The organism is Bacillus massiliigorillae (genome assembly GCF_000380245.2).
Classification (GTDB): Bacteria; Bacillota; Bacilli; order Bacillales; family DSM-1321; genus Bacillus_AD; species Bacillus_AD massiliigorillae.
This window is the reverse complement of record NZ_HG428742.1, coordinates 1-115,343: the sequence shown is the minus strand read 5'-3', so window position 1 is coordinate 115,343 and position 115,343 is coordinate 1. Positions and strand designations below refer to the sequence as shown.

Sequence of the window (115,343 nt, the reverse complement as noted above, 5' to 3'; positions counted from 1 at the left end):
ATTGTTACAAAAGCCCCGCCGTGGCTGGTTTGTTGCGCCAGGTGGTAAAATGGAACCAGGGGAATCTGTTAAGGATGCCTGTGTTCGTGAATTTAGAGAAGAATCAGGGATTTATATTAAGAATCCTAAAATAAAAGGTATCTTTACATTTATTATGAAAGAAGGCGATCAAGTTCAGTCAGAATGGATGATGTTTACGTTTGTGGCTGATGAATTTGATGGTCAACTGATTGAAAATAGTGAAGAAGGCAAGCTGTCTTGGCAAAATACAGCTGATTTAAAAGATTTACCGATGGCTGAAGGTGACTATCATATATTAGATTATATGATACACGGTAGCGGTCTAATTTATGGTACTTTTACGTATACACCAGATTTTGAATTATTATCTTACCGCCTAGATCCAAATTAATCGGTAATAATCAAAAAAAACGTCCTTAAATAGAGTATTTAGTATGAAAGGACTGGGGGGAACAGTATGAGTAACGAGCATAACAAAGACACTGAATTAGTAATAATTACTGGAATGTCAGGGGCTGGTAAAACAGTTGCTGTACAAAGCTTCGAAGATTTAGGCTATTTTTGTGTAGATAATCTACCCCCAACTTTACTTCCAAAGTTTTTAGAACTAATGAAAGAATCAGGAAGTAAGATGAATAAGGTAGCCCTTGTAATGGATTTACGAGGTAGGGAGTTTTTTGACTCTTTATTTAAAGCGTTGGACGAGATGTCAGAAACATCTTGGATGACTGCTCAAATATTATTTTTAGATGCTGATAATGCGGCTCTTGTACGTCGATATAAAGAAACAAGAAGAACGCATCCGTTAGCTCCTGCAGGCTTACCTTTAGATGGTATTCTTCTAGAGCGTAAGCTGTTAGAAGAATTAAAAGGTCGAGCTCAGATAATTTACAATACATCTGAATTAAAGCCGAGAGAACTTCGTGAAAAAATTTTAAAGCAGTTTGCTTCTAATAATCGTCCAGAATTTACTGTAAATGTGATGTCTTTTGGATTCAAGCACGGAATTCCAATTGACGCAGATACTGTTTTTGACGTTCGTTTCTTACCAAATCCTTACTATGTAGAACATATGAGACCGAAAACAGGATTAGATGAAGACGTTTATAGCTATGTAATGAAGTGGACTGAAACACAGAAATTTATTGAGAAGGTTACGGATTTATTAAGCTTTATGTTGCCTCAATACAAACGAGAAGGAAAAGCACAGTTAGTTATCGCTATTGGCTGTACAGGTGGACAGCATCGATCTGTCGCTCTCACGGAGTATTTAGGAAACTACTTTAAATCAGAATATCATACTACTGTTTCTCATCGGGACATTAAGCATAGAAAGGAAAAGAGTAATGACTAGTAACTCGCAGCAGCCAAAAATAGTCATTATTGGTGGAGGTACTGGTTTATCCGTTTTATTGCGCGGGCTAAAACAATATCCTGTAGACATTACTGCAATTGTAACAGTTGCAGATGATGGAGGGAGTTCTGGAAGACTTCGTGATGATTTAGATATTCCACCGCCTGGTGACGTACGAAATGTATTAGCGGCCCTTTCTGATGTTGAGCCATTAGTTGAACAAATGTTTCAACATCGTTTCGGACAATCAAATGAGCTATCTGGACATTCACTAGGAAATTTAATATTAGCAGCGATGACATCGATAACAGGGGATTTTGTTCATGCGATTCGTGAAATGAGTAAGGTTCTTAATGTAAGAGGGAAAGTACTACCTGCTGCTAATCAAAGTGTTGTTCTACATGCAGAAATGGAAGATGGCACTATCATTTCTGGAGAATCAAAAATTCCGTATTCAGGTAAGAAAATTAAAAGAGTATTTTTATCTCCTAATAATATTAAACCTTTATCGGAAACTATTGGAGCTATTAGACAAGCCGATTTGATTGTCCTAGGGCCAGGAAGTCTTTATACTAGTATTTTACCAAACCTTTTAGTTCCAAATTTGGGTAAAGAGGTTTGTGCAGCGAAAGCGAAGAAAGTGTATGTCTGTAATCTAATGACCCAAGCAGGTGAAACGCTAAATTACTCAGCGAGTGATCATGTAAAGGCCATTTATGAACATTTAGGTTGTGCGTTTTTAGATACAATTCTTGTTAATGCAGAAGAGGTGCCACCACAAATGAAGCTACGCTATAAAGAAGAATTCGCTCAGCCTGTTCATTTTGATGTGGCTAAGCTTTTAGAGTTAGGCTTAGATGTATTACAAGAACATATTATGACGTTTGAAGATGAGTATATTCGCCACGATACAAAAAAAGTTGCGAATTTATTATATAAAATGCTTCAGGATGAAACCAAAGCTATGTTTGGTTCGTAAATAACAGCAGAAGCTTATTAATGCTGTATCATTTCCTAATAGAGAGTAAATGAATGAAAGAAGTCAGGAGGTGAGAGTGTGTCATTTGCTTCTGAAACAAAGAAAGAACTAACGACTCTAGAGCTTAAGGATTGTTGCTCGAAAGCAGAACTATCCGCATTAATAAGAATGAATGGATCGCTCTCATTTTCTAATCGTCATTTAGTGATTGATATTCAAACAGAGAATGCGGCTATTGCAAGAAGAATTTATACACTGCTGAAGAAGAACTATGATGTAAGTGTAGAGCTATTAGTTCGAAAGAAAATGAAGTTAAAGAAGAATAATATTTATATTGTGCGCTTCTCTGAACGTGCGCAAGAAGTATTAATGGACTTAAAGATTTTGGGTGATGGTTTTACAATAATCCATAATATTTCAGAGCAATTAGTTGCTAAGAAATGTTGTAAGCGTTCATATTTAAGAGGGGCATTTCTAGCGGGTGGATCGGTTAATAATCCTGAAACATCCTCTTATCATCTTGAAATTTATTCATTATATAAAGAGCACAATGATGCACTTTGTGAATTGATGAACGGCTTTGATTTAAAAAGTAAAACTCTCGAAAGAAAAAAGGGCTATATTACGTATTTAAAGGAAGCCGAAAAGATATCAGAGTTTTTACGAATTGTAGGGGCTAATCTAGCCATTTTACGATTTGAGGATGTTCGAATTGTTCGTGACATGAGAAACTCAGTTAATAGGCTTGTAAACTGTGAGACAGCCAATTTGAACAAGACGATAGGTGCTTCTCTACGTCAAGTAGAGAACATTCAATATATCGAAGAAACGGTAGGCCTAAGCATGTTGCCTGACAAGTTACGTGAAATAGCGGAACTGCGCGTGGCCTATCAAGATGTAACATTGAAAGAGTTAGGTGAAATGGTTTCAGGCGGAAAAGTCAGTAAATCAGGGATAAATCATCGTTTGAGAAAAATAGATGATATTGCCAATAAGCTAAGAGCAGGAGAAACAGTTTACTGACACAAGAATTAAGGGGGAGAAGAGATGATTGAGAAACAGGTCGAGGTTCGTTTGAAAACAGGATTGCAAGCAAGACCTGCTGCAATATTTGTGCAGGAAGCAAGTCAATTTTCATGTGATGTGTTTTTAGAAAAAGACGGTAAAAAGGTAAATGCAAAAAGTATTATGGGGCTTATGAGTCTTGCGATTGGTTCAGGAACAGTTATTACATTATGTGCTGATGGTAAAGATGAAGAAAAAGCTGTCGAATTTTTGGAAGCGTTTGTAGATAAAGAAGTACTATAATTAAGAAAAACCCCGATTAGCTATTTTGCTAATCGGGGTTTTTTACAGTGTCCCCTTTTGGATTAGAAGTAAACATAAGAAGCAAATTCTAAATCCAAAAGGACCGGTGACGGTTTTTCTTATTATTTGTCTTTTTTATCTAATTCATTGCGAGTAAGAATTTTGTCGATTAGACCATATTCTAATGCTTGATGAGCTTCCATGAAGTTATCACGTTCTGTATCTCTTTGAATAACTTCAAGAGGTTGACCAGTACGATCAGATAAGATTTGGTTTAGCTTATCACGCAAGTGTAGAATACGACGAGCTGCAATTTCGATTTCAGTAGCTTGACCTTGAGCTCCACCTAGTGGTTGGTGAATCATCACTTCACTATTTGGAAGAGCGAAACGTTTGCCTTTCTCACCTGCTGCAAGAAGGAACGCTCCCATTGAAGCTGCCATACCGATACAAACGGTAGATACTTTTGGCTTGATGTATTGCATTGTATCATAGATTGCCATACCAGCAGTAATGCTACCACCCGGGCTGTTTATGTAGATTGTGATGTCTTTCTCTGGGTTTTCAGCTTCTAAGAATAGTAGCTGAGCTACAATTGAGTTGGCAACATTATCATCGATTTGGCTACCAAGCATAATGATACGGTCTTTTAGAAGACGAGAGTAAATATCATATGCACGCTCTCCACGACTCGTTTGTTCAATAACTGTAGGAATTAAATTCATCGTTTGTTCCTCCTCAAATAGAGAATGTTTAAATACATTTCTCAACGTAATCGTTGTAACAATATGATACACTTTTTGGTCAATTTAGGTCAAACAAAAGAATTGATGTGTAGTCATATTTTATTCGACAACATATGTGTATGTACGTAAGTTCTTTACCATGATACCCAAAGTACGGTGTTTTAAACGTGTTAGCTATTGATATACGTAGGTTTATTTAGAAAATATACATGTAAACTTATCATGTTCGGAGTTAATTTTTAATAAAATTAACAGGATTTTCCTTAGCGCGTATTGAACATGTTAAGTATGGATGTAATGAGATATGCTTTGGGAATGTATATATCAGGGAGGAACGGCAATGGATATGAATGATGTGCAAAAACAAAGCTTTACTCTAAATCGTTATACGTTAGAAAATGGACATTCTATTTCAGTGACATTAGGTTATGAGACATATGGTGAGCTGAATGAAGAGAAATCAAATGTCATCTTAATTGCTCATTTTTTTAGCGCCTCTAGCCATGCTGCTGGAAAGTATGGACCCGAAGATACGATTCCTGGTTATTGGGATGATTTAATTGGTCCAGGCAAAGCCATTGATACGAATAAATATTTTGTTATTAGTACAGATAATCTTGCTAATGTTCAGTGGAAGAATCCTACTGTCATCACAACTGGCCCTCGTTCTATTAATCCTGAGACAGGGAAGAGATGGGGGATGAGTTTTCCAGCGTTTACATTTAGAGACATGGCTGGTATTCAGCATACGTTCCTAACAGAACAATTAGGTATTCATAAGCTTCATGCAGTAATGGGGGCTTCTGCCGGAGGGTTTATTTCGTTACATTGGGCTGTTCAATATCCTGAAATGGTGGAGCGAGTTATAGGAGTTATTACAAATCCACAAAATCCAACTATTACATCATTCAATGTTTTGCAACATGCCATGCGTACGATTGCGCTTGATCCAAACTGGAAGGATGGAAATTACGAAGAAGACCGAGAACCAACGGAAGGTTTATATTTAGCTATCCAAATGATGAATGTAGGAGCGTTTTCCCCAGAATTTTATGAGGAAATGTATAAGCGAGATAGTAGTGAGCAAGAGCCATATAATCATCTACATGTGAAAACGGCTTATGAAGAGCGATTATATAATACTATTAAAGCTACATCTTCTTTCATTGATGCTAGCCATTGGTACTATACTTGTCGAGCAACGATGATGCATGATATAGCGCACAACGAAGGTTCGTTAGAGGCTGCATTACATAAGATTCAGGCAAAGGTATTGATGATATCTTGTACTAGTGATTTGCTTCAACCTACTGTGTTTAATCGTCAAATGATTCAAACGATGAAGAAGTGTGGGAAAGAAGCTGAATTATTTGAATTTGATAGTTTGAAAGGGCATATGGGAGGCGTACTAGATACGCATTTATTTAAGAATCAAGTTACAACATTTTTAGATAGATAAAACCGTTTACCTTAATAGTTATGATTTTGTGTGGCGCTTCGTGTCTTTTCTTTATTGCAATGTTTCTATAACTGAAATATAATTAACAGCAGGTCATAAAATTTGTCCCTGTGGTGTAATGGATAGCACGTAAGATTCCGGTTCTTGAAATGGGGGTTCGATTCCCTCCAGGGGCGTACTAACAATGAGAGAGAAACCTTCTTTATCCTTTTTCGGAGGAAGAAGGTTTTTTTATAAGATGAAATTAGTACTAAGTTTTAGTACCAGATATAAGTATGGATGTAAACTATTTTCTGAAAATAGTCAATCCTTTTATTGATAATTTTACATCTGATTATTGTTTATTTTTCGACAAAATTCATATAAAATAATAGAAAATGAATATTCATAGTGCATTATCCTACATTTGCGGCATATGAATAATTGTAGGAAAGCGGTTTCAAATTATACTTTTGTCACTTTGTTTCTCAGAATTTGTAAAATTGAGAAGAGGAGGTACAGCCATGAACTTAAAAGCAGGTTTATACCAACAGCAAACATTAAAGCTCGCCATGACACAGGAATTAAGTCAAGCGATTGCCCTTTTACAATACTCTACGCAAGAATTAGCTTCATATTTAGAGAATAAAGCTACTGAAAACCCTCTTATTTCTCTAGAGAGTCGTGATACAACTGTCGATTATAGAAAGAAAAGCTCCAAGAAACAGAAACAGGAATCAGATCCTAAATACTGGATTGAACAAATTGGAGAAGTAAAGATTTGTTTAGAAGATCATTTAATGTCACAGGTGCATCCTAAATTACTAACAAACGATGAGAGGAAAATATTAAAGCATCTGATACGTAATTTAGATGAAAATGGATATTTTCGAGTAGAATTACATGATATCGCTTTAGAGGTAAATGAATCGGTAGACCATGTCGAACAAATCTTGTTTGTGCTCCAAGGGTTAGAACCAGCTGGAGTTGGAGCAAGAAGCCTACAAGAATGTCTCCTATTACAAATCCAAAGGCAAAATAGCCATCCCCTCGCTTACGATGTGATTAATAATTTTTTCATTCCCTTTGCAGAAAAGAAATGGAAACTAATATCGAAGGATTTAAAAATCTCACTAACGGAACTTCAAGAAGTATTTGATTTTGTACAAACTTTACAACCTAGACCTTGTGCGAGATTTTCAAACGAAAAACCATCCTATATTGTTCCGGATGTAGTCGTAGAATCAATCGAAAATACGTTACATGTTCGACTTGCAGATGATCTCATATCAAAAGTGAAACTAAATGAAGGCTATTATAAAGATATGAACAATGTAGGAGATAAACAGGTTAATCGTTTCTTACAAGATAAATTTCAAGAATATCAATGGATTATGAAAAGCATTCAACAACGGAGAGAAACTATTTTGCGAGTTATGACTGCTATTACAGAAAGACAACCAGACTGCTTAACAAAAGGTTTTGCATACTTAAAGCCAATGACAATGAAAGAGATTGCGGATGAGTTGAATATACATGAGTCTACTGTTAGTAGAACAGTAAAAGACAAATATGTGCAAGCTCCATTTGGCACTGTTGAGATGCGCGAGTTTTTCTCTTCTAGTCTTCAATCATTAAGCAGTGAGGATGTTTCAGCTAAAGAAGCTAAAAATGCTATTCAAACGCTTATAGCTAACGAAGATAAGAAAAAACCATTATCTGATCAAGATATTTCAGAGGTGTTAAAACAAGAGAAAAGCATTATTCTTTCCAGACGTACGGTTGCTAAATATCGTGATCAGCTAAATATCCCTTCTTCTTCTAAAAGAAAAAGATTTTAAATATGAAAAGGTGAATACTGTGTCTGTTGAGTTACAGTTATATTCTAAGAAAAATTGTCATTTATGTGATATAGCGAAGAAAGAACTTGAATTACTAAAACAACGTGTCGGTATCACTTATCAAGAAATCGATATTTATAATGATGACCAGTTACTTGAGAAGTATGGTTTAATGATTCCTGTGGTAGAATATAAAGGAGAAATTATCCAATATGGCCGTGTGGATTGTGAAGAAATACAGAAATTTTTGAAAAATAGAAATTAAGTAAAATAGGCATTTGGTAGTTGAAAAAACAAGTTCCCCTTGTTAGAATGTAAGCAAGACAAGGGTGAATTTTTTTTGGATGCGGTGGGACAAAAAACGTCTAACGTGGACAAAAGTCGTCCATAAATTATTTTAAGGAGAATAACTCCATGCAGACATTAATAAATATCCAAAAAAGATTATTGCCAGACTTGTTGGAAGTTATGCAAAAAAGATATGGCATCCTACATTACATACGATTTATGCAACCGGTAGGAAGACGTAGTTTGGCGCATAGTTTAAATCTAACTGAGCGCGTAGTACGTAGCGAAGTAGAATATTTAAAACAGCAGAATTTAATTGAAATCCATAGTAGTGGAATGTCATTATCTGCTGACGGCTTAGAGCTTTTAGAAAAGCTTGATGGTGTAATGAGAGAGATTTCAGGTATTGACCAGATTGAGAAGGAATTACAACAAAAGCTTGGAGTAGAAGTAGTACTTGTAGCTGGAAATAGCGATGTGTCACCGTGGGTGAAAAGTGAACTTGGAAAAGCAGGAGCTTTGCGAATGAAAAAGTCACTTTCGGGGGAAAATATCATAGCTGTTACTGGTGGTACAACAATGGCTACTGTTGCAGATATGCTCAAGCCAATTCCAGAGAGCAACAATATTTTATTTGTACCTGCTCGAGGCGGGCTAGGTGAAGAAATGAAAGACCAAGCCAATACGATTGTATCTAAGATGGCGGAAAAAATGAACGCTTCTTATAGAGTGTTATATGTACCAGACCAAATTAGTGATGAATCGTACGCCACAATTATGAAAGAACCTTCTATTAAAGAAGTTACTTCATTAATAAAAGATGCTGATATCATAATTCACGGTATCGGAGAGGCTTCCGTGATGGCAAAAAGAAGAAATACAACAGAAGTTGTCATGAAAAAAATCAAAGATGGGGAAGCTGTTGGAGAAGCATTTGGTTATTACTTTAATGAACATGGTCAAATAGTTCACAAAGTACAAACTGTAGGCATTCAGCTTGAAGACTTAGATCACGCCAAAGAAGTAATCGCCGTTGCAGGTGGAACTTCAAAAGCGAAAGCAATTGGAGCTTACATGCAAAGTGCCTCACGCAACACTATTCTTATCACGGATGAAGCAGCAGCAATAGAGTTATTAAAGGGTTAATCCCTTTTATATAAAAAATAAAAACTTATGCAGTTCCTAATTAAAAGGAGGAAACTACAAATGGCAGTAAAAGTAGGTATTAATGGATTTGGTCGTATCGGACGTATGGTTTTCCGTGCGGCATTAAAAAACCCAAACGTTGAGGTTGTTGCAATCAATGACTTAACAGATGCAAACATGCTTGCGCATCTTTTACAATACGATTCAGTTCACGGAATCTTAGAAGAAAAAGTAACTGTTGATGGCGATTCAATCGTTGTAAATGGTCACAAAATCAAAATCATCGCTGAGCGCGATCCAGCTCAAATCGGTTGGGGAGATCTTGGTGTAGAAGTAGTAGTTGAATCTACTGGTCGTTTCACTAAGCGTGCAGACGCTGCTAAACACATCGAAGCAGGCGCTAAAAAAGTTATCATCTCTGCTCCAGCTAATGGCGAAGATATCACAATCGTTATGGGTGTTAACAATGAGCAATACGATGCATCTAAACACGATGTAATCTCTAATGCTTCTTGTACTACTAACTGTTTAGCTCCTTTTGCTAAAGTTCTTAACGATAAATTCGGTATCGTTCGTGGTATGATGACTACTGTTCACTCATACACAAATGACCAACAAATTCTTGACTTACCACACAGCGACTACCGTCGTGCTCGTGCGGCTGCTGAAAGCATCATCCCTACAACTACTGGTGCTGCAAAAGCTGTTGCTCTAGTATTACCTGAATTAAAAGGTAAATTAAATGGTATGGCTATGCGTGTTCCAACTCCAAACGTGTCTGTTGTAGACTTAGTTGTTGAGTTAGAGAAAAACGTAACAGCTGAAGAAGTAAACGCTGAGCTTAAAGCTGCTGCTGAAGGTGACTTAAAAGGTATCTTAGAATACAGCGAACTTCCATTAGTTTCTCGTGACTACAACGGAAACACTCACTCTTCTTCTGTAGATGGTTTATCTACAATGGTAATGGAAGGAAACATGGTTAAAGTTCTTTCTTGGTACGATAACGAAACTGGTTACTCTAACCGTGTTGTAGACTTAATCGACTACATCGCTTCTAAAGGTCTTTAATTTAACCTAAACGTTTCAAAAACATTATGAACCAATATAAGAACATATTGGATAAAATGTGCTGTTGAGACTATAATATAAAGAGAAAAAGGGGAGAGGGGAAAATGCCCCTTTCCCTTTTTCTTATTCTAATGAAATCTTTCAATAAATATAGAAAGTAATCGGTGCCTTTGCCAATAGCCGAGAACTTCTAATTTAGATGAAAATGACTAGTTTTTGAAACAATGGGAACCGTAAATACATACGTAAAACTTTTCCTATCTGTTATCATTTCTTATAATGCAAAAGGAGGATCTTTTTAGCATGAATAAAATGAGTATTAAAGATATTGATGTAAAAGGTAAACGCGTATTTTGTCGAGTGGACTTTAACGTGCCAATGCAAAATGGTGTAATCACTGATGACACGCGTGTTCGTGCTGCACTACCAACTATCCAGTATTTAATGGAGCAAGGTGCAAAAGTTATTTTAGCAAGTCACATGGGTCGTCCAAAAGGACAAGTAAACGAAGATATGCGTTTAACTCCTGTTGCGAAAAAGCTTAGCGAACTTCTTGGTAAAGAAGTAGCAAAAGCTGATGAAGCATATGGTGAAGCTGTAGAAGCTCAAATCGCACAAATGAACGAAGGCGATGTATTATTGCTTGAAAACGTTCGTTTCTACCCTGGTGAAGAGAAGAATGATCCAGAATTAGCAAAAGCATTTGCTAACTTAGCTGACATCTTCGTAAACGATGCATTCGGTGCTGCTCACCGTGCGCATGCTTCAACTGAAGGTATTGCGAAATTCATCCCAGCAGTATCTGGTTTCTTAATGCAAAAAGAACTTGATGTTTTAGGAAAAGCTATGTCTAATCCAGAACGTCCTTTCACTGCTATTATCGGTGGAGCAAAAGTTAAAGACAAAATCGGTGTAATTGAAAACCTACTTGATAAAGTAGATAACTTAATCATCGGTGGTGGTTTAGCTTATACGTTCATTAAAGCTCAAGGTCACGAAATTGGAACATCTCTATTAGAAGAAGACAAAATCGAACTAGCTAAATCTTTCATGGAACAAGCGAAAGAAAAAGGCGTTAAATTCTACATGCCAATCGATGCAGTAATCGCACCTGAATTTGGCGAAAATGTAGAGGCTAAAAATGTTGATATCGATGCAATTCCAGCTGACTGGATGTCACTTGATATCGGACCAAAAACAGCAGCTCTATATGCAGATGTAATCAAAAACTCTAAATTAGTAATCTGGAATGGACCTATGGGAGTATTTGAATTTGATAAGTTTGCTAACGGAACTAAAGCTGTTGCTGAAGCATTAGCAACTTCTGATGCTTACAGTGTTGTTGGTGGAGGAGATTCTGCAGCAGCTGCTGAGAAATTCAACCTTGCTGACAAAATGTCTCACATTTCTACTGGTGGTGGCGCTTCACTTGAGTTTATCGAAGGTAAAGAGCTTCCAGGTGTAGTAGCATTAAACGACAAATAATTAAAATAACAAACAAAAATGCTTAAGTTATGATTATTCTTTTATATAATGAAAGAAGTGTACAAAATATACTTCGACTTTGCCCGTAGGAAGTATCATTTTGTGAAGCTTTTACCATTCATATGAAGCATATTGTAATTTTGGCAGAATGTTTATTTAACATAGCTGTACGAATAATCATTACATACTTGTTAAGGGCCCTAACTTGTTATGGTATGAATCGAGCAGTTTGTTTCACTATGGAAAGGAAGGTACACAAATGCGTAAACCAATTATCGCTGGTAACTGGAAAATGAACAAAACACTTTCTGAAGCAATGAGCTTTGTGGAAGAAGTGAAAAATGTAGTTCCTTCAAACGATGCAGTAGAATCAGTAATCTGTTCTCCAGCATTATTCTTAGGACAACTTGTTGAAGCAACAAAAGGTACTAACGTTAGTATCGGTGCACAAAACATGCACTTTGCTGAAAATGGTGCTTTCACTGGTGAAGTAAGCCCTGTTGCACTTGCTGATCTTGGCGTTAAATACGTTATTCTTGGACACTCTGAGCGTAGAGAAATGTTCGCAGAAACAGACGAAACAGTTAACAAAAAGACTCTTGCTGCATTCAAACATGGTTTAACTCCAATCGTTTGCTGTGGTGAAACATTAGAAGAGCGCGAAAGTGGAAAAACAAACGAACTTGTAGGAGCTCAAATCGAAAAAGCTCTTGCTGGTTTAACAGAAGAACAAGCTAAAGCTACAGTTATTGCTTATGAGCCAATCTGGGCAATCGGTACTGGTAAATCTTCAACAGCAGCTGATGCTAACGAAGTATGTGCTCATATCCGTTCTGTAGTAGCTTCTCAATTCTCTACTGATGTAGCAGAAGCAATCCGTATCCAATACGGCGGAAGCGTTAAGCCTGAAAACATCAAAGAATACATGGCAGAAGCAGACATCGACGGCGCATTAGTTGGTGGAGCAGCTTTAGAACCTCAATCTTTCCTTCAATTATTGGAGGCAGGTAAATAATGAGTAAGGCTCCTGTTGCTTTAATTATTCTTGACGGTTTTGGTCTTCGTGATGTTACCGAAGGAAATGCGGTAGCGCAAGCTAAAAAGCCTAATTATGATCGTTACTGGAACAACTTCCCGCATGCTACTTTACGTGCAGATGGTGAATTCGTTGGTCTTCCAGAAGGTCAAATGGGTAACTCTGAAGTTGGTCACTTAAATATCGGTGCAGGCCGAGTAGTGTACCAAAGTTTAACTCGTGTGAATGTTGCTATTCGTGAAGGCGAGTTCGAAAAGAACGAAACTTTCGTTGATGCAATGGATCACGTGAAAAAAAATGGTACAAATCTTCATATATTTGGTTTATTATCAGATGGTGGAGTACATAGCCATATTGATCATATGTTTGCTCTTCTTCGCTTAGCAGCTGAAGAAGGTGTGAAAAATGTATATGTTCATGGTTTCTTAGATGGACGTGATGTTGGTCCACAAACTGCTAAAAAATACATCGAAGAAACTGAAGAAAAAATGAAAGAATATGGTGTAGGGAAATTCGCAACGATTTCCGGTCGCTATTATAGCATGGACCGCGATAAGCGTTGGGAGCGTGTGGAGAAGTCTTACCGTAGCATGGTTTACGGTGAAGGTCCTGCTTACACGTCTGCAATGGATTGCGTAGATGATAACTACAAAAACGAAATCTATGACGAGTTCGTACTGCCATCTGTTATTACTAACGAAGATGGATCACCAGTTGCAACAATTCAAGATAACGATGCAGTTATTTTCTATAACTTCCGTCCTGACCGTGCAATTCAAATTTCTAATACGTTCACTAATGAAGATTTCCGTTCATTCGATCGTGGACCTAAAGCACCGAAGAACTTACACTTCGTATGCTTCACTCATTTCTCTGAAACAGTTAAAGGTTATGTAGCTTTCAAACCTACAAACCTGGATAACACATTAGGAGAAGTACTATCTCAGAATAATCTAAAACAGCTTCGTATTGCTGAAACAGAGAAATACCCTCACGTAACATTCTTCATGAGTGGTGGTCGTGAAGCGGAATTCCCTGGTGAAGAGCGCATCTTAATCGCTTCTCCTAAGGTTGCAACGTACGACCTTAAGCCAGAAATGAGCGCTTACGAAGTAACGGATGCACTGCTTGCAGAAATCGCAGCAGATAAATTCGATGCAATTATTCTAAACTTTGCTAACCCTGATATGGTTGGACATTCAGGAATGCTTGAGCCAACTATTAAAGCGGTTGAGACAGTAGATGAGTGCTTAGGTAAAATTGTTGATGCCATCCTTGCAAAAGGTGGACAAGCAATCATTACTGCTGACCATGGTAACTCTGATGAAGTAGTTACTCTTGAAGGCAATCCAATGACTGCTCATACAACAAATCCGGTTCCTGTAATTGTTACGAAAGAAAACGTGACACTTCGTGAAGATGGAAAATTAGCTGATTTAGCACCAACAATGCTTGATTTATTAAAAGTAGAAAAGCCTGTTGAAATGACAGGGTCTACATTAGTAAACAAATAATAATAACTTACATTTAAAGGAGATTTTTTAATATGCCATACATTCAATTCGTATACGGTCGTGAAGTACTTGATTCTCGTGGAAACCCAACTGTAGAAGTAGAAGTAATGACTGAGTCAGGTTACTTCGGACGCGCTTTAGTACCTTCAGGTGCATCTACTGGTGAATATGAAGCAGTAGAATTACGTGACGGAGACAAGTCTCGTTACCTTGGAAAAGGTGTTCTTAAAGCAGTAGAAAACGTAAATGAAATCATCGCTAAAGCTGTAATCGGCATGGACGTAACTGACCAAGCTGGTATCGATAAAGTTATGATCGAATTAGACGGAACTGAAAACAAAGGTAAACTAGGTGCTAACGCAATCCTTGGTGTATCTATGGCTGTTGCACACGCTGCTGCAGATTCAGTAGGTCTTCCATTATACCGTTACCTTGGTGGATTCAACGCTAAGCAACTTCCAACTCCAATGATGAACATCATCAATGGTGGATCTCACGCTGACAACAACGTTGACTTCCAAGAGTTCATGATCTTACCAGTTGGTGCTCCAACTTTCAAAGAAGCAATCCGTATGGGTGCTGAAGTATTCCACGCTCTTAAATCAGTTCTTTCAGCTAAAGGTCTTAACACAGCTGTAGGTGATGAAGGTGGATTCGCTCCAAACCTTGGTTCAAATCGTGAAGCTTTACAAGTAATTATCGAAGCAATCACTAAAGCTGGCTACGAAGCTGGAAAAGATATCTTCTTAGGTATGGATGTTGCTTCTTCTGAGTTCTACAACAAAGAGGCTGGCACTTACGATCTAGTTGGAGAAGGCCGCACTGGTTTATCTTCTGAAGATATGGTTAACTTCTATGAAGAGCTTTGCAACGAATTCCCAATCATCTCAATCGAAGATGGTTTAGATGAAAACGACTGGAATGGTCACAAATTATTAACTGAGCGTATCGGTGAAAAAGTACAATTAGTAGGTGACGATTTATTCGTTACAAACACTAAGAAGTTAGCTGAAGGTATTGAAAAAGGAATCTCTAACTCAATCCTAATTAAAGTTAACCAAATCGGTACTTTAACTGAAACTTTCGAGGCAATCGAAATGGCTAAACGTGCTGGTTACACTGCAGTTGTTTCTCACCGTTCTGGTGAAACAGAAGATGCTACAATCGCTGACATCGCTGTTGCAACTAACGCAGGTCAAATCAAAACTGGTTCTATGTCTCGTACAGACAGAATCGCTAAATACAACCAATTATTACGTATCGAAGACGAGCTTGGCGAAACAGCTATCTACGATGGCGTTAAATCTTTCTACAACATCAAGCGATAATTGTAGGATTTCATAAACAAAAGCTCTCATCTGTGATAATGCCTTTGCCAATTCGTTGTCATGGATGAGTTGCTTAAATAAAAAAACAGCCTATATTTCAGTAGTGACTCATTGTTGAACCTACTGAATATAGGCTGTTTTTTTATCATGAAGTTTATTGGTTCGAAATACCCGTTAATTGTTGGTCTATATAAGACAAAAGTTTGGAGATTATTAGTCTGTTCATGTCACGAATGTTACAATCGACACTAAAACGGTATAGAAATGTAATAAAAATAACATGTTGAAACATGTAGAAATATGTTAAAGTTTGATTGGCGGGAGGTGGTCCTAGAAAATTAATTTTTGTAATCTTTTCAACTCTATATAAAGAGTTCTTGAAAAGGTATTTATTTTCTAGAAAGCGAGAACTAATGTGAGTAAAAATATAAATGAGACTAAAAAAGGTACACCTAAAAAGAAAATATTGAAATGGGTATTAATTTGTTTAATGATAGTAGTTTTAGCTGTAGCGTGTTATGGAGCTTATGTTTTTGTAAAAGTAAAAGGAGCCCTTGATAATTCAACAACTGATATAGGAAGAAAGGGAGATAAGTCAGAACTGAGAGAGCAAGCTGTTACTTTCGGAAAAGACCCCATTTCCATCTTATTATTAGGTATAGAAGATTATACTAGTGATAACAAAAATGGACGAGCAGATACGCAAATTGTTATGACGTTAGATCCTGAATCTAATGAAATTAATATGATTACAGTTCCAAGAGATACAAGGGTCGATATAGAGAATGCAGGCAAATATTCTGGAATCCATAAGATTAATGCTGCATATAGTTATGGGTCAATTACAGATTATGGAGCAGTTAAATTACAAATGGAAACCGTTGAAAAACTTTTAGACGTTCCAATTGATTATTATATGACGGTCAATTTTGACGGGTTTCGTGACATAGTAGATGCTCTTGGTGGAGTAACAATTGATGTTAAAAAAGAATTTTGGGAAAAGAACTTTTATACAAATAAAAAAATTGAGTTTAAGCAAGGAGAACAACATTTATCTGGGGAAGAGGCTCTTGCGTTTGTACGGATGAGAAAAAGAGCTGTGGATGCTTCGTATTCAAGAGATGAAAGACAAAGACAATTCTTAGAAGCAACGGTTGACCAAGTTATTTCTGCTGGAACAATCTTTAAAGTAGGGAAAATAACAGATATACTCGGTAAAAATGTAAAAACAGATTTAACGGCAAGTGAAATCTATGATTTACAAAGACGATATTTAACATCAGATAATTTATCTGTTAAATCTATTGAAATCAAAGGTGAGGATCAAACGATAGATGAAGCTTCATATTTTATAGCTGATGAGGAAAGTTTACAAGAAGTTAGTCAAAAGATAAGAAGTGTGCTGAAACTAGAACCTAGCACTGATTTCACTACTAATGCAGATTTTGTCCAATAATATTAATATATAGCATAAACACCCTATGATAAGCAGAATCCCTAGGAGGAACTGCTTGTAGAGGGTGTTTTTGTGTTTAAACATTTTAGCATTTTGTTCGAAGTGTAAAATTATTTCTAATATATTGTGAATAATAGATATATTTCGTTTTTCCTCGATATGAAGTAGTAAAATAGGTTTATAAAGTGTTTGAAGGAAGTTACTAGTAAATGAAGAGGGAGCGATAGAAATGAATAATGAATCATCTTGTACAAATAATAAATTAGGCGTTGTTCTCATAGTTATTGGTGTAATAACCATCATCCCTGTCGTTGTTGCTATTATAATGAAAAATAAAAAATCATCATAAAGAGAAGATGGCTGATGCAGTCTCTTCTTTATAAATAAGTTATTCAAAACAGCTTATATTCTGTAGTGATTCTTCATCGAACCTACGGAGTATAAGCTGTTTTTGTTGTGAAGTTTAGTATGTTTTTACGGTTTAGATGATAGAAAAGTTAACTAGTTTAAAGTCAAATGATAACCTAAACAATTAGTAAAAAGTTGATGCTATTATCTAAATTTTTTCACAAAAACGACACCAGGAAACTATAGTAAGTTTTTTAGTTTCGTGATATTATTTGATTGTAGAAAAAAACAAACAAACTTTTAACGGTACCTGCTAAAAGGAAAGTTTAGATTATACAGTATTCATATCATTTCATAGGGGGAATTTATTATGACTAGCTGGGTAGAACAGATCCCAACTGAAAAGATAATTGAATGGAGAAGACATTTACATCAAAATCCTGAATTATCCTATAAAGAATTTGAAACATCTCAATTCATTTACGATACATTATCAACGTTTCCTAATTTAGAAATTATTCGTCCTACAGAGACAAGTGTTGTAGCGATATTGGAGGGTGGAGCTGGAGAAGGTAAAACTATTGCACTACGTGGAGATATGGATGCACTACCAATTATGGAGGAAGCGGATGTCGAGTTTAAATCTACAAAAGATGGAATCATGCATGCATGTGGTCATGATACACACGTTGCAATGCTACTAGGAGCTGCAAAAGTCCTTTCAAAAATGAAGGATGAAATAAAAGGTAAAGTGAAATTTATTTTCCAACATGCTGAGGAGATGGTACCTGGTGGAGCTCAAGAAATCGTTGATGCAGGTGTTCTAAAAGATGTAGATGAAATATACGGAATTCATATTTTTCCAACAATGAAAGCAGGCTCACTTGGAGTGGTAACAACTGGGTATGCAACAACAGCTGCAGATGGATTTTTCTTAAAAATTCAAGGTAAAGGGTCTCATGCTTCAACACCTGAATTATCAATCGATCCAGTTGTAGTTGGTAGTCAGCTAGTATTAGCATTACAAACAATTGTTTCTCGAAACGTGAAACCAAGTGAAATGGTCGCCTTAAGTATTGGAGAATTCCATAGTGGACAAGCAGCTAATATTATTGCCGATACAGCTAGATTAAGTTGCTCTATTCGAACTATTTCAGAAGAAGCACGTGATCTTGTAGAGAAAAGAGTTAAAGAAATTATTGAAAATGTAACAGCTGCATACGGAGCTACATATGAATTAGATTATGTACGTGGTTATTCAGCGCTTTATAATACACCAGAGTTAGCACAAAAAGCGGTAGCTTCTGCGACAAAAGTATTAGGCGAAGAATTAGTATATGAATCACCAATGTTGATGGGTAGTGAAGATTTCTCAGCTTATACGAAAGTAGGACCTGGTTGCTTCATGTTCCTTGGAGGCGGTACTGATGAAGACGGATGTGGTTACTTCAATCATCATCCTAAATTTAAAATAGTGGAAGAATCCATGTTTAATGGAACGAAAGTTGAAGTTCAGGTAATTCTCGATCTATTAGGGAAATAATAAACTTAATATTCATATTATTATGAATTATAGTTGTTGTCGATTGTGAAGTTTATAACATGTGTGTATTAATGTCTATTTAGTTGAAAGGAGATTATGCTTTATGGATTGGTTCGAACAAATTCCAACAGAAAAAATTGTTGAATGGAGAAGACATCTACATCGTAATCCAGAATTGTCCTTTAAAGAATTTGAAACATCTCAATACATTTATGATACGTTATTAACATTTCCAAATTTAGAATTGGCAAGACCTACTGCGACAAGTGTTGTAGCTACATTGGTTGGAGGAGCTGGAGAAGGTAAAACAATTGCTCTTCGCGCGGATATGGATGCCTTACCAATTCAAGAAGAATCAGATGTCGAGTTTAAGTCAACGAAAGATAATGTTATGCACGCTTGTGGTCATGATACCCATGTTGCGATGTTGCTTGGAGCAGCAAAGGTTCTCTCTGAAATGAAAGATAAGCTCGCTGGAACAGTGAAATTTATTTTTCAACATGCTGAGGAACAAGTACCAGGTGGAGCTCAAGAGCTTGTTGATGCAGGCGTTTTAAAAGATGTCGATCAAATCTACGGCATTCATATTTTACCTAAATTAGTTGCAGGTTCACTTGGTGTTGTAACGACTGGTTATGCGACAACAGCAGCCGATGGCTTCTTCTTGAAAATTCAAGGTAAAGGCTCACATGCTTCAACACCAGAGCTGTCAATTGATCCAATTGTTGTTGGTAGTCAAATGGTCATGGCATTACAAACAATTGTATCGCGAAATGTAAAGCCAAGTGAAATGGCAGCGTTAAGTATCGGGGAGTTTCATAGTGGACAAGCAGCAAATATTATTGCAGATACAGCTAGTCTAAGCTGTTCAATTCGAACAACATCTGAAGAAGTGCGTGATTTAATGGAAGAACGAGTGAAAAAAATTATTGATCAAGTTGCTTCAACTTACGGTGCAACATATGAACTTGATTATATTCGTGGTTATTCAGCTTTATATAATACACCTGAACTTGCTCAACTTGCTAAAGCATCAGCAATTAAAGCACTTGGTGAAGAGTTAGTATATGATTCACCAATGTTGATGGCAAGTGAAGATTTCTCAGCTTATACAAAAGTCATTCCAGGTTGCTATATGTTTCTAGGTGGCGGACTAGATGAAGAAGGTTGTGGTTTCATGAACCATCATCCAAAATTTAAAATTTTAGAAGAATCTATGGTGAATGGAACGAAAGTTGAAGTCCAGCTAATTCTTGATTTGTTAGGTAAACAATAAACTTACCAAATTGCGAATATTCATAATTATTAATGTTCCTCCCTTTGCTTTTTATATAAATCTCTCTCTTGTTTTGATTAATAAAACAAGAGAGAACGTAAAAAAAGAGTTTTACTAGATTTTAAAGTTTATAGATGAATGAAATTATACATGTTTTCTAAAAGATAAGGATGGTGTTTAAAATGGCTAAAGATAGAAAGATATTTTATGGATGGTGGATTGTATTAACGGCCTTTATGTCTATGACTTTTCTATTTACACCAATTGTTAACTTAATCTCTTTCTTTACTGATCCAGTTTCACAAGAACTCGGAGTTAGTAGATCGCAATTTACATTGTATTTTACAATTGTAACTTTGGTCGGTATGGTAGCAGGTCCATTTGGTGGCAAAATGCTGAAAAAAATTGATGTAAGGGTTCATATGACTGTATGTACAATTCTTGGTGCATTATCATTTATCGGTTTTTCATTCGCTACAAATATCTATGTCTTTTATGCATTAGCAATAATTCAAGGTATTGCACTTGTAGCAGGATCTGTTGTTCCTTCCTCCGTTTTGATTACTAACTGGTTTAATGAGAAACGTGGATTAGCTTTAGGTATTGCTTTATCTGGTAGTGGATTTGGTGGTATTATCCTAAGTCCAGTAATCAATTCTGTGTTAAGTGCATTTGGTTGGAGAACAACGTATTTAATTATTGGGATTGTGATTATCGTTACAATTGTTCCACTTACTGCATTTGTTATTCGATTCCATCCATCTGATAAAGGTTTAACACCACTTGGAGACGCACCTGTTGTAAATGCTAAGAAACCGGTTTTAGCAGGGATGAATCAAAAGGATGTTTTAAAAACACCATCATTCTGGGTTCTATGCTTAGCAATCGTTGTAACTGGTATTGTTGTAAATACAATGATTATTAACTTAGCTCCGTTTTTAACAGATATCGGTGCTACTACTCAAAGAGCGGCGTTTCTATTGTCTCTAGGTTCAGCTATGGTTATTATTGGTAAACTCCTAGTTGGTAGAATGTTTGATAAATTAGGCGTTAGTATTATGATACTTATTCTTGGTGTAGGGAATATCTTAAGCTTTATATTCCTAAAAAATGCTGATGCTGCAATTCCTGGTTTTCTTTATGCAACCTTCACAGGTTTAGGAGCAACAGCACTTACAATCGCTCCATCTTACCTTACAGCTTATTTATTTGGTGAAAAAGACTTTAGCTCTATCTTTGGTACAGTTTCTCTATTCTCTTCTGGCGGAACAGCATTAGCACCAATCTTTGGAGGAGTGGTTTATGGTATTAATCACTCATATGGATTAGTTCTAAATGTGTTAGTTGTACTTTCTGTTGTAAGCTTTAGCTTATATTTACTAGCTGTTAAGATGAAACCAAAACAAGCTATGAAAGCAGTTCCGGCTGCTACTCAAAATAGTCATTAATTGAAGGGGACATTAGGAGATAACATAAACTTTTAGGATCATTTTGTTAAGGAATATAATCAACAAGAGCATCATCATGGATTTACAAATGATCTTATACAAGTAAAGCTAACTGCGATTAATCAATGATTAGTTGTAGTTAGCTTTTTTTATGAATAGGGAAAAGAATTGTATATTGAATAGAAGTTTCAATATAAAGAGGTGTGTATGATGAAACTCACGAAAGAACAATGGAAAATCGTGGCCACGGTATTTTTAATGGGAACAGTCGTATGTATGGATAAAAACATGATTTCTATGACAGCGTTAGTGCTAGGGGAGCAGTTTAATTGGCTACCTAATCAAACTGGAATTATTTTTAGTATATATTATGTAGGGTTTACGTTGATTACTCTTCCGGGAGGTTGGCTTGTAGATCGATTCGGTTATCGGAAATTTGTGCTTATATCGCTTTTAGTCGTTACCTTATTTACCTTATTCTTTAGCTTTTCTAGTTCACTTGTTTTGTTAGCACTAATGAGAATGGGAGTTGGTGTGGGACATGCAAGTTACACAAGTGGTACACCAAAAATTATTAGTAATAACTTCGTAGGGGGGCAATGTGCATCTATACAATCAAAGGTGCTTGCTACAACTGGAATTGGTGGCGTTCTAGCGTATACAATTGGAATTCAATTAATAAATATTAATTGGCGAGCAGCTTATTGGCTGATAGCAATTTTATACATCATAGTAATACTTATGATGTTTCTGTTTGTGAAAGAAAAGAAAGAAGTACATCATACAGAACAAAAAGTAGAGAAGATTTCACTATTGGATGCTTGGAAAGATAAAAATGTTCTTCTAATAGCAATTGGTATGTTGTTTACCAACTTAGTTGCTGCTGGGATTTTATCTTGGTTACCCTCTGTATTAAAGGCAAATTTTCATATGACTAATAATACACATATTGGTTATATATTAACGATTAATGCGGTTGTTATGGCTTTTGCAACGATGGGAGCGGGGATATTGATTGTTAAATTGTTCAAGAATAAGGAAAAGTTGTTTATTTCACTTTCTTGTGTAATAGCTGCTACTAGCTTAATTTTATTCATCTATTCTACGAATTTAATTATTACAATTGCATTGTTATATTTCATAACAATTTTACTCATGTTTGCTTTTACAGCCTATATGATTCTACCTTACAAATTAGTTTCAAAAAAAATCATAGGATCCTCGTTCTCAGTTATTAATATTGGAGCATTTATTGGTGGAATTATTGCACCAATACTAATTGGTAATTTAGTAACGGCATCTGGAGGCTTTTTTACTACAGGATATATAGCCATGAGCATTTGCTTATTAGTCGCTAGTTTCATGCCGATTTTTATAAAAAATAAACATATTGCGGATACATGAATGTATCCTTATAATCTAAAAACTGTCTCTATTATTGTTTGAAAAGAGTCAGTTTTTTTTTATAAGGTTATATCTTATTAAAAAAATAGAGTTTGTAAAGTTTGCTAAAGTAGACAAGGATACTTCTATATTTGAAAAGAACGATATAATAAAATATAAGTACAAGAACATTTAGATAGCTTATTAATCCAAAATATATGTAATAGCTTGTTATAGAGAAGGCAAAAATGTATATTACCATTTTAACGGAGGACTTATTATGAGTACTGAACAGCGTATTATTGAAGAAGGAAAAAAACTCATCGAAGTTTATGGCTTTCGTAAATTTAAGATGGATGAATTAGCACAAAATTTACGAATAAGTAAAAAAACAATCTATCTTCATTTTAAAAATAAAGATGAATTAATTAGTTCTATTTGTGACTCAATCATTGCTGCAGATTTAGAAGAAATGAAAACAATTATTGATCAAAAAGAAGATTATGTTGAGAAGCTACGTGCCGTTTTCTTTCTATATAATATAAGGATGCTCCGAAAAAAATATTTGAATGAATTGAAGAGATTTTTTCCTGAAGATTGGGAGAAGTTCAGAGCATTTAGTGAGAATAGAAGAGATTATGTAAGGCAAATTTATCGTGAAGGTGTAGAAAAGGGTGTGTTTATCGCAAAATGTCCAACGATGCCTAGTACGCCTTCACCTATTGATGAAAAACAAACTGTAGAGTTATTAATTTTTATTTTAACGTCTGTTATTAACCAAGCTTTTGAAACAGAGATGACAGATTATGAATTTGATGTAAATACAATGCTAATCTATTCTTTTGAGATGTTGATTAAGATGTTTATTGTGGAATAAAAATTCGTTTGAAAAAACCAGTATCTTGAAAAAGATACTGGTTTATTTCTATGCATGTCTTCCTCACTCACAAACCCAAGAAAGCCCCACAGTACTAACCCCTGTATGCACACCAGCTACAGATATAAGCATGAGCGTGACTGTTTCCATTTCTGGTAGTTCATCTTTAACTAATTGTTCTAGCTCGATAGCTTTCTCGAAATCATTTGCATGAAGGATAGCAACTGTATGGATGCTATGATTCTTCAAGTCTTCCTTTAATTGATTAATGACCCATGTATGAGCCTTTTTATGGCTTCTTACTTTATCTTTAATAGTTGCTTTACCATCTTCAATAGCTAAAATCGGTTTGATGTTAAATAGACATGCGAGTAATTTTTGGCTTCCTGATACTCGGCCACTTTTATGAAGCTGCTCTAGATTAGCAGGGATTAAGAATATGCGTGTATTCTTTTTTAGCTTGTTTAATTGCAATACAATTTCTTCTGCAAGAAATCCTTGCTCATGTAGTTTGATACCTTTTTGGATGAGTTGTCCAAGACCGAATGAGCCTGTTTCTGAATCAATACCGTAAAGCGGGAAGCCGGCCATTTCTGCTGCCATCAATGATGTATTATATGTGCCTGATAGTTTACTAGAAGCATGAATAGCAATACCATAATCGTAGTCTTCTTTTAGCTTTTCATACAAGTTTACGAATTCACCAACTGATGGTTGGGACGTTTGAAAGGAACCTTCTTCAGTTTTCATGCGAATATAAAGCTCTTCTTCTGTCATATCGACTGTTTCCTTGAATGAAACTCCATTAATCACAACGTTTAATGGGACAACATGTATATTGTATTTCTCAATTAATTCCTTATTTAATGAGCTTGTACTATCCGTAATCCAAGCTACTTTCGGTTTATTCATTTCCAGTTCCTCCAGTAAATCATTGATGTGAAGATTGTATTATTTTCGTTTATAGGACGTATAGATACACACATAAAAAGTGAGCTAAGCTTCCTAGCATAATGAAAATATGAAAAATTTCATGAAAGCCCATATATTTAAATGTTAACCATTTAGGTTTAACAGCGTAGATGATTCCACCAATTGTATATAATAATCCACCTAAGATTAGTAGATATAAACCATTCATACTTAGCACGTTTGAAAGAGGAGAAGCGGCAAAGATAATAATCCAGCCCATACCTATATAAAGTGCAGTAGATAACCATCTTGGACAAGTAAACCAAACTAACTTAAAGACAATCCCTAATACAGCAATTGAACTAACAATGGTGAACAATGTCCATCCTGTCATATCATTTAAACTAATTAGGCAGAAGGGTGTGTATGATCCAGCAATTAATACAAAAATCATAGAATGATCGATTCTTCTCAAGAAAGCGATGACCTTTTCTTTCGCAATGACCATATGGTATGTAGCTGAAGCTGAATAAAGAAGAATCATGCTAATACCAAAGATGATAACTGCAGTAATTTGGATGGTTGATGACTGAGAGCTAGATACTTTCATAATCATCGCTATTAATCCAATAAAAGAAAGCAAAGCACCTGCTAAATGTGTTAGTCCATTGATGGGTTCTCTAATATAAGTATTCATAATTTATCTCCTTACGTTTCGGTATGTAGTTATTGTAACTACATATAATGATATACGTGTATCGTTATGTAGTCAACATTTACTTTTAAAAGTGTTCAAGATAATATAGATAGTAATTAATAGTGAAAATGAGGTTTGAATTGTGGAGAAATTACATTCTTTTCTTGAAAAGCTAGAACGTGAAAAAAATATAACGCTAGAAGATATTCCAGGTATTGATTTATATATGGATCAAGTTATTCAAATGTTTGAGAACAAATATAGTGAAGCAAAAAGAAATGATGATGAAAAAGTTTTAACGAAAACGATGATTAATAATTACGCAAAAGGAAAACTATTCTTTCCAATTAAGAATAAGAAATATTCGAAGGAACACCTTATATTAATTAGTCTTATTTATCAGCTAAAAGGAGCTTTAACGATTAAAGATATTAAAGAAACACTTGAAGGCATAAATAAGAAAGTTACAGAAGAGAATTTTAGTATGAATGATTTCTATAAGAGCTATTTGCATTTAAGTGAAGAGAATATGGAAAAGTTTACAGTAGATATTGAAGAGCGAATGAATGATGTGAAAGAAGAAGTAATGCATGTTGATGATGATAGTAAGGAATATTTAGAGAAAGTTTTACTTATATCGTCGCTTGTGAATATAAGTAATTTATATAGGAGAACTGCGGAAAAACTAGTTGATGAAATAGTAGAAGGAAGAGAATAACAAAAGAGAACTTAAAAAGGAAGGCAAGTCGTCTAAACTACTTGCCTTCCTTTTTATATTTTTTTCTTTTTTAGAATATCGTATATGGGTTTGGTTAGAAAACCACCAATATGTTGTTTAGGTTCATATGAGATGATGAAAGCTGAGGGTTCAAATCGTTTAATTGTTTCAATTAATTCTTTTTCACGATTTCTTGATGTTAATATTTCGAGTTGATATCTTATACTATCTTTTCCTTCTCCAACAAATACTGTTACACCAAATCCAGCGTTTCTTAGTTCACTAATAAGTTTTTCATTATTATGGATTAAATTAATGGCTAGTTTTGTATATCCTATTGCTAGCTTTTCTTCGATATATCCACCCATTGCAATACCAATTGCAAATCCTAAGGCGTATACAATCATTGCGATAACGCTTTGATCCCCTGAAAAGATTAATGATAATCCAAATACATATATTAATGCTTCTAAAAAACCTAAGATGGATGCAGTGAATTTCATCTGTTTTACTAAGAAGATAATTCGTAAGGTGTATATAGGTACATAGATTAATTGTAGAATTAGAATTAATAAGATATTCATCATTTCTTATTTACCAACAATCTGTTTATTTGATGGTAATTCTATTTCATCTGTTTCTTTTGTATCCTCTACCATATAAGAGTTAATCAAGTGCTCATCTTCTTTTAACCATTTCATGAATGAGAAAATCATTAAAATCATGATGAAAACGAGCGGTAATGCTGTAATGATTGTAAGTGTTTGTAAGGCATCTAATGCTTTACCGTACATTAACACAATCGCAATACTTGTTAATAAAATAGCCCAGAAAAGTCGATACCAACGTACAGGCTCTTCACCATCTCTCAGATTTTTTGATGCAACGTCTGCAAGAGTGAATGCTCCGGAGTTAACAGTCGTAACAAGAAATATGATAGCTACTGCGATGTATAGGAAGGCTACAATACTTCCAAACGGCAAAGCTTCTAAAATAGCAATTGATGCTGCGGGTGCTCCTTGAGAATTAAGAATATCAAGAACTGGTACGATATTATTTAGTTGCATGAACATCCCAGTGTTACCGAAAATCGCAAATGCTGCCCAACATCCTAAAGTTCCACCTATCAATTGACCAAATATAAGCCCACGAATCGTTCGTCCTTTTGATATACGTGCGGCAAACATTCCTGTAAATGGTGCATAGGAGAACCACCAGCCCCAATAGAAAATCGTCCACTTTTCACTAAATCCTGACCCTCCAACTGAATCTGTATATAAGCTCATTCGTAGGAAGTTTTGGAAAAGAAGCCCTACACTTTCTGTTGTTCTTGAAAGGATGAATACTGTTGGTCCAGCAATGAATATAAAGATGGCAATTCCGAAATATAGATATAAGTTCCAATCACTTAAAAACTTCATACCTTTACTCAGTCCGAAATATAAACAAATACAAACGAAAACGGTTAAGCCGATTACAATGGCAATATTCAGTCCCATTGTTTTTTCAATACCGAACCAGTGGCTTAATCCTTCCGCCATAAGTGGTGAACCTAAAGCTAAAGATGTTCCAATTCCACCAATTAATCCAAACATAAAGCAAACATCAATAATTTTACCGATTATACCATCGGCTTTATCACCGAGAATTCCTCGACAAGCTGTGCTTAATCGAACTGAATTATATTTTTTAATATAGAGGGCATACGCAATTGGAATAGAAGGAACACAATAAATAGCCCAAGCAGAAAAGCCCCAATGGAACATTCCATAAGTTGCAGCGAAGTCTGCTGCTTCTAAACTTTTAGGCGTTAAGCCAAACGGAGGACTATCATAATAAAAAGCCCATTCAATAATACCCCAATACATAATACCTGAACCAATACCTGCCGTGAAAATAAGAGCTAACCAACTGAAGGTTGAAAATTCTGGTTTTTCTTTACCGAATCTTATCTTTCCGTATTTACTAAAAGCTAACCAGAATAAGAAACCAAAAATTCCAATACAAGCCCAAAGGTAAAAGGAGCCTAAATCTTTTGTGATAAAGCTTAAAATGGCTGATAAAATAGCCGTTCCCTTTTCGGGATTAACCAATATTGGAAGCGTTATCAGCAGAACGAGAACGACAGCTATACTTAATATTTGTACGTCTATTTTTGATTCTTTTCTCATGCAATTCGCCTCCTAGTTGACATTAATGAGGAAAGTGAAATTTGAGGTAGAGAATATTATTAGGAAATAATATTCTCTACCGCATTAAAAGTATTTAATTCTGAATATTTACTCTATTTTGTGTAGTAATATGCTTGATTACTTCATCACCAACTTGGCTACAAGTAGCAGTACCATCCATATCTGGTGTGAGAGATTTCTTTTCAATAAGTAGTTGCTCGATAGATTGTAGGATGATTTTTCCGTAATTTTCATAGCCAAGGTGGTCAAGTAGTTGACTAGCAGACCAAATGGCTGCTAGTGGATTTGCTAATCCTTTACCAGCTATATCGGGTGCAGAGCCATGAATAGGTTCAAACATGGAAGGGAAGTCTCTTTCTGGATTTATATTGGCTCCAGCAGCTAACCCAATTCCACCCGCAAGGGCAGCTCCTAAATCTGTTAATATATCACCAAATAGATTAGAAGTAACAACTACTTCAAAGCGTTTTGGATCTGTAATCATTAACATTGCCGCAGCATCTACTAAGTATGAAGACGTTTGCACATCTGGATACTCTTGTTTCATTTCATCAAAGATTTGATCCCAGAAAACCATTGAATAGTTTAAAGCATTTGCTTTACTTATACTAGTTAGTGATTTACCTTCTTTTCTCGCTACTTCAAAAGCAAAGCGAATAACTCTCTCTGTTCCTTTGCGAGAGAAAACACTATTTTGTAAGACAACTTCGTTCGCTTGTCCTTTAAATAACCAGTCTCCAGCTCCGGCGTATTCACCTTCACTATTTTCACGAATAAACAGCATATCTACTTCTGATTGTTTAACCCCTTTTAAAGGGCAAGTGGCACCATTTAATAGTGTAATAGGTCTAATGTTAATATATTGATCAAAACTTTTTCGGATTTTTAATAGTAAATCCCATAATGAGATGTGATCAGGGACGCCAGGATAGCCAACAGCTCCTAGATAAATAGCATCAAAACTCTTTAATTGTTCAATACCATCATTATCCATCATAACACCATTATGATGATAGTACTCACATCCCCAAGGAAAATGCGTAAATTCAAATTGAATGGAAGAATCTAATTCAGATATCGTATTTAAAACTTTAATACCTTCTTTAAGAACTTCTGGCCCAATTCCATCTCCCGCTATTACAGCGATTTTATAGGTTTTCATTCCACATTCCCTCTGTTCCATACAACTAGTTTTAATTCTGTCATTTCTTCTACCGCATATTTAATTCCTTCGCGACCAGTACCACTTTCTTTCACACCACCGTATGGCATATGGTCAACACGGAACGTTGGTATATCGTTTATCAAGACAGCACCAACTTCTAGTTCTTCGCTAGCTCTAAGGGCTTGATTGATATCTTTTGTATATATGCCTGCCTGTAATCCATAGTTAGAATCGTTTACATAGGCAAGTGCTTCCTCGATAGAGTTCACTTCGTTAATGATAACGATTGGAGCGAACACTTCTTGACAAGAAACTTTTAATTTTGGATCTACGTTTGTAATGATTGTTGGTTCTAGAATGCCATTTGTAAGTTGGCCGCCAGTTACAATCTGGGCTCCGTTTTGTTTCGCTTCTTCTATCCAACTTAATGCACGTTTTGTTTCATTTTCTGAGATTAAAGAAGAGATATACGTATCTTCTTGTAAAGGATCACCTAATTTGAGTTGCTTAGCCGCTGTTTTAAATTGTTCGACGAAAGCGGAGTATACATCGCGATGTGCGTATACACGTTGTAAGGAAATACAAACTTGCCCTTGGTTAGAGAAAGCTCCTACTATACAACGATTAACTACTTCTTGAACATTTGTATCTTTATCAAGAATAACGGCAGCGTTAGAGCCTAACTCTAAAGTGGTTTTCTTTAGGCCTGCTTTGTTACGGATACCAATACCAACAGATGGGCTTCCGGTGAAGGTAATCATCTTCACTCGATCATCTTTAATAATTGTTTCCCCAACAACAGAACCAGCGCCAGTTACAACATTTATTACACCATCAGGTAAACCTGCTTCTTTAAAAAGCTCTGCAATAAATAAAGATGATAATGGGGTCTGTGATGCAGGTTTTAAAACCACTGAATTACCAGTTGCAATTGCTGGTCCTAGCTTGTGTGCTACTAGGTTCATAGGGAAATTAAAAGGTGTAATAGCTCCAATAACACCTAGTGGTTTTCGTAAAGTATAGCCTACTCGACCAACACCGCTTGGAGATGCATCAAAAGGAATGGTCTCTCCATGAATACGCTTTGCTTCTTCAGCGGCAAATTTATACGTTTCAATCGTTCTTGCTACTTCTACTTTCGCAAAAATAATCGGTTTAGCTGATTCAGTAGCAATGATTTCAGCAGCTTCGTCCGCTTTTTCTGTTAATAAAGTAACGACTCTTTCTAAAATTTCTGATTTTTTATAAGCAGGCATGCTAGAAATAACCTTGAAAGCTGCTTGTGCTGCAGAGATTGCATCTTTTGTTATTTTTTCGTCTGCCATTGCGATTTCTGCAATGGGCCCGTTTGTATATGGTGAGTATAAAGTTGTATACTTTGGTGCTTCTACTTCTTTACCATTAATAATTAGATGTTTTTTGACTACAGTATTTAACTCCGTCATTTGCCTAATGCCTCCATTACCATGTCATGGAATTGAACGATAGCTTTTTCTGATTTAGAATATACACCCTTTTCAAAGGCACGTGAACGGAAGCCAACTTGTTCAAGTTCTACTAATTCAACATCTTCTTGGCGTACTTGTTCTGCGAATGTTACTAAATCTTGCTCTTTTTGGGTTAAGTTCTCATCTCTAAAGTAATATGTGTAAACACCTAAAGTTGTTTCATGATCGATAGGAATCATTTGTATAGTAGCTAAATTACCTGGTCCTGGATAGATTGTTACCATTAGGTTTGGCCATAACCAGAAGAACTCGCCACCTTGCATTTCAGCTTCATTTAAGTCGACATTGCCCATTGTTTTATCTGGTTTTACAACAGTACCTTGGAAAGAATAGTTTTCACACGTAATGATTTGATAATTATTCATATCTAATGTAGCAATAAAACTAGGATGAGCAACGTGACAATGGTCACATTCTAGATAATTATCGATAAATGCTTTCCAGTTTGCTTTAATAACGCGTGTTTTTGTATTAACTTTTTTCAATTCGCCTAGGAATGGATATTTGCGCAGTCGATCAAAGAAATCACCATAAGACTCGCTTAAAGGTTTGCAATCATCATCAAGATTAACGAAGATTAAAGATTCTTGAATGTCCATTCTCACTGAGCGTAAACAACGATTATTCACGCAAGCTAAATCATCACCTCTAAAGTTAGGAGCTTTATTTAATTGTCCATCTAAATGGAATGTCCAGCCATGATAACCACATTGAAGGATTTTCTTTTTACCAGATTCCTTTTTTTCTAGTTTTGTCGCACGATGTGGACATACATTGTAGAAAGCACGAATTACATCATCATTTCCACGTACAATGATTAGAGGTTCACCAGCAACTTCTGTTGTGAAAAATTGACCTATTGTTTCAACTTGACTTACATGACCAACTAATTGCCATGATTTAGAGAAAATATTCTCCATCTCTTCTTGTAAAATAGCTGGATTAGTATATAAATCATAAGGCATAATTTTTTCAAAAGTTCTACTCGCTTTGTTTTGTACTTCATTGTAACTCATAAATAATTCCTCCTAATTATATGAATGATTTAATTAAACGCTTTCAGTAACTTTGAACGGCTCTTTTGCTACTTTAATAGAATCAGTTGGACAGCCATCTATTGCATCTTCAAGATCATCATAGAAGTCTTCAGGTATCTCAGTTATTCCTGCATTATCATCAAGTATTGAAAAGGCTAGGCCTTCTTCATCGTAATCAAATATGTCAGGTGCACATGCACCACAAGAACCACAGGCAATACATGTTTCTTGATCAACGAATGTATATTTTGCCAATATGAACAACTCCTATCAAATTTAAATCGTAACTTTCTTTGCTTTTTTCTCCATTAAACTAGTGCTGTGTATACTTTGAACGCGTGCTGTTGGTTCAACATATACTTTTGCGTTACTAACAGCTGTAGCTGCTTCGCCAAATCCAGTAGCAATTAGTTTTACTTTTCCATCGTAAGTGCAAATATCTCCAGCTGCATAAATGCCTGGTATATTTGTTTCCATTTTGGAGTTAACGACAATGGAGTTATTTTTAATGTCTAAATTCCAATCTTTTATTGGACCGATAGAAGAAACAAAACCGTAAGTAACAAGTACGTCATCCACATCTAATGTGATGGTTTCTTCTCCTTCTGTACTACTTAATGTAACTTGCTCGATTTTACTTTCACCAATTAATGCTTCAGGAACGAATGGTGTAAGAATATTTACTTTCGATTGCTTTAACAGTTCTACACTATGTTCATGAGCCCTAAATTGGTCTCTGCGGTGAACAAGATATACTTTGCTTGCAATTGGTTCGAGCATTAATGCCCAGTCAACTGCAGAGTCTCCGCCACCAAAAATCACTACATTCTTACCAGCGAATTGATAGAGATCATTAATGAAGTAATGTAAATTACTTTCCTCAAACTTTTCACTACCTTCAAGTTTCAATTTGCGTGGTTGGAATCCTCCGTTACCAGCAGTTATGATAATGGATTTTGAATAATGAACTTCCTCATCACTCGTTTTAATGACAAATGCATCGTCTTGCTTTTCAATCGTTTGGACAGTGCGATTCAAACAAATTGAAGTATTAGATTCAAATACGTTCATTTGTTGGATTAGGCTATTTACTAAATCTTGAGCAGCTACCGCTGGAAATCCTGCAATATCATAGATATTCTTTTCTGGGTATAGAGCTGATAATTGTCCTCCTAATTGGGGAAGACTTTCAATGATTTTGGCAGAAGCTTGTCTCATACCTGCATAAAATGCGGTAAATAATCCAACAGGACCTCCTCCAATAATTGTCATGTCGTAAACTTTGTGTTCGCTCATTTTTTCACCTCGTGTTAGTTAACTTACATCCTGAATGATTCAGGAGAAAACTTCTAAAATACACGTATTAAGTATATTTTTTGAATTATTTCTCAATATTTGTTAAATTTAATCATTGGGATTTTGAAGTTTCAGATTATTTTGTCTTATTCGGACTATGAATATTAATATTGCAAGTACTATGCCAATGTTAAAAACTAGTGAAATTCTAATAATACTTTGCATGGATAATTAAAAACTGAGTTACTTTCACTTCGATTGAAGTGAAAGTAACTCAGTTTTATGAGGGGGAGAATGATGTGTTTCCATTATCAGAAATTCCAAATTCAGTAGATATCAATGTGGACATGTTGAGGAAAATACTAGATTATTCATCTGATGAGATATTTGTATTAGATGGAGAAAAGCGGATTGTTTTTGTGAATAATGTCTGTGAGAAACACTATGGATTAAAGCCCAAGGATATAATGGGTAAATACAATGTTGAATTATTCGAAAAAGGTTATTGGAAGCCATCAATTGTGCCATTAGTTTTTAAAGAAAAGAGAACGATTACAATTAAACAGACAACTTACATAGGAGCGGAATTATTAACAACAGCAGTACCTATGCTTAATAGTCAACAGGAGATTGAGCTTGTTGTTATTACATCGCAAACATTACAAGCATATAAAAGTATAAAAAATGATCAGGAGCAGCTATCTACAAAGTCTCTACAGGATCGCTATATTTCGAATTATACGCCTTTAACGAACTGTGAAAAGGTAAAGAATATTATTAAGGTCTGTGAGAAAATTGCTTGTGTTGACTCTACTATTTTAATTCAAGGTGAGTCGGGAACGGGTAAAGGAGTACTCGCTCATTATGTTCACAGCATAAGTAATCGAAAAGACCAAACGTTTTTAAAAATTAATTGTGCGGCTCTACCAGGTGATCTATTAGAATCAGAGCTTTTTGGTTATGTTGAAGGTTCATTTACAGGGGCAAATAAATTCGGGAAAAAAGGATTGTTAGAAACAGCTGATAAAGGTACGTTATTTCTCGATGAAATTGGTGAAATGCCACTATCTCTACAAGCAAAATTATTGGAAGTCATACAAGAAAAGCAGTTCATTCCAATTGGAGGTAGAGAAAAGAAAACAGTAGATATACGAATTATAGCTGCAACAAACCGAGATTTAATTGAAATGGTAAAGCATAAGCAATTTCGTGAAGATTTATTTTATAGATTAAACATTATGGATATCGAGTTACCGCCTCTCAGAGAAAGAAGGGAGGATATTATTCCATTAACATACAACTTCTTATATAAATTCAATGATAAATACGAAATGAACAAATTGATTTCTCAAGAATGCCTTGATATTTTTTCGAATTATTCGTGGCCTGGAAATATACGTCAACTTGAGAATACGATGGAAAGACTAGTGATTACGAGCGATTCAATGATTAAAGAATGCGATATTCCTGATATAATCTTGAACAATACTAGCGTTCAAACACAATCTATTATTCCTCCTACACTTGATGATGCCATTGATTATGTGAAAAAAACATTAGTGACAAAATCATATGCAAAGAATAAAAGCTCCAGGAAAGTTGCGCAGGATTTAAATATTAGTCAGACTCGAGCGGTAAAGCTTATAAGTCAATATTGTAGTAATGAGTAGTTTTTATAAAAGAGGCTGTTTGAAAAGTAATTTGCAATCGCTTTTCGAACAGCCTTTTTCCGCTTTTTTGTTCCTAATTTCACAAGAAAGGTTATAATAATTGATGTCCTATATAACTCAAAAGAGTAATAGCCTAAAAGGAGAGAATCGCTTGCTCAACAAGAAAGAAGTTAGAGAACAGTTAGTACAAATTGAGAAGAAGTACAATGTTAATCTTGATATGTATCGTAGTAAATTGGCCTTTAAAGACTTACCTGCAGCTTTATATGCAGATGAAGTTATGAAGTTTGTCACAACGGGTTATTATGATGGGAATACGTACATGTTTGTTTGTACGAACAAACGTATATTGGCTTTGGATAAGGGAATGTTATATAAATTACGAGTGGAAGAAATTCCGATGAATAAAATTCAATCTGTTAGCTTTAAGAAGAAATTAATATTTGCTGAAGTAAATATCGTAACGGATTATGCAGAAATTAAAATAGATCAAGTATATAAGGATCAAGTGCAGTTCTTCGCCGAAGCAATTAAAGAGGCAAAAGAACAAATGGCTTAAAACCGACTTATGCTATATTTAGAAAAATAGCAAAATATGCTAAGTTAGATGAAAGAAGTATAAATCGATAATGCATAAAGGGGTGGCACAGATGTGTTTATGTAATAATATCATTCAATCAGCATTAGCATTAGAAAAACAAAAAGAACTAGAAAAAAAGCAGCGTGAACTTGAAACAGGTCAAAAGGAAACAGTACGTGATTGGTTTCATTCTATAAAGGCACGTATAGCAATACCAAAAGAATAGATGTTTAAAGGGCGTTCGAAAAGAAGTATGTATATCTTTCGAACGCCTTTTTGTTTAGATATGATGTTTTTGGTCGGAACAAGATGTATGTACGACCTCGTAAGTAATTTCTTGTTCTTTAATAATTGATAAGTTGGTCGAGTCTTCTTTCTTTATATATGTTTCGATCAATTGTTCATCTTCTTTCAACCATTTCATAAATGAAATAATCATTAGAAGCATAATGACAATGAGAGGTAGAGCTGTAATGATAGTAAGTGTTTGCAGAGCATCCAAAGCATTACCATACATTAAAATAATGGAGATACTTGTTAATAGAATAGCCCAGAAAAGCCGATACCAACGCACAGGCTGTTCACCATGTTGAAGGTTTTTAGATGCAACATCTGCAAGTGTAAACGCCCCAGAGTTAACGGTTGTGGCAAGGAAGATTGCAGCCACTATAATGTATACAACAGCTAATATACTGCCTAAAGGCAAGGCCTCTAATGTGGCTATAATTGCTGCCGGAGCGCCTTGATTGTCTAAAATATCAATAACTGGCACCAAGTTATGTAACTCCATGAACATACTGGTGTTACCAAATACAGTGAATGCAACCCAACAGCCAAATGTACCACCTATTAATTGACCTAAAATAAGACCTCGAATGGTTCTTCCCTTTGATATACGTGCAGCGAATATTCCTGTAAATGGTGCATAGGAGAACCACCAGCCCCAATAGAAAATCGTCCATGTTTGACTAAATTCAGATCCTCCGAAATTGTCTGTATAAAAGCTCATTCTAAAAAAGTTTTGCATGAGAACGCCGACACTTTCTGTAAAACTGGAAAGGATAAATACGGTGGGACCAAAAATAAATATAAAAATGGCAATTGCAAAATACAAATATAAGTTCCAATCACTTAAAAACTTCATACCTTTGTTCAATCCAAAGTATAAAGAAATACATACGAATATAGTTAAAGCAATGACAATGCAGATATTTAGGCCCATTGTTTTTTTAATACCAAACCAATGATTAATCCCTTCTGCGACAAGGGGAGAGCCTAAAGCTAAAGATGTTCCAACACCACCTATTAATCCAAACATAAAACAAACATCTATGATTTTTCCAATCCAGCCATCCGCTCGATTACCAATAAGACCACGACATGCTGTACTTAACCGAACAGAAGGATATTTTTTAATATAGAGAGCATAAGCTATTGGGATAGAAGGAATGCAGTAAATTGCCCAAGCAGAAAAACCCCAGTGGAACATGCCATATGCATGGGAGAAATCCGCAGCTTCTGGACTTTTCGGTGTTAAGCCAAATGGAGGACTTTCGTAATAAAAAGCCCACTCAATAATTCCCCAGTACATAATACCTGAACCAATACCTGCTGTGAAAATAAGAGCAAGCCAACTGAAAGTTGAGAATTCTGGCTTTTCTTTTCCTAATTGTATTTTTCCATATTTGCTAAAGGCTAGCCAGAATAAAAAGCCAAAAATTGCAGCGCAAGCCCATAAGTATAAGGGGCCTAAATCTTTTTTGATAAAATTTAATATATTATTTAGTATAGCTGTTCCTTTTTCAGGATTAATCAGTATTGGGAGCGTTATTAGCAGAACGAGACCAATTGCGATACTTAATATTTTTATATCTATTTTTGATTCTTTATTCATAAATGCTGCCTCCTCAATTTGGAAACGTTTTCATTGGTTGCTTTTCTTTGAAAGGAAACGTTTATCCCGTCTAGCTAATAATCGGTGGGAGATGAACGATAATACGCAATGATTAAAGTTTCGTAATATTAGATAGTAGTGATGATTGGAGCAAATAGATTATTAATAAAAATCATTCAATTTCGCATTAATTATATAATAGGATGTTCGGCATAAAACATATAAATTGTGAATAAATTCACATATTTTTGTGAGAGTTTTGTTATAACAAGTTTTCTTATGTCTACTTAGGAGAAATAAAATAGTAGCAAAATGAATTTTATTTTAAAAAAATGTGAATGTTTACAGAAGTATTATTCAGAATAAAAAAGCATTTATCATCCCAAGTGCTATTAATCCACTTTTGAGAAAGCATATTATATGATAGGTTTACGATATGAAGAAAGGAAGATTTATTTTGCAATCATTATCATCGTTTCCACAAGCAATACAAGAGCTTATTCACCAAGTAAGAAAAGAAACTACTTCTGAATTATTCACTACTCAACATAAAGAGTATATTCCGCCTAATCCAGAAATTTTGATAGATGCAGCAGCTGCTTTGGCAAAAGGGAAAAATGTGTTATTGAAGGGACCTACTGGATCAGGAAAGACAACGTTTGCCGAAACACTTTCGCGTTTATTTCATAATCCAATGCACAGCATTAACTGCTCTGTTGACCTTGATACAGAAGCTTTATTAGGATTTAAGACGTTGCAATATAACGGAGAAAAGCAAGAAATAGCCTTCATAGCAGGACCTGTTATTCAAGCGATGAAGAACGGTCAATTCCTATACATAGATGAAATTAATATGGCCAAGCCTGAAACACTACCGATTCTGAATGGAGTGTTGGATTATCGAAAAACGATTACGAATCCATTTACTTCAGAAGTTGTTGTAGGGCAAGAAGGGTTTGGCGTAATCGCAGCTATTAATGAAGGATATATAGGAACAACACCATTGAATGAAGCGTTGAAAAATCGTTTTATTGTTATTGAAGTGCCATACATTCAAGGTGAGGCATTAAAACAAGTATTGAAAGAACAAAGCAGTCTTGAAGATGAAAGTATGATTGAGTGGTTTACAACATTGTCTCGAGATTTGATTGCGGCGACTGAAAGAGGCGAGTTATCTGAAGAAGCTGCTTCAGTACGTGCACTATTGGATGCAGCTGATTTATCAACGCTTATTCCCATTGAACGTGCTATTCAACGCTGTATTATTGATAAATTAGAAGAAGAGAAAGAGAAGCAACTCGTACAAAATATCGTGGATTTATTGCTACCGTAAGTGAAAGGGGCGCCTATTAAATGAGGTTTATTAAATTCAATGATAGTACAGTAGATAGTGCCTTATATATTCAACTTCAAGGCATTGCACATATTCTAACCGACAATGAAGATTTTACTTTTGAAATGGCGTATGGTCATCAAATCGACCCAATGAAGATGGTAATTACGGCAAGTCATTTCTGGGATCATTATGAAGCAAATAACCGAAACGCAGCATACAAAAGTGATGTTGTGCTTCGTGCATTAGGAACATATCATCATACTGATATTGAAGCATGTAAGTTGTTTCATAAATGGGTGAGAAAGCAGAAGCATAAGAAGTTTGCGAATGCCCTTTTTACCTTACTTGAGGATATAAGATTAGAAGAGATTTGCAAGAAAGAGAAAAAAGGAACAGCGAAATGGTTTACGGTGCGTCGTGAATTGTTACGTTCTTATTTTCAAACACAGTTAAATGCGAACCAATTGCGAGAATTTGAGTGTGATACATTATTTTGTATGATTGCTGTTACTCTTTTATCTGAGAATCCAGTGTATAGTTTTTCGATAAAAATCAGTGAGCATCTCGAAGAATTAATGCAAGGAATTCAGTCGTTATTATATGACTTATACGATGCGAAAAATACGAAGGATGTTATACGTATTACACAGAATATATGTTACCGAATAGAAGAAGCAATCAGTGAAGATATGATTCCAGCATATTTCGTTTTTCCAATTCATGAGCTTATGGAATGGGGACAGTTAAAGAATAGTGATTTAGATGATTTAAAGCGAAAAGATCCATTGCAAAACAAAGATGAAGAAGATGTAGAAGAGGAAGATCAAGAAGTCATAGATGAAACGTTTTCGACTTGGCATGGAGAAAACAAAAATAAAGAGCAAAAGCAAACGTTTCTTCGTTTTGAATTAGAGCAAGGTACGAAAACTTCTTTAATGGGTAAAGGAGCTAGAGAAGGAAGCGAACAAGATCAGGTAAATGCATCCGTCCAAGGTTCCATGCAGAAGACAAGCCAGCAACGATATGAACAATTGCAAGCATTAGATAAAGAAAAGACGAAAAAGCAGGATAAGAAATCTACCTATGCTTATGGTGAAAGAAATCAGTATGCGAAGCATTTACTAAAGCGTCCATCAGAACCAACAGTAGAGCAAACGCTCCTTTATCGACAATATGAAAAAGATGTTGAAGTAGAGATTACGAAGCTACGTAAAACATTAGAAAAACATATTGAACAAAAGCGCAATCAGCAGCGAAGTGACTTATTATATGGGCGTATGTCTAGAAAATGGGTTCCGATTCTTACTGACCCTATTCCGAGAGTGTTCTATAAGAAGCATCAGCCTTCAACAGAATTGGATGCGATTTTTACATTATTAATCGATTGTTCAGCTTCTATGATGGATAAGATGGAAGAAACAAAGAAAGCAGTTGTATTATTTCATGAAGTATTAATGCAATTGCGCATTCCTCATAGTATTGTTGGTTTTTGGGAGGATGCGGAAGAAGCAAGGAAAGACTATCATCCAAACTATTATCATGAAGTTGTGTCATTCGATCATTCGCTAGCAAAAGCAGCAGGTTCAGCTATTATGCAATTAGAACCTCAAGAAGATAATCGCGATGGTTTTTCGATTCGAATTGCAGCTGAAGAGATGGAGAAAAGAAGGGAAAAACATAAATTCTTACTTGTGTTCTCTGATGGCGAACCTTCTGCCAAGGATTATGAAAAGTTCGGGATTATTGACACATTTGAAGCGGTTAAAATGACACGAAAAAAAGGGATACAAGTTGTTGGGATGTTCTTAGCAAATGGTTTAGTGGAAGAAAGTGAACGTGAACTCATGAAGAACATTTACGAGAAAGAACATTTGATGATTCCTGATATGGAAGAGCTACCGTCAATTTTTTCAGCTTTTTTGAAGAAAGTATTAGTAAAAACAATATAGAATGAGGGAGATGAAGTAGTATGATACCAATTAAAATACCAAGAGAAGAAAAGCTCGAAATTATAGCAAACATTCAAAATCACTTTTATCGAGAAATGTCCGATGAAATTGGTGATTTAGCTGCTGAGAATTTGTTAGATTTCATGCTTAAAGAATTATCTCCACATATTTATAATCAAGCGATTAAAGATGCGCGTACGACAGTTGAGCAAAAAATGATGGCCTTAGAAGAAGATTTATATGCACTTGAGAAGCCTATACGATAATTCGTTTATAAAAGAGTCCCTTAATCAGTCAATGTGAATAAGGGACTCTTTTTAACTTATTTTAGTTGTTCAGCTTTTTGATGCACCATAGCAAGATGTTCTTCAATGTTCTGAGCTGTCACTTTTACACCGAAATCAGCAGGTATATTCGCCTTAGAATCATTGCTTAAAGATTGTGCAATGAGTGTTCCGACAGGTGGGTAGAAGTGATGTCCATCAAAATAATTTGTAATATCATTCGTTACACTATTCGGATACATAAAGTTTGTTACTTCTCCAAAAACCGTCGTAACGTCTTTTAGCCATCTATCGTAATCTGATAAACGCCCTTCTTCAACAAGCGCTTCAAAAAGCTGTGTCGATATAGGTGTTGTAAAAACGATAAACTTTGTATTTGGATTATTATTGATTAATTCCTGCATATAGATAGCATAATCAGGATTGTACTGATAGGTTTTACCGTAAAAGACATCTTTAAATTTTTTAATCTTTTCTTTTGTTTGTGTAGCAATTGTTTTAGAATCAATTTTTTTTGCAACAGCTACGTTTTCACGATTGTAGTTTCGTTCCTCAACTACTTCATTTTTACGTGACTGTTTAAAATTAGTGTAAGCATAATCTAATGAGTCAAAAGAGAGTAAGCTTTTTGTTCGATAGAAACGCTCGTTTAATTTCACTTTATATGAATCTAGAGAACGTGGTGCAGCGCTTTGATCTAAGCTGGTTTTAAAGAAATCTAATCCAATAATAATGGTATCGAATTCTTTCCCACGTCGTTCTTTTGCAAATTCGATAAAGGAATTGTATTCTCGGACAGACATATTACTAACTGCAAAATTGTATACGTTCATATCTTTAAAATCATGTTGATTAATATACGTAGTACGGCTACTTCCAATTAGCAAAGTATCGTAATCAAACGGCTGATAAGTGATAAAGTTTGTTTTTTGTTGTCTTTCATCTATTACAGTTTGTACATCATTATATTCATTTGAACTGCCGAATAGCCACAATGGGTCTATATAATAAATGAAAGATGCACCGCTTATGACGACAACGAAGACTATAGATAGTACTTTGAATATAAATGATTTATAAGTCATAGTTTCACCTTAGAAGTTAAAATATAAGAACTCTGATACCTTTTGTAATTGGAAAATACAATAAATCAGTAATCCTGCACATAAAGATACATTAAACCAGTTAGGCTTAAAATCGTCTCGCAGCTGTAATGAGTTTTTTGCCTTGAATGCAACGAATAAAGCCATTAGCAATAGAATAGAAGTTGACATGAAATCTTCTGATAGTTTATAAACATAAGTTGGAATATTCCAATTTATGTTAAATAAATCACATAATTGCTGAGGTACATACACACCATTCAAGCCAATCATCGCTTTTAGTACATTTAGAGCTACTTCGATAGTTGGCGCTCTAAAGAAGACCCAAGTGGCATTGATAAATTGGAAGGTAATAAACCAGGCAAGATATTTATTCATACTGAATCCAGCACGATGCCAAAAACGATAAATAACAGAGGCAAGACCATGAAATAGACCCCAGATAATGAACGTCCACCCAGCGCCATGCCAAAATCCACTGATAAAGAAAATAATCATAATGTTAATATATGTTCTTATTGGTCCTTTTTTGTTCCCACCTAAAGGGATATAAATATAGGTGGTTAAAAAAGTAGATAATGTAATATGCCATCTTCGCCAGAAATCTTGAATGTTTAATGCTTTGTATGGCGAGTTAAAGTTTCTAGGTAATGCTATATTGAACAGTAATCCAATCCCAATCGCCATATCGGAATATCCACTAAAGTCAAAATATAGCTGTACGCTGTAAGATAAAGATGTAATCCAAGCATCAATAAAGGTTAATGAATCAGATACGCTATAACCTTGTGAAGCCCAAACAGCGAACGTATCAGAAATTCCAACTTTCTTGAATATTCCAATGGCAAAAACAAAAAGTCCTAGAGATATGTTTTGATAATTGATTTTACGCTTAGTCGTATCTTGGAATTGTCCCATAACATGGCTATGATGAACGATTGGTCCAGCAATTAATTGTGGAAAAAAGGTTACGAACAATCCATAGTTAAGAAAGTTATATTTCTTTGTTTCAAGACGATAAGAATCCACTAAATATCCAATCTGCTGGAAAGTGTAGAAACTAATCGCTAATGGTAAAATCAAATGTAATAAAGGAATATTAGTTGAGAATACTGAGTTAATATTCGTTACGAAAAAATCGTAATACTTAAAGAATCCAAGCAATGCTACGTTGAATAGAATTCCAATCGTTAACATTGTTTTTCGGAAATAGAACCTTTCTTTTCCTAAATATGTTCCAACGAGGAAGTTTATAATTAGTGAAACTAATATTAGTGGTAAATATTTAGGATTCCACCAACTATAAAAGAATAATGATGCGAATAAAAGCCACAATTTTGAAAGAGAAAAATTTAGCTTGTTTAATAAAAAATAACCTACAAAAACGATAGGTAAGAATAGAAAAATAAATTCAAAAGAATTAAATAGCAATCTATGTGTTCTCCTTTTAAAAAATATTTCGATATAGTTTATTCGACTGTAACATGATACTATATTCTTTTATTTTTTAATAGGTTATTAATTTGGTTAATGTATAGATTTACTATATTGGAATATAATAAAAGAAGGATGCTACCTTAGATTGATAATGTTTTTTACAAACTAAGGTAGCATCCTTCTCATGGAAAGATTAATATTGGAGCCGTTCTATGATCATGAAAGACAAAGCTTTTTTTATGAATTATTTCGACGATCACGTTTTATTTCAACTTGATATTTTTCAAGGAATACACCGATTAGCATGCTAGCTATTAAGAATGGATAGAATTCACGAATCGTAAAAACTTGTGCTTCATTACTCCAAATAGATCCGAGAAAAGAATGCAAATCTACTTGTATAGAAGAAATGAGAATTAGAATATGCAAACAAAACCATACAATAGATAGAGTATTACTACCAAACTTTGCGAATGCTGCAATCCCGCCAATAATTACGGCTACTAAGATAATGATGGCAATATTAGACGGCATTAAAAATGAGTGAAAGAAAACTTCTTTAGCGGCTTTAGAAAATAACAAGCCAAATATGATAAAACTACATGTGTAAGTCGTAAAAATAAGGGCTCTGTTGAACTTATATTTAGTAGAAACTAGTGTAAGAGTAGCAAGAATAAGGATGATAGCTGTGACATAAGCATGATTATTTAAAATAAGCGCAATCATACCGATTAGGGCTAATATTAGATTAAGAATATCTAATTTCTGAATAATTGCATTGTACATATTTTTCACTCCTCTTCTAATGTCATTATACCCCATATTTGAAAAGTAAATCGTAAGTTTGGAAGTCGTTTGTATCTATTTAGCTTGCAACTATATGGCTTGGTTGTCTTTAAGTTATTGTGAATTCAGAGCAGGTGTGTTAAATTAAAAGTAATATTGTCAAGATGTAGGAGGTGGACTGCGTGCTTAACACAGTGCTCACAGTTCTTCTAGTTATTGTTAGTATTTCACTAATCGTGGTTGTACTTCTTCAATCTGGAAAAAGCGCAGGTCTATCAGGTGCCATTTCCGGTGGTGCTGAACAGCTATTCGGAAAGCAAAAAGCGCGTGGAATAGATTTAGTTCTACACAGAATAACAATTGTATTAGTTGTCCTCTTTTTCGGACTTACAATTGCTCTTTCTTATTTTGGATTGTAATAATGAATTCTTAAAGACCAGCTTATAGCTGGTCTTTTTGTTGTCTATCCTTACACCTGCCATGCTCGGAAATAAGTCAAGCTGTTTTGAAAACCAAGATCGGGTTTTCAAGAACAGCTCGTCTTATTTCTGCCGCATGGCTCTTTTTCGTTTGGGAGTAAATCAAGGAGCGTAGGCATCAATCGAAAAAGACCGGTGCCGGTTTTTCTTAAAAGATAAGAATGTATATAAATTTGTGCTGTGTCTAGCTCCAGCGCCCAGCGACTAGTAGATTTCGCCCATCTCCCTACGATAAGTCAACATCGAATCGGCTACCGCCTCTTCGTGTTTCCTTTATCTCAGTCGAAGTGCTCCAATCTATACGTCGCAAAACGGGCGCTTGCGCTTTTCTTATTAATTGTTGTGATATTGACAAAATTCATCTGAATTATGGTGTTTTTTTGTGCGATAATGGTAACATATGGGATAACTTCTTTAATGGGGGATGTGTTAGCCTTGAAAGAAGCTTTACGCGGAAAAAACATTCTATTAGTAGAAGACGAAAACAATATTAGAAATGTCATGAAGCTATATCTACAAAGAGCTGGTTTTGAGGTTCTGGAAGCGAGTGACGGGAGTCATGCACGTGCCCAATTTTTAAAATATAATCCGTGTTTTGTTATACTTGATTTAATGTTACCAGGTGAAGATGGTACAAGTATTTGTCATTGGATTCGTCATGATTTAAAAAGCAATGCACCCATTATTATTGTTAGTGCTAGATGCGAAGTAGAAGATCGTATAGAAGGATTACAAAAGGGAGCCGATGATTTTCTTGGGAAGCCTTTTAGTCCAAGTGAGTTAGTAGCTAGAGTTGAAACGGTCTTGCGTCGAACTGCTAATCGTTGTAGTATTTAAACATTTACGAAGTAAAATAAATGAATGCAGTAAGTACCCGTTTATTGAGACGGTTAGAGGAAAGGGTTATCGATTTAACCCTTAATTTCAAGAATCTTTGTTGTGATGCTACAAGCTTCGTAACAGGGATTTTTTTTTGAAGAAATGCGAGCAATAACGATGAGATGAAAGAACTTGTTTTCATAGCTTTATGAAGGGAAATTTGATTAAATAAAGGAAGGATGCAACTGAAACAGTAGTTCTGCTGTTTAGTATAGACAAAGGAGTTTTGAAGAAATGAAATTGACGATTCCAAAACCGTTTACGTTTGAAGGAGGAAAACGAGCGGTTTTATTATTACATGGTTTCACAGGGAATTCTTCGGATGTACGAATGATTGGGAGATACTTAGAAGATAAAGGGTATACTTGTCATGCCCCTCATTATAAAGGACATGCTGTTCCACCTGAAGAATTAGTCAAGTCAGGTCCGAAAGATTGGTGGAAGGACGTTTTGATGGGGTATGATTTTTTAAAACGTAAAGGACATGAGGAAATCGCTGTAGTTGGTTTATCGCTCGGAGGCGTATTTTCTTTGAAATTGGGTTACACTGTACCTATAAAGGGAATTGTACCGATGTGTGCGCCTATGTTTTTCAAAAGCCAAGAGCAAATGTATGAAGGTGTTCTAACATATGCTAGAGAATATAAGAAGCGAGAAGGTAAATCACAAGAGCAAATCGAATTAGAGATGAAGCACATTTCACCGATGAATACGTTGGAAGCTTTACAACAATTAATTCAAGGTGTTCGTGAGAATGTTCATCAAATCGATGTGCCAACTTTTGTTGTTCAAGCGCGTCACGACGAAGTCATTAACCCAGATAGCGCAAATATTATATATAATGAATTAAATAAGGCTCAAAAAGAGATTAAATGGTATGAGAAATCTGGACATGTTATTACGCTCGATAAAGAGAAAGAACAATTGCACAAAGATGTGTATGAGTTCTTAGAGCAATTAGACTGGAAAGAATAGCTTTTACCCTTATTGAGGGAGGTTTTTTATAATGGATGAAAATATCCGTATGTATTATGATCGGTTGCTTCAGTTTATGAAGGAAGAAGCCTATAAGCCGATGACTGTACAAGAATTAGAAGAGGCACTAGGTATTGAAGATTCTACCGATTTCAAAAGTTTCGTTAAAGCACTAGTGAAGATGGAAGAGCAAGGTCAGGTTATCAGAACACGAACGAATCGATACGGTTTACCTGCGAAAATGAATTTAGTTCGAGGGAAATTAACGGCTCATGCAAAGGGGTTTGCATTCGTAACACCTGAAGAGCCAGGAATGGATGATATCTTTATTCCACCTCATGAAACGAAGAATGCGATGCATGGAGATATTGTTCTTGTTCGCGTTTCGTCACAAAGCTCTGGATCAAGAAGAGAAGGTGCAGTAGAGAAGATTATTGAACGTGGCGTAAAACAAGTTGTTGGGACATACTCTGAAAGTAATTATTTTGGTTTCGTTATTCCTGACGATAAGAAGATTGTGAATGACATCTTCATTCCAAAATCCGCAAAAATGGGTGCTGTTGATGGTCATAAAGTAGTCGTTAAGTTAACAGCTTACCCTGAAGGACGTGCAAGTGCAGAAGGAGAAGTTATCGAAATTCTAGGTCATAAAAATGACCCAGGTGTTGATATTCTTTCTGTTATTCATAGCAATGGTTTACCGTTGGAGTTTCCAGATAACGTCTTAAAGCAAGCTGCGGATACACCGGAAACAATTGATGAAAGTGATTTAGAAGGTCGTCGTGATTTACGTGATCAAGTAATCGTAACGATTGACGGAGCAGATGCGAAAGACTTAGATGATGCAGTAACGGTTACACAATTGGAAAACGGAAACTATAAGCTAGGTGTTCACATTGCAGATGTTAGTCATTATGTAACAGAAGGTAGTCCTATTGATACGGAAGCATATGAAAGAGGAACAAGCGTCTATTTAGTAGATCGTGTTATTCCTATGATTCCACATCGTTTATCGAATGGTATTTGTTCATTGAATCCGAAAGTAGACCGTTTAACACTTTCTTGTGATATGGAGATTGATGCTCAAGGTACGGTTGTGAAACATGAGATTTTCCAAAGTGTGATTAAAACAACTGAACGAATGACTTATTCAGATGTAAATAAAATATTGGTTGATCAAGATGAAGAGCTTCGTGCGAAATATGAACCAATCGTTCCGATGTTTGAAGAGATGGAAAAGCTCGCACAGATTTTACGTGAGAAGCGTATGAGACGTGGCGCTATTGATTTTGACTTCAAAGAATCCAAAGTATTAGTGGATGAAGAAGGACATCCAACTGAGGTTGTTCTCCGAGAACGTTCTGTTGCTGAAAAGCTTATTGAAGAATTTATGCTAGTAGCGAATGAAACGGTAGCGGAGCATTTCCATTGGATGGAAGTACCTTTCATCTATCGTATTCACGAAGATCCAAAGGAAGAGAAGCTTCAACGTTTCTTTGAATTCATCACGAATTTCGGATATGTGGTAAAAGGTAAAGCAAACGAAGTTCACCCTCGTGCTCTTCAAGAAATTATTGAAGCAGTGGAAGGGAAACCAGAAGAAATGGTTATTTCAACGGTTATGCTTCGTTCTATGCAACAAGCGAAGTATGATCCTGAAAGCCTAGGTCACTTCGGATTATCGACAGATTTTTATACACACTTTACATCACCAATTCGACGTTATCCGGATTTGATCGTTCACAGATTGATTCGCACATATTTAATTGAAGGTAAAGTAGATCACGCTACTCGTGAAAAATGGGCACATCTATTACCTGATATTGCGGAACATACATCGAAGCGTGAACGTCGTGCTGTAGATGCAGAGCGTGAAACAGATGATCTGAAGAAAACAGAATTTATGTTAGATAAAGTGAATGAAGAATATGATGGTATTATTTCTTCGGTAACGAACTTCGGTATGTTCGTTGAATTAGAAAATACAATTGAAGGTCTTGTTCACGTGAGTGCGATGAATGATGATTACTATCGTTATGATGAGCGCCATCTAGCTATGATAGGTGAAAGAACAGCGAAGGTATTCCGCATCGGTGACGAAATCACGGTAAAAGTAGTCAATGTTAATAAAGACGAACGCGCTATAGATTTTGAAGTTGCCGGTATGAAGAATAATCGTCGCCGTGAAAATAAAGAAACACGAGTATTCAAAGCTGGTTCAAGAGATCGTAAGCGCGGCGGTAAAAAATCTTCAAGCAACGATGATCGTGCACGTAGTAGAAGAAAGAAAAAAGATAGCTCTACATCAGATTCGTCAACAGGTCGTAAGAAGAAAAAAGAGAAAAAGTTCTTCGAAAACGCTCCGAAAAGCAAGCGTAAGAAGAAGCCGAAAAGACGTTAAAATCTCGTGGAGAGCCTTTTAAAAAGGCTCTCTTTCCGCTATCATTAAGGAACGGGAAAGAAAATGTCTACAGGAGTTAGGAGGAAATCCTATGGCAAAAGGTATGGGTAAACAAGTTGCTCAAAATAAAAAAGCATACCATGATTATTTTATAGAAGAAACATATGAAGCTGGTATCGTTCTACAAGGAACAGAAATTAAATCAATTCGTGCGGCACGATTGAACTTAAAAGATTCACATGCTCGTATTCAAAATGGGGAAATGTTCTTATACAACATGCACGTTAGCCCATATGAACAAGGTAACCGTTATAACCATGACCCTTTACGTACTCGTAAGCTATTGCTTCACCGTCGTGAAATCAATAAGCTAATTGGTATCACGAAAGAACAAGGTTACACATTAGTTCCTTTGAAAGTTTATTTAAAAAATGGCTTCGCAAAGGTGTTAATTGGACTTGGTAAAGGTAAGAAGCAATACGATAAGCGTGAAGATTTAAAACGAAAAGAAGCAAAACGTGATATTGAACGTGCATTCCGCGATCGTCAAAAGATGTAAAAGGCTTTTGGTGGTTGTGTAGGGGATGGTTTCTCGGCACGTTAGCTACCATTGGCAGTTGATACAAGAACTGACAATTGCATTTCATACTGTATATGTTATAATTCAATTACTGAATGACAACTGAATAAGCAAACTTGCTTTTGCTATTCATTTTCGTTCGTTCCTTTTCTTATATGGGGACGTTACGGATTCGACAGGGATAGTTTGAGCTTAGGTTGCGAGTCGAGGGGATCGGCCTCGTTAAAACGTCAAAGCCTATAACTGGCAAACAACAAAACAACTTCGCTTTAGCTGCTTAATAACAGTCTAATGCGGTTCCTCCCTCCATTGTTCACGTGGTAGGGTAAGGGACTCACTCTTAGTGAACTACGCCGGATTCCACCGTCTGAGGATGAAGGAAGAGAACAATCAGACTAGCAACGTGGAAGCCTGTCGAATGGCCGAAGCGCTTGCGAAATACTAATAATTCGACTACACTCGTAGAAGCTTAAGTGCCAATGTTTCTGGACGTGGGTTCGACTCCCACCGTCTCCACCATACATAACTGTTTGGTGGTTTTTTATTTGTTTAGAAGTATTAATTTAGCTGTAATCAAAAAACTTAGGGCAATCATATTCTTCAAAAGAAAAGAATTATATATTTATGAACTGTAACCCGATAAATGGACACGTGTAACAAATTTCATTTATCGGGTTACAGTTTATTTTTTATGCTAAATATTTTTAAAATATATCTTATATAACAATGAGAAAAGAGTAGCTGTTGTAATGATATTAAAGTTGGTAATTTTAAATTTTGTATGTAGAAAATAAATTTTCCTTTATATATTTTTGTTGGGATAAGGAAACATTTGAAATGATTTAAATATAATAAAAATAAAGTGGGATGATTTGAATGCTTAAATCAAAACGAATAAAGAATAGAATCTATTTAACATCTTACGTGTGTAAATTAATGGGAATCATTAATGAACAAGAATTTGAGAATATTATAAATCAAGTTCAATCTAAGGATCCCCTGAACTAAATCTGAAAATGGGGATTACCATAAGAACTTTTTAATAGGGTAAGCAATAATTTATTGTGATTGGTCATGAGAGGAGTACCATTTTGGTAATATTGAATGGTTTAAGATTCTAATAAATAGTCAGACTTAATTTGACAAGCAAAATCCCCTATAACAAGTAGGGGGTTTTTTAATAGTTATTCTGTAACATAAGTTCTTTACATACAATATAAAAAAGGTAGGTAAAGGTGGTTTTTTGTGATTGTTAATATAGGAATAATTATTAGTGCACTGGGAACAGCCGTAGGGGCGATTCCTGCTTTATTATTTAGCAATGTATCTCATCGAGTAAAGGATAATATATTGGCATATAGTGCGGGTATTATGGTAGCGGCTTCTACCTATGCCCTAATACCTTCTACTTTAAAGCTATCCAATATGTTTGTTTTAGTAATTGGAATTCTATTAGGGACTACTACTCTGATATTATTAGAGGTTAGTTTACCACATTTAGAAATGGATCATTCTATTCATTCTAATCAGAAGTCAAATCCTGTTCTCTTTATCACTGCAATGGCAATACATAATATCCCAGAAGGTTTATCGGTGGGGGTTAGTTATGCTAGTCATCTAGATGATTTAGGTTCGCTTGTATCTCTAGCGATAGGTCTACAAAACATACCGGAAGGATTTCTAGTCTGTTTATTTTTAATTGCTAATCAAACGCCAAAGGGACAAGCTCTCTTATATACATCTATTACAGCAACAATTGAATTGGTTTCATCATTTATCGGCTTACAATTGACAGGCAAATATTTAGATATCATTCCTTATGGATTGGCTTTTGCAGCAGGTTCCATGTTGTTTGTTGTATATAAAGAATTGATTCCAGAAAGTCATGGTGATGGCAATGAACGATCCGCAACGTTCTCCTTTGTTATAGGGTTGTTAACCATGATTTTCATTACTGAGTTATTAAAATAGTTAACTCTGTAATGAAATCGTTTTGATGTTAAAAAGCAAATTTTTCTTGGAGGGAGGCATGGATTAGCCTATTTTTGTGAAATAATTCACTTGGATTAGAGACTTTATGCACTGAGCCGATATATTAAAAATGCTCATAGAAGTCCACTGTTTTAAATATTTAGCTAATTAGGTTAAGCGTGTTTTTTTGTATTACCAAATTTAGTAATAATATCAATGAATATAAAATAGCATGTTTTATTCATAATGAAAAAACATGCTATATATTGATGTATATATAATAACCAACCTAACTGAAATTACTGAAAAGTAGTGATGATTAGCCAAATATTCAAAACGGTTAAAACGACCGTGGTGATCCAAGCTAAAATTACTACCCACATCTTGTTTCTAAATTCGCCCATTAATTGTTTGTCGCTTGTAAATATAGTTAATGGGATAATTGAAAATGGTAAAGCAACACTTAAAAATACTTGTGTATAAATTAATAGTTTTTCAACAACAGATTCACTATCCCCAAAAAGAACAATGCAAACAATTACAGGTATGATTGCCACTATTCTTGTGAGCATTCTTCTAGCCCACATTGGCATTTTCATATGAATAAAACCTTCCATTATGATTTGGCCGGTTAATGTACCTGTAATAGTTGAATTTTGACCAGATGCAAGTAAAGCAACTGCAAACAAGGTACTTAAAACTGGACTAGCTATTGCACCAACAATCGAAGAATCGTTTAATGCACGATGTAATTGGCCAAGTGTATCTAATGGACCACTATATCCAAAAAATAAAGCAGCACCCAAAATTAATAATAAACAGTTGATTACAAAAGCAATTGATAACTGAATATTAGAATCAATCGTAGCAAATTTTACAGCTTCTTTTAGCTCTGCTCTATTATTTCTATTATATTTCCGTGCTTGAACAATGGATGAATGTAAATATAAATTATGTGGCATTACTGTTGCACCAACGATACCTAATGCAATAAATAAAGCTCCCTCGTTTGTGACAATTTCAGGCTTTGGAATAAATCCAGAAAACAACTGAGCTATATTTGGTTGAGAAAGAATCACTTCATAAAGAAAAACAATTAAAATGGTTGCAATTAGTGTAATAACAACTGCTTCAACCTTCCGAAAACCAAACCGTGCTAGTATTAATAAAAGAAAAACATCTAATACAGTAATAATGACACCAACTAATAAAGGTAAATTAAATAATAATTTAAGTGCAACTGCGCTCCCAATAACCTCGGCAATATCAGTTGCCATTATTGCTAATTCAGTGAGAATCCATAATATAAAGCCCACTTTCATCCCGGTTTTCAATCGAGTGACCTGTGCTAAATCCATTCCCGTTACAATCCCTAATTTAGCTGCCATACTTTGCAGTAACATTGCAATAAGACTAGAAATAAGAATAACTGATATTAATAAATAGCCAAACTGTGCCCCGCCAGCTATTGATGTCACCCAATTTCCTGGATCCATATAACCAACAGCAACTAGAGCCCCAGGTCCAGAATACGCAAGTAGCTTCTTCCAAAAACCTGCGTTTTTAGGTATAGATACTGTGTTATTAATTTCTTCTAAACTTAAACCATTTTTGGTTTTATAAAAAATTTTTTCTCTTCCCATGATCTTCACCCCTTTTTCTTTCCTTTGGACAAAAAAAGTTTACCTAGGGAAATTTAATTTTATTTTACTCCTACTATAAAAAAGTGCAATTATTTTTAGAATATTCCCTATCTTGTTGGCGGGTGCTTTTCAAAAAAACTAACTCTAGTTACACTCAAGCGATTTTCTGAATTATTATGATTGGAACAAATATATTTTTATAGGTAACAAAAAAAGGAGTCAACATACTATATTTGCATAAAAAATTAAGAGTTTAAGTTCAAAGCTGTCATTTTGATAGCTTTTTTGTTATTCCAAAAACGGGAGTTTAGTGGCATGAGGATGTACATCTAAAATACTAAATAGCATTCATAATGGATATCCAGTTTAATTAAGGGGAATTATCAGAAAGGGCACTATAAAACAGAACAAGCCCAAGAATTGGATAAGGAGTGAGCAAGCGATGGACAACATGAAAAATGCAGACAACTTTGGTATGCAAAGTGGAATAGCACAAAAAACAGTTGGCCAGTATTTGTTCGATTGTCTGAAACTAGAGGGTATTACCGAAGTTTTTGGCGTAGCAGGAGATTATAATTTTACACTTCTTGATACTTTGGAATGTTGTAACGGAATTCGTTTTATAGAAGGACGAAACGAACTAAACTCGGGCTATGCAGCAGATGGATATGCAAGAATTAAAGGGATATCTGCTCTTATTACGACTTTCGGAGTCGGGGAGCTTAGCGCTTGCAATGCAATAGCGGGAGCTAACAGTGAGCATGTTCCAATAATTCATATTGTGGGTGCACCTCCTGAGAAAGATCAAAAAGAGCACAAGCTGATGCACCACACCTTAATGGATGGGAATTTTGATGTCTTTCGTAAGGTGTATGAGCAGATTTCAGTTTATACTGCGGTGCTTACATCGGAAAATGCTAAGATTGAAATTCCAGCTGCGATTCGCATTGCTAAAGAGAAGAAAAAGCCGGTATACCTGGTTGTGGCTAATGATTTAGTGACCAGGCCGATCAAAAGTCGGAATGAGCCGGTACCGCAACGTCCAATGTCCAACCTGAAGACCCTTCAGGCTGCGATGAATCATGTCCATCGGCTGCTGGATCGTGCCCACCGACCAGTTATCCTGGTAGATGTGAAAACTATACGTTTTGGTCTTCAGACAGCAGTGCGCAAGCTGGCCGATGCCATGAATGTGCCTGTTGTAACGACGATGTTCGGAAAGGGAGCATTCGATGAGACCCATTCAAATTATATTGGAATGTATCTAGGCTCTTTCGGAGATTCTAATATCCAACAAACTGTGGAAAATGCAGATTGTATTATTGCAATAGGCACAGTATGGGCAGATACTAACACTGCAAATTTTACCGCAAAGGTGAATCCACTAGTGACTATTAATATTCAACCAGATATGGTAAAGGTCGCTGAGGCGGAATATCCGAATGTTTTTGCATCCGACATGCTACTTGCCATGAATAAGGTAGGTAATACGGGCAAAGGTTTGGTGGGGAAAATTTCATTCCCTTACGACCAATCTTTAGCTAATGCCGACAGTCCTCTAATGGCGTGCAACTATTATCCACGTTTTCAGAGTATGCTGAAAGAGGGTGATGTTGTCATCGTTGAAACCGGGACATTCTATAACGGAATGGCTGAGGTGAGACTGCCAAGCAATGTTACATATATTGGACAAGGAGGATGGCAATCCATCGGTTACGCAACTCCCTCGGCCTTCGGTGCTATGATGGCTGCTCCAGAACGTCGAGTGTTGCTATTTACAGGTGACGGTGCCTTACAACTAACAGCTCAGGAAATCAGTTCCATGTTATATTACGGCTGTAAGCCTATTATCTTCGTTTTAAACAATGATGGTTATACGATTGAGAAGTATTTGAATGTCAAAACAGAGGGGCAAAAGTACAACCAAATCCCTCGGTGGTCTTACACCAAGCTGGCTGAAGCCTTTGGAGGTAACGCGTTTACCGTTACGGTTCGGACCTATGGAGAGCTTGACAAGGCTATAATCCAAGCTGAAACGGAATGTACCGAAAGACTCTGTATCATTGAAATGATTGTAGGGGATTCGATGGATGCACCTAAATATATGCAACGGATGCGCACTTATATGGAGAAACAGGAAATACAGCGCAGCCAGAAATAGCTTCGAATAACAAGAGTGTTTCTGAAAAAATATAATTCAAATCGCATATTTTTATAACGTAAAGCATAAATTTTCTATTTGGAAGGTTTATGCTTTATTTTTTCATTATGAATTTCTATCATTCTAGAATATGGAGTGGATTGTAAGTGAATTAATCTATGAATTAAAACTTCTTTCTTATTGTGGTTATTCAATGATATTTTGCTTGTCTGAAAGTCATTTATTTTATGATAAGCTAGTAAAAAAAAGTATCAATGGGAGGGAGAAATATGGTAGAAAAAAAAGAAAAACTACTAACAATCGGTGAGATTTCAAAAATAATGAATTTACCAATTCGCACCTTTCATTATTACGATGAGATTGGTGTTTTTAAGCCTATTTATATAGATGAAAAAACGAATTATCGTTATTACAGTGAGTCACAACTTCATAGTTTAGACTTAATCAAGTCCTTGAAGTTTATCGGAACGTCGTTAGAGGACATTAAGTTCGCACAGTCGTTAACACCAGAGCAGCTGGTTGATTTTTTAGCAGAGCAGGAGCAGATTGTTGAGCAAAAGATGAGGGAAATGCAAGAGGTGCACTATACGCTATTAAAAACAAAGAAGCACTTAGAGGAACAAATTAGTATACCGGTATATGAAGAAGTATATGAAATGGATATGACTTCACAACGTATTTTGACAATCAAAACATCTGAGGCGACTATTGTATATACACCGGAAAAGTACTTTCAAGCTTTAACCGAAACAGTGGAGCGTGAAGGTAGTGTTATGAATAGTCGTTATGGAGGAATTTTTCCATTAAAGCAGTATGATACGATCAATGACTTTTATTACAATTATCTTTTTACTCCGTTGTTAACTGAGCGTTATTTAGAAAGGCTTGCACCGGACGTAGAGGTGCTACAAATCCCAGCAGGTCGCTATGCTTGTATAGCGTTTATTTTTAGTGAGGATATGTATGTAGCAGCATACAAGAAGCTTTATGACTATGTAGCTTCTTTACATTTACATTTAGATGTGAAAACGAAAGTATTTGAAGTATTTATGCCGACAAGCTATTCACCAAATAAAAAGTCCGAGTTCATGGTTGAGTTAAAAATTCACATAAACTGAACAATCCTCTTGACCCTACAGTTACTGTAGGGTTTATATTTTGTTATAGCGATTAAAAAAAGGAGGATTTAGTAATGGGTAAACAACAAAAAATTACGCTCAGCATTTTACTAATGAACTTGTTTATCGCCTTTTTAGGAATTGGCTTAATAATCCCGGTATTGCCAACTTTAATGAATGAACTACATATTAGTGGTTCGACGGTTGGCTTTTTAACAGCTGCCTTTGCGTTAACACAATTGATTGTTTCGCCATTTGCAGGTAAGGCTGCAGATAAATATGGGCGTAAAATCATGATTGTTCTTGGATTGTTTATATTTGGTTTTTCAGAGTTTTTATTTGGTTTTGGTAAAACAGTGGAAGTACTGTTTGTATCTCGTATTTTAGGTGGGGTAAGCGGTGCGTTTATTATGCCTGCGGTTACAGCATTTATTGCGGATATCACAGATATGACTACACGACCGAAAGCACTGGGCTATATGTCAGCTGCTATTAGTACAGGTTTTATTATTGGACCTGGTATCGGTGGTTTCTTAGCGGATATTGGTATTAGAGTACCGTTTTATACGGCAGGTGTACTTGGCGTTGTCGCGGCGATTTTGTCAATTGTGCTATTATCTGAGCCTGACCGTCAGGAGGAGCCAATGACTGAAACTGCTGCAGGGAAACAAAGTAGCTTGAAAAAAATAATGATGCCAATGTTTTTAATTGCCTTCATTGTTATTTTCGTTGCATCGTTTGGTTTAGCAGCATTTGAATCGTTCTTCTCTCTATTTGTTGATCATAAGTTTAGCTTCACACCGGGGGATATTGCGATTGCCATTACTGGAGGTGCGATTTTAGGTGCCATTTGCCAGGTGGTACTGTTTGATAAGCTTATTAAAGTGATGGGAGAAATCTCTTTAATTCGCTGGAGCTTAGTGTTGTCAGGTATTTTAGTATTTGTTTTAACACTAGTTAATTCGTATTGGGCGATTATGGCAGTAGTATTCACTGTGTTTATTGGCTTTGATTTCATTCGTCCAGCCGTTACGACATATTTATCACGTATAGCGGGTAATGACCAAGGCTTCGTTGGAGGAATGAACTCATTCTTTACATCACTTGCCAACGTTTTGGGACCGATTATCGGTGGTCAACTGTTTGATATCGATATTAACTATCCTTTCTATTTTGGAGCGGTGGTAGTTGTTGCAGGGCTTGTGATTACGATGTTCTGGAAAAATCCATCTGATAAAAAGATGTCACTAAGAGTAGAAACTCAAAAATTCAATGGATAATATGAAGCTATCTAGAAAACACCTTTTCTAGATAGCTTTTTTGTCGTTCAAATAAAGCATGAGTTTTCCATCTGGAAGGCTCATGCTTTATTTGGTGTCTAGCTCCAGCGCCCAGCGACTAGTAGATTTCGCCCATCTCCCTACGATAAGTCAATATTGTATCGGCTACCGCCTCTTTGTGTTGTCTAGTTCCGAACGCCATCGGCTCGAGGTCATAAGTCAATCAGTCCAGAAAGTTAAAAGCGACCTTCTAGCCAGCTTGCCTTATGCTTGTCACCGATAAACGGGCGTTCTCCACATTTCGGTTTTTCCTTTATCGAAAGAAGAGTGCTCCAATCTATACATCGCAAAACGGACGCTTGCGCTTTTCTTATGAAAAATCCGTAAAAATATTTTTACGTTTCTGCTGTTTTTCTTAATCGAAGCTTCTGATAACCTGACAAAAAATTTTTACTTGTTAAAAAAAGTGTAGCTGAAACATAATTAATATGCTCATTTAGTGTGAAATTACACTAAAAAGTGATAATTCAATAAAGATTTTCTATATTTTTCTATCGTGTTTGTAGAAAAGTTGGCACGCTTCTTGCGTTATACATTTGTGACAAAGGGAATTCGAGTATTATTTATATTTTTTAAAAGAGAGCGTTCACAGCAATAGTAAGAAAGGAGTTTTTTTAGTGCCAACTGTTGTAGATTCTAAAGAAATTATTCATATTACATCCAAATGTAAAGGCTGCGATCATTGTCGGAAAATCTGTCCAGTTCAAGCGATTGAGGGGAAGCTTGGAGAAAGACATAAAATTAATCAAGATACATGTCTTCGTTGTGGTCAATGCTTAATTAATTGTCCGTTTGAGGCGATTGAAGATTTATCCATGACAGGTAAAATCAAAAAAGCTTTGAAAGATCCGAAAGTATTTACTGTGACACAGGTTGCTCCTGCAGTTCGTGTGGCTTTAGGCGAGGAATTTGGTCTTGAGCCTGGTTCAAACGTGAAGGGAAAGATGTTTACAGCTTTACGTAAGCTTGGTTTCGATAAGGTTTATGATACAGAGTTTGCAGCAGATTTAACGATTATGGAAGAAGGAAATGAATTAATTGAACGCATTACACATGCGAAAGATAAGCTACCGATGTTCACTTCTTGCTGTCCAGCTTGGATTAAGTATGCGGAGGATCATTATCCTAGTTTATTAAAATACTTGTCTACGTCTAAATCTCCTATGCAAATGTTTGGAGCAATTGCTAAAACATATGGAGCTGAAAAATTAAATGTGGACCCTTCGACCATGTTTTCAGCTGCAGTAATGCCATGTACAGCTAAAAAGTATGAATGCCAAAGGGAAGAAATGACTGCTAGTGGCTATCAAGATGTTGATGCTGTTTTCACAACAAGAGAATTAGCACAAATGATTAAGGAAGCAGGAATTGATTTCTTGAATCTTCCTGATGGAAAAGCAGATCGTCTTATTGGTACCTCAACTGGTGCAGCAACTATCTTTGGTGTGACAGGTGGGGTAATGGAAGCGGCACTTCGTACAGCATATGAAGTTATTACGGGAAAAACATTACCAAAGCTTGAATTTAAACAAGTACGTGGATTTGCTGGTATTAGAGAAGCAACCGTTGATATAGCAGGTATGCAATTAAATGTAGCGATTGTGACGGGTTCGAAAAATGTCGATAAAGTTGTAAATGGTGTAATGACTGGGCGAAATAAATATCACTTTGTAGAAGTAATGAATTGTTCGGGAGGCTGTATTAACGGTGGAGGACAGCCAATTCGTCATGACTATTTATAAGGAGGAGCTAGCAAGATGAAAGTATTAAAAGAAACGGTACCTTTTTCAAGAAGAAGTTTTATAAAAGGCTCTGCTGTACTTGGAGTTAGTGCGCTGTTTGGTGGTGCTTTACTCAAAGTAGGAAAGCACTTTTACGATAAAGATACGACGTATATTAGCCAACGTGCAGCTGGACTTTATAAAAATGATGAGGCGATGGCAATTAGAAAATCACATGAAAATCCTGAAATTCAAAAGCTTTATAAAGAGTATTTAGGAAAACCATTGTCTCATAAGTCGGAGGAGTTATTACATACTTCATACACAAACCGCTTTAATCAGGTAACTAAGGGATAAGGAGGTAGCGAGTAATGAGAAATCAACAAAAGACAATGCTTATGAAGCATGCACCGCAAACAAGAATTATGCATTTTATTGTCATGATTGCATTTGTTGTCATGCTTATTTCGGGAATAGGAATGTATTTTCATCTTGGTTGGTTGAATGCTTTATTTGGTGGACCGGCACTGGCATCGTTGATACATAGAATTATGGGCGTTGTTTTTACAGTGGTACCACTCTTGTATATTTTGACAAATTGGAATCGCTTTGCGCAGTTTATTGATACTATTTTTACATTCACAAAAGATGATGCAAAGTGGTTTACCGTAATGGGTGGATACTTACCATTCTTGTTAAAAGGTAAGGTTCCACCTCAAGATAAGTATAATGCTGGTCAAAAAATATTAGGAATCAGTATTGTCTTCGGAAGTGTGATATTTATTCTGACGGGATTTCCAATGTGGTTTTTTGTAGAGTCGATGTCTGCTGCGTTTATTAATCTACTGTATTTAATACATGCAATCGATGCATTGGTTCTAGGGATTTTTGTTTTCGGTCATTTCTTCCTGGCAGCAATCTATCCTCTATCAAGAAAAGAGCTTGGTACGATGATGAAAGATGGATTAGTTGATGAAGAATATTCTTCACATCATAACGGTAAGTGGTACAGAGAGGTAAAGAATCAAAACAATCAAGCCTAATTGAATTAGAAGTTCAGGGGAGGGAGAGGTTCTAGTAGCTCCATACTCTCCTGTTCTATTCAATTATTTCTAAATGAATACTTGGGGAATAGGATGAATAAATCATGAGTAAACAGAAGTTATTATATACGTTTTTATTGTTAGCACTTTTTTCTGTATTTATTGTAGGGTGCGGTCAAAAAGAAAAGGTCGAAAACGAAGAGAGTGGACAAGCTAAAACACGCATTATCACAGATATGGTAGGAAATGATGTTGAACTTCCAAACAAAATCGAACGGGTTTATATTACATCTATTTATCCTTTGCCGGCTGTATACAGTTATTATAAAGGATCAACTGAAGGTCTAGTTGGAATACCAGAAGCAGCTATGGTTCCTGCGAAGCAAGGTTTTTTCTCTAAGGTATTTCCTGATATTAAAGATGTCTCAACTGCAAAGAACGATGTCATTAATATTGAAGAAATTCTTGCTTTGAAACCTGATGTCGTGTTTTATAATGCAGGTAAAAAAGAAGAATATGAAATGCTGAAAAAAGCAGGAATACCAGCTGTTGGCTTTACGACAGCTATGACTGAGGATGCGGATGTATTTGCGAATCTTGAAGGGTGGCTAGACCAACTTGGAGAGATTTTTGGAGATACTGAGAGAAGCGATAAGTTGATTGCTTATAATAAACAAACGCTGAAATCGATAGTTAAGAAAACGCAAGGTCTAGAACAAAGTGAAAAGCCTCGAGCAATGATTATATATGCACATAATGATAATATGCTACAAATAGCGGGTAGTGAGCATTATAGTCAATTTTGGCTAGAGAAATCTGGAGCTATTAATGTAGCATCATCCATCAAAAAAATTGGTACAGCCGATATGGAGCAAATTTTAGCATGGGATCCAGAAGTTATTTATATTACCTCTTTTACTCCGACCATGCCTGAAGACCTGATTCAAAATCAGATTAAGGGCTATGATTGGAGTAAAGTAACGGCCGTAAAGAATAAACAGGTATATAAAATACCAATGGGAACATATCGATGGTTCACGCCTTCAGTAGAAGCAAGTCTTATGTTGCAATGGATGACTGCTATTAATCATCCACAATGGTATGAGGAAAACACTTTATCTACTATTACGAAGGATTTCTTTAAGGAATTTTATCAATATAAAATGACAGATGAAGAATTGGATCAATTATATAGATTAAAAGATTCGACAGTTGGACATAGCGAATCATAATGATTAGAGGAAAAAGTGTGTTTTATGTTTGGCTGGCTATACTTCCAGTGGTTTGTGCGATGTTTTCATTATGCGTAGGAAGATATTATTTATCTTTGGAAGAGGTGCTTCGTGCACTTCTTTCTCCATTTGGTTATTCTTCGGTTGAGCAAGTGAATGATATTGTTCTACATATTCGCCTTCCAAGAGTGCTTATGGCACTGATGTTAGGAGCTGCTTTAGCGGTTGCAGGTACAGCATTTCAAGCGGTGTTTAGAAATCCTTTAGCTTCACCAGATACAACAGGCGTTTCTTCGGGAGCGGCTTTTGGTGCAGCTTTAGGTCTTTTGCTTTTTAATAGTGTATGGGCAGTACAAGTTATCTCTTTAATGGGTGGAGCGATTGCGATTGGTTTTACCTACTGGCTTAGTCGTTTAAAATCAGAAATACATGTGCATGTCATATTATTAGCAGGAGTTATTGTCTCATCCTTCTTCACGGCGTTAATTGCCTTAATTAAATATGTAGCAGACCCGGAGTCGAAGCTTCCAGAAATAACATACTGGTTAATGGGGAGTTTGACTGGATCAGATTATCAGGATGTACTTATTGGAGGATTACTGATTCTAGTTGCTATATTCGTTATCTTTCTTTTGAAATGGCGATTAAACATTATGTTGTTACCTGATACGGAGATTACAGCACTTGGCATGAATGCTCATCGTATCCGTTGGGTGATTATTATTGCATCTACTATATTGATTGCCTCGTCTGTATCAATTGCAGGACAGATTGGCTGGATTGGTCTTGTCATTCCTCATATGGTACGGACAATTGTAGGGAATGATTATCGGAAAATCATTCCGGCATCCATTAGCATTGGAGCTTCTTATCTTTTAATTGTAGATACACTTTGTAGGACTGTGACTAGTGCAGAAATACCAATATCGATTGTAACCGCTTTGCTGGGAGCACCAATATTCGTGTATTTGTTCTACCGGAAAAGGGAGGAATGGTTTTGAAGCTACACATTCATAATGGATGTTTTGCATATGGCGATAAGCAAGTGTTTAATCAAGTGAATATAGAGTTGAAGAAAAATGAAATTTTAGCGATTATGGGACCGAATGGAGCGGGGAAGACAACATTCATTAAATGTATTATGAATATGCTTAAATGGACACAAGGTAGTTGCTATTTAGATGGAAGGGATATGGCAGACATTCCAATTAAAGATTTATGGAAACAAATTTCTTATGTACCTCAGTCTAATTCCAATCGTCTTCTTTGTACGATTAAAGAGATGATTCTTCTTGGACGTAGCGCTCATATAGGTTTATTAAGTGAGCCTAAAAAGAAGGATGTACAGAAAACAGAAGAAATGATGGAATTACTGGGTATCCACCATTTAGCAGATTCTATGTGCAAGCATGTTAGTGGTGGTGAATATCAAATGGCTTTATTAGCTAGAGCTCTAGTTTCAGAGCCAGAGTTGTTGATATTAGATGAACCAGAAGCAAATTTGGATTTTAAAAATCGTTTGCTAGTTCTTGAAACGATTAAGAGAATTTCATCTAAGGTTACATGTATTATGAATACACATTACCCTGAACACGCGATGCAGCTTGCTAATCAAACGCTTTTGTTTATGGGGGCCAATCATCATCTAGTTGGGGATAGTGCAGAAATTATTACAGAAGATAACTTGCGAAAATCATTAGAAGTAGACGTTATTATCGGTTGTAATGAGCGGTTAGGAGAAAGTCGTCCTTATATTATTCCTGTCCAGTCTATATGAGTGGAATGAGGCTGTCCAATAACTTAGGATCAGCCTCATTGTTTCTATAATATAATTCTTCTTTTTTTATTATTAATAGAAGAAAAAAGTTTACCAAGTTTTTTTCCTCTTCTTTATCCTCTATCTTGTTAAAAAACTTTTACACATTTCGGAAACATCAAGAGAATAGCCTGAAAATCCTGACAAAAAACTTTTACATGTGAAAAAATTCACAACATCCATACCTTCTTTACACATATTGTAGAAAAACTTTTTATGCAGCATCAGCTTCTACAAATATGAAAAATTCCTCTTTTCCCTTCATGAGTGAAGGGAATCCCCTATTTTGTTAAAAAACTTTTACGTAATGACACTTTTTCTTGAAATCAGCCAGGTTTAGTTAGTAAAAATTTTTTTACGTGTAAAAAAATTCGCAATACTAATAGTGAATTAGAACGTGATTTTCTTCACAAATATAATTTGAATAGTAATTTTGTAGTTTTTGATTAGAAAAAGTAACGAAAAGTTGGCACGCTTTTTGCATTATATATTTGTGATAAAAGAAAATCATTATTTTATTTTGTTTTCTGCATGTAAGTGAAAACATGGATATAAGCATGATTTAGTGTTGATTTTTGCTTTTTCTATAGAAAAATAAAAAGTTGGCACGCTTCTTGCATTATATATTTGTGGCAAAAGAAAATTATGATTTTTATTTTGAAATTATGATTTTTATTTTTCTAAGTTTTATCTCAAAGCATTTATATAAGCATGATTTAGTGTGAATTTATTCTTTTTTCTATGAAAAATAAAAGTTGGCACGTTTCTTGCATTATATATTCGTGGCAGGTGAAATACTGCTTTGATGTTATGAAGGGCTTAATACATTTGAGGAGGTGGAAGACCAGGAGGATCTTTAGCAAAAAGGAATGGATGTGTGCAACGTTTTATTGAAAGCGAAGTATAGTATCACAATCTATCCAAATTCAATTTCATAAAAAATTTTCACGTCCAATATGTTAAGCCCAATCTGCTAACAATTATTGAAACTGATCAAACTGGGCATGTTTCGTAAACGGTTAAAGGAAGGAAGTCGAATTATATTGGAAAAAAAGAAAATGAAACTCGACCATATACTATTTTGGCCGCCGTTAATACTAATCGCTATTGTTTGTGGATTTATAATTAGCGATGTTGATAGAGCAAACGAAATTTCAAATAAAGCGCTTGCTTGGACGACAGATAAACTTGGTTGGGCCTTTGAGTGGTATGTAATTATACTTTTCTTTATTGCTATGTATCTTATCTTCGGTAAGTTGAAAGACAAGAAGTTAGGAGATGGCGCACCTGAATTTAAGACTAGTACTTGGTTAGGAATGATGTTTACATCAACTTCAAGTGCGACACTTATTTATTGGGCAACAATTGAATGGTATTACTACATGGAAGCTCCACCGCATGGTGCTGAACCATTCTCGCTACAAGCAGCAAACTGGGCTTCAGCATATGGTATGTTCCACTGGGGATTAATTCCGTGTGCTATGTACGTTGTAATTGGTGTAGCAATGGGTTATAGCTTCTTCGTTAAGAAGAGAGATGTTGTTAGACCGAGTGCTGTGTGTGGCGTTTTAGGAAAAAGAAAAGAAGGTTGGTTAGGTAAGCTAATCGATATTCTTTATATCATCGGTATGGTTGCAGGGGTAGGTACTTCATTAGGTTTAGGAACTCCGCTTGTAGCTGAACTTATTTCTAAGATTTTTGGAGTCGAGCATACATTATCTCTTGATGGTTATATTCTAATTGCTTGGATTATTCTATTCTCAATTAGCGTGTACTTTGGAATCCAAAAAGGTATTAAAATCCTTAGTGATATCCGTGTTTGGTTAACATTTGTTGTTCTTATTTTCGTAGCTGTATTTGGTCCTACATCATATATTTTAAATGGTTTTACTGATGGTTTAGGAACAATGCTACAAAACATCATCAGAATGACATTCTATACAGATACTTATGGTGGATCTGGATTCCCACAAGCTTGGACAATCTTCTATTGGGCATGGTTCTTGAACTGTGTTATCTCGTACGCAATCTATCTTGCGCGTATTTCCAAAGGAAGAACAGTTCGCCAATTCTGTTTAGCAGTACTAGGTTCTATTGTTATTGGTCAAACAGTATTCTTTGCTGTATTTACTAACTTTGCAATGAATGCTCATTATGAAGGAATAATCAACATTGGTGCAATTATGGAACAATCAGGTCCAGCACGAGCAATCGTTGAAATTTGGGGTACTTTACCGCTAGCTAGTATCGTATTACCTGTTTTCTTAATTTACGCATTCATCTCAACAACAACTTTCATTAACGGTGTTGCTTATACGTTAGCGATGGTTACAACTAAAAACATTACAGAAAATGATGAACCTTCTAGATTAAACCGTGTAGTTTGGGCATTAATTCTTGGTTCATTAGCAATCTGTCTACTAATGCTAGGTGGACTGAAGCCTTTACAAACAGCTTCTGTTTTAGGTGGTATACCAATGATGATCGTTTGTATCATTATTCCAATTTCGTTCTTCAGAGAAGTTAAGAAAGACAATTGGGCAATGGATTACCATGTAGCAAAGGCAAAGCAAGAAAAAAGCATGAAGAAGTAAAAAATTGATAAAAGTTTAAATGAAATGCAATAAAACATGTGAATGTTCTCACATCACGTGATTAACAGTTTAAATGGTTTTGTTACTTAAAGTTCATTGATACGTGGGTAAAAGCTGATACAAGCGCCTTACGTTTAAGGCAGTTTACCTCTTTAGGAAATTGATCAAGAATGATTGTTTGTATGACGTTTCTATTATTCGTATGTGAAGAACGTAACAGAAATTTGTGAGTAATCGGGAATAGTGGAGATTTTGAAAAGATACGCCACTAATTGTGATTAATTTCACAATGTATAAGTAGATATACAGCAAGGCATTAGGTACTGAGGGTTATAGCCTAATCTGAAGCAATCATTGTAGGAGGGTGCAAACAGATTGAGCATTCCGAAAGATGTATAACTACTACATGACTGCCTGAATGTGGCAAATGTTCTCAAGAGCCATTGATGCTGCATGATACCAGGGTTTCTCTAGGGAAAACGTAGAGAAATACTAACTTGAATTCAATAAATATTTGGAGGGTTCATAATGGATTTTAGACTTAATGATGAACAAGAACTATTAGTAAAAGGAATTCGTGAGTTAATGGCTCGTGAAAACTGGGATGCTTACTTTGAAGAGTGTGACAGAAATAGCCAATATCCAGAAAGATTCGTAAAAGAATTAGCGGATTTAGGAATCGATAGCATTTTATTACCTGAAGAGCATGGCGGATTTGATGCAGGTCTTGTAACTATTGCTGCAGCTTGGGAAGAGCTTGGAAGATTAGGTGCACCAACTTATGTTCTATATCAAATTCCGGGATTCAACACAATCCTACGTGAAGGTACACAAGAGCAAATTGATAAAATCATGGCTTTACACGGAACTGGTAAACAAATGTGGAACTCAGCAATCACTGAGCCAGGTGCAGGATCTGATGTAGGTAGCTTACAAACTACATACACTCGTAAAGATGGAAAAGTAATCTTAAACGGTCATAAAACATTCATCACAAGTGGAGCTGGCGTTCCTTACTTAGTTGTAATGGCAAGAGATTCTGAAAACTATGATACGTTCACTGAATGGTTCGTTGATATGACTTTACCAGGTATCAAAATCGAAAAACTTGAAAAATTAGGTTTACGTATGGATAGCTGCTGTGAAATCTATTTCGACGGTGTTGAATTAGAAGAAAAAGATATGTTCGGTAAAGAAGGAAATGGTTTCAACCGTGTTAAAGAAGAATTCGACTTCGAACGTTTCTTAGTAGGTTGCACAAACTATGCTACTGCACTTTGCGCACTTGAAGATGCTGCTAAGTATGCTAACCAACGTGTACAATTCGGCGAAACAATCGGTCGTTTCCAATTAACTCAAGAAAAATTCTGTAACATGGCAATCAAAGTTAAGAACATGAAGAACATGTTATACGAAACTGCTTGGAAATTCGATAACGGAGAAATGAACTCTGGAGATGCTGCAATGTGTAAATACTACTGTGCAAATGCTGCTTTTGAAGTAGTAGATGATGCAATGCAAATCTTAGCAGGTGTAGCTATCGCTGGTGATCACCGTATCGCTCGCTTCTGGCGTGACCTTCGTGTAGACCGTGTATCTGGTGGTTCTGACGAAATGCAAATCTTAACTGCAGGTAGAGCAGTTCTTAAGCAATACCGTTAATTTTAAAACTATTTTAAAAGATTAATAGAGCAGATTTTTTAATGATAGAGAGGAGGAATTTTTGATGGCAAACGCAACAACTATGCCAGCATTTGGTAACTTGCAAGGAGTAAAGGTAGTATATTCAGCAATGGAAATTGCAGCTCCAGTAGCAGCTGAGCTATTGGCAGAATGGGGAGCAGATGTTACTTGGATTGAGAACACTTTTTATGGTGACTCAATGCGAGATACAACATATGTAAAAGAATTAGAGCGTCGTAACCAACGCAGTATTCAATTGAACGTTTTCTCTGAAGAAGGTCGAGAAGTACTATTTAACCTAGTTAAAGATGCAGATATCTTCATTGAATCTAGTAAAGGTCCTGCTTATGCAAAACGTGGTATTACAGATGAATTGTTATGGGAACATAACCCATCACTTGTTATTGTTCACGTATCAGGGTTTGGACAATATGGTGTAGAAAGTCGTGTTAATCGCGCGGCTTACGACTTAACAGTTCAAGCTTACAGCGGATACCTTTCTCAAAATGGAACTCCAGAGCAACCAATGGCAGCTGCTCCATACCTAGGAGATTATGCAACATCTTTAATGGTAGTTGGATCATCACTTGCAGCTCTGAATAAAGCAAAAGAAACAGGTGTAGGAGAAAGCATCGATGTTGCAATGCACGAAGTTATGCTTCGTATCGGAGCTTACTACATGATGGATTTCTTAAACGAAGGTATTAAGTATCCACGTGCTGGTGCTAGACATCAAAACTTATGCGGTATTGGCGAATATAAATGTAAAGATGGTTTCATCGGTATTTGCTTATATGGCGCACCTCAAAACAAAGCAATCTTAGAGCGCATTGGTCTTGGACATCTTTGGGGAACTGAAGAAATTCCAGAAGGCACAACAGGTCTATGGTTAGATGGACCAAAGGCGCAATTAATTGAACAAAAACTAGAAGAATATCTTTTAACTAAAACAGTTGCTGAGGTTGAAGAAGATTTCTCTAACTGCAAAATTGCAGCAAATGCAGTATTAGAATTTGAAGACATTATTAACGAGCCACATTATGCGGCACGTGAAGACTTCATTGAATGGGAAACAATCGAAGGCAAAACAGTTAAAGGACCAAATATCTTCCCTAAATTTAAGAAGAATCCAGGACAAGTATGGCGTCCAATGCCATCACTTGGAATGGATACAGTGGATATCTTAACAAAAGCTGGTTATTCAACTGAACAAATTGAAGAACTATGTGAAAAAGGTATCGTAAAAGCAGGTAAAAGCCCTGTAACAGTGTGATGTATTAGAGAAAAATGAGGTGCATGGATGCATACATGCATGTGTGCATCTCGTTTATCATAAAAAATTTCTATATTTATAACAAACTACAAATTGATTAAGAAGGTGTAAACATATGAGAATTATTGCATGTTGTAAAGCTGTTCCTGAAGAACAAGATATCGTTATCGCAAAAGATCGCTCTGTGTCTTTTGATAAAGCGGAATGGAAATTCGGTTCATATGATTTAAATGCTGTAGAAGCAGGAAAACAACTTATTGACGCTGTTGGCGGTCAATTATCTGGTCTTTGTGCTGGAGGAAAAATTTTAGAAAACCCAAAAATGAAGAAAGACATCATTTCTCGTGGTTTAGATGATTTATATGTTGTAGCTGATGAAGCAGCAGAAAAATTAGATACACTTCAATCTGCACGCGTTCTAGGAGCTGCTATCAAGCAAATGGGCGAGTATGACTTAGTACTTTGCGGAGCTGGTTCATCGGACCTTTATGCTCAACAAGTAGGTAACCAATTAGGTGAATTACTTGGTGTACCAGTAGTTAATGCTGTAAACAAAATTACTGCAGAAGGCGACAAAGTAATTGTTGAACGTGCGATGGAAAACGAAATTCAAGTATTAGAAGTTTCATTACCAGCTGTTCTTTCTGTTACTTCTGAAATCAATACCCCACGTATTCCAGGTATGAAAGATATTATTGCAGCGAACAAAAAACCTATGACTAAATACGCTTTAGCTGACATCAATGTAGCGGATAACAACCCATCAAGCGAAGTAGTAAGTACATTAGCTCCTGAGCAAGTAGCTCGTCAATTAAACATCTTAGAAGGCGACTCAGAAGAAGTTGTAGCAGAATTCGTAAAATTACTTAGTGCTGAATTGAAATAATTTGATTTGATAAAAGAGGTGGAGATTTCATGACTTTAAATAATGTTTGGATTATAACTGACGATCAAAACGCAGTAGCAGAACTTTGCAACGGAGGACGCCAATTAGGTGAGCAAGTATCTGTAGTATTATTCGGAGACCAAGCTCAAGCGGAAGAAGCAATTGCTTTCGGAGCTGACCAAGTATTCTTATATGGAAAAACTTCAGAAATGATTGAAGGATATGCAAAATCAATCGCTGATATGCTTCGTGCAGAAGGTGCAAAACTAGTAATGGTTTATTCTTCTGTTAGCGGTAAGCTAATGGCTGGAAAAATCGCGACTCTATTAGGTACTAGTGCAATTTCTAACGTTTCTGATTTCGCTGTTGAAGATGGCAACGTAATCGTAAAACACATGGTATTTGGTGGTGCTGCAATTCGTACGGAAAAAGCATTATCAGAAACTGTTGTTGTAACAGTAGGATCAGGTGCATTTGAAAAAGCTGCTAAAGACGATGCTAGACAAGGAAAAGTAACAGAAGTAGCTGCTGAAGCAAGTGTAGCAGGTATTAAAGTTCTTGAACACCGTCCAAAACAAGGTGAAGTAGTTAACTTAGGTTCAGCTAAACGCGTTGTAGGTGTTGGACGTGGTTTCGCAGCTCAAGAAGATTTAAAAATGGCAGAAGAGCTTGCTGGCTTAATGGGTGCTGAAATGGCATGTAGCCGTCCAATCGCTGAAGGTGAAAAATGGATGAGTAAAGAGCGCTACATTGGTGTATCTGGTGTTGTTCTTAAACCAGAAGTTTACCTTTCTATGGGTATCTCTGGTCAAATCCAACACATGGTTGGTGTAAACCAAGCGAAAACACTAGTTGCAATTAACAAAGATAAAAATGCACCAGTGTTCAAACAAGCTGATATCGGTTTAGTTGGCGATATTTACACTGTTTTACCACAAATCATTGAAAAGATGAAAGCACTGTAAGAGATAGATTATTTCTTTTATGCTACTGGGAAGATGATGATAGCTTCTCAGTAGCAATCAAAAAAATACGTAATCCTAAAAAGGATATATTAGGTTGGTAGCTCAACTATTCGTAGGGGTGAAATCATTGAGTGACTTTGACGCTATTATTGTAGGAGGAGGACTTGCTGGTTCTACTGCAGCTTATATTTTGGCGCAGGAGGGTTTAGAGGTTCTACTTATTGAAAGAGGAAACTACGGTGGATCTAAAAATATGACAGGTGGTCGCCTTTATGCACATAGTTTAGAGAAAATTATTCCTAACTTTGCAGAGGAAGCACCAATTGAAAGAAGAGTTGTCAAAGAGCGTATTAGCATGATGACGGAAAATGATGCGGTAACAATGGACTATCGTTCTCCTCGCTTGGCTCAACAAGGCAGTGATTCTTATGTGGTTCAACGTGGTGAATTTGACCGTTGGCTATTTGATAAAGCTGAAGAAGCAGGTGCAACTGCTACAGCTGGTATTAAAGTAGATGAATTAATTGTAGAAAATAAACGTGTGACAGGTGTTATCTGCGGCGGAGAAGAAATGACAGCAGATGTAGTCATTCTAGCAGATGGCGTAAACTCTTTATTAGCAGAAAAGGCAGGTTTAAGAGAAAGAGTTAAACCTTCTCAAGTTGCTGTAGGAGTTAAGGAAACATACGAGCTTCCAGCAAAGGTTATTGAAGATCGTTTTGGCGTATCAAGTGATGAAGGGGCTGCATGTTTATATGCTGGTTCTCCTAGTAATGGACTTGTAGGTGGAGGCTTCTTATATACAAATAAGGAAAGTATCTCTATTGGTTTGGTTCTAGGTCTTAATCATATTGGCGATAGCGATAAAACTATCGAAGAAATGCTTGTAGGTTTCTCAAAACATCCTGAAATAGCTCCATTAATTAAAGACGGCAAGCTTCTTGAAAGAAGTGGTCATGTTGTACCTGAAGCAGGTTTATCTATGGTTTCAACATTGTACGGTGACGGTTTCTTAATTTGTGGCGATGCGGCAGGATTTTGTATAAACATCGGATATATGGTAAGAGGAATGGATTTAGCTATTACTTCAGGTGAATTAGCTGCAAGAGCTGTTATTGAAGCGAAAGAAAAAGGTGATTTTAGTTCAGCTACTCTTCAAAGTTATAAGACAAAGCTGGATGATAGCTTCATAATGAAAGACCTTTCAGTTTATAAAAAGTTCCCTGCATTTATGGAAAATCCTCGTATTTTTAACCAATATCCTACTATGCTTGCAGATATTATGGCAGAAATGTTTGTTATTGATGGAAAGCCAGCCGTTCCATTACGCAAGAAGGCTATGAAACACTTAAAAGCTGTTGGTCTTATGAATCTTGCTAAGGACGGATTAAAGGGGGTTAAATCTGTATGAGTGTAACTGTCGAAGAAAAATTAGGCGTAAATAAATATTTCGTTGATGAAGAGAATGCACATATCGAAATCGATCCTAACTATCCTGATATGAAAGAAAAAATGAAGCTTATTAATGCTTGCCCTGCAGGTGTGTACAAGCTGAATGATAATGGAACCTTAGCATTTGATTATGCAGGTTGTTTAGAGTGTGGTACTTGCAGAGTATTGTGTTTAGGTACTGTTGTGAAGAAATGGGAGTTTCCTGAAGGAACAATGGGTGTAGAATTCCGAATCGGTTAATCTAAAGCAATTATTTATAAATGATCTTAATGTAACTATCAGATTCGAGAAAAAGAGATTGGGGAATTTTTAAAAAGTGTAATAAGTTGTGGTACTGTCTTTTCCTTTACTATGTAAGGTTATTTGGACTAATGACAATGTTGGTCGTAATCTTTCAGACGTATCGATTCATTGTAAACATGTATTTGTACATCTTCGTTTACCTTATTTTGTTTGGTCACAAAAAATGTTACTAAACGTAGATGTACTAACTGTTTACAGAGTGCTTTTTTAAACACGATAACCCCATCTATTATGCGATTTAAAGGGTGTAATTCTTAAGTTATTAAATTAAGAGGTGGAATAAATGGCTGATATAGTGGGGAATAAGACTTTGCGAGATTTATGGGATGAACTTGCTTTCAATAATGGCGAGAAAACATTTTTAATATATGAAGCTCGCGATGGTAGTAAAAGTAATTTTACATATCAACAGTTTAATGAAGAAATTAACAAGACCGCAAATCTTTTTCTCGAATTAGGAATAAAAAAGGAAGAAAAGGTAGCTATTCATCTTCATAATTGTCCTGAATTTTTGATGTGCTGGTTCGGGCTTGCAAAAATTGGAGCAATTATGGTTCCTTTAAACATTCATTACACGCAAGAAGAATGTGATTATGTTCTGAAAAAGTGTGATGTAACGACTGTAATTACAGAAGAGGAATTTATCTCTATTCATAATAATAGACCGAATATAGATATTAAAAATATTTTGCTAGCAAGAACTGAAAAACAAATTAGTGGTATAACTAATTTTAAGAAAAATCAAAGTACTCAGCCAGGAACATTAAAAGAATATCGAACATTAAGCAGTGATGATGTGGCAGAAATTTTGTTTACATCTGGCACGACGTCAAGACCTAAGGGTGTTGTATTGACTCATTGTAATATATTATTTTCTGGAATTTTTGTTAACTGGCAAGCTGCATATAAAGAAGATGATCGCATGTTAACAATGATGCCTGCTTTTCATGTTGATTGTCAATTATGCGCTGTAATGCCGATTATTACAATCGGCGGCACGATTATTGTATTAGAAAAATATAGTGCAAGTCAGTATTGGAAGCAAGTATGCGACTATAAAGCAACACTTATCCAAACGTCCAGCATGATTGTTCGTACCTTAATGATGCAGCCAAAGCAAGAATGGGAAAAAAATCATTGTGTTCGTGAAGTGCTATATTATTTGCCGATTACGAATCAGGAAAAGAATGCATTTGAAGAACGCTTTAATGTGAAAATTTTAAATTCCTATGGCTTAAGTGAGTCGCTAGTTGGAGTAATTACAGATCCACCACATGGAGAAAGAAAGTGGCCTTCAATCGGAAAAGCTGGATTATCATATGAAGCAAAAATTGTTGATGATGAAGGTAATGAGGTTCCTCCAAATACGATTGGAGAAATCTATTTGAAGGGTGTACCTGGAAGAACGATTATGAAGGAATATTATATGGATCCAAAAGCAACTGCCAAAACATTGAGTGCTGATGGTTGGATGCGTACAGGCGATAAAGGCTATGTGGACGAGGCAGGCTGGTTTTATTTTGTCGATCGCAAAGTCAATATGATCAAAAGAGCTGGAGAAAATATTTCAACCACTGAAATTGAAAATATCCTTACATGTCATCCAAAGATTGCTGAAGCAGCGGTGATTGGTGTGCCTGATCCGATTCGCGACCAAGCAGTAAAGGCATTCATTATGTTTAAAGAAGGCGAAGAGCTAAGCAAGGAAGAAATCTTAGAATATTGCAGAGGGCGCATGGCTTCATTTAAAGTGCCATCCATTATTGAAATAAGAACATCTTTTCCGAGAACCTGCACATATAAGATACAAAAAAAGTGCTTAACTAAATAACAGATTTCTGATTGATAGTTTATATTCACAGACCTAACTCTCTATTTGTGAATAAATTCACTAATAAAATGGATGTAGATTATGCTCAAAGTCTGAAGGTTGATAACGTTAAGGGGGTGGTTAACGCTATATAAGTCGATGCTACAACAATCGTAAATACGTACTACCTTTTTCTAAAATCATAGATTGAAAAGAAAAGAGAGGATGAATAATATGGCAATTAAAACAGAGATGGTTGGACAAACATTTGGACCTTTTGAAAGAGAATATAACTTTAAAGATTTAATTCTGTTCGCTCTTGGCTGCGGTGCTGGAGTAGATGGTAAAACAGATTTACAATATGTGTACGAAAAAGATTTGAAAATTCTTCCAATGTTCGCAGCGATGCCGATCGTAGATAGTGAAGTTACAAAAACAATTGACTACGGCTACAATTATGCTGGTTCACTTCACTGGGGATTTGACTTACAATTCCACAAGCCATTAACAAAGCTTGAAGGTAAATTAAGCACACACGTATTACTAAAAGGATTATACGATCGTGGAGCAGATAGAGGTCTGTTAGCACAACATGTTGGGGAAACATTTGATGAAACAGGCGAAAAAATCTTTACGAACGAAAGCTGGGATTGCTTAATCTATGATGGCGGTTTTGGCGGTCCTAAGCCACCTAAAGATATCGTTGAAATTCCAGATAGAGAGCCAGATTTTGAGGTTGAAGAACGAATTCCTGAAAACCAAGCGTTAATCTATCGCTTATCAGGTGACTACCACCCACAACATATCGACTGGGAATATGCGAAAGCAAATGGTCAAATGAAACCAATCCTTCATGCTGTAAGTTTCGCAGGTGTTGCTTGCCGTCATTTCATTAACACAATTATTCCTGGTGAACCAGAACGCTTAACACGTTTCAAAACACGTATTACAGCTTCACTTCTTCCAGGTGCTACTCTTAAAACTCAAATGTGGAAAATGGGCGACAACAAAGTTCACTTTAGAGTAATCGATGCATATACACAAGCGAAGCCTTACTTAAACTTCGGAATTATTGAGTGGAAATAATATTTCAACATTCATTATAAGTGATACGGACTGACTATCGAGTATTGCTAATTGTAATTCATGTACTTAAGAACAGATTGATCAACAGAACGTTAATTCGGTGAGGATATTTATTTCTCACCGATTATTAGTTGAGTCAATCAAGTTTTCGTAGGCGTTGTATCTCCCACTTAAACGACTTGGTTTCCTCTTCGTTTCGAAGAGGGAGATAGTAGCGCCTTTATGAAGTAAGAAGATTCTAAGCCCCCCCTAATCATCATTAATCCACTAATATTGAGTAAAAACTTGCAGGCTATTAGTGTTACTACCATTTCTATAGAACATTCTATTGGTTCAGTTAATATGTATGCCATAGAGATGAATAAAGGTTTACCAGAAAGGGAGATAAAGAGTATGCAACCAAAAAAAATGCTCGATGATGTAGAATTAACGCCTTTTCTCAAAAAAATGATTCTTTTTGCTAGTGGTGGTCCATTCTTGGATGGATATGTGCTGGTTATTATAGGTGTCGCTCTTACACAATTAGGACCACAATTGAATTTAGATGCACATTGGAGTGCATTAGTTGGCGCTGCCGCATTGGTAGGGCTTTTTATAGGTACTGCCCTAGGTGGGTATGTAACAGATGTTGTGGGTCGTAAGAAGATGTTTACTATTGATATCATTGCAATTGCAATGATTTCTATTGGAACTATGTTTATTGCTACTCCAATGCAGCTTGTTGTAATGAGATTTTTAATAGGAATTGTTATTGGAGCAGATTATCCAATTGCTACTTCATTAGTAGCGGAGTTTACACCGCGAAAGTATAGAGCGATTTCTATGGGAATTATTGCGGCAGCATGGTATGTAGGTGCCACTGCAGCAAATATAGTAGGTTATGCTTTATGCGATATGGAAGATGGCTGGAGATGGATGCTTGGAAGTGCTGTTGTTCCTTGCGTGGTTCTTTTAATAGGACGCTGGGGTATTCCAGAATCGCCACGTTGGTTGGCGCGTAAAGGTCGCACTGAAGAGGCCAATGCCATTGTACATAAGTTATTTGGTGCGGATGTAGAATTAGAACCTGAAGAAATGACGAAAACTCGATATAGCAAGTTATTTGAAAAAGGATATTTTAGAAGAATTATATTCATCGGTACGATATGGGTATGTCAGGTTGTACCTATGTTTGGCTTATATACCTTTGGACCACAAATCATGAGTACATTCGGCTTAGGCGATGGAAAAGAAGCGGTTTTAGGGGAAATCATTATTAGTGCATTTTTCTTAATTGGCTGTATTCCAGCAATGTTTTGGTTGAATTCTATTGGGCGTCGACCTTTGCTAATAGGAAGTTTTGCAATTATGAGTATAGCGTTAGCCGTATTAGGTATTTTCCCTAATGCGAATGTATGGGTCGTTATTGCTGCCTTTGGCATTTATGCATTCTTTTCTGGTGGCCCTGGTATTTTGCAATGGTTATATCCGAACGAGCTTTTCCCAACGGATATTAGGGCTTCGGCAGTAGGAGCAGCGATGGCGTTCAGTCGAATTGGAACGGTTTTATCAACATATGCTTTACCGATTTTTATGAGTGCTTATGGAATTGGAGCAACGATGCTTGTTGGAACAATCATTACAGTCATTGGGTTGATTATATCTATAGCTATGGCTCCGGAGACAAAAGGATTGTTGTTAGCTGAATCTAGTTCGGTGAATTTAAAACATAAGAAAACATCCTATCGTTAAAAATAAAAATTGATGTTTCATTGGTAATTAAGTACGAATTTAATTAGAGGGGATACAACTAATGCGAAAGCTTCAAGGAATTATTTACGTAATCGCTGCTGCTACTTTTTTTGGTATTATGCCGATTTGGGTCAAATTAGCCTACACAACAGGCCTCACAGCTATTGACTTTACTTTTTTTCGTTCTGCTTTAGCTGCAGTGATGTTAGGGTTGTTCATATGTTACCGCAAGATGAGCTTTCGGGTAAAAAAACAACAAATGGCTCCAGTACTTGTAGCTTGTACATTTTTTACAGCTACTATTCTAATATTATATATGTCTTATAATTATGTAAGTGCTGGTGTCGCAACTTCTTTGCATTATTTGTTTCCTGTATTAGTTATGCTGTTTGCATATGTTTTATATCGTGAAAAGCTTCAGCTGTACAAATGGATTGCGGTCTTTATATCTTTGGTGGGGATTTATTTAATAGCTGATCCAGGAGGAAGCAGCTTTTCTCTTATTGGTGTTAGTCTAGCTATACTTTCAGCTGTGTTTTTTGCAATCTACGCACTGGTCATTAATCATCCCGAAGTGAAAAAACTTGATAGTTTAGTACTTGCTTTTTATTTGTGTGTGTTTGCTTTTTTAACCACTTTAGTACTTCTAATTATTCAAGGGAATTGGCTACCGACCATAACGTTAAAAGGGTTAGGTTATACATCATTAGTAAGTTTTTTCTGTACAGCATTATCGTTGATCTTCTTTATAAAAGGGGCACAAAGCATTGGATCAGCCAATGCATCCATACTTAGTACGATGGAACCAGTAGTTAGTCTTGTAGCAGGTGTTATCATTTTAAATGAACCATTTACTTGGTATACATCATTAGGCTGCATCATAATTGTTTCTGCTATAATTTTGATAGGCTTTGCTGATGTAAGAAAGAGTTCTCAATCTGAAAAAAAGCTAAAAAATGTATCCTAAGAAAGCTTGTTAATATGTAAAAGTCAGGTTTGACAATTGTCAGACCTGACTTTTTTGTACTTTAAGAAAGTTTAACTTCATTAAAGGAATAAAGTATATAATTTTGAATGGTGTCTAGCTCCAGCACCCAGCGACTAGTAGATTTCACCCATCTCCCTACGATAAGTCAACACGAAAAAGGCTACCGCCTCTTCGTGTTTCCTTTATCTCAGTCGAAGTGCTCCAATCTATACGTCGCAAAACGGGCTCTTGCGCTTTTCTAATATTTTCTGCTGAAAATTGATATCTCTTGTTACTCTACTAGAAAGTAATTATAGTTAATATTAGGAATATTTCATTTTTTGTATGACCGTTTTGAAAGGGGATAGGACAAGTACATGGAGATAGAAAAACAAACAACTAGAAAAAGGATATTAGAAGCAGCCTATTACATAATTAAAACATTTGGTATCTCACGACTTACAATAGATGTAGTTTGTAAGGAAGCGGGATTAAGTAAGGGTGGATTTCTCTATCATTTTCCTTCAAAAGAAGCTCTTATTAAAGGTATGATAGATGATATGTATGGTCAGTATGTTGTGGAAATAGAAGATGAAATAGCAGCAGATAGTAACGATATCGGTAAGAATGCCCGAGCTTATTTGAAAGTAACTTTTTTAAATGAAGAAAATGAATTTCAGTTAAGTGCCGGTGTTTTAGCAGCACTTGTAAATACTCCTTCTCAGCTTGAACCTGTTAGAGATATTTATAAAGATTGGCAAGATAAAATGGAGAATGATAATATTGATCCTGCTATTGCAACGATATGTAGGCTTGCATCTGATGGGCTTTGGTATGCAGATTTATTTAATTTTGCACCATTAAAAGATCCAGATTTAAGACAACGTGTTTTATCAATACTTACAGATATGTCTAGAGGCAAATTAAACTATCAAAATAATGATGAGTAGGAATACAGCATTTATTGTTGTATTCCTTTTTTCATGCCTAACCTTACACATGCTATGCTCGTCTTATAAATGCTGTCTAGCTCCAGCGCCCAGCTCCTAGTGTGCTTCGCCATCCTCCCCCTACGATAAGTCAACATCGAATCGCCTAGGGTCTCTTCGTGTTGTCTAGTTCCGAACGCCATCGGCTCGAGGTCATAAGTCAATCAGTCCAGAAGGTTAAAAGCGACCTTCTAGCCAGCTCGCCTTATGCTTGTCACCGATAAACGGGCGTTCTCCACATTTCGGTTTTTCCTTTATCTAGGTTGGCGGCCTCCAGCACATACGGAGCTAAGCAGGGCGCTTGCGCTTTTCTTATTTACATTTATGAGAAAAAATAGAAAATAAGTTGACCACTATACCGTCTAGATGGTATAGTAATTTCATTATTCTGAATATTCTAGGTGTTTATCGTGAGTAGTTAACACCATTGGCATATTCGTTATAAAATTAAAAGGGGATGATTGCATGAGTACAATTCAAGAGAAATTAAACCATCGATACAGTGAGAATATAGAAGAGTCCTATACATTGCCTTCTCATTTTTATACTGATTCGGACATTTATAATCTTGAAATTGAAAACGTTTTCAATAAAGGGTGGTTATATGTTTGTCATAAAGAAAAAGTAGCTGAGCCTGGACAATATATGACGTTTGAAATATTTAATCAAAATATTTTCATTACAAAAGATAAGCAGCATAAAATAAATGCTTTTTATAATGTTTGTCCCCATAGAGGGCATGAATTGGTACAGGGGGAAGGAAAGAAATCCGTTATTACCTGCCCATATCATGCTTGGTCCTTCCAATTAGATGGAGCTTTCAATAATGGTCGTGCAGTTAAACAAATGAAAAATTTTGATGAGAAAGAAGTTTGTTTGAAGAGTATTAAAGTTGAGCTATTTTGCAATTTAATATTTATTAATTTTGATGAGAATGCTCCTAGTATGCAGAAGTTGTATCCAGATTTAGAGAAAGAAATCTATGAAAGACTACCTCAAGTAGATTCACTCACATTCTCGAAACGCTTATCCTACAATGTTAAAGCAAATTGGAAGAATATTAACGATAACTACTTAGAATGTCATCATTGTGCAGTTGCACATCCTCAATTTGTTCAAATGATTGATATGAACAACTATCAAATTCAAACATTTGATAACTATATCAAGCAAACTGGAATTGGCAAAAAGGGATATAATAATGAAGTTTTAGCAGTGGAAGAAAAGGATGTTCTTCAATATAACTCATATTGGTTATGGCCAAATGTAATGATTGATATTATGCCTGGAGAACCAGGAATGATTATTATGAATATCATTCCAATTAATGAAGAAGAATGTATTGAAATCTTTGACTTTTATTTTCTAAACAGTGAACCAACGGCTGAAGGTTGGGATAATATTGAATACCAAGATAAAGTTCTGAATATAGAGGATATCGTTTTAGTTGAAAGTGTACAAAGAGGACTGAAGTCAAGAGGATATACAGATGGTAGATATGTTGTAGATGAAGGTCGTTCTTGTATTAGTGAACATGGTGTACATCATTTTCATGGATTAGTCTTGAAAGCTCTGGAGTGTAAGAAGGAGCAATGATAGATAGTTTATCGCAGTAATGATACCTGAAAAATTGTATGCTGGGGGGCACTGATTAATATGGAAGAAAAAAATCAGTTGAAACGAAATTTAAAACTATGGCATATATTTGTACTAGGATTGGCACTACTTTGCCCAACAACAGTATTCGATACATATGGAATTGCAACAGGAATCAGTGGCGGGCATGTACCAACCGCTTATATGTTTACATTATTAGCAATCTTATTTACAGCATTTAGCTACGCCAATATGGTTAAAGTATATCCAGAGGCTGGATCTGCTTATTCTTATGTACAAAAAGTAATAGATCCTAACATTGGTTTTATGGTAGGTTGGGCTGCATTATGCGATTATATTTTTCTTCCAATGGTTTACGCCCTCTCAGTTCAAATCTATATGGGTGCGTTTTTTCCTTCAGTTCCTGTATGGATTTGGGTTTTTATAACGATGTTATTCTGTTCAGTGATGAATATCTTTAACACAAAAGTAACGGTTACTTTTAATACAATTTTTGTTATTTTACAAATCACAGTAGCTATAATTTTCGTAGCTCTTCTCATACAAGAAATTTTAAATGGCAATGGAACTGGACACGTTTTTTCCTTAGAACCTATATATTCAGCTAATTTAACATGGTCAACATTATTGGCAGGGTCAACGGTTCTTGCTTATTCATTTATAGGATTTGACGCTATTTCTACATTATCCGAAGATGCCATCCAACCTCAAAAGAATATACCACGAGCTATGGTTTTGTTAGCAGTATTTTTAGGTCTTTTATATACAACTATCACTTATTTCATGCAATCTGTATATCCCGATGTCTCCATGTTCAAGGATCCGGAAGCAGCTTCTGCCGAAATTGCTCAGCAAATAGGTGGATTACTATTTGCAACCGTCTTCTTAGCAACTGTAGTTACAGGGAGTATGGTAGGGGGAATCACAGCACAATTAAGTACAACGAGACTTCTGTATGCGATGGGAAGAGACGGAGTATTACCGAAAAAAATCTTCGGTTATGTTAATCCAAAAACGGGAGTTCCGGTTAATAATGTAATTATTTCTGGATTGTTTGGTATGACAGCTGTATTTTTTAGTCTTGTAACAGCTACTTCCTTTATTAGTTTTGGTGCATTTACTGCTTTTACTTTTGTTAATCTTTCCGTTATTATTCATTACATCGTAAAAAAGAAAGAGCGTTCTGTAAAAGCCCTTATATTCTATTTGCTTTTCCCACTTTTAGGATTAAGTTTCATCATTTTATTGTGGTTTAACATGGATAAACATGCTTTATATATGGGACTAATTTGGAATGTGATTGGTGTTGTGTATTTAATGAATATGACGAAAATGTTTAAAGTACCTCCACCAATACTAATCAGAGAAGAAAAAATTTGATTAAAATCTGGTGGTTTGGTTAAAAAACAGTAGTTTTAATCAAATTGAAAGCCAGCGTCTTTAGACGCTGGCTAATAGTTGTTTAGGATAAATAATTAATTTATATGAATTTCGTGTTGAATATCGATATCTAAGCGCTTTAACTTATAGTATAAACATTGTCTAGACAGATTTAATTCTTTAGCTGTTTTGTTCATATTGCCATTATTTCTTTTTAGAGCTTGTGTTAAAATATCTTTTTCAACTTCTAGCATCAATTGCTTATAATCGTTATTTTTTGGTACGATGATGGTCGGCATCGTATCAATTTTGGAGGTTTGTACTTGAAGAAATGCAGGTAAATGCTGCACTAATAAAGCTGAATCAGTTGGATCAACCATGTTCATTGCGTGCTCGATACAATGGCTTAATTCGCGAACATTTCCTGGCCAGTTATAATCTTCAAGAATATGAATAACTTCTTTAGATATTTCTTCAATCTTTCTTCCTAGAATTTTATTGTATTTATTAATATAGTGCCAAGATAGAGTTAGAATATCTCCCTCTCTTTTTCGTAAAGGTGGAGATTCTAATGTAACAACTGCTAATCTATAATAAAAATCACTTCTAAGTTTTTCATTTTCAATTGCTTCTTTAGGATCCGCATTCATCGCGCTAATAATCCGAGGATTTACAGGGATTTCTTTGTTTCCACCTACTCTTCGAATACGATTTGTTTCCAAGGCTCTTAATAGTTTTGATTGGAGTACAACACTCATTGAATTGAGTTCATCTAGAAAAAGAGTTCCATTCTTTGCTTCCTCGAATAATCCAGGTTTTTCTTGTGCCCCTGTAAATGCACCTTTACTGGTCCCAAATAGAATACTTTCTAATAGTGTATCTGGAATGGCAGAACAATTGACTGCGATAAAAGGTTCTTTAGCTCTAGAACTTTCATTGTGGATACTTTGAGCGAAGAGCTCTTTACCTGTCCCTGTTTCTCCCATAATCATGATACGTGATTCTGATCGAGCCATTTTTTTTGCTGTTTTAATGACGCTTTTCATACTTTCTCCAGAACAAATAATGTCGTCAAAGCAAAAATGAGTTCCGTTATTGTTCGTTCTCTGCAGCTGATTGTTAAGAGCTTTTTGAAGTTGAAGAACGGTGTCGGTAAGTGCTTGTATTTTACTAGTATCACGACTAACCGCAAATGAACCGATTACTTCTCGTCCTGAAAAAACCGGATAAATATCCATAATGAGTTCAACAGGATGACCAGTGGCTGAAGTGTATCTCAAAAGAGTATTTTTTAAAACGCGTTTTTCATTTAGTACTTTAATATGTACACTTTTTTGTTCACCTAATTTGTAAACATCCATCACATGTTTTCCTACTATATCATTAATGACGTAACCATCTAGTTTTTCAAAATCCTTTGATACGAAAACAATTTTACCCGTAGCGTCAACAATTGAAAAATAACAATCTTCCAAACAATCCAAGGAATTAATAACCAATTGAAATTCGTCTCTTAAATTTGTACAACTTTTTTTGGATTCGCTTAAGTTTACACGAGGTTTTGATAGTGTGCTTATGGTCATCTAATGCTCCTCCTTGATGTCATTTTCTGTTTTATAAAATGTTGAAATCATAATATGGAATTCTTTGTGATGATGTACGAATTACATCATTACAACATAAGAAATAACTACCAGATTAAAACCTGACAGTTATAACTTTAGATTGTTATTTTTATATAATCTTATTATAGAATGCATCACTTGATTTAACCGTTCGAATTCATTCAATAATGTGAACACTTTACTAAAATGAGAAGTATTTTTGAACGAATTGTATTAATAGAATATGAATGATTAAGGTCGAACATTATTATCCCAGTCAGATGTGATAAGTTAATGTGTTATTTCGAAAAAATAGGCAAATAAAAAGAGGGAAATCCAACAAGTAATTTGTAATCACTTGTTGGATTTCCCCCTTTAGCTGTTTTGTATCATTCGAAATGTGTTTTAACTAAACCTCAATTTTACTTAGTAGGCTAAAAAGGTGGATTTTTGGCGCTTTATATACTAACCAAGAGAATTTATATGGTATCTGATAATAATTGATTATTTTCCATAATAATCGGTTTTGAACTCTCTTTAGCAGCTTCTCCAGAGCTAGTGTCAAAACGTTTCATTAAATATTTGTATAGTTCCTTTTTTGTTTGGAACTTTGAAGCTTGGTAAGGCAATGCTGGGCCATATTTTTCAATGAACATATAGCCATCTTTTTCTTTTATAAGAACACCACTGTGCCCAATGAATACATTTTTGGTTTCAGGATAGTGTAAAAAGATATTAATCATAGATATTGATTTATTTTCAGTAAATGAGATTTCTCTTTCTTGCCATTCTTTCGTTATATTGTCTGCGTGTATTTTGACATTTGTAGTTTGTTCGGTTGGGATAGCAGAAAATAAATTGTCAAACGCCTTAACTTCTTGATCATTAAATTTAGCATACGGGTTTTTGTTGATTGTTTCTTCTAAATCGAAAATTAAATCTATATTATCTCCCGTAAATTCACTTTCCGATGTAACGAATTGTTCGAATAATCTGAATGATGTTATACGACAATTTACATCGAAATAGGGTAATTCTAATGAATTCCACTTTTTGCTTAGTTTATCTTCGTTATATGGCACCAATTGCGTTTGGATTGATGCAAAGCCGTTGGCATTTGGTTTTACAGGTCCCATCTTTAAATAATAATCTTTTATTGAGTTTGTAAATACGCTGATACTGTCATTTTTAATTCCTTGTTGTTTTAGTAAGGTAATAACCTCTTGTAATGTTTTATGATCATTGAAATTGGAATATGTGAGCGATGATGCTTGACTCTCTTGCTTACTGCCCTCAATCGATTTATTTTGATTGCTATTTTCGCATCCTACAAATACTAATGCGGCTGAAATAATAACTGGTACATATATTTTTTTAATCATAATTCTCTCCTTCACTGATTAATGAGTCTATACGTAAAACGAGAGATTAGTAGAAAAAGTTTTAGGGATTATATGGTAAAGGGTCTATGAGTTTATGATGAGATTTTAAATGGCTAATTTTTATTGCTACTCAAACTTTTATATGTTTTGCATGTGTGAAATCTTATAAAGGAATAGTATTAGGGCATGTTTTGAAGATTATAGTAAAAACATGTTTTTTATGGGATTGTTACAAAATCGATACTCAAAATATCTTAATAACTAAAATTAATGGAATATTACTAATACATAATGTATAGTCACATTCTAGGTTTTTGTTGAAATTTAATTTTAAAATAAAAAATATATATTGAAATTAAATTTCATGTGTTGCATAATCTAATTGTGAAAACGATAACAAAACTACGAGGTGAAACACCAGTGTTAAAAAACTTAACGACAGAAACAAGAAATGAACGAACAATGAATTTAGATGAAATGCCTATACATGACTTTTTAACAGTAATGAACGAGGAAGATGCTAAGGTTGCTCAAGCCGTGAAACAAGAAATTCCTCAAATTGCGAAAGCGGTTGAAAAGATAATTGCTTCCTTCAAAAAGGGAGGACGTTTAATTTACATCGGAGCTGGAACGAGCGGAAGAATCGGATTGCTTGATGCAGTGGAATGTCCACCGACATTTGGAACAAAGCCAGAAGAAGTAGTTGGCTTAATCGCAGGTGGAGAAAAAGCATTCATCAAGGCTGTAGAAGGTGCTGAAGATAGTAAAGAATTAGCATATGAAGATTTAAAAACGATTCAACTTACAGATAAAGATGTATTAGTTGGAATCGCGGCTAGTGGACGTACACCATATGTAATTGGCGGACTAGAGTATGCAAAAGAAATTGGTGCACAAACGATTGCAGTTAGCTGTAATAAGAATTCTGCAGTTGGTCAAGCTGCTGAAGTAGCGATTGAAGTTGTAAATGGTCCTGAAGTATTAACGGGTTCTACAAGATTGAAAGCTGGTACTTCTCAAAAGCTTATTTGCAACATGCTATCAACGGCTTCAATGGTTGGATTCGGTAAAGTTTATGGAAACTTAATGGTTGATGTGCAACTGACAAATGAAAAGCTAGTTGAACGTGCAAAGCGTATCGTTATGGAAGCAACTTCTTGTGATTATGCAACAGCTGAAGAATATTTAGTGAAAGCAAATCAACATCCGAAAGCTGCAATCATAATGATTTTAACTGGATTCACACATGAAGAAGCAGTTGAACGATTAGAGAAGACAGATGGCTTTGTTCGTAAAGCGATTCAATAATCACAAAAGGGGGAAGTACCATGAGTAAATATAAAACAATGGCGAAAGAAATATTAGAAGCCGTTGGTGGTATTGATAATGTAACATCATATGCACATTGTATGACTCGTTTAAGAGTAGCGGTAGTAGACCGTAGCTTAATAGATGAAGAAAAAATAAAGAAAATCAGTGGCGTTCTTGGTGTAGTAGATGATGAGACATATCAAATTATTCTGGGACCAGGAGTAGTTGTTAAAACAACGGAACAATTTGGTATCCTTGTCGAAGAATTAAGAAAAGGAAATAACGGAGCAGCAAGTTCAGAAAATTTACAAGCTAAAGGTTCTGATATTAAAGCTCAATTAAAGAAGAAAAATAATACACCTTTCAAGAACTTTTTAAGAAAAGTCGGTAGTATTTTTATACCATTAATTCCAGCGTTTGTTGGTGCTGGTTTAATTGCTGGGGTTGCTTCTATTCTTGCAAACAACATTACAGCAGGAAATTTAGACGGAGAAACTTGGCAACAATACGTAACAGTTCTTAATGTTATCAAAAATGCAATTTTTAGTTATTTAGCGATTTATGTTGGTATTAATGCAGCTAAAGAGTTTGGCGCTACTCCTGCACTTGGTGGAGTAATTGGTGGTATTACATTATTAAATGGAACATCACCAGACCTAATAATTACAAATGTTTTTACCGGAGACCCTTTGGCTGCTGGACAGGGTGGAATTATCGGAGTTCTACTTGCAGTTTACTTGTTAGCGTTAGTTGAAAAAGCATTACGTAAAGTTATTCCTGATGCAGTAGATATCATTGTTACACCAACAATTGCGTTATTTATTGTTGGTCTTGCTACAATTTTCTTATTAATGCCGTTTGCAGGATTTATTTCTGATAACTTAATCGGTGCGATTAATTGGACATTAGAACGTGGTGGAATGTTCTCTGGTTTCGTACTTGGAACAGCATTCTTACCACTTGTAATGCTTGGATTACACCAAGTATTGACACCAATTCATATTGAATTAATCAATACAACAGGAAGCACAGGTTTACTTCCAATCCTTGCAATGGCAGGAGCTGGACAAGTTGGTGCTGCAATTGCAATATGGATGCGTTGTCGTAAAAATAAATCATTATCTAATATGATTAAAGGTGCCCTACCAGTTGGTGTCTTAGGAATTGGTGAGCCGTTAATCTACGGTGTAACATTGCCACTTGGACGCCCGTTTATTACAGCTTGTATCGGTGGTGGTATCGGTGGTGCCGTAATCGGAATGCTTGGACATGTAGGAGCCATTGCGATTGGACCATCTGGAATGGCGTTAATTCCATTAATCGCAGGTGGTATGTGGATGAAATATATAATTGGTTTAGCTGCTGGGTATGCTGGAGGATTTGTATTAACGTACTTCTTCGGTGTTCCAAAAGAAGCTATGATTGAACAAGAATAGAACTAATATGAGGGACTGGTACAAATAAATTGTAGCCAGTCCTTTTCTTATAAAAAAGAGGTGTAGTTAATGTTAGGTATATCTATTTTTTTAGCAGATCGTTCGTTTGAAGAGAATTATGAATATATGAAGCAAATGAAGAGTGCCGGATTTAATGAGATTTTTACGACTCTTCATATGCCAGAGGATGATATTGAAGTATTAAAGGAACGATTAATTCAAATCGGTGCTGCTGCGAAAGAGCTTGATATGAAGATAATGGCTGATATTTCTGGCAAAGTACTTCAGCAATTTTCTATTGTAGAATTAATGAAAACAGGCATTACAGGTTTACGTATGGATTTTGGTTTTAGCGCTAAAGCAATCGCAGATTTAACTCAAGAAATGAAGATTGCTCTTAATGCTAGCACGATTACTTCGGATTTTTTATCGGAGCTTAGGAGATTTGGTATGTGCAATGAAAATATTGAAGCATGGCACAACTATTGATTTACCGGCAGATGAAAAAGTAAATGTTCTTGGAGTTGTCATTGAAGAAGATTTACCTTTATTACAATATGTGAAAAAAGGTGGAAGTCGCTTTTCATTTCATGGGTATGAAATGTTATAGTAAATAGGAGAAAAGTGTATAAGAAGGTGAAACCTGTTTTGCATAGCAGTATATTATCCCGAATTGAAACAATGATTAATGAACTTCCAATTTCAGAACAGACAATTGGTAAATATATTTTAGCTCATCCAGCGTCTATCGTGAAAATGACGATACATGAATTAGCGGAAAATGCTGGTGGAAGCAGCGCTGCTGTTGTTCGTTTCTGCCGATCAATCGGATTAGACGGATTTCCAGATTTGAAAATTAGATTATCGGCTGAGTCAAAATCTCCGAAAAAACCGAGTAATTATGATATAGAACGTGATGAAAATGCGGAATCTGTTATTGAAAAGCTAGTATCTTTAACGGTACAAACATTATATAATACAGCATCTCAACTGAATCGAGATGTTATTGAAGAAAGTGTAAAACTCATCAAGCAAGCATCTGTCATTTATGTGTATGGAATTGGAGCTTCAACAATTGTTGCCCAAGATTTTGCGCAGAAATGGATGCGATTAGGTAAGCATGTTGTGACCAATACAGATACGCATGTAATGGCGATGGCAATGGCGGTTGCACCAGCTGATAGTGTATGTGTTAGCATTTCTTATTCTGGTGAGACACCAGAAGTTCTTCAGCTAACGCATATTGCTAAAGAACAAGACATGAAAGTTATCGGTATTTCTCGATTTAGCCAGAATAAGTTATCACAGCTTGCTGATTATATGTTATATACAGCACAAGCGCCAGAAGCCGAATTGCGTACAGCTGCAACTAGCTCACGTATGGCTCAGTTATTGGTTATTGATGTATTGTTCTTTACATATGCAACAGAGCAATATGATTATACAATCGAACAGTTAACAAAAACGCGTCAAGTTATTGATCAATATAAAAGAAAAAAATAGCTTTTTCATAGTGAATGTATTGGATGAAATAAACAGCCAGTTCTATTATGGGGAAAGTAACAAATGGATGTCTCAAAAGTAATTTTTAGTTGCTTTCGGAACATCCTTCTTTTTTAGATGATCTGTATATTTTTAGGGGCTCACATAGAATGACATTGTTGATTAAATATTTTTTAATTTTATATATTAATATAATTTAAAGTAAGCTAATTTTTCCTGATGTAATTCTTTAATTATGATAATCTAAGGTAAGACAATTAGTCGAATAAAAGAGTATAGAAAAGGAGTATAAAAGATAGAAAATGCGTAAGAACAAATTTGTAGTCATCATGCTGTTGCTAAACATCTTTATTGTGTTTTTAGGTATTGGGTTAATCGTACCAATCATGCCGACCTTCATTGATGAAATGCATCTTTCAGGAAGCATAATGGGGTATATGATGGCCGCTTTCTCACTTACACAATTCATTATGTCGCCATTTGCTGGTAAATGGATTGATCGTTTTGGTAGAAAAATAATGATAGTAGTCGGTCTATTTATTTTTTCTCTTTCAGAACTGATTTTTGGTTTAGGAACGGATGTATCGGTGTTATTCCTGTCGAGAATTTTGGGTGGGGTTAGTGCGGCATTCATTATGCCTGGGGTAACAGCATTCATGGCTGATATTACTACCGTTGAAGAACGTGCGAAGTCAATGGGGTACATTTCTGCTGCTATTAGTTTAGGATTTATCATAGGTCCAGGTATTGGTGGATTTGTCGCTGAATTTGGTGTGAGAGCACCATTTTACTTTGCTGCGGTTATTGCGTTTATTGTTGCAGTCATTTCATTAATTATCTTGAAAGAACCATTGACGAAAGAGCAATTAAGTGAACGAGCAGCTATTAGTGCAAAGAGCAATTTCTTTAAAGAAATTTTGAAGTCTTTCAAGCCTATGTATTTAATAGCATTTGTTATTGTTTTCGTGTTGGCTTTCGGTCTTTCGGCGTATGAAACAGTGTTTAGTCTGTTCTCAGATCATAAGTTTGGCTTTGTTCCAAGAGATATCGCTACTATTCTAACAATTTCATCGATCATAGCTGTAATCGCTCAACTATTTATCTTTGATAAAATGGTGAATATAATGGGTGAGAAGAAGCTTATTCAACTTTGCTTAGTTGTAGGGGCTTTTTGTGCAGTAGTATCAACTGTTGTTGGACATTTTGGGGTTATTCTTTTAAACACTTGCATCATTTTCTTGGCGTTTGATATTTTACGACCAGCATTAACGACATTTCTTTCACGAATGGCTGGTAGTGATCAAGGTTTCGTAGCTGGAATGAATTCAGCGTATACGAGTTTGGGTAATATTATAGGTCCAACAATGGCAGGTATTTTGTTTGATGTGAATATTAATTTCCCATATCTTTTTTCAGCGCTCATATTAGTAATTGGTTTAGTAATTACGTTATTTTGGCGTGAAAGACAGTTTGTAAAAACAGCTTAATTACAGAAACAAGCCCCTTTAAGGGGCTTGTTTCTGTTTCAAAGATAAGAATATATATAGTTTGGTGAGGTGTCTAACCTTACACCTGCTATGCTCGGCAATAAGCCAACCTGTTTTGAAAACCAAGTGCGAGTTTTCAAGAACAGCTCGTCTTAGACATGTTGTCTAGCGCAAGCGCCCAGCGACTAGTAGATTTCGCCCATCTCCCTACGATAAGTCAACATCGAATCGTCTACCGCCTCTTCGTGTTGTCTAGTTCCGAACGCCATCGGCTCGAGGTCATAAGTCAATCAGTCCAGAAGGTTAAAAGCGACCTTCTAGCCAGCTTGCCTTATGCTTGTCACCGATAAACGGGCGTTCTCCACATTTCGGTTTTTCCTTTATCGAAAGAAGAGTGCTCCAATCTATACGTCGCCTAACGGGCGCTTGCGCTTTTCTTATTTAAATCAATTTTTCATCAAGCATTGCAATAAATTCTTTTGCTGCCGGTGATAGATGTATACCTTTTTGATACACGTATCGGATTCCTCTTCGAAAATGAATTCCTTTAATAGGGATTTCTACTAATATCCCACTTTCAATTTCTTGTTTAATAGCTAGGCTAGAAACAACAGATATACCTAGACCGTGGATGACAGCTTGTTTAATAGCTTCTAAATTGCTAATTTCCATATAATTTGGAAAGATAAATCCATACTTTTTAAATTCTTCTTCTAAATAACTTCGGGTAGCTGATTTATTAGGTTTTAAAATCCATGTTTCATCGACTAAATCTGTTAAAGTGCAAGAATCTTTTTGAGCAAGAGGATGATGCTTGTTGGCGATTAAAACGAGTTCATCTTGATAAAAAGTTTTACAATGGAATCGATTTTCATCAATGGGTATGCGATCAGATAATACGAGAAACTCTACTTTGTGCGTTTCTAACATTTGGATTAAATGATTTGAAGAAATAATATTCATGTTGATTTTTATGCCAGGATATTTGTGATTAAAATCACTGAGTATAGCTGAAAGAAGGTATACTCCAACAAAATTACTTGCCCCATATGAGAGAGTTCCGTGACTTAAGTTATCGAGCTGTTTAATATGCTCTTTAGATGTGTGTAATAGATTAATAATTTGCTCTGCGTAGGGTTTAAAATGTTCCCCCTGTGTAGTTAAATATAGCTTTTTTCCAATACGATCAAACAATGGGAATCCTAAATCTCTTTCTAAACTTTGAATCTGCATACTGACTGATGGTTGTGAACAATACAATTGTTCAGCTGCTTCTGTGAAATTTAAACATTCCGATAGTGTAATGAAGGTTTGTAGTTTTGTTAAGCATTAAAGAAGAGACAAGCTTTCAAGATGTAATGAGTACATTAAAGGATGAATTGAAGAAATTAGGCTCATTTTCTTTAGATGAGAAAAAAGCATGTGCCATCTTTATTCTTACAGTTCTTCTATGGGCTACTGGTGATTACCATGAAGCTTGGTTTGGCTTTGAAATAAGCACAGAGCAAACAGCTGTTATTGCGGGGCTTCTATGTTTAATGCCTAAAGTAGGTCTTTTAACATGGAAAGATGCGAATATTAAGTGGGAATTGATGATTTTTGCAGCAGGTGCATATGCCGTAGGTAATGCGCTAGATGATACAGGTGGAGCTGTTTGGATTATTAATAAAGTAGTAAATGGATTAGGTATGGAAAATATGAACCATGCCATGGTTGCTGTAGTAGTTATCTTTCTCAGTATGTATAGCCATCTTATTTTCACAAGTAAAACGGTCAGAGTTACGATTCTAATTCCAGCTTTCATAGCTTTAGCGAAAACATTAGGTATGGACCCTGTACCTCTTGCATTAGCATCAGCTATGACAATGACTTTTACTATTACACTTCCGCCACATTCAAAAGTAAATACAATTTATTTCGGTACAGGTTTCTTTACGGTTTTAGATCAAATTAAATATGCAATTGTAACATGCTTTATCGGTGCAACTATGATCAGCATTGCTTATTTCACTTGGTTTAAAGTGCTGGGATTATAATCTTAGGAGGAACTATTTATGCTAAAAAGAAAAGTAATTATGGCGATAGCAGATGGACTAGGCGACCGTCCAAATTCATCACTAGGCTCAAAAACGCCATTAGAATATGCTCGAACACCTAATTTAGACCACTTAGCTACTGAAGGAATAACAGGTATGATGAATCCAATTAGCTCTGGTATTCCGGTTGGAACAGATATGGGGCACCTTATTCTTTTCGGATATCAACCTCAGCATTATCCAGGAAGAGGACCTATTGAAGCACTAGGTATTGGCATGGAAATACAGCCTGGAGATATTGTGTTTAGATGTAATTTTGCTACAGTTGACGATAATGGCATAGTTGTTGATCGACGTGCAGGGAGAATTCGAGAGAAAACAGATCAAATTGCAGAAGTAATTAATGGTATGGAGCTTGAAAAAGGCGTTGAAGTTTATTTTAAGCAAGCAACGGAACATAGAGCTGTGCTATGTTTACGTGGGGAAGGATTGAGTGATAAAATAAGCGATTCTGATCCTAAAGCGCCGAATGATGGGAAACCATATCATCAAGTAGAAGCATTGGACTCTTCAGCAGAAGCTCAAAGAACGGCTGATTTAGTTAATTTATTTCTTAAGAAAACGCATGAAATTTTATTATCTCATCCTGTAAATGAGGAACGTATAGCAGAAGGGAAGCTACCAGCGAATTTTATCTTAACAAGAGGAGCTGGACAGATGGCTCATCTTGAACCAATTACACAACAGCTTAACTTAAAAGGTAGTTGTATCGCAGGTGAAGGAACGGTTTTAGGTGTTGCCCAATTGGCCGGATATAATGCGATTACAGATGCAAGTATGACTGGAAATATTGATACTAATATAGCTTTAAAAGCACATTTAACTATTGAAGAAATAGTGAATAATGATATTGTTTATGTTCACTTGAAAGCTCCAGATATTAAAGGTCATGATAATGAACCATTTGAAAAAGCTGAAGCAATTGAATTATTTGATCAGATGGTGGGAATGATTCTACAAGATTTACCTGAAGATGTATACATAGCTTTAGCAGCAGATCATTCCACTCCTTGTGAAGTTGGAGAGCATACTGGTGAACCTGTCCCTATTTTGATTTATGGTCCAAGCATTCGAAGAGATCGAATCGAGCAATATAATGAGATTGATTGTGCTCATGGTGGTCTTGGCCATTTATCCGGGGAAGAGTTTGTAAGAACGCTACATGGATTGATGGGATTTAGTTAAAAAACAAGGGAATTAGCAGATAGTATATATTTTTGTTATTGTGAGAAAGTATTTGTAGAAGAATTTATTACGACATACACAAGATTGACAATAATTGAATAGTATGTAATTATTAAGGCAAATATATGGAAGGGAAAAGGTATCTAATATAATGAAGTACTAATCTTATCTAATAAACAGTTAATCTAAATAATTTTTTAATGGGCATAAGAGGAGAACTCTGTCTAAGTGACCTCATTTACTTGTTGTTTCTGAATAAGTAAGTAGGGTGTACGTGTACAGGTGAGTCTGCTAATTATCCATTTGAATTTTGACATGATTTTTGTTTAGAGATGAGATTCGTTCGTTCATTTATAGATACTAATTCCTTACACGTATACTTCATGCTGTTTAGACTTTCATAGATGAAGTATGTTTATTTGTGTATCCATAATTAGTAACGGATGAACTCTCTCTAATCATTAGAGGGGGTTTTTTTATGTTGTTTTTAAAAGGAAAAGCATTGAAAAAAAGTTATGGTGATCGTGATATTTTAATAAATGAATCATTAGCTATATACAATCATGATTGTATCGGATTAGTCGGCAAGAATGGTGAAGGCAAGTCCACTTTGCTCTCAATATTAGCCGGTATTCAAGAGCCTGATTCTGGCCACATTGAAAGATGCGGGACGGTGGCATATATTCCACAGATTGAAGAAACAGAACAGGAGATAAGTGCCTTGCTGGCGAGTAAATGGCAGTTGCCAGATGAAGAACAAGAGGTCATAAGTGGTGGCGAACATACACGTAGAAAAATAGCAGCGGCACTAACATCAAATGCGAATGTTCTTATTGCGGATGAACCAACTAGTCATTTAGATGTTGTAGGGATAGAACAGCTTGAAGAGAATTTACAGTCCTTTCGGGGAGCGCTATTACTTACTTCACACGATAAGGCTTTTTTAAATAAATTGTGTACGAAAATATGGGAAATAGAACAAGGCAAACTTACTGAGTATGAAGGTAATTATGATGAGTATATGAAGCAAAAGGAGAAGAAAAAAGAGAAAGAGTATAAAGAATACGAAGAGTATGTTCATGAAAAAAATCGATTAACGAAAGCTGCTCAAAATTTACAAGTTAAATCACATTCATTAAAGAAAGCACCAAGCCGTATGGGGAATTCTGAAGCAAGACTCCATAAGCGTAGCTCTGAGGATATGAAGGCAAAATTAAATCGTTCCGTACAAGCAATGGGAACGAGAATTGAGAAACTAGAGAAAAAAGAAAAACCAAAAGAAGAAGAGGCTATTGTTTTTGATATAGCAGACTTTCCTGCTTTGCATAGTAAACGGGCGATTCAGTTTAATGGTTGTTCATTGAAGATAGGGCCTACCTTGTTAAAGGAACATATTTATGGAGATGTACCTACAAAAAGTAGGCTCGCTATTATTGGGGAAAATGGTTCGGGAAAAACCACATTATTAAATAAAATGGTAGAACGTCAAACGGATATCTCTGTCGCAAAGCCAGCGAAAATTGGTTTTTTCGCTCAGCATCAGGAGAACTTAATTGAAACAAAAACGATATTGGAAAATATTTCAGAAGACAGTCCCTATAATCAATCGTTTATTCGAACAGTATTATCAAGGTTAGCTTTCAAAAGAGAAGATGTTCATAAGCAGGTTTCAGTTTTAAGTGGTGGAGAACGAGTGAGAGCTTCTTTAGCGAAAGTATTTCTGGGGAACTACAATGTATTAATGCTTGATGAACCTACAAACTATTTGGACATTCATACGAAGGAAGCATTGATTGAAGTTTTGAAAGCATATCCAGGCACGATAGTATTTGTTACGCATGACCGTTCTTTAGTGAAGTCACTCGCAACTCATACTCTTTCATTCGATGATGATAATCCAAGAGTAAGAGCGGTGACTCAACAACCTAGTAATAAAGATAAAAGCACAGAAGTTCAGCATCAGGAAGATGAACTTCTTGCGATTGAAGTACAAATTATTGATGTGCTTGGTAAACTTTCAACAGCGGTGAATGAAGAGGAAAAACAGGTGCTAGATAAAAAATTTCAGGAATTATTGAAGAAGAAAAAGCAATTGACGAAGAATACACTTATTTAGTGAAATCATCTAAGAAATAAAGCGAAAAAAGGCTGTTTTGAAAGTCGCATAAATGCTACTTTTGAACAGCCTTTTTTTAATGTGCAACATATATATTTTTTAAGGTAAGTGAAAAAAGATGGATTAGTAATTTAGTAGAGTTTTTGAAAAAATATGTATAATATAATGCCTCATCATTCTATTACTGTTAAGATTGTATAGTGGTACATACAACGAAATATATTTTGGATAAGGAGGATTTACTAGACATATGATGAGGAAAAATCTATTTCGTATAACGATGTCAGTAGCGATGATTTTTGCATTACTTGTATCTTTGCTTCCAGTACAAACTAAAGCAGCAAGTAATACAACGCCTAAGAATGAAATGCGTGCAGCTTGGATTGCAACTGTATGGAATCAGGATATTCCTAAGGTTGATAAAATGGATAAAAATTCATATAGTGCATGGGTACGTACAACATTGGATGATTTAAAGGGAAAGAAATTTAACACGGTTATTTTTCAAGTAAAACCAATGAGTGATGCTTTCTATCCTTCTAAGTTAGCTCCATGGTCTTCTTTCGCAACAGGAACGCAAGGTAAGAACCCAGGGTATGATCCGCTACAAATTATGTTAGATGAAGCTCATAAACGAGGAATGGAACTACATGCGTGGATTAATCCATATCGTGTAGCTACATCAGATACAATGTTTAATAGTCTAGCAGCTAATAATGTAGCGCGTACAAATCCTAATTGGATTGTCAAATATTCTACGTCTTCAGGTAATCAATATTATTTAAATCCAGGGCTTCCTGAAGTGCAAAAGTACTTAATTGATACAGTGAAAGAATTAGTAGGAAACTATGATTTAGATGCTGTACATATGGATGATTATTTCTATCCAGGTAAAAACTTTGCTGACCAGGAAACATTTAAAAAATATGGAACTGGTTTTAAAAATATTGAAGATTGGCGTCGAGATAATGTAAATGTATTAGTGAAAGATTTATATGGGGCTATTAAGTCTCTAAAACCTCACGTACAATTCGGTATCTCTCCTCGTGGCATTTGGCGTAATAAGGCAAATGATTCAACAGGAAGTGATACAAATGGTGCAACGAATTATGATGATATTTTTGCCGATACAAGACAATGGATGAAAGATGGGTCTATTGATTATATTACTCCGCAAATCTATTGGTCTAGAAATCACAAAACAGCAAACTATTCAACTCTATTAAAATGGTGGAATAGTGAAGTGCAAACATATGCGAAGGTACATCCAGTAAATTTATATATTGGTACGGCAGATTATAAAATAGCTAACGATTCAGATACGGCATGGAATAATAAGATGGAGCTACCAGGACAAATTGTAGATAATCGAGCAGCTACAAATGTAAAGGGGCAAATGCATTTCTCGTTAAGGGATCTACAGAACAATCCATTAGGATATTCTGCTTATATTAAGGAGAATCTGTATAACTACAATGCTTTAACACCAGCAACATCTTGGAAGAATAGCACTGTACCTGCAGAGCCAACAGCAGTGCAAGCTACAGTGGAATCAACAGGCATTAAGCTAGCAATTACTGATAACAACAGTACTAAGCCTAGAAAATATGTAATCTATCGTTTTGATGGAAGTAATGAAGGTTCATATCAGGACCCGAAAAACATAGTTGATGTTGTTTATAATACAAATGGAAATACAACATTTGTAGATAAGACCGCTAATCCTGAAAAGACGTATACATACGGAGTGACTGCTGTATCGGCAACAGGTGTTGAAAGTAAGACAGCAGCTATTGCCCAGGTAGGCGATATTGAAGAAGTAGTTTATATCTTTAACGATGTAACTTCTAAACATCGTGCATTTAAGGAAATTGCTTATTTAAAAGAAGGTAATATTGTTAGTGGAGATGGAAAAGGATCTTATAATCCAGGTCAGAATTTAACACGTGCTGAAGCAGCAGCAATGGTTGGACGAGCGTTAAATCTTGATGGTGAAAAACGAAATACATCTTTTAAAGATGTAGGTAAAAATAATTTTGCATCTGGTTATATTCAATCAGCTGTAGATTTAAAGATTCTTTCTGGCTATAGTGATGGTTCATTTAAGCCAGACGCTAAGATTACACGTGGTGAAATGGCTGTTGTGATTAGTAAAGCGTTTGGTTATGAATTTGGTGGCTCGTTATCTGGTGCTGCAAAAGCTTTAACTTCTAGAGGTATTGCACAAGGTATTAGCGAAGGTAACTTTGGTGCAAGTCAGAACATTATTCGAGCTGACTATGCAATATTCTTAGCGCGAGCAGTTGATTATAAGCTTCGCGTAAATAATCCAACCATTTCATTTACTGGTAGCATGACTGTCCAATCAGATTCTTTATCGATTCGTAAAGGACCTAAGCCTGAATATGTACAAGTAGGTACACTTAAGAAGGGTGATGTTGTGACAATCGGTTATCAAGTTGGAAGCTGGTCACTAATTAAATCTAGTAATAATGTAGAGGGATTTGTTCCTACTGCTAGTTTGAAGTAATAAGGTAAAAGGAAGGCGCGTGTGTAGGCATGCGTCTTTTTTTGAATGAAGCCATGAACACTAGTTATTAAGTAATATAGTATATATTATTCTTAATAGATTATTAGTTCTGTCTTTTCAAAAAAAATGAACGTGTGTATGATAGAATTATCGACAAGATAGGAGTTGGGGTAGAGAAATGGTTAAAGCAGTGTTTTTTGATTTAGATGATACGCTTCTTTGGGATCATAAAAGTATAAGTGAAGCGTTCAGAGCAACTTGTGAATATGCTCAGGAGAAAGTTGGCGTAGATGCAGATAAGTTAGAAGAAGCAGTGCGTGAAGCTGCGCAACAATTATATGCTTCTTATGAAACATATGAGTTTACGAAAATGATAGGCATTAATCCGTTCGAAGGTCTTTGGGGTAACTTTGGAGATGATACTTTAGAATTTCCAAAAATGAAAGAGATTGTACCAGGTTATCGAAAGGATGCTTGGACACAAGGCTTGAAGGCAATCGGCATTGATAATGAAGAATTTGGAGCAGAGTTAGCTGAACGCTTTCCTCAAGAAAGAAGAAAATCACCTATTCTATATGAAGAAACATTTCAAGTGTTAGATAAGCTAAAGGGTGAATATGCTTTATTGTTATTAACAAACGGCTCACCAGAATTACAAAATACGAAGCTAGAAATTACACCTGAGTTAGTTCCATACTTTGATAAAATCGTCATTTCTGGTGATTTTGGTAAAGGAAAACCAGATGTAAAGATTTTTGAACATGCACTTGAGATTATGAATGTAACGAAAGATGAAGCGATTATGGTTGGTGATAACTTAATGACCGATGTACTTGGAGCTTCGCGTGCAGGCATTAAATCTGTGTGGATTAATCGTCATGATAAAGAAAGAAATGAAGTTGTTCCAACATATGAAATTAAACATTTAGAAGAATTATTTACAATCTTAGATGATTTGAAATAAATAGGAAAAGGTACTTCCGTTTAGCGGGGAGTACCTTTTTATTTATTTGTTATTTCCGAGTTTCCAAATATAAAGGGAAGCAACTGATCCATAAGGAGAATAACGTTTTTTATATTCGTTAAACTGTTCTTTTGTTAAGTCTTCTAAAGCGTACAATCGGGTAAGTCCTCTACGAATGCCTAAATCACCCCAGCTAATTATATCCGAACGCTGCATAGAAAAAATTAATAGCATTTCCGCTGTCCATACACCGATACCATGTAGTGAGGATAATCGATCAATGACTTCTTGGTCAGACAGTTTAGGAAACTCGTCTAATTGTAATTCGCCATTGACGACTGCATCTCCAATACCTTTTATATAGTTCGCTTTTCGTGTAGATAAACCGCATTGTTGAATTTCTTCTACTGTTGCATTAGCAATTATCTGTGGTGAGATTTCGCCAAGATGTTGAATGAGTCTGTTCCACACAGTAGCAGCAGCCTTTGTAGAAATTTGTTGGCTGACAACGCTATTGATTAGTGCGGTGAATAAATCGGGCGTAACTTTCCGTTCAATCATGCCATGTTGTTCGATGAGGTGGGCTAGTTTTTCATCTTTCATTTTTAAATAATCGAGCTCGGTATCACCATATTTAAATGTTTCCATGTTTTTTCTCCAAGTCTAAAAGTAGAATTTTAATATCAAGACCACCACCATAGCCAACTAGTTTTCCATTTGCCCCTATTACACGATGACAAGGTATAACGATTGGCAATGGATTTCGATTATTAGCCATTCCGACTGCACGAACAGCTTTAGGGTTTTCAATGCTTTCAGCTACATCTTTATAGCTCCTTGTTTCTCCATAAGGGATTTCTATTAAAGCTTTCCAGACGCTTTGCATAAATGGTGTACCATTTGGAGCAAGTGGAATGGTGAAGTCTTTACGTTTACCTGCAAAATATTCTTGAATTTGTTGGCCAGCTTCTTTAATTAAGTCTGTTTCAAATTCTATTAAATCCTCAGGTATGTTTTCATTTTGAAAATAAATACGTGTTATAGCTTGCTCTTCTTGAACGACGCCTAATTTGCCGATATCACTTGGATAGAAGTATATATTTTTCATAGGTATAGCCCCCAATTGCTCATATTTATATGTAAAGTATAGCAAATTCTTATAAAGCAAGTCTTACAGTATTTAACCATCTATTTTATTTCATACATACGTTTTAAAAAGTTGTCTATAAGTTGGAAGGTATTTTATTGATATAATGATTTGAGGCATTTATACTTATGACAGTTTAACAACGAGAAAATGGAGCTCGGTTAGGAGAGAATTTAAGGTGAATAAATATTTTAAGGAAATAATAATGATTATACTAGGATCATTTTTATATGCTATAGCTATTAATTCGTTTATTATTCCTGGTAGTTTAGCGGAAGGTGGAGTAACAGGAATCACGATTGTTTTGTATTATCTTTTTGAGTTTTCACCTAGTATTGTGAATTTATCTATTAATTCTGTTTTATTGTTAATTGGATATAAGTTTCTTGATAGAAAGACGATTTTTTACACATTATTTTTTATTCTTAGTAGTTCTATCTTTTTAGCTTTAACGGAAACATGGGTTGTTCATACTGAAAATGTTATTATTTATTGTATTTTTGGTGGCGTATTAATGGGTGCTGGTATAGGTGTAATTGTTAGAGCTGGTGGTACAACGGCTGGATCAGTTATTATTGCGAAAATCTGTAATACATCCTTTCGTTGGAATATTAGCTATACAACTTTATTCGTGGATTTGATTGTTGTTATAGGTTCTATTTACGTAATTGGTTTAGAGAAAATGTTACTTACAATCATTGCTCTGTTTATTGCGACAAAAGTGATGGATTATGTGATTGAAGGATCAAATACGAAGAAGTCTATTACTATTATTTCGGATAAACATGAAGAAATTGCTAAACAAATAGCATTCAAGATTAATAGAGGTATTACAATTATTAAAGGAAAAGGATACTATAGTAATCAAGATAAGGAAGTACTATATGTTATTATCCGTAAACAAGAATTAACTAATCTTCGAAAAATTACAGAGAAAATTGATGATCAAGCATTCATTATTGTTCATGACGTGAAAGATGTTTTAAGTAAGAATTTTATTTAGCACTAAAAAGAAGCTTACAGCTTCTTTTTTTATTTGTATAATTTGACTGAAAAAATATATAATTTAGAAAAAAGAAAATCGGGTGTTGGGAATGGAAATTTTCTCGTTAAGTGGTTCAAGTGGCACAGGTAAAAGTACAAGTGCATTGGCGTTTGCTCATCAGAAGAAGATTCCTGCCATTATTGATGATGGGTTATTAATTGTGAATGGTCAAAAAGTTGCTGGAACATCAGCTAAGTTTGAGAAATATACATTGGCTGCTGTTAAACGTGCTACATTTACTGATGAAAGCCATCGAAAAGAAGTGCAACAAGCTTTGAAAAGCTATTTTATAGGTAAAATTCTTATTATTGGAACATCGGATCGAATGACAAAGTTAATTGCGGATCGTCTAGAAATGGGAAAGATTCAACATCATTATTATGTGGAAGATATTCGTACTTCGAGTGAAATCAAGATGGCACAATATGTGAGAAAGACTGAAGGAAAGCACGTTATACCGATTCCTTATAGACAAGTGGAACAAAACTTTTTTAAGAAGTTAATCCAACGAGGGATGGAGATTTTCTCAAATAAAAAAGAACGAATAGGAGAAACAACTATAGTATTTCCTGACTTCCATAAAGGGAGTATTCACATTGAAAAAAAAGTATTTATAGATATTGTGGAAGAAATTTGTCGAATGAATCCTTATGTTTTACATTATGATTCTATTAAAATTTTTTTAGAAGGGCATCCTTCTGTAAATTTGAATGTAGGAATTGTGTTTCCTATAACGTATGAAATTTTTGAAATAATGGGTGAATTACAGAGTGAAATTCACCAACGCTTCTTAGAATTTTTGAATATAGAGATTAATTCAATTTATATCCATGTAACATCTACATCAACAGTTAAGAAAAAAGAAAGTGTATTGATTAGTGGATGAGTTTGTATGACTAACAGTTAGCTGAGCGAAAAACAACAGCGTCTAAATCTATATAGAAATAAAAAAACACCTTGTTCATAAAGGTGTTTTTTTTAACAAGTGATTCTGACATAAAACTAAACTTTAATTTTGACACAATTAATAAATTTCCTATGCAACATATATTACTTGGAGTTTGTTAAGAATAAGTGAAATTCTTTTGGCATTTTTTATTTTTTTGTACGACGAATAAATTGTGGCTTTCGCTTCTCAACAAATGCTGCAATTCCTTCTGGGAAATCATTTGCATCAACAAAAGGAGTTGAGCCTTTCCACAGTACAGGAGCACTTTCAACACATTCTTGTACTGCTTGTTTAATTGCAAGTAAAGATGCTGGTGATTGAGAAGCTACTAAATTCCCCATACGAATAGCATAACGGTCTAAATCTTTTTCTTTTACAACATAATTGAGCATGCCTACTCGGTACGCTTCTTCAGATTTTAAAATTCGACCTGTATATACTAAATCCTTCGCCATACTTGGACCAATTAAATTAACAAGTCTTTGAGCAAATTTATTGTTTAAAGTAATTCCTAATTTTCCAACTGGAATTCCTAATTTTGCTTTTTCTGATCCAACTCGAATATCACATGCTAAAGCTAGTTCTAACCCAGCTCCCATTGCAGGACCGTTAATAACAGCGATGGTTGGAATAGGTAGAGATTCGAATGTAGAAATCGTTTTTTCCATTGTTACAAATGCATTTTCAGCTTCCTCTAAAGTCATTTGATTAAATTCTTTAATATCCGAACCTGCAGTTAATTGCTCTCCAGCTCCCCTTAATAACAAAACTTTGTTTTTGGGATTTTCAAGTACTTGTAAGGCGGTTTCTGCAAGTTGGTTCCACATATTTGCAGTTAAAGCATTTTTTAAATGAGGGCGATGAATAGTAATTATAGCTAGCCCAGCTGTTTCTTGAAGAACGATTTTTGCTTGTTCGGTTTCCATGCGGTTAATTTTTACTTGCATGCTAGATTCTCCCCATTTCTAACTTTGTCATTTGTTGTCAAAACATTTCTATATCTTCATTATAGTGTAAGATGAGCATGGACTCTAATTAAAAGGGTTAATATATAGAAAATTTTAAATATTGTACTAATACAGGGTGTTTAAGTAGCGGTGACGGTATTTTTCGTTTCTATTTTATGTTTACCATATAGCTCTTTTTTGATTTGTTATAAAACAAGGACTGGTGCTTTTTTATGCGACTTACGATTTTTTGATTAAACAATCAAAAAGGACCGGTGCCGGTATTTCAGTTTGTCTAGCTCCAGCGACCAGCTCCTAGTGGACTTCGCCAATCTCCCTATGATTAGTCAACATTGAATCGCCTATCGTCTCTTCGTGTTTCCTTTATCTCAGTCGATGGGCTCCAGTCCATACGGAGCAAAACGGTCGCTTCCACTTTTCTATTGTCCAACCTTCCACCTGCTATACTCTGTCATAAGCCAATCCGTTTTTGAAACCAAAAGCGGGTTTCAAAGAACGACTCGTCTTATGCCTGCCGCATAGCTCCTTTTTGATTGGAAGTAAAACCAATGAAGTAAATTCACTTATCAAAAAGGACCGGTGCCGGTACTTCAGTTTTTATTGTATAATCATTGTATTATTGTTGAAATGAGGAACGTTTGATGGCAACTACAATTGCGGATATTGCGAGAATTACGGGGTTTGCGAAGAGTACGATTTCTCGTTATTTAAACGGGGGGTCAGTGAGCAAAGAAACGAGTAAGCGGATTGAAGAGGTTATCTCAGAAACCGGTTATTCACCAAATCGATTTGCTCAAAGCTTAAAGGCAAAACAAACGAAAATTATTGGAACAATTGTACCCCGTTTAGATTCATTCGCTACGAACCAAACGCTTATTGGAATCGATGAGCAGTTGAGAGATTATGATTACCAAGTTTTAATTTTGAATACAAGTCAAAATATACAGCGCGAAATTGAAAATATATATACATTACAGAAGCAAAGAGTAGCTGGAATTATACTACTTGCTACAGTTATTACGGAAGAGCATATTAAAGCATTTAACCAGTCTGATATTCCTGCTATTATTGTTGGTCAGGAACATGAGGAAATATACAGTGTTATTCACAATGATTACGATGCCGCATATGAATTAGGGAAAGTGGTATTACAAAAAGGACATCGAAGAATTGCCTTTTTAGGTGTAACGGAAAAGGATATTGCCGTTGGGATTAGAAGAAAAGAGGGATTCCAACAAGCGGTCAGTGAATATAAAAATTGTGATGTGAGATACTATGAAACAAGCTTTAAAATTGAAGACGCAGTTGAATGTGTACCTGAAATATTAAAGGATTTCCAGCCGAGTTTAATTGTTTGTGCAACGGATAATATTGCATTCGGTGCTTTAAAAGCGATACAAAAGAGTGAGCTAACTGTTCCGATGGATGTTTCTATTACTGGATTTGGTGGTTATAGCATGACGGAATTTACAAATCCAGAAATTACAACTGTCAAGTTTCATTATAAAAAGGGTGGAAAATTAGCAGCTCAAAATATGGTGAAGCTTATTAATCAAGAAAAAGTACCATCAACTTCCATCGTGGATTTTGAAGTTATTAGTCGTGAAAGCGTTGACACAAAAAAATAATGCCTTTATAATCTAACAGGAACCGGTTCCATTTATGAGTCGGTGACTAATTGGTTCCTGTTAGGTATTTTTTTGCAACGACAAGGAACCGGTTCCAATTTCAAAAATGGAGGGTGAGACTAAAATGAATCACAAAAAGATAGCAGAAGAAATTCTTGAAGCTCTTGGTGGTAAGGATAATGTTGCAGCAGCTGCGCATTGTTCGACAAGATTACGTCTAGTAATTAATGATGAAACATTAATCGACCAAGCTAAGCTTGATCATATTGATATAGTTAAAGGTACGTTTTCAACAGCAGGTCAGTTCCAAATTATTCTTGGAGCTGGAATTGTAAATATTGTTTATAAAGAGCTGAGTGAACTGACGGGCTTAACAGAAATGTCTACGAAAGAGGTTAGTTCTGTTAGTACGAAGAAAATGAATCCGTTACAGCAATTTGTTAAAATGCTTTCTGATATTTTCGTACCGATTATTCCAGCAATCGTTGCTGGCGGTTTATTAATGGGTTTAAACAACCTATTAACGGCGCAAGATTTCTTTATTGAAGGGAAATCTTTAATCGAAGCTTATCCAGAAATGGCTGATTTAGCGGCATTAATTAATACATTTGCTAACGCGGCATTTGTGTTCTTACCTGTTCTAATAGGCTTCTCCGCAACAAAAAGGTTTGGAGGAAATCCGTATTTAGGAGCTGCACTTGGGATGTTAATGGTGCATCCGGACTTATTGAATGGTTATGGCTATGCGGATGCAGTAGCCAATAATGAAGTGCCAGTTTGGAATATCTTTGGTTTAGAAATCGAGAAAGTAGGTTATCAAGGAACCGTTCTTCCCGTTTTAGTGTCTTCTTTCATCTTAGCAAAAATTGAATTATTTTTACGAAAAAGAGTGCCATCATTCTTAGATAATTTAATTACTCCTCTTGTAGCAATCTTTGTAACGGGTGTTCTGACATTTGTTTTTGTTGGTCCAATTACTCGTGGTGCAGGTAACTTATTAACAGACGGATTAGTTTGGTTATATGACACAACAGGTATGATTGGTGGAGCAATCTTCGGTTTATTGTATGCGCCGATTGTTATCACAGGGATGCATCATAGCTTTATTGCAGTAGAAACGCAATTAATTGCCGATATTGCGAAAACGGGTGGATCATTTATTTTCCCTGTAGCGGCGATGTCAAACGTTGCACAAGGTGGAGCAACATTAGCAGCGTTATTACTAATTAGAGAATCAAAAATGAAAGGTGTTGCTTCGGCAGCAGGTATTTCAGCACTTCTTGGTATTACAGAACCAGCATTATTCGGTGTTAACTTGAAATTACGCTATCCATTTATTGGAGCAATTATTGGTTCTGCAACTGGTGCAGCTTTCATTTCTTTATTCAAAGTAAAAGCAATTGCATTAGGTGCAGCGGGATTACCTGGTATTATATCAATCGCACCAAATTCAATCTTCCACTATATCATCTGTATGGCGATTAGTATTGGTGTAGCATTTACTGTAACGATTGTGTTAGGTAAACGTGATGCAATGAAGCAAAAGAAAAACAACAGTGTAAATCAGCAAGCGGCTTAATGATAGAACGAGATGGGGAATCATAAATTGATTTCCCTTCGTTTGTTTTTAAAACTTTTATTAGAATCAAATGTTTATTATAGAGGAGAATTCGTTGTATGGAATGGACAAGAGAGAGGCGGTATCGCCGCTTACAGGAAGCAAGTGCGGAAGAGTTAAAACAATTAGAAATGACAGTTCAGCAATGTGAATGGAGACAGCATTTTCATATTCAACCACCAACAGGCCTTCTAAATGATCCGAATGGATTTTGCTATTATAACGGCGAATATCATTTATTTTATCAATGGTTTCCGTTAGGACCAGTGCACGGATTGAAATATTGGTATCATACATCATCAAAGGATTTAGTTAACTGGAATTACCACGGGGTAGGTATTGAACCAGGATATTATTATGATAGTCATGGAGCTTATTCAGGTAGTGGAATTGAACATGATGGAAAGCTTCATTTATTATATACAGGAAATGTGCGTGATAAGAACTGGGTGCGCTATCCATATCAGGCGCTAGCTATTATGGATGAAGATTATATTGTAAAGAAGCAGGAAAAAGCAGTTATTGAATCCGTACCTATTGGATACACAGATCATTATCGCGATCCAAAAGTTTGGAAAGAGAATGATACATTTTATATGATTATTGGAGCTCAAAGAGAAAACGAAACTGGTTGCGCAGTTCTATACAGTTCACTAGATTTGAAAGAGTGGAAGTTTGAGGGAGAGCTTGAAACAAACTTAAAAGATTTCGGATTTATGTGGGAATGTCCAGATTATATGGTATTGAATGATAAAGGGGTATTCATCTTCTCTCCGCAAGGGGTAGAGCCTTCTGGTGATAACTATCAAAATATTTATCAATCAGGTTATATAATAGGTAACCCGTTAACAATGCCTAATCGTACGTTCAAGCATGGTGAGTTTCATGAATTAGATAGAGGATTTGATTTCTATGCTCCTCAAACTACACTTGATCCACAAGGGCGACGCATACTTGTCGGATGGATGGGATTACCTGAAATTGCATATCCAACTGATCGAAATGACTGGGCGCATTGCTTAACCGTGCCAAGAGAATTAACAGTTAAAGGTGATAAGCTTATTCAAAAGCCGGTAAAAGAGCTTGAACAATTACGTACAAATGAGCAGAAAGTAAATGGAATGATACAAAATGAAACAGTAGCAAATTTTGATTTACAAGGTACTGTTTATGAGATGATCTGTGAAATGACAAGTGCTGATGCTCATGCATTTGGAATTGAATTCCGAGCTGGGGAAACAAACAAAACAGTCATTACTTATAATAGAAAAGAGAAGAAAATAATCTTAGATCGAAGTCAATCTGGTGAAGCAGTTGGAGAAGAATTTGGAACAACAAGAGCATGTTATATGGATGCTGAAACAATTAAGTTTCATATGTTCGTAGATACATCATCTGTAGAAGTCTTCATTAATGATGGTGAAGAAGTATTCACTGCTCGCATTTTCCCAAACAAAGAGGATAGGAATATTCGCTTCTTCTCTTACAATGGTACAGTGCAATTTGACGCAAGAAAGTGGGATATTACTAAATAAAACTAAAAGCATCTATCAAATTTGATGGATGCTTTTTTTGTAGTTGAGTAGATTGACACACCTTATATACAAATTTTATTAATATTACCAAATTTTGTAGTATTGATAGTGCGCTCGATGATAAGATAAGAGAAAAAGCAAGGAGGAATACTATGGGTAAGAAAAGTAAAATCGCTAGTAATCTATTGTTAGCAAGTTCACTTAGCTTAACTAGTCTTGCAGGTCTCTCATTTACAACACAATCGGTTCATGCGGAAGAATCTATCAAGCAAGTAAACTATGAAAACATTGCAAACGGTTTGATCTTAAGTATTAAAACTGAGAAATGGGATGAAGTTCATAATTCACTCAGTGATAACTTAAAGAAGTATGTAACTAAACCTTTATTATTAGAATGGTGGACTGGCTTTTCAAAAACATACGGTGCTATTTCTAACATTGCATTTAAGGATGTAAAACATAATGCGATTCATACAACGGTCACTTACATATGTACAACTAGTTCAGGTGAATTTGAGTTTCAGTTAAGATTTAATAAGAATGGTCTCGTCGATGATTTTATGCTTACGCAAGTAGCGCCTGGTGTTAAGTATATTACACCGTCCTATGATTTGAAGAATTATACAGAGAAAGATGTTGTTATTGGAAAAGATGAATACGCTCTTCCGGGTAAGTTAACGATTCCGAAAGGTGAAGGTCCGTTTCCTGTTTTAGTGCTTGTGCATGGTTCTGGCCCTCATGATATGGATGAAAGTTTTTATTCTCATAAGCCATTTAGGGATTTAGCTGTTGGGTTGGCTAACGAGGGAATTGCAGTACTTCGATATGAGAAGAGAACGCTGACTCATAATGCAAAGCTTGTATTCGCTCCTACTCATACTGGCACGATTCAAGAAGAAACCGTACTTGATGCAAATTTAGCAGTCGATTTATTAAAGACAACTCCAGAGATTGATGCTAAAAATATTTTTGTCCTTGGGCACAGTCAAGGTGCGTATGCACTTCCTTTAATTTTGCAAGGTGATAAGGATAAGAGTATTAAAGGGGTAATAGGAGCAGCTGGTCCGGCCGGTAAGTTCCAAGATATTCTTCAATGGCAGTTGGAGTGGCAATTAGATCAAATGAAGAAACAGAAAGTACCAGCTGAACAAATTGCATCAATGGAAGCGTATATTAAAGATTTTAAAGAACAAATGGCTTTAGTAAATGATTCGAAATTTTCATTAGAAAATCCTCCTGAAGATTTTCATACTGCACCTGGGTGGAGCTGGTGGTATAATCTGCGTGATTATGTACCAGCTGATGGTGCTAAAGAGCAAAATGTACCAATGTTATTCATTCAAGGAGGAAAGGATCTTCAAGTTCCTGTAACTGAATTTGATAAATGGAGAAAAACGCTGCAAGGAAAAGAAAATGTTCAATTTAAATTATATCCAAATATGTTTCATACACTTTCAGAGTATGCAGGTGAAGTGAACTTTACAACAGAGTATTTAACACCAGGTACTATTTCAGAAGGTGTGATTAAGGATTTGGCTAGTTGGATGAAAACAGGTAAAGTGGCTGAGAAACCGGTTGTCGATCCAACGATGTATAGTGATTATAAGACTGGGGAATATTGGTCTGAAGCATTTGCGTGGGCACTTAATAAAGGTATTATTATAGGCTACGAGGATGAAAAACGTATTAAACCAGAACAAAACATCACAGAAAGCCAGGCTCTAAAAGTCTTATTCCGATATAAATTAGGAACGCCTTTAAAGGATGAATCTATTGAAGCAATTTATGCACTTGCTAAAGATGCAGGAATTAACTTGAAGCAGAAACCGAATGCAATAGTAACACGTGGAGAAGCAGCTGTTTTGTTAGGGAAAATATTCGTGAAGTCGGATATTACACTACAGGAAGCTGTTCAATGGCTATATGAGCAGAATGTTGTTCAAGGATATGGTAGTGAACAAAATCTCGAAGCTTTTAAACCAGATACACCTATTTCGAGAGCACAATTAATGACAGTGCTTTATAATTTGACTCTACAAACAAAATAAATTAAGTTGGAAGAGGTTGCCCTAAGTTCAAACAATGGGACAACCTCTTTTGCTAGAAGTATAGTAATCTAGTTCAATAGTAGAATGATTGGTATTAATTAGCCAGTATTAAATAGGTTTAAAGAATCATTTAATTGGTAAAAGTTCTATATAAGGCGTATTATTAAGTAAAGATTAAAAAAAGTTTATTTTTTTAGGCTTTTTTTATTTAAAAAAAATTCGTTATATTGTAATATTTTCGTGATGCCTAATTAACTTTTATGTGAGTTTGTGCAATGCTTTACAAATTTCCTTTTATGGTTAAATGGGGTTTTAAGGAAATTTTATAGGAGATGGGAATCCTTTAATTCCCGACAAATACGCGGTATGGTTTATCGTATCGTAAAGGAGAATGGGATATGTCAGAAACAATCACGCAAGCAAAAGCTGAACAAGAAGCTGTACAAGTGGCTGCTAATCAACAACAAGATATACTTGATCAGTTGTTAAAACCTGAAGTTCAGGATTCATTGACGGTATTAGTAGAACAACTACCAAAACTTACTGAACTAGTAACAGTTTTGACTAAGTCTTATGACTTTGCACAGCTAGTAATTACTGATGATGTATTAAAGAAAGATACTATGGGTGCAATTACAGACGTATTAGGACCTGTGACGAAATCTGTGAAGAACATTACTGCTAATGCTATTGAAGCAAAAGATCGTGCTGAAGAAAGCAGTGAAGTAATTGGTCTTTTCGGTCTTTTAAGATTACTTAAAGACCCTCAAGCACAAAAACTATTCCGTTTTGTAAATGCATTTTTAGAAGTGTCTGCTGAACGTAACAGCCAAAAGTAATTCTTTATACATTCAATTAGTAAGGACGGGGGATTTACAATGTCAAAACATATTGTCATTCTAGGTGCAGGTTATGGCGGACTTCTTTCAGCTTTAACCGTACGTAAGTATTTAAATAAATCAGAAGCTAAAGTTACTGTAGTTAACCAATTTCCAACTCACCAAATCATCACTGAACTTCATCGTTTAGCAGCTGGAAATATCAATGAGCAAGCTCTTGCTTTACCATTACAAAAGCTATTCAAAGGTAAAGATATTGACCTTCGCATTGCTAAAGTAGATAGTTTCTCAGTTGAAGACAAAGTAGTTAAATTAGATGATGGTTCTTCTTTATCATATGATGCATTAGTCGTAGGATTAGGAAGTATTACAGCGTACTTCGGAATTCCAGGATTAGAAGAGTACAGCATGGTATTAAAATCAGCAAATGATGCTAATAAGATTTATGCTCATATTGAAGATCGCATTCGTGCATATGCAGAAACTAAAGACGAAGCGGATGCTACAATCGTTATCGGCGGTGGCGGACTAACTGGTGTTGAGCTAGTTGGTGAACTAGTTGATATTATGCCTGCTCTTACTAAGAAATACGGTGTAGATGTAAAAGACATCAAGTTAAAATTAGTTGAAGCGGGTCCTAAGATTCTTCCAGTGCTTGCTGATTCACTAATCGAACGTGCAACTGAAAGCTTGGCATCACGTGGAGTAGAATTCTTAACTGGTCTACCTGTAACAAATGTTAAAGGTAACGTAATTGATCTTAAAGATGGTCAACAAATTGTTGCTAACACATTTGTTTGGACTGGTGGAGTACAAGGTAACCCACTAGTAGGCGAATCAGGTCTTGAAGTGAATCGTGGACGTGCAACTGTAAATGATTTCTTACAATCTACTTCTCACAAAGATGTATTTGTTGTAGGTGATAGCGCTGTTTACTTTGCTCCAGATGGTCGTCCATATCCTCCAACTGCACAAATCGCATGGCAAATGGGTGAGCTTGTTGGATACAATTTATACGCCTTATTAGAAAACAAAGCAATGGACACATTCTCACCAATTAACTCTGGTACACTTGCAAGCTTAGGTCGTAAAGATGCTGTTGCTGCAATTGGAGCTAACTCAGCTCAACTTAAAGGTTTACCAGCAACAATTATGAAAGAAGCAAGTAATGTTCGTTACTTGTCTCATATCAAAGGATTATTTGCTTTAACTTATTAAGCAATAGATTAGTTAGTGTGCGAATAAAGCGTGATTGATAGTTTTAGAGAAACCCAAGATTGCTCACTGATGTGAGTATTCTTGGTTTTTTTCATATAGATATATTTTGTTATATATGGGGATGTACATACGAGGCTAGTTTATAAAGCTGATGTAACTTTCTTTGAAGGCATAAAAAAGCTGGGCCAGTCCCAGCTTTTTTACATAACTAGTGAAAATAACCGGAAAATGCTTTCCTCAACTCTTACATACCATTTTTTATTTGCTTCATCTTCTAAAGTGACACGATGTGAATTTTGAATATCACTTTCAAAAATGGCTGTCATATCTTTTGAAGTAGTAGAATTATATATAAAAGCATTTACTTCAAAGTTAAGTTGGAAGCTCCTTATATCTAAATTTGCAGTTCCGATTGTAGTGACGCAATCGTCTATCGTCATGGTTTTGGCATGGATAAAGCCTTCATATTGATAAATTTCTACACCGACTTCAAGAAGCTCTTTTACGTAAGAGGAAATAATTCGATCCACGTAGCGGTTATCGTTTTTACGGGGAACCATCAATCGAACTCTTACTTTAGATAGAGAAGCTGTTTTGATTGCTTCAAGGAATGCTGAATCAGGTACGAAATAAGGTGTTTGGATATCAATGGACTGCTTGGCTGTGTAAATCATTTTAATGAAGGCGTTTTTCAATTCTTCTCCACGTGTATCAGGTCCACTTGAAACAATTTGTACATACTGGTCTCTTAAATGGCTCCAATCTTTTTTTGGGAAAAACTTTTTGAATTTTTCTTTTAAGTTTGCATCGTCTATTTCCTCATGTGAAGCATATCCAAAGTCTTGAAGGAATCGAATTTGTAGCATTTCGACACTTTCACCTTCTAAACGTATATGTGTATCTCTCCAAGGACTAAGCTTGGGATCTCTTGATTCATATTCGATGCCAATATTCATGCCACCTGTATAACCAATTATTCCATCGATTACTACAATCTTTCTATGGTTCCGATAGTTGATGTTCGGACCAAGGATTTTTAATTTTGATGGAAAGAAAGGAAATACCTTACCACCTTTTTCAATAAGATTTTGGAAAGATGATAATGATGTGTGTAAACTTCCGATGTCATCGTAGACTACTCGTACTTCTACACCTTCTTCAGCTTTTTTCTCAAGGATTGAAATTAATTGTTTTCCAATTTCATCTGTTCGAAAAATATAATACAAAATATGAATAGTATCCGTAGCTTGGCGTAAATCTGCAAATAAATCATAATATTTATCTTTGCCGTTGGTATAGATTTTGACATGGTTTTTTGTAGTAAAGAAGCTTTTATTGGCATTTAAATTAAACATCATTAATGATTTATAAATCTCTTCCTTGCCTTCATAGATTTCAATTTGTTCTTGTTGCTTAGTCATATAAGTTGTATATAAATCATCCCATTTCTTTTTTATATGAAAGTTCTTTCGTTTTCTAAACCGCGGACCATTTCCAAAAATTAAATAGAGAATGAATCCGATGTATGGAATAAATAGAAGAAGAAACATCCAAGCAAATATGTAAACGGGCTCTTTTCTTTCTAGAAATATCATTACAAGAATAAGGATGATATTAATAATTAACATGAAGTTCCAAAGAAATGACAGCATATAATTTCACCGAGCTTTCAAAAATCTGAGTTGTTGTTCGTTGTAAACTAGTGTGTATTAGACGACCATAGTTTATTTTACTAGTATGTGTAGTAAGTAATATCCTGTTAAAGGGGAAGGATGATATATAGTAATATTATCAGAAACATATCAACGTAAACCTTAAAGTTCTTGTTATTTTGTTGGGTGGATTGAAGTATATTAGCTCTGTTATTAATTTTTCTTAAAAAGTTATTGACTGTTGGAATATTTGATAGTAATATAGTAATTCCTGAGGCGATATAGTATTTGAAAATATATTTCTTCTGGTGTAGTTGTAAAACTAAGAAACAAGTATACTTCGCATTATGATTGTTTAAAGTGAAAAAAATATTGACAACATAATGATGAAAATGTTATCTTAGTAAAGTCGCTTGAGAGCGATGAAAAATAATAATAAAAAAGTTGTTGACAAGAAACAACAGAAAATGTTATTATATAAAAGTTGCTGTAACGGCAGCGGAAATGATCTTTGAAAACTAAACAAGACAACACGTCAAT

98 protein-coding genes, 1 tRNA gene and 1 other RNA gene (1 of these 100 running past the window's edge) are annotated in these 115,343 nt (G+C 35.5%); 78 read left to right on the top strand and 22 right to left on the bottom strand.

Annotated elements, in window-relative coordinates; all coding sequences use genetic code 11:
• From TX86_RS16850 to TX86_RS16830, 5 genes are all read left to right on the top strand, one after another.
• Window positions 1-412 carry the 3' portion of an 8-oxo-dGTP diphosphatase gene (locus TX86_RS16850; protein WP_042350723.1) on the top strand. 47 nt of this gene lie to the left of the window's left edge, so only the last 412 of its 459 coding nucleotides appear in the window; the start codon falls outside the window, past its left edge; the stop codon is at window positions 410-412.
• A gap of 66 nt (window positions 413-478) precedes the next feature.
• A complete protein-coding gene (gene rapZ / locus TX86_RS16845; protein ID WP_042350721.1) occupies window positions 479-1,375 on the top strand; it encodes an RNase adapter RapZ in 897 nt (298 codons plus the stop codon).
• Window positions 1,368-2,354 (top strand): gluconeogenesis morphogenetic factor MgfK, encoded by a 987-nt coding sequence (gene mgfK, locus TX86_RS16840; RefSeq protein WP_042350720.1) that lies wholly within the window; start codon window positions 1,368-1,370, stop codon window positions 2,352-2,354. The genes rapZ and mgfK overlap by 8 nt, the downstream gene beginning before the upstream one ends.
• 78 nt (window positions 2,355-2,432) lie before the next feature.
• Window positions 2,433-3,377 carry a DNA-binding protein WhiA gene (gene whiA / locus TX86_RS16835; RefSeq protein WP_042350718.1) on the top strand — a complete coding sequence of 315 codons (945 nt, stop codon included), beginning with the start codon at window positions 2,433-2,435 and terminating at the stop codon, window positions 3,375-3,377.
• A gap of 24 nt (window positions 3,378-3,401) precedes the next feature.
• The gene (locus tag TX86_RS16830; protein WP_042350717.1) at window positions 3,402-3,662 is read left to right on the top strand and encodes an HPr family phosphocarrier protein; all 261 of its coding nucleotides are present in this window, start codon (window positions 3,402-3,404) and stop codon (window positions 3,660-3,662) included.
• Between the two features lie 122 nt (window positions 3,663-3,784).
• Here the strand turns inward: TX86_RS16830 and clpP are convergent, their stop codons facing one another.
• Window positions 3,785-4,432, bottom strand: a complete 648-nt coding sequence (gene clpP / locus TX86_RS16825; protein ID WP_268258265.1) for an ATP-dependent Clp endopeptidase proteolytic subunit ClpP — start codon at window positions 4,430-4,432, stop codon at window positions 3,785-3,787.
• 322 nt (window positions 4,433-4,754) lie between these two features.
• Here clpP and TX86_RS16820 point away from each other — a divergent pair, with 322 nt between their 5' ends.
• The 16 genes from TX86_RS16820 (at window position 4,755) to TX86_RS16745 (ending at window position 23,883) form a co-directional block, all read left to right on the top strand.
• Window positions 4,755-5,867 carry an alpha/beta fold hydrolase gene (locus TX86_RS16820; RefSeq protein ID WP_042351186.1) on the top strand — a complete coding sequence of 371 codons (1,113 nt, stop codon included), beginning with the start codon at window positions 4,755-4,757 and terminating at the stop codon, window positions 5,865-5,867.
• A gap of 104 nt (window positions 5,868-5,971) precedes the next feature.
• Window positions 5,972-6,043, top strand: a tRNA-Arg gene (locus tag TX86_RS16815).
• A gap of 327 nt (window positions 6,044-6,370) precedes the next feature.
• Window positions 6,371-7,687, top strand: coding sequence for an RNA polymerase factor sigma-54 (gene rpoN, locus TX86_RS16810; RefSeq protein ID WP_042350714.1), 1,317 nt, complete (start codon window positions 6,371-6,373; stop codon window positions 7,685-7,687).
• A gap of 19 nt (window positions 7,688-7,706) precedes the next feature.
• The gene (locus tag TX86_RS16805; protein ID WP_042350712.1) at window positions 7,707-7,952 is read left to right on the top strand and encodes a glutaredoxin family protein; all 246 of its coding nucleotides are present in this window, start codon (window positions 7,707-7,709) and stop codon (window positions 7,950-7,952) included.
• A 149-nt stretch (window positions 7,953-8,101) separates the two neighbouring features.
• A complete protein-coding gene (locus TX86_RS16800; RefSeq protein ID WP_042350711.1) occupies window positions 8,102-9,121 on the top strand; it encodes a sugar-binding transcriptional regulator in 1,020 nt (339 codons plus the stop codon).
• A gap of 60 nt (window positions 9,122-9,181) precedes the next feature.
• On the top strand, window positions 9,182-10,189 hold the full coding sequence (gene gap, locus TX86_RS16795) for a type I glyceraldehyde-3-phosphate dehydrogenase (RefSeq protein ID WP_042350709.1): 1,008 nt from the start codon (window positions 9,182-9,184) through the stop codon (window positions 10,187-10,189).
• A gap of 303 nt (window positions 10,190-10,492) precedes the next feature.
• A complete protein-coding gene (locus tag TX86_RS16790) occupies window positions 10,493-11,674 on the top strand; it encodes a phosphoglycerate kinase (protein ID WP_042350707.1) in 1,182 nt (393 codons plus the stop codon).
• Window positions 11,675-11,933: 259 nt separating this feature from the next.
• A complete protein-coding gene (gene tpiA / locus TX86_RS16785; RefSeq protein WP_042350706.1) occupies window positions 11,934-12,689 on the top strand; it encodes a triose-phosphate isomerase in 756 nt (251 codons plus the stop codon).
• Window positions 12,689-14,224 carry a 2,3-bisphosphoglycerate-independent phosphoglycerate mutase gene (gene gpmI / locus TX86_RS16780; protein WP_042350704.1) on the top strand — a complete coding sequence of 512 codons (1,536 nt, stop codon included), beginning with the start codon at window positions 12,689-12,691 and terminating at the stop codon, window positions 14,222-14,224. Before tpiA ends, gpmI begins: the two co-directional genes overlap by 1 nt.
• A gap of 32 nt (window positions 14,225-14,256) precedes the next feature.
• Window positions 14,257-15,552, top strand: coding sequence for a phosphopyruvate hydratase (gene eno, locus TX86_RS16775; RefSeq protein WP_042350703.1), 1,296 nt, complete (start codon window positions 14,257-14,259; stop codon window positions 15,550-15,552).
• 415 nt (window positions 15,553-15,967) lie between these two features.
• Complete coding sequence (locus TX86_RS16770) at window positions 15,968-17,008, top strand: LCP family protein (protein ID WP_042350701.1); 1,041 nt, start codon at window positions 15,968-15,970, stop codon at window positions 17,006-17,008.
• A 718-nt stretch (window positions 17,009-17,726) separates the two neighbouring features.
• Window positions 17,727-18,899, top strand: coding sequence for a M20 metallopeptidase family protein (locus TX86_RS16765; RefSeq protein ID WP_042350699.1), 1,173 nt, complete (start codon window positions 17,727-17,729; stop codon window positions 18,897-18,899).
• 103 nt (window positions 18,900-19,002) lie between these two features.
• On the top strand, window positions 19,003-20,175 hold the full coding sequence (locus TX86_RS16760) for a M20 metallopeptidase family protein (protein ID WP_042350698.1): 1,173 nt from the start codon (window positions 19,003-19,005) through the stop codon (window positions 20,173-20,175).
• A gap of 182 nt (window positions 20,176-20,357) precedes the next feature.
• Window positions 20,358-21,623 (top strand): MFS transporter, encoded by a 1,266-nt coding sequence (locus TX86_RS16755; RefSeq protein WP_042350696.1) that lies wholly within the window; start codon window positions 20,358-20,360, stop codon window positions 21,621-21,623.
• Between the two features lie 207 nt (window positions 21,624-21,830).
• Complete coding sequence (locus tag TX86_RS16750) at window positions 21,831-23,027, top strand: MFS transporter (RefSeq protein ID WP_081707731.1); 1,197 nt, start codon at window positions 21,831-21,833, stop codon at window positions 23,025-23,027.
• A 259-nt stretch (window positions 23,028-23,286) separates the two neighbouring features.
• Window positions 23,287-23,883 carry a TetR/AcrR family transcriptional regulator gene (locus tag TX86_RS16745; protein ID WP_042350693.1) on the top strand — a complete coding sequence of 199 codons (597 nt, stop codon included), beginning with the start codon at window positions 23,287-23,289 and terminating at the stop codon, window positions 23,881-23,883.
• A 63-nt stretch (window positions 23,884-23,946) separates the two neighbouring features.
• Here the strand turns inward: TX86_RS16745 and TX86_RS16740 are convergent, their stop codons facing one another.
• Both TX86_RS16740 and trhA read right to left on the bottom strand, forming a co-directional pair.
• Window positions 23,947-24,795: a DegV family protein gene (locus TX86_RS16740; protein WP_042350692.1), complete on the bottom strand. Its 849-nt coding sequence runs from the start codon at window positions 24,793-24,795 to the stop codon at window positions 23,947-23,949.
• A 49-nt stretch (window positions 24,796-24,844) separates the two neighbouring features.
• Window positions 24,845-25,492, bottom strand: coding sequence for a PAQR family membrane homeostasis protein TrhA (gene trhA / locus TX86_RS16735; protein WP_042350690.1), 648 nt, complete (start codon window positions 25,490-25,492; stop codon window positions 24,845-24,847).
• Between the two features lie 142 nt (window positions 25,493-25,634).
• Here trhA and TX86_RS16730 point away from each other — a divergent pair, with 142 nt between their 5' ends.
• Entirely contained in the window at window positions 25,635-26,210 is a 576-nt protein-coding gene (locus TX86_RS16730; protein ID WP_042350689.1) for a DUF1836 domain-containing protein, read from the top strand.
• A 53-nt stretch (window positions 26,211-26,263) separates the two neighbouring features.
• Here the strand turns inward: TX86_RS16730 and TX86_RS16725 are convergent, their stop codons facing one another.
• The 7 genes from TX86_RS16725 to TX86_RS16695 form a co-directional block, all read right to left on the bottom strand.
• Window positions 26,264-26,797, bottom strand: coding sequence for a DUF2179 domain-containing protein (locus TX86_RS16725; protein ID WP_042350688.1), 534 nt, complete (start codon window positions 26,795-26,797; stop codon window positions 26,264-26,266).
• Between the two features lie 3 nt (window positions 26,798-26,800).
• Window positions 26,801-28,381 carry a BCCT family transporter gene (locus TX86_RS16720; RefSeq protein WP_052343715.1) on the bottom strand — a complete coding sequence of 527 codons (1,581 nt, stop codon included), beginning with the start codon at window positions 28,379-28,381 and terminating at the stop codon, window positions 26,801-26,803.
• A gap of 94 nt (window positions 28,382-28,475) precedes the next feature.
• Complete coding sequence (locus TX86_RS16715; RefSeq protein WP_042350686.1) at window positions 28,476-29,564, bottom strand: tartrate dehydrogenase; 1,089 nt, start codon at window positions 29,562-29,564, stop codon at window positions 28,476-28,478.
• Window positions 29,561-31,012, bottom strand: coding sequence for an aldehyde dehydrogenase family protein (locus TX86_RS16710; protein WP_042350685.1), 1,452 nt, complete (start codon window positions 31,010-31,012; stop codon window positions 29,561-29,563). Before TX86_RS16710 ends, TX86_RS16715 begins: the two co-directional genes overlap by 4 nt.
• Window positions 31,009-32,091: an aromatic ring-hydroxylating oxygenase subunit alpha gene (locus TX86_RS16705; protein WP_042350684.1), complete on the bottom strand. Its 1,083-nt coding sequence runs from the start codon at window positions 32,089-32,091 to the stop codon at window positions 31,009-31,011. The genes TX86_RS16710 and TX86_RS16705 overlap by 4 nt, the downstream gene beginning before the upstream one ends.
• Window positions 32,092-32,124: 33 nt before the next feature.
• Window positions 32,125-32,367 (bottom strand): ferredoxin, encoded by a 243-nt coding sequence (locus TX86_RS16700; RefSeq protein WP_042350682.1) that lies wholly within the window; start codon window positions 32,365-32,367, stop codon window positions 32,125-32,127.
• A gap of 21 nt (window positions 32,368-32,388) precedes the next feature.
• Entirely contained in the window at window positions 32,389-33,408 is a 1,020-nt protein-coding gene (locus TX86_RS16695) for an NAD(P)/FAD-dependent oxidoreductase (protein ID WP_042350681.1), read from the bottom strand.
• A 299-nt stretch (window positions 33,409-33,707) separates the two neighbouring features.
• Between TX86_RS16695 and TX86_RS16690 the strand changes: the two genes are divergently transcribed.
• The 3 genes from TX86_RS16690 (at window position 33,708) to TX86_RS26775 (ending at window position 35,884) form a co-directional block, all read left to right on the top strand.
• Entirely contained in the window at window positions 33,708-35,078 is a 1,371-nt protein-coding gene (locus TX86_RS16690) for a sigma-54 interaction domain-containing protein (protein ID WP_439096856.1), read from the top strand.
• 151 nt (window positions 35,079-35,229) lie between these two features.
• Window positions 35,230-35,637: a PH domain-containing protein gene (locus TX86_RS16685; RefSeq protein ID WP_042350680.1), complete on the top strand. Its 408-nt coding sequence runs from the start codon at window positions 35,230-35,232 to the stop codon at window positions 35,635-35,637.
• 91 nt (window positions 35,638-35,728) lie between these two features.
• On the top strand, window positions 35,729-35,884 hold the full coding sequence (locus TX86_RS26775; RefSeq protein WP_154663151.1) for a hypothetical protein: 156 nt from the start codon (window positions 35,729-35,731) through the stop codon (window positions 35,882-35,884).
• Between the two features lie 54 nt (window positions 35,885-35,938).
• Here TX86_RS26775 and TX86_RS16680 read toward each other — a convergent pair whose 3' ends face one another.
• Complete coding sequence (locus TX86_RS16680) at window positions 35,939-37,552, bottom strand: BCCT family transporter (RefSeq protein ID WP_081707729.1); 1,614 nt, start codon at window positions 37,550-37,552, stop codon at window positions 35,939-35,941.
• 436 nt (window positions 37,553-37,988) lie between these two features.
• On the opposite strand from TX86_RS16680, the gene TX86_RS16675 reads away from it, so the two are divergent.
• Genes TX86_RS16675 through TX86_RS16665 form a run of 3 tightly spaced genes read left to right on the top strand, consistent with a single transcriptional unit; the run spans window position 37,989 to window position 41,103 of the window.
• Window positions 37,989-38,885: an ATP-binding protein gene (locus tag TX86_RS16675; protein WP_042350678.1), complete on the top strand. Its 897-nt coding sequence runs from the start codon at window positions 37,989-37,991 to the stop codon at window positions 38,883-38,885.
• Between the two features lie 20 nt (window positions 38,886-38,905).
• Window positions 38,906-40,837 carry a vWA domain-containing protein gene (locus TX86_RS16670; protein WP_042350677.1) on the top strand — a complete coding sequence of 644 codons (1,932 nt, stop codon included), beginning with the start codon at window positions 38,906-38,908 and terminating at the stop codon, window positions 40,835-40,837.
• A gap of 20 nt (window positions 40,838-40,857) precedes the next feature.
• Window positions 40,858-41,103 (top strand): DUF2164 domain-containing protein, encoded by a 246-nt coding sequence (locus TX86_RS16665; RefSeq protein WP_042350676.1) that lies wholly within the window; start codon window positions 40,858-40,860, stop codon window positions 41,101-41,103.
• Between the two features lie 56 nt (window positions 41,104-41,159).
• On the opposite strand, the gene TX86_RS16660 is transcribed toward TX86_RS16665, so the two are convergent.
• From TX86_RS16660 to TX86_RS16650, 3 genes are all read right to left on the bottom strand, one after another.
• On the bottom strand, window positions 41,160-42,206 hold the full coding sequence (locus tag TX86_RS16660; protein ID WP_042350675.1) for a hypothetical protein: 1,047 nt from the start codon (window positions 42,204-42,206) through the stop codon (window positions 41,160-41,162).
• A gap of 9 nt (window positions 42,207-42,215) precedes the next feature.
• A complete protein-coding gene (locus TX86_RS16655; RefSeq protein ID WP_042350673.1) occupies window positions 42,216-43,655 on the bottom strand; it encodes an MBOAT family O-acyltransferase in 1,440 nt (479 codons plus the stop codon).
• Between the two features lie 243 nt (window positions 43,656-43,898).
• The gene (locus TX86_RS16650) at window positions 43,899-44,447 is read right to left on the bottom strand and encodes a hypothetical protein (protein WP_042350671.1); all 549 of its coding nucleotides are present in this window, start codon (window positions 44,445-44,447) and stop codon (window positions 43,899-43,901) included.
• 182 nt (window positions 44,448-44,629) lie between these two features.
• On the opposite strand from TX86_RS16650, the gene secG reads away from it, so the two are divergent.
• The 8 genes from secG (at window position 44,630) to TX86_RS16620 (ending at window position 51,732) form a co-directional block, all read left to right on the top strand.
• On the top strand, window positions 44,630-44,866 hold the full coding sequence (secG, locus tag TX86_RS16645) for a preprotein translocase subunit SecG (protein WP_042350670.1): 237 nt from the start codon (window positions 44,630-44,632) through the stop codon (window positions 44,864-44,866).
• A 477-nt stretch (window positions 44,867-45,343) separates the two neighbouring features.
• Complete coding sequence (locus tag TX86_RS16640) at window positions 45,344-45,763, top strand: response regulator transcription factor (RefSeq protein WP_042351180.1); 420 nt, start codon at window positions 45,344-45,346, stop codon at window positions 45,761-45,763.
• A complete protein-coding gene (locus TX86_RS27625) occupies window positions 45,720-45,848 on the top strand; it encodes a winged helix-turn-helix domain-containing protein (RefSeq protein ID WP_081707727.1) in 129 nt (42 codons plus the stop codon). The genes TX86_RS16640 and TX86_RS27625 overlap by 44 nt, the downstream gene beginning before the upstream one ends.
• A 191-nt stretch (window positions 45,849-46,039) precedes the next feature.
• Window positions 46,040-46,780: an alpha/beta hydrolase gene (locus TX86_RS16635; protein WP_042350667.1), complete on the top strand. Its 741-nt coding sequence runs from the start codon at window positions 46,040-46,042 to the stop codon at window positions 46,778-46,780.
• A 49-nt stretch (window positions 46,781-46,829) separates the two neighbouring features.
• On the top strand, window positions 46,830-49,181 hold the full coding sequence (rnr, locus tag TX86_RS16630; RefSeq protein ID WP_439096859.1) for a ribonuclease R: 2,352 nt from the start codon (window positions 46,830-46,832) through the stop codon (window positions 49,179-49,181).
• 91 nt (window positions 49,182-49,272) lie between these two features.
• A complete protein-coding gene (gene smpB / locus TX86_RS16625; protein ID WP_042350665.1) occupies window positions 49,273-49,740 on the top strand; it encodes an SsrA-binding protein SmpB in 468 nt (155 codons plus the stop codon).
• A gap of 178 nt (window positions 49,741-49,918) precedes the next feature.
• Window positions 49,919-50,280, top strand: a transfer-messenger RNA (tmRNA) gene (gene ssrA / locus TX86_RS26360).
• A 726-nt stretch (window positions 50,281-51,006) separates the two neighbouring features.
• The gene (locus tag TX86_RS16620) at window positions 51,007-51,732 is read left to right on the top strand and encodes a ZIP family metal transporter (protein ID WP_042350663.1); all 726 of its coding nucleotides are present in this window, start codon (window positions 51,007-51,009) and stop codon (window positions 51,730-51,732) included.
• A gap of 299 nt (window positions 51,733-52,031) precedes the next feature.
• Here the strand turns inward: TX86_RS16620 and TX86_RS16615 are convergent, their stop codons facing one another.
• Window positions 52,032-53,375 carry an Nramp family divalent metal transporter gene (locus TX86_RS16615; RefSeq protein WP_042350662.1) on the bottom strand — a complete coding sequence of 448 codons (1,344 nt, stop codon included), beginning with the start codon at window positions 53,373-53,375 and terminating at the stop codon, window positions 52,032-52,034.
• A 442-nt stretch (window positions 53,376-53,817) separates the two neighbouring features.
• Here TX86_RS16615 and TX86_RS16610 point away from each other — a divergent pair, with 442 nt between their 5' ends.
• From TX86_RS16610 to TX86_RS16500, 23 genes are all read left to right on the top strand, one after another.
• On the top strand, window positions 53,818-55,536 hold the full coding sequence (locus TX86_RS16610; protein ID WP_042350661.1) for an alpha-keto acid decarboxylase family protein: 1,719 nt from the start codon (window positions 53,818-53,820) through the stop codon (window positions 55,534-55,536).
• A 269-nt stretch (window positions 55,537-55,805) separates the two neighbouring features.
• Window positions 55,806-56,654 (top strand): MerR family transcriptional regulator, encoded by an 849-nt coding sequence (locus TX86_RS16605; RefSeq protein ID WP_042350659.1) that lies wholly within the window; start codon window positions 55,806-55,808, stop codon window positions 56,652-56,654.
• Between the two features lie 74 nt (window positions 56,655-56,728).
• Window positions 56,729-57,934 carry a multidrug efflux MFS transporter NorA gene (norA, locus tag TX86_RS16600; protein WP_042350658.1) on the top strand — a complete coding sequence of 402 codons (1,206 nt, stop codon included), beginning with the start codon at window positions 56,729-56,731 and terminating at the stop codon, window positions 57,932-57,934.
• A gap of 677 nt (window positions 57,935-58,611) precedes the next feature.
• The gene (locus TX86_RS16595; protein WP_042350656.1) at window positions 58,612-59,736 is read left to right on the top strand and encodes a [FeFe] hydrogenase, group A; all 1,125 of its coding nucleotides are present in this window, start codon (window positions 58,612-58,614) and stop codon (window positions 59,734-59,736) included.
• 15 nt (window positions 59,737-59,751) lie between these two features.
• Window positions 59,752-60,072: an iron hydrogenase small subunit gene (locus TX86_RS16590; RefSeq protein ID WP_042350655.1), complete on the top strand. Its 321-nt coding sequence runs from the start codon at window positions 59,752-59,754 to the stop codon at window positions 60,070-60,072.
• Window positions 60,073-60,086: 14 nt separating this feature from the next.
• On the top strand, window positions 60,087-60,758 hold the full coding sequence (locus TX86_RS16585; RefSeq protein ID WP_042350654.1) for a formate dehydrogenase subunit gamma: 672 nt from the start codon (window positions 60,087-60,089) through the stop codon (window positions 60,756-60,758).
• Between the two features lie 104 nt (window positions 60,759-60,862).
• Window positions 60,863-61,990 carry an ABC transporter substrate-binding protein gene (locus TX86_RS16580; RefSeq protein ID WP_042350652.1) on the top strand — a complete coding sequence of 376 codons (1,128 nt, stop codon included), beginning with the start codon at window positions 60,863-60,865 and terminating at the stop codon, window positions 61,988-61,990.
• A 17-nt stretch (window positions 61,991-62,007) separates the two neighbouring features.
• Entirely contained in the window at window positions 62,008-62,991 is a 984-nt protein-coding gene (locus tag TX86_RS16575) for a FecCD family ABC transporter permease (protein ID WP_230203670.1), read from the top strand.
• Window positions 62,988-63,767 carry an ABC transporter ATP-binding protein gene (locus TX86_RS16570; RefSeq protein ID WP_052343714.1) on the top strand — a complete coding sequence of 260 codons (780 nt, stop codon included), beginning with the start codon at window positions 62,988-62,990 and terminating at the stop codon, window positions 63,765-63,767. The genes TX86_RS16575 and TX86_RS16570 overlap by 4 nt, the downstream gene beginning before the upstream one ends.
• Window positions 63,768-64,849: 1,082 nt before the next feature.
• Window positions 64,850-66,400 (top strand): L-carnitine/gamma-butyrobetaine antiporter, encoded by a 1,551-nt coding sequence (gene caiT, locus TX86_RS16565; RefSeq protein ID WP_081707726.1) that lies wholly within the window; start codon window positions 64,850-64,852, stop codon window positions 66,398-66,400.
• 528 nt (window positions 66,401-66,928) lie between these two features.
• Window positions 66,929-68,062, top strand: a complete 1,134-nt coding sequence (gene caiA / locus TX86_RS16560; RefSeq protein ID WP_042350648.1) for a crotonobetainyl-CoA dehydrogenase — start codon at window positions 66,929-66,931, stop codon at window positions 68,060-68,062.
• Between the two features lie 64 nt (window positions 68,063-68,126).
• A complete protein-coding gene (gene caiB, locus TX86_RS16555; protein ID WP_042350647.1) occupies window positions 68,127-69,356 on the top strand; it encodes an L-carnitine CoA-transferase in 1,230 nt (409 codons plus the stop codon).
• Between the two features lie 115 nt (window positions 69,357-69,471).
• On the top strand, window positions 69,472-70,242 hold the full coding sequence (locus TX86_RS16550; RefSeq protein WP_042350645.1) for an electron transfer flavoprotein: 771 nt from the start codon (window positions 69,472-69,474) through the stop codon (window positions 70,240-70,242).
• A gap of 29 nt (window positions 70,243-70,271) precedes the next feature.
• Window positions 70,272-71,207 carry an electron transfer flavoprotein subunit alpha/FixB family protein gene (locus TX86_RS16545; RefSeq protein ID WP_042350644.1) on the top strand — a complete coding sequence of 312 codons (936 nt, stop codon included), beginning with the start codon at window positions 70,272-70,274 and terminating at the stop codon, window positions 71,205-71,207.
• Between the two features lie 127 nt (window positions 71,208-71,334).
• Window positions 71,335-72,618 carry an FAD-dependent oxidoreductase gene (locus TX86_RS16540; RefSeq protein WP_154663150.1) on the top strand — a complete coding sequence of 428 codons (1,284 nt, stop codon included), beginning with the start codon at window positions 71,335-71,337 and terminating at the stop codon, window positions 72,616-72,618.
• On the top strand, window positions 72,615-72,899 hold the full coding sequence (locus tag TX86_RS16535) for a ferredoxin family protein (RefSeq protein WP_042350641.1): 285 nt from the start codon (window positions 72,615-72,617) through the stop codon (window positions 72,897-72,899). The genes TX86_RS16540 and TX86_RS16535 overlap by 4 nt, the downstream gene beginning before the upstream one ends.
• A 346-nt stretch (window positions 72,900-73,245) precedes the next feature.
• Window positions 73,246-74,793 carry a crotonobetaine/carnitine-CoA ligase gene (caiC, locus tag TX86_RS16530; protein WP_042350640.1) on the top strand — a complete coding sequence of 516 codons (1,548 nt, stop codon included), beginning with the start codon at window positions 73,246-73,248 and terminating at the stop codon, window positions 74,791-74,793.
• A 213-nt stretch (window positions 74,794-75,006) separates the two neighbouring features.
• Window positions 75,007-75,858: a MaoC/PaaZ C-terminal domain-containing protein gene (locus TX86_RS16525; RefSeq protein WP_042350639.1), complete on the top strand. Its 852-nt coding sequence runs from the start codon at window positions 75,007-75,009 to the stop codon at window positions 75,856-75,858.
• A gap of 393 nt (window positions 75,859-76,251) precedes the next feature.
• Window positions 76,252-77,589, top strand: a complete 1,338-nt coding sequence (locus TX86_RS16520) for an MFS transporter (RefSeq protein ID WP_042350638.1) — start codon at window positions 76,252-76,254, stop codon at window positions 77,587-77,589.
• Window positions 77,590-77,650: 61 nt separating this feature from the next.
• Complete coding sequence (locus tag TX86_RS16515) at window positions 77,651-78,556, top strand: DMT family transporter (protein WP_042350636.1); 906 nt, start codon at window positions 77,651-77,653, stop codon at window positions 78,554-78,556.
• A 377-nt stretch (window positions 78,557-78,933) separates the two neighbouring features.
• Complete coding sequence (locus TX86_RS16510) at window positions 78,934-79,506, top strand: TetR/AcrR family transcriptional regulator (RefSeq protein ID WP_042350635.1); 573 nt, start codon at window positions 78,934-78,936, stop codon at window positions 79,504-79,506.
• Window positions 79,507-80,010: 504 nt separating this feature from the next.
• The gene (locus TX86_RS16505) at window positions 80,011-81,141 is read left to right on the top strand and encodes an aromatic ring-hydroxylating oxygenase subunit alpha (protein WP_042350633.1); all 1,131 of its coding nucleotides are present in this window, start codon (window positions 80,011-80,013) and stop codon (window positions 81,139-81,141) included.
• A 60-nt stretch (window positions 81,142-81,201) separates the two neighbouring features.
• Window positions 81,202-82,542 carry an APC family permease gene (locus TX86_RS16500; protein WP_042350632.1) on the top strand — a complete coding sequence of 447 codons (1,341 nt, stop codon included), beginning with the start codon at window positions 81,202-81,204 and terminating at the stop codon, window positions 82,540-82,542.
• Between the two features lie 95 nt (window positions 82,543-82,637).
• Here TX86_RS16500 and TX86_RS16495 read toward each other — a convergent pair whose 3' ends face one another.
• Together TX86_RS16495 and TX86_RS16490 are read right to left on the bottom strand one after the other, a co-directional pair.
• Window positions 82,638-84,125 carry a sigma-54 interaction domain-containing protein gene (locus TX86_RS16495; RefSeq protein WP_042350631.1) on the bottom strand — a complete coding sequence of 496 codons (1,488 nt, stop codon included), beginning with the start codon at window positions 84,123-84,125 and terminating at the stop codon, window positions 82,638-82,640.
• 500 nt (window positions 84,126-84,625) lie between these two features.
• Entirely contained in the window at window positions 84,626-85,528 is a 903-nt protein-coding gene (locus TX86_RS16490; protein WP_052343712.1) for a DUF4300 family protein, read from the bottom strand.
• A gap of 420 nt (window positions 85,529-85,948) precedes the next feature.
• On the opposite strand from TX86_RS16490, the gene murQ reads away from it, so the two are divergent.
• The 6 genes from murQ (at window position 85,949) to TX86_RS16465 (ending at window position 91,265) form a co-directional block, all read left to right on the top strand.
• On the top strand, window positions 85,949-86,836 hold the full coding sequence (gene murQ / locus TX86_RS16485; protein WP_042350628.1) for an N-acetylmuramic acid 6-phosphate etherase: 888 nt from the start codon (window positions 85,949-85,951) through the stop codon (window positions 86,834-86,836).
• 20 nt (window positions 86,837-86,856) lie between these two features.
• Window positions 86,857-88,275, top strand: coding sequence for a PTS transporter subunit EIIC (locus TX86_RS16480; protein ID WP_042350626.1), 1,419 nt, complete (start codon window positions 86,857-86,859; stop codon window positions 88,273-88,275).
• Window positions 88,276-88,344: 69 nt separating this feature from the next.
• Window positions 88,345-88,764 carry a MupG family TIM beta-alpha barrel fold protein gene (locus tag TX86_RS16475; RefSeq protein WP_042351176.1) on the top strand — a complete coding sequence of 140 codons (420 nt, stop codon included), beginning with the start codon at window positions 88,345-88,347 and terminating at the stop codon, window positions 88,762-88,764.
• The gene (locus TX86_RS26770) at window positions 88,733-88,885 is read left to right on the top strand and encodes a phospho-sugar glycosidase domain-containing protein (RefSeq protein WP_195892919.1); all 153 of its coding nucleotides are present in this window, start codon (window positions 88,733-88,735) and stop codon (window positions 88,883-88,885) included. The genes TX86_RS16475 and TX86_RS26770 overlap by 32 nt, the downstream gene beginning before the upstream one ends.
• Window positions 88,886-88,923: 38 nt before the next feature.
• Complete coding sequence (locus tag TX86_RS16470) at window positions 88,924-89,778, top strand: MurR/RpiR family transcriptional regulator (RefSeq protein WP_230203669.1); 855 nt, start codon at window positions 88,924-88,926, stop codon at window positions 89,776-89,778.
• Window positions 89,779-90,080: 302 nt separating this feature from the next.
• Window positions 90,081-91,265 carry an MFS transporter gene (locus TX86_RS16465; RefSeq protein WP_042350625.1) on the top strand — a complete coding sequence of 395 codons (1,185 nt, stop codon included), beginning with the start codon at window positions 90,081-90,083 and terminating at the stop codon, window positions 91,263-91,265.
• A 441-nt stretch (window positions 91,266-91,706) separates the two neighbouring features.
• Here TX86_RS16465 and TX86_RS16460 read toward each other — a convergent pair whose 3' ends face one another.
• Window positions 91,707-92,570 (bottom strand): LysR substrate-binding domain-containing protein, encoded by an 864-nt coding sequence (locus TX86_RS16460; protein WP_042350623.1) that lies wholly within the window; start codon window positions 92,568-92,570, stop codon window positions 91,707-91,709.
• Window positions 92,571-92,584: 14 nt separating this feature from the next.
• Between TX86_RS16460 and TX86_RS16455 the strand changes: the two genes are divergently transcribed.
• From TX86_RS16455 to TX86_RS16435, 5 genes are all read left to right on the top strand, one after another.
• Complete coding sequence (locus TX86_RS16455; protein ID WP_230203668.1) at window positions 92,585-93,301, top strand: SLC13 family permease; 717 nt, start codon at window positions 92,585-92,587, stop codon at window positions 93,299-93,301.
• 18 nt (window positions 93,302-93,319) lie between these two features.
• Window positions 93,320-94,546: a 2,3-bisphosphoglycerate-independent phosphoglycerate mutase gene (locus TX86_RS16450; RefSeq protein ID WP_154663148.1), complete on the top strand. Its 1,227-nt coding sequence runs from the start codon at window positions 93,320-93,322 to the stop codon at window positions 94,544-94,546.
• 478 nt (window positions 94,547-95,024) lie between these two features.
• A complete protein-coding gene (gene abc-f / locus TX86_RS16445) occupies window positions 95,025-96,662 on the top strand; it encodes a ribosomal protection-like ABC-F family protein (protein ID WP_042350619.1) in 1,638 nt (545 codons plus the stop codon).
• A gap of 250 nt (window positions 96,663-96,912) precedes the next feature.
• Complete coding sequence (locus TX86_RS16440) at window positions 96,913-99,192, top strand: family 10 glycosylhydrolase (RefSeq protein ID WP_042350618.1); 2,280 nt, start codon at window positions 96,913-96,915, stop codon at window positions 99,190-99,192.
• Window positions 99,193-99,370: 178 nt separating this feature from the next.
• Window positions 99,371-100,156, top strand: coding sequence for an HAD family hydrolase (locus tag TX86_RS16435; RefSeq protein ID WP_042350617.1), 786 nt, complete (start codon window positions 99,371-99,373; stop codon window positions 100,154-100,156).
• Between the two features lie 42 nt (window positions 100,157-100,198).
• On the opposite strand, the gene TX86_RS16430 is transcribed toward TX86_RS16435, so the two are convergent.
• Window positions 100,199-100,804 (bottom strand): DNA-3-methyladenine glycosylase family protein, encoded by a 606-nt coding sequence (locus TX86_RS16430; RefSeq protein ID WP_042350615.1) that lies wholly within the window; start codon window positions 100,802-100,804, stop codon window positions 100,199-100,201.
• Complete coding sequence (locus TX86_RS16425; protein WP_042350614.1) at window positions 100,791-101,264, bottom strand: methylated-DNA--[protein]-cysteine S-methyltransferase; 474 nt, start codon at window positions 101,262-101,264, stop codon at window positions 100,791-100,793. The genes TX86_RS16430 and TX86_RS16425 overlap by 14 nt, the downstream gene beginning before the upstream one ends.
• Window positions 101,265-101,481: 217 nt before the next feature.
• Here TX86_RS16425 and TX86_RS16420 point away from each other — a divergent pair, with 217 nt between their 5' ends.
• Together TX86_RS16420 and TX86_RS16415 are read left to right on the top strand one after the other, a co-directional pair.
• On the top strand, window positions 101,482-102,306 hold the full coding sequence (locus TX86_RS16420) for a YitT family protein (protein WP_439096855.1): 825 nt from the start codon (window positions 101,482-101,484) through the stop codon (window positions 102,304-102,306).
• Between the two features lie 91 nt (window positions 102,307-102,397).
• Window positions 102,398-103,234 (top strand): hypothetical protein, encoded by an 837-nt coding sequence (locus TX86_RS16415; protein WP_042350612.1) that lies wholly within the window; start codon window positions 102,398-102,400, stop codon window positions 103,232-103,234.
• A 209-nt stretch (window positions 103,235-103,443) separates the two neighbouring features.
• Here TX86_RS16415 and TX86_RS16410 read toward each other — a convergent pair whose 3' ends face one another.
• Window positions 103,444-104,244 carry an enoyl-CoA hydratase/isomerase family protein gene (locus TX86_RS16410; RefSeq protein ID WP_042350611.1) on the bottom strand — a complete coding sequence of 267 codons (801 nt, stop codon included), beginning with the start codon at window positions 104,242-104,244 and terminating at the stop codon, window positions 103,444-103,446.
• A 662-nt stretch (window positions 104,245-104,906) separates the two neighbouring features.
• Here TX86_RS16410 and TX86_RS16405 point away from each other — a divergent pair.
• From TX86_RS16405 to TX86_RS16380, 6 genes are all read left to right on the top strand, one after another.
• Window positions 104,907-105,893, top strand: a complete 987-nt coding sequence (locus tag TX86_RS16405) for a LacI family DNA-binding transcriptional regulator (protein WP_042350610.1) — start codon at window positions 104,907-104,909, stop codon at window positions 105,891-105,893.
• Window positions 105,894-106,017: 124 nt separating this feature from the next.
• Window positions 106,018-107,472, top strand: coding sequence for a sucrose-specific PTS transporter subunit IIBC (locus TX86_RS16400; RefSeq protein WP_042350609.1), 1,455 nt, complete (start codon window positions 106,018-106,020; stop codon window positions 107,470-107,472).
• 98 nt (window positions 107,473-107,570) lie between these two features.
• On the top strand, window positions 107,571-109,046 hold the full coding sequence (locus tag TX86_RS16395; RefSeq protein ID WP_042350607.1) for a glycoside hydrolase family 32 protein: 1,476 nt from the start codon (window positions 107,571-107,573) through the stop codon (window positions 109,044-109,046).
• 152 nt (window positions 109,047-109,198) lie between these two features.
• Window positions 109,199-111,094, top strand: a complete 1,896-nt coding sequence (locus TX86_RS25855; RefSeq protein WP_052343711.1) for an S-layer homology domain-containing protein — start codon at window positions 109,199-109,201, stop codon at window positions 111,092-111,094.
• 398 nt (window positions 111,095-111,492) lie between these two features.
• The gene (locus TX86_RS16385) at window positions 111,493-111,933 is read left to right on the top strand and encodes a helical membrane plugin domain-containing protein (RefSeq protein ID WP_042350606.1); all 441 of its coding nucleotides are present in this window, start codon (window positions 111,493-111,495) and stop codon (window positions 111,931-111,933) included.
• 39 nt (window positions 111,934-111,972) lie between these two features.
• On the top strand, window positions 111,973-113,151 hold the full coding sequence (locus tag TX86_RS16380) for an NAD(P)/FAD-dependent oxidoreductase (RefSeq protein ID WP_042350604.1): 1,179 nt from the start codon (window positions 111,973-111,975) through the stop codon (window positions 113,149-113,151).
• A 200-nt stretch (window positions 113,152-113,351) separates the two neighbouring features.
• Here the strand turns inward: TX86_RS16380 and cls are convergent, their stop codons facing one another.
• Complete coding sequence (gene cls / locus TX86_RS16375; protein ID WP_042350603.1) at window positions 113,352-114,803, bottom strand: cardiolipin synthase; 1,452 nt, start codon at window positions 114,801-114,803, stop codon at window positions 113,352-113,354.
• Window positions 114,804-115,343 lie beyond the last annotated feature (540 nt).

What these genes read in the sequence shown, in the direction of transcription:
- rapZ (WP_042350721.1), top strand. Translation starts at nt 479, where the DNA reads ATGAGTAACGAGCATAACAAAGACACTGAATTAGTAATAATTACTGGA.
- mgfK (WP_042350720.1), top strand. Translation starts at nt 1,368, where the DNA reads ATGACTAGTAACTCGCAGCAGCCAAAAATAGTCATTATTGGTGGAGGT.
- TX86_RS16830 (WP_042350717.1), top strand. Translation starts at nt 3,402, where the DNA reads ATGATTGAGAAACAGGTCGAGGTTCGTTTGAAAACAGGATTGCAAGCA.
- TX86_RS16820 (WP_042351186.1), top strand. Translation starts at nt 4,755, where the DNA reads ATGAATGATGTGCAAAAACAAAGCTTTACTCTAAATCGTTATACGTTA.
- rpoN (WP_042350714.1), top strand. Translation starts at nt 6,371, where the DNA reads ATGAACTTAAAAGCAGGTTTATACCAACAGCAAACATTAAAGCTCGCC.
- TX86_RS16800 (WP_042350711.1), top strand. Translation starts at nt 8,102, where the DNA reads ATGCAGACATTAATAAATATCCAAAAAAGATTATTGCCAGACTTGTTG.
- gap (WP_042350709.1), top strand. Translation starts at nt 9,182, where the DNA reads ATGGCAGTAAAAGTAGGTATTAATGGATTTGGTCGTATCGGACGTATG.
- TX86_RS16790 (WP_042350707.1), top strand. Translation starts at nt 10,493, where the DNA reads ATGAATAAAATGAGTATTAAAGATATTGATGTAAAAGGTAAACGCGTA.
- tpiA (WP_042350706.1), top strand. Translation starts at nt 11,934, where the DNA reads ATGCGTAAACCAATTATCGCTGGTAACTGGAAAATGAACAAAACACTT.
- gpmI (WP_042350704.1), top strand. Translation starts at nt 12,689, where the DNA reads ATGAGTAAGGCTCCTGTTGCTTTAATTATTCTTGACGGTTTTGGTCTT.
- eno (WP_042350703.1), top strand. Translation starts at nt 14,257, where the DNA reads ATGCCATACATTCAATTCGTATACGGTCGTGAAGTACTTGATTCTCGT.
- TX86_RS16765 (WP_042350699.1), top strand. Translation starts at nt 17,727, where the DNA reads ATGACTAGCTGGGTAGAACAGATCCCAACTGAAAAGATAATTGAATGG.
- TX86_RS16760 (WP_042350698.1), top strand. Translation starts at nt 19,003, where the DNA reads ATGGATTGGTTCGAACAAATTCCAACAGAAAAAATTGTTGAATGGAGA.
- TX86_RS16755 (WP_042350696.1), top strand. Translation starts at nt 20,358, where the DNA reads ATGGCTAAAGATAGAAAGATATTTTATGGATGGTGGATTGTATTAACG.
- TX86_RS16750 (WP_081707731.1), top strand. Translation starts at nt 21,831, where the DNA reads ATGATGAAACTCACGAAAGAACAATGGAAAATCGTGGCCACGGTATTT.
- TX86_RS16745 (WP_042350693.1), top strand. Translation starts at nt 23,287, where the DNA reads ATGAGTACTGAACAGCGTATTATTGAAGAAGGAAAAAAACTCATCGAA.
- TX86_RS16740 (WP_042350692.1), bottom strand. Translation starts at nt 24,795, where the DNA reads ATGAATAAACCGAAAGTAGCTTGGATTACGGATAGTACAAGCTCATTA.
- trhA (WP_042350690.1), bottom strand. Translation starts at nt 25,492, where the DNA reads ATGAATACTTATATTAGAGAACCCATCAATGGACTAACACATTTAGCA.
- TX86_RS16725 (WP_042350688.1), bottom strand. Translation starts at nt 26,797, where the DNA reads ATGATGAATATCTTATTAATTCTAATTCTACAATTAATCTATGTACCT.
- TX86_RS16720 (WP_052343715.1), bottom strand. Translation starts at nt 28,381, where the DNA reads ATGAGAAAAGAATCAAAAATAGACGTACAAATATTAAGTATAGCTGTC.
- TX86_RS16715 (WP_042350686.1), bottom strand. Translation starts at nt 29,564, where the DNA reads ATGAAAACCTATAAAATCGCTGTAATAGCGGGAGATGGAATTGGGCCA.
- TX86_RS16710 (WP_042350685.1), bottom strand. Translation starts at nt 31,012, where the DNA reads ATGACGGAGTTAAATACTGTAGTCAAAAAACATCTAATTATTAATGGT.
- TX86_RS16705 (WP_042350684.1), bottom strand. Translation starts at nt 32,091, where the DNA reads ATGAGTTACAATGAAGTACAAAACAAAGCGAGTAGAACTTTTGAAAAA.
- TX86_RS16695 (WP_042350681.1), bottom strand. Translation starts at nt 33,408, where the DNA reads ATGAGCGAACACAAAGTTTACGACATGACAATTATTGGAGGAGGTCCT.
- TX86_RS26775 (WP_154663151.1), top strand. Translation starts at nt 35,729, where the DNA reads ATGTGTTTATGTAATAATATCATTCAATCAGCATTAGCATTAGAAAAA.
- TX86_RS16680 (WP_081707729.1), bottom strand. Translation starts at nt 37,552, where the DNA reads ATGAATAAAGAATCAAAAATAGATATAAAAATATTAAGTATCGCAATT.
- TX86_RS16675 (WP_042350678.1), top strand. Translation starts at nt 37,989, where the DNA reads ATGAAGAAAGGAAGATTTATTTTGCAATCATTATCATCGTTTCCACAA.
- TX86_RS16670 (WP_042350677.1), top strand. Translation starts at nt 38,906, where the DNA reads ATGAGGTTTATTAAATTCAATGATAGTACAGTAGATAGTGCCTTATAT.
- TX86_RS16665 (WP_042350676.1), top strand. Translation starts at nt 40,858, where the DNA reads ATGATACCAATTAAAATACCAAGAGAAGAAAAGCTCGAAATTATAGCA.
- TX86_RS16660 (WP_042350675.1), bottom strand. Translation starts at nt 42,206, where the DNA reads ATGACTTATAAATCATTTATATTCAAAGTACTATCTATAGTCTTCGTT.
- TX86_RS16650 (WP_042350671.1), bottom strand. Translation starts at nt 44,447, where the DNA reads ATGTACAATGCAATTATTCAGAAATTAGATATTCTTAATCTAATATTA.
- TX86_RS16640 (WP_042351180.1), top strand. Translation starts at nt 45,344, where the DNA reads ATGGGGGATGTGTTAGCCTTGAAAGAAGCTTTACGCGGAAAAAACATT.
- TX86_RS16635 (WP_042350667.1), top strand. Translation starts at nt 46,040, where the DNA reads ATGAAATTGACGATTCCAAAACCGTTTACGTTTGAAGGAGGAAAACGA.
- rnr (WP_439096859.1), top strand. Translation starts at nt 46,830, where the DNA reads ATGTATTATGATCGGTTGCTTCAGTTTATGAAGGAAGAAGCCTATAAG.
- smpB (WP_042350665.1), top strand. Translation starts at nt 49,273, where the DNA reads ATGGCAAAAGGTATGGGTAAACAAGTTGCTCAAAATAAAAAAGCATAC.
- TX86_RS16615 (WP_042350662.1), bottom strand. Translation starts at nt 53,375, where the DNA reads ATGGGAAGAGAAAAAATTTTTTATAAAACCAAAAATGGTTTAAGTTTA.
- TX86_RS16610 (WP_042350661.1), top strand. Translation starts at nt 53,818, where the DNA reads ATGGACAACATGAAAAATGCAGACAACTTTGGTATGCAAAGTGGAATA.
- TX86_RS16605 (WP_042350659.1), top strand. Translation starts at nt 55,806, where the DNA reads ATGGTAGAAAAAAAAGAAAAACTACTAACAATCGGTGAGATTTCAAAA.
- norA (WP_042350658.1), top strand. Translation starts at nt 56,729, where the DNA reads ATGGGTAAACAACAAAAAATTACGCTCAGCATTTTACTAATGAACTTG.
- TX86_RS16590 (WP_042350655.1), top strand. Translation starts at nt 59,752, where the DNA reads ATGAAAGTATTAAAAGAAACGGTACCTTTTTCAAGAAGAAGTTTTATA.
- TX86_RS16585 (WP_042350654.1), top strand. Translation starts at nt 60,087, where the DNA reads ATGAGAAATCAACAAAAGACAATGCTTATGAAGCATGCACCGCAAACA.
- TX86_RS16580 (WP_042350652.1), top strand. Translation starts at nt 60,863, where the DNA reads ATGAGTAAACAGAAGTTATTATATACGTTTTTATTGTTAGCACTTTTT.
- caiA (WP_042350648.1), top strand. Translation starts at nt 66,929, where the DNA reads ATGGATTTTAGACTTAATGATGAACAAGAACTATTAGTAAAAGGAATT.
- caiB (WP_042350647.1), top strand. Translation starts at nt 68,127, where the DNA reads ATGGCAAACGCAACAACTATGCCAGCATTTGGTAACTTGCAAGGAGTA.
- TX86_RS16550 (WP_042350645.1), top strand. Translation starts at nt 69,472, where the DNA reads ATGAGAATTATTGCATGTTGTAAAGCTGTTCCTGAAGAACAAGATATC.
- TX86_RS16545 (WP_042350644.1), top strand. Translation starts at nt 70,272, where the DNA reads ATGACTTTAAATAATGTTTGGATTATAACTGACGATCAAAACGCAGTA.
- TX86_RS16535 (WP_042350641.1), top strand. Translation starts at nt 72,615, where the DNA reads ATGAGTGTAACTGTCGAAGAAAAATTAGGCGTAAATAAATATTTCGTT.
- caiC (WP_042350640.1), top strand. Translation starts at nt 73,246, where the DNA reads ATGGCTGATATAGTGGGGAATAAGACTTTGCGAGATTTATGGGATGAA.
- TX86_RS16525 (WP_042350639.1), top strand. Translation starts at nt 75,007, where the DNA reads ATGGCAATTAAAACAGAGATGGTTGGACAAACATTTGGACCTTTTGAA.
- TX86_RS16520 (WP_042350638.1), top strand. Translation starts at nt 76,252, where the DNA reads ATGCAACCAAAAAAAATGCTCGATGATGTAGAATTAACGCCTTTTCTC.
- TX86_RS16515 (WP_042350636.1), top strand. Translation starts at nt 77,651, where the DNA reads ATGCGAAAGCTTCAAGGAATTATTTACGTAATCGCTGCTGCTACTTTT.
- TX86_RS16510 (WP_042350635.1), top strand. Translation starts at nt 78,934, where the DNA reads ATGGAGATAGAAAAACAAACAACTAGAAAAAGGATATTAGAAGCAGCC.
- TX86_RS16505 (WP_042350633.1), top strand. Translation starts at nt 80,011, where the DNA reads ATGAGTACAATTCAAGAGAAATTAAACCATCGATACAGTGAGAATATA.
- TX86_RS16500 (WP_042350632.1), top strand. Translation starts at nt 81,202, where the DNA reads ATGGAAGAAAAAAATCAGTTGAAACGAAATTTAAAACTATGGCATATA.
- TX86_RS16495 (WP_042350631.1), bottom strand. Translation starts at nt 84,125, where the DNA reads ATGACCATAAGCACACTATCAAAACCTCGTGTAAACTTAAGCGAATCC.
- TX86_RS16490 (WP_052343712.1), bottom strand. Translation starts at nt 85,528, where the DNA reads ATGATTAAAAAAATATATGTACCAGTTATTATTTCAGCCGCATTAGTA.
- TX86_RS16480 (WP_042350626.1), top strand. Translation starts at nt 86,857, where the DNA reads ATGAGTAAATATAAAACAATGGCGAAAGAAATATTAGAAGCCGTTGGT.
- TX86_RS16475 (WP_042351176.1), top strand. Translation starts at nt 88,345, where the DNA reads ATGTTAGGTATATCTATTTTTTTAGCAGATCGTTCGTTTGAAGAGAAT.
- TX86_RS26770 (WP_195892919.1), top strand. Translation starts at nt 88,733, where the DNA reads ATGAAAATATTGAAGCATGGCACAACTATTGATTTACCGGCAGATGAA.
- TX86_RS16465 (WP_042350625.1), top strand. Translation starts at nt 90,081, where the DNA reads ATGCGTAAGAACAAATTTGTAGTCATCATGCTGTTGCTAAACATCTTT.
- TX86_RS16450 (WP_154663148.1), top strand. Translation starts at nt 93,320, where the DNA reads ATGCTAAAAAGAAAAGTAATTATGGCGATAGCAGATGGACTAGGCGAC.
- abc-f (WP_042350619.1), top strand. Translation starts at nt 95,025, where the DNA reads ATGTTGTTTTTAAAAGGAAAAGCATTGAAAAAAAGTTATGGTGATCGT.
- TX86_RS16440 (WP_042350618.1), top strand. Translation starts at nt 96,913, where the DNA reads ATGATGAGGAAAAATCTATTTCGTATAACGATGTCAGTAGCGATGATT.
- TX86_RS16435 (WP_042350617.1), top strand. Translation starts at nt 99,371, where the DNA reads ATGGTTAAAGCAGTGTTTTTTGATTTAGATGATACGCTTCTTTGGGAT.
- TX86_RS16430 (WP_042350615.1), bottom strand. Translation starts at nt 100,804, where the DNA reads ATGGAAACATTTAAATATGGTGATACCGAGCTCGATTATTTAAAAATG.
- TX86_RS16425 (WP_042350614.1), bottom strand. Translation starts at nt 101,264, where the DNA reads ATGAAAAATATATACTTCTATCCAAGTGATATCGGCAAATTAGGCGTC.
- TX86_RS16415 (WP_042350612.1), top strand. Translation starts at nt 102,398, where the DNA reads ATGGAAATTTTCTCGTTAAGTGGTTCAAGTGGCACAGGTAAAAGTACA.
- TX86_RS16410 (WP_042350611.1), bottom strand. Translation starts at nt 104,244, where the DNA reads ATGCAAGTAAAAATTAACCGCATGGAAACCGAACAAGCAAAAATCGTT.
- TX86_RS16405 (WP_042350610.1), top strand. Translation starts at nt 104,907, where the DNA reads ATGGCAACTACAATTGCGGATATTGCGAGAATTACGGGGTTTGCGAAG.
- TX86_RS16400 (WP_042350609.1), top strand. Translation starts at nt 106,018, where the DNA reads ATGAATCACAAAAAGATAGCAGAAGAAATTCTTGAAGCTCTTGGTGGT.
- TX86_RS16395 (WP_042350607.1), top strand. Translation starts at nt 107,571, where the DNA reads ATGGAATGGACAAGAGAGAGGCGGTATCGCCGCTTACAGGAAGCAAGT.
- TX86_RS25855 (WP_052343711.1), top strand. Translation starts at nt 109,199, where the DNA reads ATGGGTAAGAAAAGTAAAATCGCTAGTAATCTATTGTTAGCAAGTTCA.
- TX86_RS16385 (WP_042350606.1), top strand. Translation starts at nt 111,493, where the DNA reads ATGTCAGAAACAATCACGCAAGCAAAAGCTGAACAAGAAGCTGTACAA.
- TX86_RS16380 (WP_042350604.1), top strand. Translation starts at nt 111,973, where the DNA reads ATGTCAAAACATATTGTCATTCTAGGTGCAGGTTATGGCGGACTTCTT.
- cls (WP_042350603.1), bottom strand. Translation starts at nt 114,803, where the DNA reads ATGCTGTCATTTCTTTGGAACTTCATGTTAATTATTAATATCATCCTT.